This window comes from Paenibacillus sp. 2TAB23, from assembly GCF_052115165.1.
In the GTDB taxonomy this organism is placed as follows: domain Bacteria; phylum Bacillota; class Bacilli; order Paenibacillales; family Paenibacillaceae; genus Pristimantibacillus.
The window spans coordinates 1-115,343 of the sequence record NZ_JBFRGD010000021.1 but is presented as its reverse complement, the minus strand read 5'-3'; the positions used below and the strand labels follow the sequence as shown (position 1 = coordinate 115,343).

Here is a 115,343-nt window from a genome sequence, read left to right as displayed (position 1 = left end):
GTTAGCTCAACGAGGCTGCCGATTTATGCCGGCAGCCTCGTCCTAGTGGTTTCCCGTTAGCGCAATAAGATTTTGCTAACAAGCATTTTGTCTATTATATAGATAATTGCCAATACGTGAATAAAAGTAAACTCCAGTAATAGATCTCTATTTTTTCAGCTACATCAAGACTTAACTAACGATTTCTATTTCAAACCGACCACAATCAGTCCTTCTGAGGGTAAATCTACTGTTTGGTACTGTTCAAATATCCTATAATTACCTTCTAGGTCCACTATCCCAGGCTGTCCTTTATAAATAACACATCCATGTCCATCCATAAATCTTGAAGCTTTATCAAAAATAGGCTCAATAACATAATCACCATTAACATCAATAAATCCCCATTTTTCTTTTTCTAACACTGGAGCTAGCCCACTACGAAAGTCGTTAACGTTCTTAAACTTGTTAGGAATTATCTCATTTCCAACTACATCGATAAATCCATATTTTTTCCCTCTAAAAAATGCTGCTCTCCCATTTGAAAAGTTTCCAATAAATTTGTATTTTGGCGTCAAAACAACTTCTCCATTAGAATTAATACAACCATGTTTATAAGATTCATTAATAATTACTGCAAGACCTTCAGAAAATGATTGTGCATTTTCCCATTGTGGATCAATAACAATGTTTCCAAGAACATCAATATAACCATGCTTATTTCCTATCTTCACAACTGATAATCCTTCAAAAAAAGCATCTAAGCGGTCATAAATAATCGGGATACATACACTTTCATTAGCATTAATTGCGCCAAATTTACCCGAAATTTCAACAGTTGCTAGTCCATCAGCTGTGAATCTTGAAAATCCATCATATAGATATGGTATAATAAGCTCCCCCGAGTAGTTAATAAATCCAAGTTTACCTCCATCTTCTTTTCTCACAGCTGCATAACCGTAAAAATAATCAGTTGCCCAATCATATTTGTCGGTTCTTATCTCCAGGTTTTCTCTTGTTAAAAACTTATATCCAATTTTTTCGATAATTAATGCATAACCTTCAGCAAAACGATTAATGTCTTCAAAGTTCTCCTTACTAACCAATAAACCATTCAAATTAGAAATTCCATATCTCATTTCCATTATTTATTAGTCCCCCAGTAATCTTTGAAAAAAGTAGTATATTCTTGGTGATCACGTTTATTCAAAACTACATAATTACTATAATTATTACTTCCACCAAATTCTAACGGAATAATATGATGAATATCATAACCATCCCATGAGCTCCCCAACATGCCACATATTAGAACTATGCTGCCGGCACCATTAACATTTAATCTACAAATAACTAACAGCAACCATTGTGTCACTGTTTTCTTGTTCGGTTTCGATTATCCTAAAATTATATATCCATACAATTCACCAGCCGTTCGGCTTCCAGTGGAAAACCGAACGAAACAAGCCGATCGTAGATCACTCGAATAACTTCGTAATCATCCATACCTTGGACCTGACAGTCACGGATAAAGCCGAATAATCCTGCTTGCTCCGCGCTCTCTATATAGGCGTTCATCTTTTCAACTTCCCGGTATGGAATTTCCTTCATATGCCAAGGGTGAGGTGCCTGTTTTTTCAGACTATCGACTGCAGTTCCGTGAGACGCAATACCTAGCCCATCAAAAGTAGTTACGAACAGTTCTTTCAATCTTGCTTGCCGCACCTCTTGCAAATAGGAATAACCATCAAGGATATGCTGAAATCCGAATCGTTTTATAGCCAATTCCCTGACTTCGTTTTTCTGTAAATCCCACATTTTTTTGTCGAAATATTCGTAGGATTCCGCATCCTCTTCCTTGGGTTTCAAATACTCTAGGTAATCTTCTTCCGATTCAAATCTGTTCAACAGCAAACCTTCATGATTCGAAAAATGAAGTGCAAAAAAATCCTTAATATTGTTGGCAACTACCCTTGCACAATTCCCAAAATCCATAGGGTCGACGCAAATGATAGGCGCCACGTTTAAATCCGTCACCAGACCGAAATCCGTCAGAAAGGAAAAATGAATGCCGCCCATGCCCGTACCCGCAAACATGATTGCGTCAGCTGGAGAGCTTTGATATCCACCATTTTCATTCGGATCGAATTTCAGAAAATAGCCTGTAGGAGTCTCTAAATATGGAACTTGCTGTTTAATCTCCTTCTCCCATGTCATTATCTCATCTAATAAAGGTGGTATTTTGTAGGAATGTACCATTACACGCTCTTCTCCTTCAACCTGTCATATCTGTTATTTATAGTATATCTCATAAAAAAACAGCTTAATAGCACTCAGATTAATACCATATTAACTAGTCTATTAGTGTAATGACCAATACACATTTATAAGTAGGTATGCTAAACAACCTGGCTATTGTGAGAACATGAGGTTTTAATAAGTTGAAATACCTGTAGAGTAGCGTAAATCAAATATGACTCGACGTAGGACTTCCGTTATACATTAGGAAGCTTAGAGTACCTCACTTCCGAATCGACGAGTATTTGCCGTCAAATTATGTTTCGTCTCTGATGAAGAAAAAATTTCGCTCCATCACATCGGTACATCTGTATGCGGAAGCGGAAGGGGATTTTCAGAAATAAAACTAGATGGAATTTGGGCTCACGCGTACCCGCAGTCGTTTGAAAGCCCAGAGGGACCCATAAAACATGAAGATTTAAGGTTTTCTTCTTAAATGAATGATACGTCATTAAGCTATTTCTGGTGACCTCATAATACGAAAGGGCAGGATAGCGTGGTGCTCTGGTCGAATTGTTTACCGAAGATAAGCCCTAAAGTTGCCAAATTGCGAGGGATAGCATGAAAAGGAAATCTAAAGAGGCATTTTCTAATGACGCGTTAGATTGTACTGATTTATTGTCATTAGGTATGGAGTATTTTGGGTTTAATGACCGCGCTCGAAAAACGATGGATAGCTTTTTTGATTATGAATACCAACAAGGTGAAATCGAACAGAGGATCAAGAAGAAACTTGCAAGCGCATATATGGCCTTCTTAGGAAAGACCAATTTCAGAGATAGGTCGGATATAAACAACAAAGTTCTATTCGATAAGTTATCAGGAGAATTAGCAGAAATCAAAGAAGAACTGGGATTCAGCTAACGGGAAACGATAGTTGAATAATACATGGAGGTGTGCCCTTAATTGTATTTCAATATGACTAAAACATTTTCGTATTTAATGATTGTCGCAGGAATTTTGTTGATTGGTCTTGGGTTATGGCAATACATGCCCAAATCATTTTCATCTGATACTCCAGATAGCGAGTTTATGTCGATTACTACGAAAAGAGTTATATTTCCGATATTAGGTCTCATACTAAGCTTAATTGGTTACACCTTAATAAGGTTTGTTCGTGAGGTTGAAGATGAAGTAAAATCGCTTAGAAATGAGATAAGTCTTTTAGCCCAAAAGGTAGAAAAGAACACCGAGAAGAGTCGTAATTAACGATTACTTTTTTGTTAAACTAATGGGACACGATAGTTCAATGCTGAAGGGCTATCGCGTTGTAGTCCTTCGCTCAACTAACGGGCAGGTTTGCTCAATGAAATTGTGATAAAGTGGAAAGTTATGATTTTATCAGTTTTCTGCTTAGGGAGTTGAGTTGAGTGAATTCTTTGTCCTTGCTAAAACAATCAAATGTAAAATATCTATTATTGATACCTTCCTCAGTTATTTCGATAATCGTCCTTTTTTGTTCTTATGTCTCGATATTCGGTTTTGAATATGAACACCGTTTTAGAGAGGAGTACATTGGTCCAGAAACGGGTTCGAAAGTTATTGGAGTTTTAATTATATTCGTTTATCTTATTTTTACCTATTTAGTGACGTGGTTTTATAATCAAGACATTAATGTTATTGTCTTGCGACTGATCAGATCTTTATTTAATACCGCTGTTATCGTTACTGTTGGGTTCTTATCGAGTTTCCCATTGATGCTTTCCGCTTACCTTTCTCTTTTATACTAACGGAGAACTATAGCTTCACAATCACTAGGACGAGGCTGCCGGCATAAATCGGCTGCCTCGTTGAGCTAACTGGCAGGATAGCGCAATAAAAGGTGATGTTTTACTGTACCGAATATTTATATATAAGTTGTACTGTAGAGAGGGAGATAATAATGGATTACGGTTGGATATTGTTAACTGATGAAGAAGAAAAAGAATTGTGGTCAAAATTTAATAAGGTATTTCATCCTAGACCAAGCAAATCAATTTTCCCTTCATATATCCCAACTCCGTTTATCCAGTATGATATATCTAATTGTTATACGGAAGAATTCATTCAAGATTTCGAAGACAAAGCTGCTTCAGCATTTCAAAATTGCACAACTCCTGGAGAGCATATTTACGCACTAGATTGGCAACATGATTGCTATTTAGTAGATGCTCGAAAAGAGTTCCCTAGACATGTACCTTGGAGAGTAGACAATGGAGAATGGATAATTTCAATTTATCCGGATGGAGATTATCATTTTTTTCTAGCCAGTGACTTTTCATGGGGGATTTTAGGTCATCCATGGGAGAATACCATTACTATTTATGGGGATAAACTTTTAAGCTGTTTCTCAAAGACACAGCCGATGATGCTTCATAAAGTAATTAAAAGGATAGAGGACAGCTAAGTTAAAATCTTTGAACTAACGGCGAACGATATCTCAAAACAGCGTCAGTCTACGACCTTACTATAAGTCTATGGTTCACGCTGTTTCTATATCTTAATACTTCTATAAGGCACATGTGGGAGATGGACGATTTTGAAGTGTTGCCCTCAGATATTAGTATCCTCACTTAAAGCATGAACGTCAGGGAATTGTATTTACTTTTGCAAACAATCAATAGACGTAATTGGAAAAATAAAGTAGAGTTTTAAGGAAATATAGGGAGGTCACATTGTGAAAAAGGCATACATATTTACTTTTTTATTATCCGCTTCATTACTTACCGCCTGTGGAAACAGTGCTGTAGAAGCCAAGGTGACAACGCTGCCGGCTTCAATTAAAGAAGCAACCAGTGAGTCCAAGCCGACACCTAGTCCGTCTCCTGAGGTTACAATAGCTCCATCTGAGATTCCTGTTCAAGATAATGCTGAACATACCGATGAAGTTATAGTTGCTGCTGAAATAGATACCTCTGTATTTGCTTTTGCCCAAAGCGTTGATATAACTGATGCCAGGGACACTAATAAACATATTGATCTTGTCGTAAATATGAGTGAAGAACTAACTCCTGCGTTAGCGACTAAACATGTTTTCTTACAAACATATGATTTTTTACAACAAAAGGACATTGAAGGTGCTGATACAATCACTATTGGTGTAATGAACGAAAAATTTCGAGTTGCGCAAATTACAGTTGACTGCAAGAAGTTTGAGGCCGGCGAAAACTTATTAACCTCTGTAATGGCTGCTTCAAAAATCGATAAGATGGACGATGTAGTTGTTCAATTCGGTAAGGAAACCGGTTTCTGGTGAACTACCCAAATTGTGAAAATAAAACTTCGACAAATAAAGCCGCTTGCGAATTTTGGTTTCGCAAGCGTTTTTTACGTAGTGCATGCTATTAATTGTTACGGTGTGCTGATCTTGCTAATCGATCACTCCGCCGTAATCAATAATCTCTCCATCTTGCCAGGCGACGATTGGGGTTTGATTAAATTGAGCTACAGCGAGTTGGTCGTCCGTGGTTAGGCTGAATCCGGATTTAAACATTTTATTTCTCCTCAGTGTCTCTAGTATTCTGTTCATAGTCTTTTAATATCTCTTCGCGGGTTCTGAAATCTCCAGGTAAATAATAACTGATAGGTAGTACATTTAGTTTGAGAAATGCGACTTCAAAATCATCATAAGCATATTGAGAGAAATAACTAATATCTAGTAGGTTATTATCGGGTGGTAAAGTGTTATATGTCATTATGAAACCTAGTGGTGCGAACCCTATTTCACTAAAATGTGAAAGTCTGCCTCTTTGATAGGCATAGCTTTCTCCACTTTGTCTTGAAAGATTAGACATTGTTAAATAGGCATAAACCTTAAATTTGGGGTCAATATAACATTGATCTTTATTCAAGATGAATTTAATGAGTTCTTCGTTTCTTTGAGCAAACTCAGGTTTATTTACTGAGCAAATCATTGCAATAATTTGTTTTATTAATCGAAGAGGAAATATGTAGTACGGATATTGTAACGTCAGTTCGCCTTTTGACTTATTTAATAAAGAAGCTGCTTGATATGCGAAATTAACATATTCATCAGCATACCAGCTTCCGGTTTTATTATTACAATAACCGCATAGTGTATAACCCCCGGCTCCTCTTTGTTGAATAGGAGCATGTTTTGGAGAATAATCGGGACCTTCATTCGAATAATCATTAAATTTTGGTGTTTTTACTTGTTGATTATTAAAAGCTGCTTGTGGAGGGAGATGCTCAAAGGTTAGCTCCGTATCATCGCCGCATATATGGCATACTCCAAAGTGTTTCTTTCGAGAAATATTATCCCCTCCTTTTGACCTAATACTTTCGACACCAAAAGAGGAATTTCCTTCCTATTGTCGAAATGGGTTTTGAGGAGAGGATGAGGGATGACAAATGCGCAGTTATTTACAATTATAATTTCTTTTTATGCTGCTTTGGTTTCAACTGCAGTCTTCGTATGGAATGTTGTTAATACATTGAGGGATAGAGGAAGAATAAAAATAGGTGGTTTTTTCGGTCATTCTATTAGTATCGGAGCTCAGTCCCAAAAGATACTGTATTATGAATTCGTTAATGCGGGAGGATCACCTGTAACCATCTGTAATTTCGGAGGAACTTTTAAGAAAAGGTACATTCAAGACGGGAAGTCGGAGTTTATTATCAATACCCCAGGTTTACCGAAGAAGTTGGAACAGGGTGATCGATTCCAAGTTACATTTGATGAATTCTCAAGTATCGATGAACGAGTAAAAACAATGTGCATCTATGATACAACAGGGAAAAAGTACAAAATGAACAATAAACTACTGAAAAAATTAATCATTGATAATAAAACCTTTTGATACTTGAGGTGAGTTTGTAAGAGATAAAATCATTTGTTAGCGTTTTTTTTTGTATGATTATGGTGTCCACTTTTTGCTCACGGAATTGCGTGTCAATTACATAACTCAATACCCATATGAATTATCGTAAAAAAAGACTGGTAGCTAATTTTCGGTGTTAAAGAGAGGTGGAGCCCCAGCATCATGTACTGGAGCTCCATATACGATATTTTGGTATAGCTATGGGCAGAAAATGCGGTGTCCATTTGGTGTCCAAGCCCCTCAAAAACAGTGTCAATTTACCCTATCTTATAATAGAAGGGAAAATATTCATCGACGTATTTTCAGGGCGTATCTAATGTTGCAGGAGGGTGTCACGGGGCTAGGGTAAGCCTTCCAAGCTAATAGCGTGGGTTCGATTCCCATCACCCGCTCCAACTATTTAAACCCGAAAGCCTTGCGCAGCAAGGCTTTTTTTGTTGTTTGATTTCCGAAGGAAATGAAGCCTGCCCCTATCTTGGGGCAGGTTCTGGGGTAAAAAGCAAATGTGAATTGTTTTTCTATAATCAAGCCGCCAGCTTCGAAGACTATTTGCAACCAATCAGCAGTGAGCATTTCGCCACACCTAAGCCGCCTAGGAGTAGGCCAGGTTAAAGCATCAAACGCTGTAGGAGTTCGTACAACGCCGTTCTTTTATACGGGAGGCAATAAAAATGTATTAGAATTAGAACGAACATTCGCATCGGAGTGAGGAGCATGATCGAAAAATAAGTAGGTCGGACAGTTCAGATTATCTATAGCGATCGAATATGAAACATTTCCGCATTACAGAGGTCAGGGCCAACGCACCGATAGGGTTAAAGCAGGTTTCATATAGTGGAATATTCTTCATATATCTTACGAGTTTCAGTGTACCCTCAAAAAAGCGTCATACCCTCCGAATAGTTGTAGTTGTTACATAAACTATATACTCATGGAGGTAATAAAATGAAAAAGACTGTAATTATGGCTGGTGTAATATCACTTAGCCTAATAGCGTCCACTGCTTTTGCTGCACCTGGAAATCAAGGAAAAAACGAAGCAACTATTAAAGTAGAAGCAAAAGGGACTACTGTGAGCGGATCCGTCTATAACGACGGAAAGGACAATGGCTCTAAAGGTCTTGAAAATGCGTATGAAAATGTCAAAGATAAGCCCGCAGGCGTCCGGATTGCGGAGCTGCTAAAAACAAAATATAACATTGATGTGAATGCTGACACTAGTTTAGCTACACTGGTTACTACATTGGAGAAGGATGGACAACTAAAAGCTGCGGCAGAAGTGCAAGCTGACATTGTCTTACAAGATCCAACCAATATTGAAGAATATAAGACACTTAGCAAAATCAAAGTGAAGCTAGGCGACAAAAAAGTGAAGGTTTATGTAAATGGCAAAACGCTAGGTACTGAGGTGTCTCCCGTAGTTGAGAGCGGACGCACGCTTATTCCGTTCCGCGCGATCTCCGAGTCGCTAGACGCCGTAGTTACTTACGATAATGTTTTGAAAACGGTGACCGTTACGCGTAATGGTGTCGTGGTCAAACTGACGCTAGGTAGCAAAATCGCTACGATTAATGGGAAAACCGTTACGCTCGAAGTTGCCGGTAAGGTTAAAAGCAACAGAGTTTTAGTACCACTACGTTTTCTAAGCGAGGCACTGAACACTAATGTAACATGGGATACAGAAACCTCCAGCGCTATCATTATTGATAAAAAAAAATAAGCTTAATTATCTAAGCATGTTAACTGAATTTTAATTTTAAAAACAGCCCTTCATATTCTTATGAATATGGAGGGCTGTTTTGCATATGATTTCCCGTATTTGAATAGCGGTAACAGTTGTTCACGTTGACTATCTGTTTTGGCTAGCGCCACAATCGATGGCGATTAATATTTACATTGCTAGTATAGCAGTATTAAATTATTCTATATCTACATGCGTTTCCTTTTATTGGCTTACCTCATTGTTTAGCTATTGTTACACGTAAGCACAGCGTGTTGTATTTTTTTGAGAGTATAGAAGAAGTTTTTTTATAAGTCCAGTTTGCTTTGCATAGAATCTAAGATTTCATACCCTAAACCTAGGAAGACCAGCATCGGATGAGGTTCAATCTGTTTATTTGTTGTCATTAATAAAAATTAAGGAGTGATAAACATGAAGAAATACCAAAAGTTGCATGATGGCATTTATATGGGTGGTGCAGATGACGTAGAGGATATGGTCAATAATGAAAATTGTGATGTAATTATTGACCTGCGCGACGAGGTTTCTGCACCATCCACAGAAAATCCTAATCTGGAATACATTCATATACCGTTAATTGATGGAGAACAAACGGAAAATCAGGATCAATCGCTTAAGAATGCTATTAACACAGTTATTCAGGCTAGCAAAGAAGGTAAAACGGTTGCGTTTCACTGTGCTGCTGGCCGTAACCGTACAGGAAGTGTGGCTATTGGGACATTAATATCACTCGGGTTATTCGACACTTATGAAGATGCAGAAAAAGAGGCTCAACGACTTCGGCCTGAAATCATTATAAAGAAGCCCCTTAAGGAATCGCTGAACAGAATGTTTCCAAAGGAATAAAAACTATTTTAAAAAAACAGGATATCGCAGATAAATAGGTGTTCATTTGTGAAATTATAGGGGCTCATAACAAAGGCGTAACGAAAATGACCAGTTTTGGGTCTATTGCATTATTTATTACGACATTAGTTTTTTAGGGAAAATTTGGGGCAACGCTATTTCAGAAACTGACTTCGATTCCCACCCTCTCCAACTATTTAAACCCGAAAGCCTTGCGCAGCAAGGCTTTTTGTTGTTGTTCATCTATTTTCACAGTTATTGAATCCAGTGTTGCATTTGTACTCACATGGGATGATCAATTGCTTTATTTCTTTCGGCAGTTTTCATATGGATGCCATCCTTTACTACGAGTGTTCCTCATTCAAGAGAAGTTAACTCTCCTGTGTTTATAGAATAAATTTTAATCAGATCTTTTTACATATTTCCAATATAGCTACCTTCAAGTCATAATGGCCTGTTGTTCACAAGAGACGCAATTATGCTGCGTGCATTCTCTAGAGGCACTGTTCAGACAAACAGAGGGCAGCCTTTGTTATTATATAAAGTTTTTCTAAACGCGCTGCTCCCATTTACCAAAGCTTAACGGAAGATTGATATTCACGTAATATTCGATCTTTACAATTAAGTTAACTTATTAGAAATGGGAGTGAGTCGCTTTTGAAGATTTATAGCAAAAGGTTGATATCGCTATTGTTGGCCGCTGAAATTACGGCTAGCATGGCACTGGTTGCCGGTCCGGTCATGGCAGCGGGTCTGCAGCCTATCGGAACACCATACACAGTAGATAATACTTACGACATTAGCGTTCCGCACGTAGTCATTAATCAAGTGTATGGTAGTGGTTTAGCCGGTGATTCAAGCGTGCTGGTATCCCACGGGTTCATTGAGCTTTATAACCCGACTAATAGCGATATCGATCTGACGGGATGGTCGCTGCAATACGCCGACCCCATCACCAATCCAGAGACAGTTCCTAATGGGGATTGGAAGATGCTCAAGCTGGCAGGTACAATCAAAGCTCATTCATCATTTCTGATTACTGGAAAATCCACTGGAGCGGCAAATCCGAAAGTAGATCTGTCGACAAAATCGGATCAGGCTTTTGATCAGTTTATTAATAATAAAGGGATGAAGGTTGTTCTAATGAGCAACCAAACGGTAATTGCAGAAGCCAATCCATTCCTCACCAAGCCCGTGGGCTATGTCGACATGGTAGGTACAGGAAGCAATGATAAAGACAGCAAAATCGATGGTTATGAAACCGACTATCCAACAGGCTCCGCCGAGGGGACGTCGAAGAAGAAATCCATTCGCCGCAGCAACTTTGCAGATACGGACAACAATAAATTGGATTTCAAGCAAGTCGATTACGAAGCGGCTACCGGGGATGCTCTGCTCGCAGCATCGCCTCGCAGCAGCGCGGATGGCGCATGGGGACCAGGCGTTGTACAGCCGCTAACAATCAGTACAGCTGCTTTGACGGATGGTTATGTGGATTCAGCATATTCAGCATTCGTACAAGCCACTGGAGGAACAGCTCCGTATGCGTTTACAGCAACAGGATTGCCTAATGGGTTAAGCATGAATACAAGCGGCGAGCTGGTCGGCACACCTACGTCAGCCGTATCAGAAGCGGCTGTGACAGTGACGGTAACGGATAGTACGGGAGGAACACCGCTTAGCATTTCAAAATCGTTTAAGCTTACGATTAACGCGGAGATAGCGGCAGCTAACCATGTGCTTATTAATGAAGTATATGGAGGAGGCGGCAAAATCAATAAGGAAACGCCTCCGGTTGCAGCACCTTACCTGTATGATTTTGTCGAGCTCTATAATCCGACTTCCGAGCCGATTTCGCTTGCAGGCTATCACTTGAAATACAGCAATAAGGGTGCGACTACCATTCAAGGTTATGATTTCGACCAAGATGCGGTTATGATGCCTAACGATTATTACCTTGTACGCCTAGAAGCGACTTGGGGAAATACGAGCGACAAAAACTACGGCGAAGCCTTCGAGGCTGATGCTTACGCGAGCACGAAGGAACAATCGATCGGCATGTCCGATACGGATGGAACAGTAGAGCTGTATCAAGGAACTTACGCTTCAGAGTCAGTTGTAGATGCAGTAGGCTTTGGCAGTCTAACAACTTCGCTGCATGAAGGGGCTTCTGCAGGTAATGGATCGTCGCTGCCTGCTGCAATTAAAGGGGTTCGCCGCGTGAACTTCCAGGATTCGAACAATAATGCAATTGATTTTGCAATTGTGGACCCATCTCCTACAAAGTCTGGCGATGCGGAAGGTGAGACGGAGGTTGTACAGGGCTTCGTGAAGCTCATTGGATCGCTTCAGTCGCTGGAAGCTGATACAAACGTCGTGATAGAGGGCTTGGTAACAACGCCGCCAGTAAAAGCAGATAACGCTCAAGCAACAGCAGTGCGCTATGTACAATCGTTTACGGGTGCGATTGCGGTAGAAGGCATGGATGCATCAATCCCGGTCGGCGCAGAAGTACGCGTAACCGGTATGGCAGGTCTTCATGAAGGTGAGATTCGCGTAAAAGGTGATCCGCAGGTACTGAGGCTGAACAACGGCATCTACAGTCTGACGGCAGAGGATACGTTTGACAGCTCGATGCTCGTTGTGGACAAGCTATCGATGGTAACGTTCGATATGCATGGCAGAAGAGTTGCAACAACCGGTAAGGCTGAGGCCATTAACGAAACGGCAAAAACAATCCTGCTGGACAACGGGATGCTCTTGTATGTGAACGGAGCTTTGCCGAAGCTTGCTATTGGCGACACGGTGAAAGCGACCGGCGCAATCGGCGTGTATGAAGGAAGCATCCGCCTGGCAATTGTTGATGCTAGCACGGATATGGATATTGCACCTGTATCCGAGGCGTTTGACGATACGCTGAATGTGACAAAAATCGGAGAGTATGCCGTTGGCCTATTCAATAAAGAAGGCGGCGTTGCCGAAATCGTCAAATTCAACAAAGATAACGGCAAGTTCTATTTGGTGAATGGCTCTGGCAATCCTCCGAGCTTGGATATAGTAGGCCTTGGTAACGGAAGCGGGACACTCATCAAGGAAAAGACGATAACGGTTAAGGAGCTAGCGGAAACAGACGGCTTCTTGTATGGCGATTTGACGAGCGTAGACATTAACAATGTCACGAAGCATGTCTCGGTAACCGTGCAGGAGGCGGATTCTCTTAAAGCGGGTAAAATATTAGTCCTCGACTATGACGGAAATTTGGTGACGACTTACAAAACAGGCGTGCAGCCCGATATGATTAAATCGACATCGGATGGTAAGTATATCCTTAGCGCCGACGAGGCTGAGCCGCGTCTGGGCACGACCGATCCGAAGGGCAGCGTGACGATCGTCAACACGGAAACGGGCGTGTCAGCGCAGGTTTATTTTGACGATGCATCGGTAATTGAGGATGGCGTTCATATTCGCGGACAAGCGGATCCTGCCGACGGCAAGATTAAGTCAAGCGGAACGAAAGCGGACGCGCTTTATGATTTGGAGCCGGAGTATATTACGTTGTCGGAGGATAACAAGACAGCGTATGTATCGCTGCAGGAGAACAATGCGATAGCGTTAATCGACATTGCAACGAATAAAGTGAAAGCCGTGAAGGCGCTAGGGTTGAAGGATTACAATGAAGCGCGCAATGCGCTGGATCTTGTCAAAGACGGCGAAATTAAGCTCGAAAATGTCCCTTTCAAAGGCATGTATATGCCGGATGGCATCGCATCCCACACGATTAACGGACAGACTTACCTGTTTACGGCAAACGAAGGCGACGTAACCGAGTGGCCGAATCGTACGAACGGAAGCACGATCGGCGCTTTGAAGGTAAGTCTTGATCCTAACTCTGCGGCGGCTATTTTCCTTAACGGAAAAACCGCGTATGATGGAGTTGAAGTGGCAAGCGATATGGGCAATGACAGCATCTATATGTATGGCGGACGTTCCTTCTCCATCTGGAACGCGGATTCAATGGACCAGGTCTTTGATAGCGGCAGCGACTTCGAGGCGATAACGGCAAAACGTCTGCCTGCGTATTTCAATACGAGCAATAGCAAGACTGCCCTTGATGACCGCAGCGGGAAGAAGGGGCCGGAGCCAGAGGATATCAAGACTGGAAAAGTAGGCAGCAAGGTGCTTGCATTCGTAGGGCTTGAGCGTATCGGCGGCTTCATGACTTATGACGTAACAGATCCTGCGAACGCGAAGTTCGTCAATTATACGAATTCCCGTGAGTTTAAGGATAGCCAAGGCAAGGACAATTTTAATACAGACACTGGCCCTGAAGGCTTGGAATTTATTCCGGCTAGCATAAGCCCAACGGGACAGCCGCTTCTATTGGTTGCCTATGAGGTTGGGGGCAAGGTCGGCGTGTATCAGTTGAATGTTTCAAAAGTAACCGTAGACCGTGTCTCATTGGCCATTAAAGTAGGAGATTCGGCAGTGAAGCTGAACGCGACCGTGGAGCCGGCAGCCGGCAGCCCGGCAACTTCCGTGTGGTCCTCTTCGAACCCAGCGGTAGCAAAAGTAGATGCTAACGGCAGTGTGACGGCAGTTGCGCCGGGTACTGCAGTGATTGCTTCGACAAGCGCAGATGGTTATGGTTTAGCCGAGACGAAGGTAACTGTAAGCGAAGGTAGTGTAAATCCTACGCCTACGTTGCCAACACCCACGCCTGCTCCAGGCAAATCGGACACGACTATCGTGAACGGTGATACTGTGAAGGCGGTAACGGATATTGAGGCAACGACAGACGGCAGCGGCAAGTCGACAGCGATCATTAAGACGAGCCAAGTAGCATCAGCGCTTGAGGCTCTTAATAATGCAGCAGGCGGCAAGCCGGGTGCGATCGAATTTAAGGCGACATCCAATAAGGCTGCCGTATCGGCGTCGATCCAATTCGAGAAAGAAGCCATTGCCCAGCTTGCGTCGAGCGGGCTGAAGACGCTTAGTCTGAGTACGGAGCTCGGTATTATTTCCTTCGATTCCAAGGCGATCGGTACGCTTACCGCAGCTGCAGGGAAAGAGCAGGTTTCAATCGTTGTGAAGCAAGCCGACAAAGAAAAGCTAAGCGAGTCAGCCAAGCAAATGATTGGCAGCCACCCGGCCTTTGAATTCGATGTGACGGCGGGCAGCTCGGCTGTAACCGATCTTCTTGGCGGGAAAGCGAGGTTAAGCATTCCATACACGTTGAAAGCGAACGAAGACAGCCATGCGATTGTCATCTACTATGTAGGCAGTGATGGGCAGCCTGTCGTTGTGCCTAACAGCGTATATGATGCGCTGACGGGCCAGCTGCATTTCACGGTCGGCCATTTCTCTACGTACGCGGTTGGTTATAACCAAGTTAGCTTTGGCGATACGGCGACAAGCTTCGCCAAGGATTCTATCGTATATCTTTCCTCTAGAGGCATCATCGGAGGCATGGGCGGCGATAAGTTCGCACCGAAAGCAAATATGACAAGAGCGGACTTCGCGCTCATTCTTGCTCGCATTGCCGGAGCAGACTTGGATGCAGAACAAACTTCAAGCTTCACAGATGTGAAGGCTACCGATTATTACGCGGGTGCAGTTGCATGGGCTTCCGAGAATGGCATTGCCGGAGGCACTGGCGACGGGATGTTCGAACCGAAGGCTAATATTAGCCGCGAGCAATTGGTAACGATGATCGTGAGGTTCAGCGAGCTAATGGGGTTTGCATTGCCAAACCATACAAATGTACAAGCCTTTTCAGATGAATCTTCGATAAGCGGATTCGCGAAGGAAGCTGCAGCAGCTGCACAGGCGGCAGGCATCATTAACGGTAAAACAGCAGCGGGAGGCGGGGCTAGCCAATTCGCGCCGAAGGATGCTGCTACCCGTGAGGAAACAGCGAAAATGCTCGCAATATGGATTCAATTAATGGCATAAAGAAGCAGTAAGCTAAACCGCGTCGTCTTTCATGGAAAGGCGGCGCGGTTTTTTGATGTTAAATGTTGGCTGGGCGGTTTGGGAAAGGAGCGAACTGCCCGCGGATATGCGGCTGCGATGTTTTTGGGCGGATTGGGCTGAGGGCTTCAACCCTGTAGGTTTTTGTAGTATGATGGTAGAAGTCAAAAAAACGTTCATGTTGTACATGCAAGCTTATGAAGTGATTTCAGCTTCGCAATACAAGTAAATGCTTACGGAGCGATTTCGCTTCGCAAAAATTTAGGAGGAACAGTATGTCGGATCAATCTGCATCTACTTTGACGACAAATCGGCAGCAGGCCAACAATCTGCTGCGACGCGATGTCCGGTTTCTAGGTAACATTCTTGGCGAAGTTCTCGTTCATCAAGGCGGCCGGGAGCTGCTTGATATCGTTGAACGGATTCGCGAGCAAAGCAAAGCGCTTCGCGCTGAATTCGTACCGGAAATATTTGATCAATTCAAAGAAAACGTATCTTCCCTTAGCCCGGAAATACGTCACCAAGTCATTAGGGCGTTTGCTATTTATTTTCAACTCGTCAACATTGCTGAGCAAAACCACCGGATTAGACGGAAACGTGATTATGAGGTTTCGTCTGGCGAAGCGGTTCAACGCGGCTCCATTGAGAGCGCCGTTCAGGATCTGAAGGAGCGCGGCATCGCAATCGAAGACGTGCAAGATATTTTATGCAACATCTCACTGGAGCTTGTTATGACTGCGCATCCGACCGAGGCAACACGCCGTGCGGTATTGGATATTCATAAACGGATTGCGATTGACGTAATGGAGCTGGATAATCCAACGCTAACCTATCGCGAACGCGAGAAGCTGCGCGAGAAGCTCATGAATGAGGTTCTTATTCTATGGCAAACCGATGAGCTGCGTGACCGCAAGCCAACCGTTATCGACGAGGTTCGCAACGGCTTGTACTATTTCGACGAAACATTGTTCGAGGTGCTGCCGAACGTCTATGAGGAGCTTGAGCGCTGCCTGAGCAAATATTATCCAAACGAAAACTGGCATGTGCCTGATTACCTGCGCTTTGGCTCATGGATCGGCGGAGATCGCGATGGCAATCCGTCCGTAACGGCGAAGGTGACTTGGGAAACATTGTCGCTTCACCGCCAACTGGCTATTCGCAAATATGAAGAAAAGCTTAATGAGCTAATGGACCTGCTCAGCTTCAGCACGAATCTGGTTGAAATTTCTGAGGAGCTTGTGGAATCGATTCGTTCGGACCGCGAGCATGTCGAGCTGAAATGTGTGGATCTGTGGAGAAACACGAAGGAGCCTTACCGGATTAAGCTCGGTTTCATGCTTGAGAAGCTTGCTAACACGCGTGATGAGAAACTTAAAGGCTCGCTGATGCGCTATAACCATCCGGATGAGCTTCGTGCGGATCTTCTTATCATCGACCGCAGCCTGCGTCATCATTTTGCGGACTACGTAGCAGATACGGCGCTAGCTAAGCTGATTCGTCAAGTAGAGCTGTTTGGTTTCCACCTCATGGCGCTTGATGTTCGTCAGCATAGCCAAGAGCATGAAAACGCGATGGCCGAGATTTTGGCGAAGATGAACGTCGTTGCAGACTACGCTTCACTTTCCGAGGAAGAGAAAACGGATCTGCTTCACCGTCTGTTGAATGATCCACGCCCGTTAACGTCGGGTCATCTGGATTATTCGGAGTCGACGCGTGAATGCTTGAACGTCTACCATACAATTTATCGCGCACAGCAAGAATTTGGCGTTAACTGTATCTCCAGCTACCTGATCAGCATGACGCAGGCAGCGAGCGATATGCTTGAGGTTATGGTTTTTGCGAAGGAAGTCGGCTTGTTCCGCAAAGAAGCGGACGGTTCCATTCGCTGCACGCTTCAATCGGTTCCATTGTTCGAGACGATCGACGATCTGCATGCGGCACCGGCTATCATGAAGGAGCTGTTCGAGCTTCCTGTGTACCGCCAAGCCGTTGCTGCCCGCGGCAATCTGCATGAAATTATGCTTGGCTATTCAGACAGCAACAAAGACGGCGGTGTTGTTACAGCGAACTGGGAGCTGCGCGTAGCGTTGAAGGAAATTACGGCAGCAGGCAAAGAGTACGACGTGAAGCTAAAGTTCTTCCACGGCCGCGGCGGTGCGCTTGGCCGCGGTGGAATGCCGCTTAACCGCAGTATTCTTGCACAGCCGCCTCATACGATTGGCGGAGGCATCAAGATCACGGAGCAAGGCGAGGTCCTCTCGTCCCGTTATTCGATGCAAGGCATTGCTTACCGCAGTCTAGAGCAAGCGACTTGGGCATTGATTACGGCTGCTCGCCTGGCGAAATACCCAGAGCAAGCGCCGCAAGCGGAAGCAGAGTGGGATGAAATTGCACGGTCGATCTCTGAGACGGCGCTTGAGAAGTATCAGGATCTGATTTTCCGCGATCCGGATTTCTTGACTTACTTCAAGGAATCGACACCGCTGCCTGAGGTTGGCGAGCTGAATATCGGCTCACGCCCATCCAAACGTAAAAACAGCGATCGCTTTGAGGATCTGCGCGCCATCCCTTGGGTATTCGCTTGGACGCAAAGCCGTTACTTGCTGCCAGCTTGGTATGCTGCAGGCACGGCGCTCAAGCAGTATGCCGGCGAGGATGAGTCTAAGCTGAATACGCTTCGTACGATGTACGAGAAGTTCCCGTTCTTCCGCTCACTGATCGACAATCTCCAAATGGCGCTAGCGAAAGCGGATTTGGTTATTGCGAAGGAATACGCGGATATGATCAAGGACAAAACGATTCGCGACCGTATTTTCGAGCAGATCGAGCAGGAATATAAGCTGACCTCAGAGCTTATTCTTAGCATTACCGGCCAAACGGAAATTCTAGATAACGTACCTGTCATTCAAGAATCGATCCGCTTGCGCAACCCTTACGTTGATCCGCTTAGCTACATGCAAGTGCAGCTACTAACTGAGCTGCGTGCGCTTCGCGACAATGAAGAGGATGATCCGCAGCTGCTGCGCGAGGTGCTTCTGACCATTAACGGCATTGCGGCTGGCCTTCGGAATACAGGCTAAAGCATATCATCAAATAGAAGAAGCTGGTCATGGCGCAAGCCGTGGCTGGCTTTTTTACATTTAAGACGTATATGTTTCACGCGATAAATTATTCTTCTACTTCTACGAGAAACGGATACCCTCCTCTTGTAGAGGACGGCGAAGCCGTTTCATCTTATGTATGCGGCTTAGGCTGGATGCAGTCGCCATCGTGAATATTAAAGGAAGCTGAAAACAGGGCGTTTATTTTCTTATGCTCATTTATAATCTCCTTAAGTTTCGTTTAAGGTACATCCTGCATGATAGATACATAGGAAGCAGACACCTACATGAAGGAAGGATGATAGACATGAACGAGGAAAACAAACGCAATGATCATGATTCGACGAACCCAACTTATTCCGAAACACATACATCGAACAGCGCAAACGAGAATCATCCTACTACTTATATTTATGAATCTTCGAAAACGACTAGCGAGCTTAAAGCTTCGTATGAGAGAGAGTTGAGTACACAGAGGGATGCAAGGCAGCAGATTGGAAAAGAACGGAAGGATAAGAAGGAGCCGAAGAGAAAAGGCAATCAATCGGTAAAAACGCTGGTGGCATCGTTTTTGATCGGAGCGCTAGTGATTGGAGGTTTCTCCTACATGGCGGACAAGAACAATTTGTTCAGCGGCAATGAGCAAGCCTTAAGCAATAGCGGCACTAGCGTTGTCAGCCAATCTGCCCAGCAGGATGCAGGCGTATCTACGGCATCATTAAGCACCAGCGATGATATTGCCTCTGTCTATGCGGCTGCTAGCCCGGCAGTCGTGAAGATCGAGAACTATGCGCAGCCTGAGCAATCCACTTCAATGTTCGATGATCCAGGCTTTAGGCAATTTTTCGGAAGCGGGCAATCCGGCCGAAACGGCCAGCAGCAGGAGCAGCAGGAGCAGCAGCAACAAAACAGTGCAGAGCTTCAGTTGATGGGTTCCGGTACAGGATTTTTCTTTGAATCGGATGGTTATATACTGACAAACGAGCATGTAATCGCTGATGCGGCAGAGGTGAAGGTTACGGTTCAAGGCTATGACGAGCCGCTCACGGCAAAAGTACTCGGCTCTAGCTATGAGCTGGATTTGGCGGTGCTTAAGGTAGAGAGTCCGGATAGCAAGGCGTTCCCATCCCTCAAGCTAGGAAGCTCCGATGCGACACAAATCGGCGACTGGGTTATTGCCATCGGCAATCCGTATGGCTTCGATCAAACATTGACGATGGGTGTCCTGAGCGCCAAAGAACGCCCAATCACGATTGCAGACGAGCAAGGCGATCATGAATACAAGCATTTGCTGCAAACGGACGCTTCCATTAATCCGGGGAATTCAGGGGGGCCGCTGCTCAATGAGCAGGGAGAGGTTATCGGAATTAATACGGCGGTGAACTCAGAGGCACAGGGCATTGGCTTTGCTATCCCTACGACGACGATCACTAAGGTGCTGGAGCAGTTGAAGACAAATACGCTGTAAAAAGAGCAGAGGTATATGAATATGAAGGCTTGAGAGCTGAGGGGCTCTCATGCCTTTATTTGATTCAAAAATGGCTCGCCAACTGGCCCGAGGTCGAAACGAGAAACTAGCCTTAGGTCGATTGCTGACTTCGTGCCAAACCGATATAATGGGCTGAATAACGTTTCATTTTATAATGGACGCTACAGGAATTCATGAGCTTCTTTCTCATTTGTCTTGCTTTTTCGGTTCAGGTGGATTACGATTTTTCTAGTGCGGCAAAGGTTGGAAATTCCTTTATCGGCCGCAGCTTACTTGAACAGGCAAGACGCTATCCTCAGCGGTTACATACAGTTTGTTTAGGTTCTTGGCGAGCGGCCGAACGAACGGAAGGTTTGGAGGAGTTAAGGTGAATGTATTGGAAGCACGCCTGGCGAAGCTAGCGCTCAAAGGCGATCAGCAAGCATTTGCTGAGCTTGTAGACCTCTATCAAGATAAGCTCTTTCATATGGCATATCGAATGTTAAACAGCCGGCAGGAAGCGGAGGATGTCGTTCAGGACACGTTCCTTCGCGTTTACAAAAACCTAGACCGGTATGACGATACGTTAAAATTCTCGACCTGGATTTACCGAATCGCGACGAATCTTTGTATCGACCGGCTGCGCAAGCGCAAGCCCACGTATTCGCTTGATGCGGAGTCCAACGATCATGAAGGCTTGGATGGCTACTCGATGATACCGAGCGACAACCGCACGCCTGAGTCGGAGCTGCTGCTCTCGGACACACAGCGCATCATTCATGCGGCTATCGCTTCGTTGCCCCCGAAATACAAAAGCGTCATGACGCTCCGTTACATGCAGGATTTGTCCTTGCAGGAGATTGGCGACGTGCTGGACATGCCTGTAACGACGATTAAGACCAGGGTCCACCGCGGCAGGGAATTTCTTAGGAAGAAGCTGGAGCATAAATTATAGCCGTAGCAAGCGGTTGAGGATAGAAGGAAGCCATGTCCCGGCGGGCATAGGCTTCTTTCCGAGAGAAAAAGAACGGAATTCATGCGCGGGACGGAATACTTGCCCCTATTCGAAAAAAAGTGAAACATCCCTCTCGCTCGCAACGTATCCTAAATAGCGAGATAAGAACTTAATGCGCGAGCAATGGAAAGAAAGGACTGGCTGCTATGAATTGCAACGTCGCCATCGTATGGATGCATGACTATTTGGACGGCGAGCTGCCGCGTGAAGATATCGTTACGTTAAAATCTCATCTGCTTTCCTGTCCGGCTTGCCGCAGCCGGTTTGAACAGCTCCAGAAGACGGACGCCGCAGCGTTCCAGACTTTAGAAGCGCTTAAGCCTGCCGCGGATTATGACAAGAAGGCATCGGAGCATTTAACGCAGCGAATTATGCAGCAGTTGCCGAAGAAGCAGAAGCAGCGTAACCGCGTCGTACGGTTTATTTACAAGTACCCAGGCGTTACGGCTGCTGCTGTATTTGTACTCGTTATGCTGGGCAGCTTCTTTACCATGTGGGAAGAGGACAACAAGCTCATTGTAGCAGGCGAGGATCTTCAGCAAGTCATCATAGAAGGCAATACAGTCATCGTGCCGGAGGGTGCCCATTTAACGGGGAACCTGACTGTTGAGAATGGAACAGCTGAAGTGAAAGGCGAGGTAGACGGCAATGTGACCGTCATTGACGGCTCCCTGAATCTTGCATCGACCGGCCATATCGCAGGGCAGAGCAGAACGATCGATCAAGCTCTAGATTGGTTCTGGTACAAGGTGACGCAAACTTTTGGCGGTAACGATCGTTAATGCAGGCTGCCTCCCTCTTGCAGGGGGGCATTTTTTTATTTTTTTTGAAAAAAAGGATTTCCAATCCCATATCTAGAAAATAATAAAGTTGAAAACCGATATTAGACAAGAATAAGGGGATCGGCTGTTGGGGGTTGGCATATGAGTTATTTCTCGGATTTGACGTGGCATGACTGGTTTAAGGACGTCATCGATGTAGGCATAGTGAGTTACATTATTTATCAAATGATTTTGCTGGTGCGCGGAACGCGCGCGGTTCAGCTGTTGAAGGGCATATTCATACTCGTAGCGGTGTGGGCGCTGAGCACATGGTTCAATTTGTATACGCTGAAGTGGCTAATGAATCAGATGTTTACCTTCGGTATCGTGAGCGTGCTTATTATCTTTCAGCCTGAGCTGAGGCGTGTGCTGGAGCAGCTTGGACGGGGCAAGCTGTTCTCTCGCGGTTACTCGCTTGACAAGGATGTCGTTAATGAACAAATTGACGGCGTCATTAAGGCTGTCCGCTTTATGGCTGAACGGAAGATCGGAGCATTGATCGTATTCGAGCGGATGACGGGACTGAGTGAGCTTGTCGAGTCGGGTATCCGGATGGAATCGAAGATTACGTCAGAGCTGCTTATCAATATTTTCACGCCCAATACGCCGCTCCATGACGGTGCGGTTATTATACGCGCGAATCAAATTATGGCCGCAGGCTGCTATTTGCCTCTATCGGAGAACCCGTTCATTAGCAAGGAGCTCGGTACCCGCCACCGTGCCGCAATCGGCGTAAGCGAAGTAACGGACGCGGTATCGGTCACCGTGTCGGAGGAAACGGGACAAGTATCGCTCTCGCTCGGCGGCATGATTGTACGGGATATTAACGAGGAATCGCTTATTTCGAAGCTGTTCGATGAGCTGACGCCAAAGACGAACGGACGTGCGAAGGAGCGCGTGAGCGTGTCGTCTCTTTGGAAGCGGAAAGGAGGCCGTGATGGATAAATGGCTAAGTCACCCGACCTCGCTCAAAATCATTTCTGTCATTGTCGGATTGCTGCTATGGGCCGTCGTTCATATTGATCCAGACACGTCGCCCCAGACGGTTACATCCAATGTGGATACCAAAACTATCGAAGCCTCGGTTATTAAAGCGGAGGGGCTTGATACGGATAAATATATACTTACGGCAATGGAGCCTTCGGTCGTTAGACTGGATGTACAGGGCCGACTCAGCAATCTGCTGAATGCGTCTTCGGATGATGATTATGTGGTAAGCGTTGATTTGAAGGATGCCAAGCCCGGTATTCAGGAGCTGCCGCTAGTCGCAACCTTGCCGAAAGGCATTACGCTTGTAGAGATGTCGCCGCGAACGGTAACGGTGCAAATCGAAGAGATACTGACGAAGCCGTTCGAGCTTCAAGTCGTCACGGAGGGCAAGCCAGCAGCAGGTTATGTGGTGGGGGCATCCACGATCGTTGCGCCAACGACCGGAGTTCTGGTCACGCTGCCTAAGGATGATATGAGCAGGGTTGGCGTTGTCACAACAGAAATCAATGTCGATGGCGCAGACAAGACGGTCGTCAACAAAAAAGCGAAAATTATCGTTTACGATACAGACGGCATAGAAATGACTAATGCAGTTATTTCGCCGGAAACGGTTCATGTGGAGGTCAAGGTAACGCCTCCGTTCAAAACAGTGCCTCTTCAGGTGCGCTATACAGGCGCTCTGCCTGACGGTTTAAGTTTGGTGTCCGTGAAGCCTGCAATCGATCAAGTAACCGTGTACGGGGAGCAGAAGCTGTTAGACGAGCTTCAGGTCTACGATGGCGTTGTGCTTGATCTCTCGAAGGTGAAGCAATCCGGCGAGGTACAGGTTAAAACAGGAGCTATAGACGGCATTAAGTCGATTGATCCGGCTGAGGTTACACTTGCGGTCGTTGTAGCGCCGATCATTACACGAGAGTTCGTAGGATTGCCAATTAAGCTGGAGGGCGTTCCAACCGGGATGTCAGCCGTCTTCCGCACGCCTGCGAGCGGCAAGTTTGATCTAAGCGTCAGCGGAGCGGAATCGGTATTGAACGCGCTTAAGGCAGAGTCGTTGGCAATAGCCGCCAATGTAGAGGGGCTAAGCCCCGGCGTTCACTCGGTTACGCTGCAGATAGACGTGCCTGCTTACGTGCAGACCGTGCTTGGCGAAGGCCAGACGCTTACGGTCTCAATCGAGCTTGTCGAGGATGCTTCCACTGGAACAGGAGAAGACGATTCAGAAGAAGTAGGAGGCACTCCGACAGAGGAGCCTCCAACCCCTACGCCTACTCCGACGTCAACGCCTGATACGGGCGAGGAGAGCAGTAATGGAAGCGGGAATGCTTCCGGCGGCCCAACTATGAATCCATAATCGGATAACCAGCATAAGTAGAGAATAAAGGATGCAGCATACAACAAAGGAGCATTATAATTATGGGGAAATATTTCGGTACAGACGGTGTTCGCGGGGTAGCCAACCGTGAGCTTACACCAGAGCTAGCATACAAAATCGGCCGCTGCGGCGGCTACGTGCTTACACGCCAAGCGAATAAGCCTAAAGTGGTAATTGGTCTCGATACGCGCATTTCCGGGCCGATGCTTGAGTCCGCACTTATCGCAGGGCTATTGTCCATTGGCGCAAGCGTGATCAAGCTTGGTGTTGTTTCTACGCCAGCAGTCGCTTATATTACTCGTGAGCTGGGTGCGGATGCAGGCGTTATGATCTCAGCTTCGCATAATCCAGTAGAAGACAACGGCATTAAATTTTTTGCGGGCGACGGTTTTAAATTATCGGATGATACCGAGCTCGAAATCGAGCAATTAATCGATGCGCTTACGGATGAATTGCCGCGCCCTGAGGGCGGCGATATCGGAGCGGTATCAAGCGATAAAGGCGCCAAGCAGCGTTATCTGGATTATTTGAAAACGACGATCAAGGGCGAATTCAGCGGTCTTAAGATCGTACTTGACTGCGCGAACGGCTCGGCATACGAGCTGGCTCCAACGGTGTTCCGCGAGTTAGGTGCGGATATCATTACGGTTGGCGCGGAGCCGGACGGCCTTAATATCAATGCTGGCGTGGGATCGACACATCCTGAATATTTGCGCGAGCAGGTGCTTCAGCATGGCGCGGATCTTGGTCTTTCTTTTGACGGGGATGCGGATCGTCTCATTGCGATTGATGAGAAGGGCGACGAAGTAGACGGCGATTTCATTCTGTGCATCATTGGCGATGCGATGAAGCGGGCTGGCAAGCTGAAGGAAGATACGATTGTTACTACGGTAATGGCAAATATCGGATTTTTCAAAGGCGCGGAGCGCATTGGCTTGAAAACGGCGCAAACGGCTGTTGGCGACCGTTACGTGATGGAAGAAATGCGCCGCGGCGGCTTCAATCTGGGCGGCGAGCAATCCGGTCATGTTATTTTCCTCGATCATATTACAACGGGTGACGGCATTCTGACCGCGCTGCAGCTAGTGGATACATTGGCGGCATCCGGCAAGAAGCTTAGCGAGCTTAAAGGCTTGATGCGCAAATACCCGCAAAAGCTCGTTAACGTTCGTGTGGCGGATAAAAGCTTATACCAAGGCAATGCCGCAATCGAAGCAGCCGTCAAAAGCGTAGAGCTTGAGCTCGGCGATAACGGCCGCGTGCTTGTGCGTCCATCCGGAACGGAATCGTTGATTCGCGTCATGGCGGAAGGCCCTGAGAAGGATCAGGTTGAAGCTTACGTGGATCRGATCGCTCAAGTTGTGAAAAACGAGCTGGGCTAAGCTTTTTAGTAAACGATGTCGAAGATTTGTCGGACCTTGTAGAAGACATATCTTCGACACCTTATTTTGGAAGATATTCGCGTAATTTCGGATCATAAGGTTGCACAGCAGACATAAAATGAATATGATAGGTAGTGTGATTCAAGAAGGAAAGCGAGGATAGAGGTTACGGAAGCAAGTTAAGCGCCAGAGCTTGCGTGATGAACGAGCAGTTGCCCAGGGTGAGAACCTTGGCGTGAATCAGCTGTTCATACGGAAAGCTGACGAGGTGAAGGTGTTCGAAACATTCGGCGGGGACCTTCCGGTATTGCAAGCCAACCGAAAGCCGTTACGTAAAACGGCCGGGCGACCGGTCATACAATCGTGCGGCAGGCTTATTATGATTCGTATTCATTACTCCCGTATGTCCAAGATGCCACCTGTGGGGTGGGCACGGGCAGAGGGGTTACATTATCCGCAACAATTGCGATTAATCTGTGACAACTTCATATTGCCTGTGCCACGCAATGGCGGCATCCGATAAGGCGGGAAATAACCTATTCGGAGGCTTATTAAATTATGTGTGGAATTGTAGGATATATTGGTAAACGCGACTCTCAGGACATTTTGCTCGAAGGCTTGAAGAAGCTTGAATACCGGGGATATGATTCTGCGGGAATCGCGGTCTTCACGAAAAACGGGCTTGAAATTACGAAGTCCAAAGGACGTTTGGCGAATCTTGAAGGCTTGCTGCGCGAGGAGCCGCTTGAAGGCTTTGTCGGAATCGGACATACGCGCTGGGCTACTCACGGCAAACCGTCTGACGTGAATTCGCATCCGCATACGGACAACACGGCTAAGTTTTCTGTCGTCCACAACGGTATCATTGAGAATTATTTGAACCTGAAAGAAGAATTGGTCGCAAAAGGACATATTTTCGTATCGGAGACGGATACGGAGGTAATCTCCCATCTTGTAGCCGATGAATATGACGGAAACATTGTCGAAGCGGTACAACGTGCGGTGAAACGGATGCGTGGAGCATTCGCGCTTGGCGTATTAACAGAGTTCGAACCTGAACGTCTAGTCGCGGTTCGTTTCGCAAGTCCGCTTGTAATTGGCGTGGGCGAAGGCGAAAACTTTATCGGATCGGATATTCCTGCTATTTTGGAGCATACGCGCAACGTGTATATTCTGAATGACGGCGAAATGGCGATTCTGACAAAGGATTCCGTCGAATTGCTGACGACTGAAGGCGAAAGTATTTCCAAGGAAATATTTCATGTCGATTGGGATCTAGTGACAGCAGAGAAAGCCGGATTTGATCACTTCATGCTGAAAGAAATCCACGAGCAGCCCAAAGCATATCGTGACACGATGATGAGCCGTATTACGGAAGATGGCAAGTCGGTGGCATTGAAAGAGCTTGGCATGACGGATGAATATATTAAATCGATTCGCAAAGTACACATTGTTGCCTGCGGAACGGCATACCACGCAGGTCTTGTCGGCAAATCGGTCATTGAATCGCTAGCGCGCATTCCAGTTGAGACGGATGTTGCATCGGAATACCGCTACCGTTCACCGATCATCACGCCGGATACGCTTGTTATCGTTGTTAGCCAATCGGGCGAGACGGCAGATACGCTTGCCGCGCTTCGTGAAGCGCAGCGCAATGGTGCTCGCGTGCTGGCGATTACAAACGTGGTAGGCAGCTCGGTTGCCCGTGAAGCAGACCATGTGTTAATTACATGGGCAGGTCTTGAGATCGCTGTTGCATCAACGAAAGCTTACACTTCTCAATTGATCGCATTTTATCTATTCGGCCTTCAGCTTGCTAGCACGCTGGAGACGAAAGACGCGGCTTATATTGAAGAAGTAATTGCTGCTATGCACAAGCTGCCAGAGCAGGTTGAACGCATTCTGGAGCAGGCGCATGTGCTGAAGCAAGTAGCGGAATCGATCTCGCATCACAAGCATCTGTTCTTCATCGGCCGCGGCGTAGACTATGCAGTAGCGCAAGAAGGCTCGCTGAAGCTGAAGGAAATCTCGTACATTCACTCGGAAGCCTATGCGGCAGGCGAGCTGAAGCACGGCACCCTGGCTCTGATCGAGGATGGCATTCCGGTAATCTCGCTCGTGACGCAAGAAGAGCTGTACGAGAAAACACTTAGCAACATTAAAGAAGTGAAAGCTCGCGGTGCTCACGTGCTTGGCATAGCAAACGAAGGCAGCGAAGAAGAGGTAGCGAAGTCTGTGGATGAGCTGTTCGCGATTCCGAAGACTCTTCCAATCCTATCGCCTGCACTGTCGGTTATTCCGCTTCAACTGATCTCCTATTATGCATCGCTTGCGCTTGAGCATGACGTGGATAAACCACGGAATTTGGCGAAAAGTGTGACGGTGGAGTAGGGATAGGTTAGTTGGGGTTTGGGGTGTTAAAAGAAAATAAAGTATTAGACTGAAAAATAAAGTATTAGACTGAGAAAATAAAGTTGTAGACTGGGAAAATAAAGTATTAGACTGACGTAATTGGCCATACTGCTACTAGGAGCTCTACTACTGTCTACAGAATCGACATCCAGAACAAACAACATGACTCTATTTGAGGCTGCCTTCGGGTAGCCTCATTTTTTTAATTTCATTTTGGGGGTGGTTCGTAATGGCCAAACGGAAACGGGAGATCACAGAAGCAAAGATAGATCGCTTTATTAGAGAAGGAAGAGGTCAGGGAACAGGCAAAGATTATCTTCCATGGTTTCGAATTCAGGATGTTCCCTCGGATGGCAGAGCCACTCGTGGTGTTGGCTGGACAACGGGCAGAAGGCATGAGCTTCTTTCAGATATAGAACGTGATTATTGCTATCTATTGGATTATTCAGATAATGTGTCGGATATTCGTGAGCAGTTCCCTCTTCTTCCGTTGGAAGAAACTAAGTTGATAGCAGAAAAAATAGGCGTAAAGCACCCTGCTGATCCGAAGACAGGCGTGGACATTGTAATGACAACTGATTTTCTTATTACATATAAGGATAAGCACTACGCAAGAACGCTTAAGCCATTTTCGGAATTAGAAAATGAGCGAACAATCGCAAAATTTGAAATAGAGCGTGTTTACTGGGAAGAACGGCATGTTGACTGGGGAATTATCACCGATCAAGACTTGCCGGATGTTCTAATTAGGAATATTGAATGGATTCATAAAGAGTATCACAACGATGACGTCTCTGAATTAGGAGGATTCGTTATCAATAATTTACAGCGAATGCTTTCAACCCGTCTGAATTCCGGTGAAGCTATTTCCAGAGCTTGTTCATTCTGCGACGAACAACTTGGATTAGAACTAGGAACGTCTTTGGCACTTTTTCGTCATCTTTTAGCACGTAAAATATGGTCTGTAGATATGAATGAAAGAATCATTCCAACGAATGCAGTGAGAGACTTCATGATAAATGCAGCAGTAGAGAAACTAGCGAAAGGTGGATGAAAGACGTGCAATCACTCTATGAAAATATGGTTGTGGAATGGAAGATGTCTGATTCTGAGGATCGTTTTGTAGAACGTATAGTATGGATTTCGCCTGTCGAAGATATTCTCTTTAGTATTGCGATAGGTGATGAAAAAGCTTTCCCTATTATGAAAACTTACTCTGAGTATACAGCAGGCTTTGAAGCAGATCTGTTAAAACAGATTGATTGGGTTAATGATAATGTTCCCCTATTAGATTCTAATATTGATAGTGAGCATTTAAATATTCGTGATAAATCATGGGATGCTATTAAGGATATAGTGCATGATGAGCCAAGTTGTTTTGAGAAAGGCTTTAGGGGATCTCGCATCAAGGAAGTACAGGAACGTACAGGACTTCATAAAAGTACGATTTATCGGTATTTGCGTAGATATTGGCAAGGTGGCAAGATGAAAAATGCATTATTGCCCCATTTTAATAATTGTGGAAGCCTCGGAAATGAAAGAGCACCTAAGGAAACTAAACGTGGCCGTCCAAGAAAATTTGAAGATGAACCTGTTGGGATCAATATTGATGAGGATATCAAACAATTGCTGAGATCAGGTATTCGGTTGTTTTACAACAATAAGGATAAATCTCCACTCAAGCATGCCTATCAGAAGACACTTGAAAAATTCTTTGCATCCGGTTTTCGTCAAAGTGGACAAGCGGTCGTACCTGTACTTCCTTCTCCAGATCAGTTGCCAACCTTCGGACAATATAAGTATTGGTTCAAAAAAGAAATGGATCTGGAGGATACGCTTAAAAGTAGACTAGGCAAGAAGAGATTTGCATTAGATTATCGTCCCATTCTCGGTAGTTCTACTTATGAAAGCTTTGGTCCTGGTTCTAGATTTCAAATAGATGCAACGGTAGCAGATGTTTATTTGGTCAGTGAATATCGACGCGAATGGATTATTGGCCGTCCAATTATTTACATTGTTATCGATGTTTTTAGTAGATACATTGCAGGAATTTACATTGGCCTTGAAGGACCAAGCTGGATTGGTGCAATGATGGCATTAGCCAATACGACAACCGACAAGGTAAAGTTCTGCGCACAATACGGTATTGAAATTGATCCGGAGGATTGGGTAAGCAGTCATTTACCGCAAAAACTAACGGCAGATCGTGGGGAACTTGAAGGAACTAGACCAAGCCAACTTATTGATGTTCTGGGCGTCGATGTAGAAAATGCTCCTCCTTATCGGGCAGATTGGAAAGGAATTGTTGAGCAGCAGTTCCGATTAACGAATCTGCGAAGCATACGATTTATTCCTGGAGCAATTAAAGAACGTTATAGAGAGCGTGGAGAAAGGGATTATCGCCTGGATGCGAAGCTGACCCTTCGTGAGTTTACTCAAATTATGATCCATAACATTCTTTATCATAATAATGATCACCATATGTTGTGGTACGACCGGAACGAATTTATGGTGGCGGATGAGGTTACACCTATTCCTAGAGATTTGTGGCATTGGGGGATTGTTAATCGTAATGGGCGTCTTAAAAAACAGCCGGAGCATATCGTAAAGTTGAACCTAATGCTGCAAGGTGAAGCTACTGTTACTGCCGCAGGAATTCAGTTCAAAGGCGTGCATTACGGATGTGAATTAGCGATGCGGGAGCAATGGTTCATAAAGGCAAGAGCAGGCAAAACGTGGCGGGTTAAGGTATGCTACGACCCTCGTTCCACTAATGAAATTTATTTGTGGTTGAACAATGGGCACCAATTCGAAACATGTACACTTCTTGAGCGGGAAGAAAGATATCTTAATAAAAGATTTGAGGAAGTAGAAGATCTGTTAGAGATTGAGAGATACCAAGGAAGGTATCAGGATGTGAATAATATGCTGTCCAAAATCGAGCTTGATGCTCAAACGAAAGCAATTGTTGAAATGGCAGCTAAGAAAACGAATGAAGCCATTCAACAAAGCGAAGAAAGCAATAATCAACGTGTGAAAGGAACCAGACAGCGTCGTAGCAATGAAAAACTTGAAAACCGCAAACATGAAGCTTTTCAGTTGTCCGATCAAGGTGCTGCGTCAAATGACTCAACCAATAATGTAGTTCCTTTAAAACGCAATGATGCTGTTGAGAAAAAACAAACGTATATCCCTCCTGCAGATAAGCTATCGAAAATAAAAGCGTATTTGCAGGAAGATGGTGATGAAGAATGAGTGAGTTTGATATCCCGTTGTTTCAGTTCAGTCGTGGTGAATTTGTAGAAGCGGACTACCAAGATCCTTTATTGGAGGATTATCGAAATAATCCATTACTAGAAGCACTCCCACCTATCTGGGATGATCATGCAGTAGTGAAAAGCCTGTCTTCAAGTCCGATTTTCAATCCTTCAGAACGTAATTTGCCGGTTCATCTTCGCATGCATTGCGTTCAGAGGATTTCAAGGGATTTCTTTCGGCCGCTATCCAGACATTTGGAATTGCAGCAAAGCCTCTCTAGATTGATTAGAGACGGCTATGTGGGGCGTAATCCACTGACTCCTAATTATGCTTTTAGAGCCCGTAAAGACGCGTATGAGCTCATTATGAAGGGGACTACAAACGGATACCCGGTAAATACCCCTACCTCTGCTGGATTCGCTCTAGTCGGTATATCTGGAATTGGGAAATCCAGCAGTCTGATGCGGATTTTGCAAATGTATCCGCAAGTCATCTTGCATCGCAAATATAGAGAGCAAGATATGCCTGCTCCCTATCAAATTGTATGGCTGAAAATGGATTGTCCACATGATGGTTCTATTAGAGGGTTATGTTTGAATTTTCTACTGGCGGTTGATAGCCTGGTCGGTACTAGATATTACAAAAAGAATGCGACTAAAACTCCGGATGAGCTGTTGCCAATTATGGCTCAGGCTGCTGCGGTTCATTGTCTTGGTGTATTGGTCATTGATGAGATTCAAAATTTGCAAGAAGCCAAAGACGATCGTGCAGCTCAAATGTTGAACTTCTTCGTTCAATTGGTGAATACAATTGGATTGCCGGTCATTCTTGTAGGCACATACAAAGCGCTCCCGGCACTGAATGGTGAATTCCGCAATGCGCGGCGAAACAGCGGTCAAGGGGATGCTACATGGCATCATTTCAAGAAAGATGATGAGTGGGAATGGCTGCTGCAAGGCTTGTGGAAGTATCAGTGGACAGACAAGAAGGTCGACTTAACTCAAGAGTTTATAGATGTAATGTTCGACGAATCTCAAGGCATATCTGACGTTGCAATAAAGCTGTTTATGTTGACGCAATGGCGAGCGTTGGACAAAGATATCGAGCATATTACACCGGAACTAATTCGATCTGTTGCAAAGGATCGTCTCATCTTAATCAAGCCTGCTCTGGAGGCATTACGTTCGGGTAAGAAGAAGCAAATTCAGATGTTTGCTGATATTTACGATAGTGTTTCTGTGGATGATTACCTGGATCGGATTGAAGCTGAACAACGGCAAGCTGAGAGATTAGAAGTAATACGTACTGAGCTTGGCTATAATGTCAGCGAGCAGACTGTTAACGAATTAAGCGCTTGGCTAATAGATGCAGGCATAGAGCAGTCGGTTGCATTACAGTCTGCAAAAGAGGTAACAAAAGCACATATGCATGAGTTGGATGTTGTTGATCTTCACAAAGAGGTGCTAAAACTCGCATTGCAGAAGCAGAGGAAAGTAACCAGTGAAGCCGCAGTGCAACGCAATAAACGTACGCCTAAGATGTTACCGACAGCACCTCATGATTTGCGAGTAATTGTGACTCAAGGGAAAAAGAAGAAGCTACCAGCCTACGATTCACTTAAGGCTGCTGGATATATTAAAGATCCTTTGGAGTTTATAGGCTAAGGTGGTGATTAAATGAACGAATATGGTAGCTTGCCTCTCCCCTATCCGGATGAATTATTGTATGGCGTAATCACTCGCTATCACCTGCGTATGAACAACTCAAGTCCCAAATGGACGCTAAGAGAAGTATATGGCACGGAAAATGTTATTCCAACATTAGATCTTCCCAGTCACTTGGATGATGTCACTGAGCGGAGTTCACAAACAGGAATGTCTTCCGATCAGTGGATTGATGAGCATACGCTATATTCGTTCTATGCGCCCTTTCTTCCGATTGAACGCAGCAAACGACTGAAACAACTGATGAAAAGCAAACACGGCTCAGGTATTCATACGTTAGTTGGTATCACGGCTAGCACCATTGATCGAAGCGGTGAATTTAAGTTTTGTCCGGATTGTTACGAGGCGGATATTAAACAGTTTGGGGAGCCTTACTGGCATCGCATTCATCAAATTACTGGTGTAATGGTTTGTCCATTCCACTGTGTTTTACTGCATCGAATAATATATCCTGTGGCTGAGCGACACGGATTAACAGTGCTGCCTATTTCCAGATATTTGTTTAAGTCGCAGCAAGTTCAGAAGGATTTATCAGACAAGCTTAAATTAAAGTTGTTTGACATTGCTCTGGATGTTCAACAGCTAATAAGCGTAGGAAAGTCGCTTGATCTATATAATCTCCGTAAGTCATTACTTTATAAATTAAACGAACACGGATGTTTGACGCCAGGTAAACACATTCGACAGAGTAAACTTGAAGATCAAATCAGGGGCTACTACGGTCGGGAATTACTTGAAATGCTAGATTGTATGATTTATGGGGAGTATTATTCATGGCTGGCAGTGGCAGCTAGGAAAGCTCGTAGGGCTGTTCATCCGTTGAGACATCTACTGCTGATACACTTTCTATTTGGATCCTTCTCGGACTTCTTAGGGCAAATGAAGACAGTCTACTCTCCTTTCGGAGAAGGTCCATGGCCTTGTCTCAATAAGGCTGCAGATCATTACAAAGAATCTGTTATTGAAGGTATAAGGATTACTCGTTGCACGGACACAGGTAATCCGGTGGGCACATTTACATGTAGATGTGGTTTTTCATATTCAAGAAGAGGACCAGATCATAATATGGAGGACCGTTTGCGGATAGGTCGTATTAAAGCCTTTGGCCATGTATGGATGAACCAATTAGAGAATCATATGCAGAATGGTTTATCATATCGGGCAACAGCCGGGAAATTAGGGGTGGATACGAAAACAATCATTAAATATGCACGCTATGATCAGGAAATTCAGAAAGCATGTCCTGAAGAGTCTCCACCGTCTCAAAAATCTATAAAAGTACAGCATCGGAGAATGAGACTTGCTTCGGGTTACGTTCGGATAGATTGGGAGAAGCGTGATCTCGCATTAAGCTGGGAGGTTGAAGAAGCTTGTAAAACGCTGCTTGATGAAAGAGATACTAAGCCTGTTCGAATCACTATTGCTTCAATAGGCAAGCGTATTGGAAGACTATCGTTGCTTGAGAAACATAAAGAGAAGCTTCCTGTCACAATAGGAATCCTGTCGAACTATCTGGAGTCAGTGGAACAATTTCAAATTCGAAGAGTTCGATGGGCAGTGGAACAAATGAAGGATGAGTTTCCCATCAAAAGATGGAAACTTGTCAGGAAAGCTGGTTTAAGACCGGGATATTCACAAACTGTGTCCGAAGTGCTTGAATGCTATAGCGGTTATGGATTGCATACATTGGAATACACAAATGAGGTGACGACACAGTGCGTACAATAGGATTTCGACCTTGGACATTTTTAGAAGATGAAGATGTCGAGTTGTTTTGGTTTGGCTCGCCTTATATTAATTATAGGAGAGATTGGAGTGTTCGAATTGCATTTAAAAGGGCTTCTGGTGATCTGAAAACCCTGACTTACCCATGGGGGAAAATGCCACTATTAAGATTGGGTCAAATTTATACAAATGGTAACTTGAATCAAGTTCGCCCGATAAGTGGGTCAGCCTATAATTTCACAATACCATCTCTAGATTCAGGGGTGATTGTGAATTCCTTCAAACTACCAAAGAGCCTTATTGATTTTGGCAAGAATCCTGAGCTAGGCATGCAAAATATCATTCAATATTCTATTAGAGGATTAACATTTTGTATTCCTGTTATGGAGCTGCTTAGAGCAATGTTTATTAATTCAAAACTATTAGCTAATTCTTTGTTAGAGCCACATGGCTTGGAACAACTTATTGACAAGTGTGAGTTTGAAAGAAATGTTCTTCATTTTCATCTAGGCAACCGTGTTTCTAGTACGTTGGCTACGGAGAGTAATGCTCGTCTCATATCATGGATATATTTAGACTTCAAAATAAAAGCTATGTGGGATTCTGTATATCGAATTTTGTTTAGTCAAGCCGTGAATGGATCGCCTATAAATCCTTCCATTACGTTAAGGAGAGGCATTCCTCTTAGTGTAGAGTTGCCACCAACAGGCCCAATTGAAATGACAGTTCGAGGCGAAAAGTTTTTAAATACAATTTTGGTTAAAGAAATTATTGGTTTTGGGGGATTTACACATCCGGCCAATGAAATTGAATTCTGGCATCCTTCTAAGAAGCGACAGGAGCCTGTTTTCGGCGAAAAACGTTTACGGATAACGTCTCGTAGTAAAAATGACGACATTGTGATTAATGATGAAAGTGAAAATGCAAAAGAAGATACCAATCAGGATGTTTTTGAGGCCCCTCCTACCTACATGAAGTTTATTAATTTTCCAGTAGTAAGGACTCGAAAGAAAAGCGTAAGGCGAACGAATACAGGCAACGATGTCATTGTTAACTCTGGTAAAGGCGGCAAATCTTTAGGGGATGCAAAAGAAGTGAGTGTGCAGGATTCAATCGTAGGTGGAGATACGCCGCCCATTGATTTTCAAACGTTAGAGATGGTTCCAGTTTCAGAAGCAATTGGCTTGGAAGACTTCTTTAAGATGATAAGTATGCTGCAGGAGATGACTTCGTATTCTATTCGAATGTCTGTAGTCCGAGTACCTCCATGCAAGCGGTTCTCAATTTGTCCGAATGGAGCTCGTCGGACTTGTGCTATTGTTCAGGTATCGAATGATGTTAACACCAAATATATAGTCGAGGTTGCTAGGCCAGATGATTGGTCGATATCGACGCTAATCTTGCAACCACTGAAAGAAATGTCACTCAAGACGATCGAAAATGAAATTAAGTTACTTCTGGACGGTTTAGTGCAGAGAAGTGGTCATTGGGATAAGAAAGTTTTAGAAATTCGCGAAAAATTGTTAATAGGAAAAGTGAAGCATTATCAGAATGATTCTATAAGTGCTTGGGCATCTCGTGTACAGGATAAGATTCATTACTGAGTTAAAGGAATTACTCTAGTAGGTCACGAACATCTCGTGTAGAATAAGTGTAATACAGTATTTTCCTCCTGGTCAAATAGTCTTACCTGTGATATCCTGGTTCAAAACAAAGAATAGGTGGAGCTTAATGAGTGGTCGAGTATTTAATGTTCTAGATTTGTTTTCTGGAGCTGGTGGAATGGCTGAAGGCTTTCTACAAGCGGGATTTAAAATACCCAATGCATGCGATTATAGCGCTGAAGCAGCATTAACTTATAAACATAGGCATCAACAATTAGGTTATGCAGACCTGGGTTTTTATCAAGGCGATATTAGGAAAATAGCAACACCTAAAAAAATTAAAGAATTTATACAAGACAACGAAATATCAGTAGTTGTAGGTGGGCCGCCGTGTCAAGGTTTTAGTTTGACTGGTAAGAGAGTTCAAGATGATCCAAGAAACTATCTTTTTATTGAATATTTGAAAATAGTGAAAATTGTGAAACCTAAATACTTTGTTATAGAGAATGTGGAGGGAATACTCTCGTTTAAAGTAAGTGGTTTAAAGGCAATAAGTCGTACAATTTATGATAATGTAACAGTGCCTGAAATAATTGTTAAAGAAGCTGAAAAAATTGGCTATAGGGTAAAATATAAATTGTTAAATGCCAAAAATTATGGTGTTCCTCAAAATCGCCCCAGAGTTATTTTTTTAGGACATCAAATTAAACGTGAAAAAGGAAAGATAATTGATATCGTACCACCACCGGATTTTCCTGCATTCCATGAAACTATAACAACTGTTTCTCAAGCCATTTCAGATTTAAGGTTTGTAAAAAATGGAGAGACAGCAGAATCATATAACAGCAGATATAAAACTTCTCCATACCAGATAGCATTAAAAAATGGTTTAACTCCTAACATAAATGGTGTTGGGATAAGATCAGTTAGTTTAACTAATCATTCTGCCTCTAACCATACAGATAAAGTAGTGAAGAGGTTTAAAAAACTAAAACCCGATGAGAGTATCGCACAATTATTAAACCGAATAGATGAGAAAGAACTTGAAGAATACAATACTAAGAAATATAGATGTACAAAACTTCATAAAGACAAAGTCTCTCCTACTGTTCTAACGTTGCCTGATGATATTATCCACTATGATCCACACAATCCAAGAATATTGTCTGTCAGAGAATTAGCAAGATTACAATCATTTGATGATTCTTTTGAGTTTCTGGGTAAACGGACAACTGGTGGAGATAGAAGGAAATATGAAACTCCCCAATATACTCAAGTAGGAAATGCAGTACCTCCAATGTTTGCTAATGCAATTGCAATTGAGATTATGAAAGCTCTAAAAAATAATGATAATGAGTGATGCATAATGACCGAGAAGGATTTGTTGAAGTTTAAAATTAGTACAGGTTTAAAAAATCTAATAGGTAAAGAACTAATTACAGATGAATTAATAGCTATATTTGAGCTGGTTAAAAATTCATATGACGCTCATGCAACTAACGTGAAGCTTTATTTTAAGAATACAAAATCAAATAATTCCAAAATTATAATAGTCGATAATGGTAAGGGAATGGATATCGAAGATATTCAAGATAAATGGTTGTTTGTAGCGTATTCTGCTAAGAAAGATGGTTCTGAAGATGAAAAGGAAAAAGAGGACTATCGTGAAAAGCTAAAGTCTTTGAGAGGCTTTGCGGGAGCTAAAGGTGTAGGTCGTTTTTCATGCGATCGTCTAGGAAATAATCTTAATCTTATTACTATTAAAGATAAAAATAATGCTGTCATAGAAAATATCACTGTTAAATGGGAAGAGTTTGAGAAGAATAACAAAGATGAGTTTGCAGAAATAGGAGTTAAACATAAAGTCTTAGAGAACACAGAGTATGATATCTCCCATGGTACGATTTTAGAAATAACGGGTTTAAGGGATGAGTGGAAAAGAGAAAAATTAATTAAGTTAAAAAATTCCCTAGAGAAGTTAATTAACCCAAATCAGCAAACAGAGGATTTTAGCATTGAGCTAATTGTAGAGGATGAAGTCAATGATGACAAAAAGGCTCCACAATATAATAAAGTAAATGGGTTTATTAAAAATTCAATTTTTGAAGTGCTTAAAATTAAAACTACTAAGATAAATGTATTAATTGAAAATAAAACAATTACTACCACACTTGAAGATAGAGGAAAGCTTATATATAAAACAATTGAGAAAAATCCTTATATAATTGAAGATATCAGTTTCGAATTGTTTTACCTGAATCAAGCTGCTAAAAATAATTTCACAAAGTTAATGGGAATAAGGCCGAAATCATACGGTTCGATTTTCATGTATAAAAATGGATTTCGAATCTATCCATTCGGTGAAGCAGGCGAAGATCCGTTGAAATTAGATATGCGAAAAAATCAAGGGCATAGTCGATTTCTCGGCACTCGAGAACTTATTGGAAGAATTGAGATCACTGATTTTTTGGATAACTTTATAGAAACTACAAGTCGAGATGGTGGACTTATAAAAAATAAATCTTATGAAGACTTAATTGAATGTTTTTATGATAAAGGTTTGAAAAAACTAGAAAAATATGTTGTGAGTATTATTAGATGGGGGGAGCCATATTTAAATTTAGACGATAACGAAAGGAATGCAGCATTAAACCCTGAGGATGTAAAATCAGAGATAATTGAAACAATTAAAAAAATATCTTTATCAAAAGATATTATTAGTGTAGAGTATGACCCCAACTTTATCGAGATAATTGAAGAACGTCAGCAAAACAGTGTCTCAAGAGTTATATCAAATTTAACAGTAAGGGCTTTAGAGAGTACCAATGATCCTGAGTTGCACAAGGATCTAGGTAGAATTGAAAAAAAATTTAACGAATTATTGATCGAGAGAAATGAATATGAGAAAGAAAGTGAACAGAGCAAAGAGCAGTTACAACAATTAAGTGAGGATCTTAATAAGACTGAGAGCCAAAATCTCTTTCTGAAATCAGTTGCCTCTACAAATGTAAAAGAAATAGTTAGTTTGCAGCATCACATTGATCACGGGACAGTGAAAATCGGCAATAGTCTTAATGGTTTGAGAGAAGCTATCAAAAATGATGCTTCAAAACAGACCTTAATGAAATTTGTTGAAAAAATAAGCTTAGAGAACGAAAAAATTTCAACAATTGCAAGATTTGTTACTAAAGCAAATTTCAATACTACTTCTAAAACAATAACACGGGATATAGTTCAATTTGTTAATGAGTATATTGAAAATGTCTATTTGCATTATGAAGATTTAAATATTAATAATACATTGCTTAGTATAGCGATTGATAACTCTAAAGATATAACCTTTAGCTACAAGTTTAAGCCATTAGAAGTTATTATTATTGTAGACAATTTACTTAGCAACTCCTATAAAGCTGGTGCGAAAAATGTTCAAATAGTTTGGGAGAATGATACAGCGGATACATTGAAATTGATATATACAGATGATGGGAAAGGCATAGAGAGCAGGATAGTGGATAAGATATTCAATTTTGGTTTTACAACTACGGATGGTTCTGGATTGGGGCTATTCCACGTCAAACAGTTATTAGAAAATATGCATGGGAGAATTTCAGTCAGTACAAATAAAGCGCAGGGTGCAGAGTTTATTTTGGAGGTTCATAATGGGGCTGGAGTATAAGATATTATGGTTTGAAGATGACGCTGAGATTGTTGCCGAGAAAAGAGAAGTATTAGATGAATACCTAATGGAGTATGGATTTAAACTTCATATTAAACATCACGAAAATGGGCGTGACTTGGAAGAATTAATTAAAGAAGATTACGACTTGATTTTAACTGATTTAAACTTAAGTGAGGAAGACACTGGTGACAAAATATTAGACAATTTAAGAAGTCATAATATATTAACGGAAGTTTTGTTTTATTCAAGTAATGCAACTGGTATAAACGATATTATTACAAGACATAAATGGGTAGAACGTGTTTCATTTTTAGTTGGTGCAAAAGAACTTTTAAGTAAGATTAAACAGTTGATTTCACTTACTATTAAAAAATTGCAAGAGGTTAAGACCATGAGAGGATTAGTAATGTCTGAAACGAGTGAATTAGATGTTAAAATGACAGGGATTATTCTAGACCTCATCTCAACATGTGGGGATCAAGACGGAAAGAAGCAAGAGATAATTAATAAAGTGATTATAAATAGAGAAGAAAGATTAACTAGATACAAGTCAACAGCAACTATTGAAGTTATTGAGCAATTGTGTGGAGAATTAGAAGCTAATGACAGATTAAGTGCTATTAATCGATTAATAAAACACCGACATCAAGAACTCGGGACAGCATTATTCTCAGATAATAAAGATATTCTTCAAGCTTATAAAACTGAAATACTTGATGTTAGGAATGCATTAGCACACTCGGAAGTAATTATTGTAGATAATAAAAAAGTGATTAGAAGCCATGTAAATAAAATGGAAGTAACATTTGATGAAGATACTTGCAAGAAGATAAGAAGAGATTTAATAAAGCATACGGGTAATTTAATTAACCTAAGGGAAAAAATTCAATCAACGCTATAGCCATCTTTGCTTTATGCTGATTTTGTTGCAAAAAGTACATTTTAGCCAGCGCACCTTAATGTCTTGTAATGTAATAGACATTGGCATGTTAAAGCAGTTTTCATTGTTACATTCAGGACATTTATACGCAATTGTTTTCAACAGCATAGTTTCACTCCCCATTCTATTTAAAATGTGCCCTTTCTAAAATGTATTTAAACATTTGGAATTTATGTACCCATTTCTAAGCAGAATGACTCTTATTTTTCACTTCAGTCTAATACTTTATTTTTTCACTTGTAAGGAATTGATTCTTAAGTTATAGTTCATAGTCTAAAACTTATTTCTCAATACCTGACGATTTTCAAACTCAAAAACCGCGTCAAATCAACAACTCCAGTCTAATACTTTATTTTCTTCGTACATGGGGGTTTGTTTTGTAGACTTGCATTAAAGTTTGCAAGTTTACAGTTAGCCAACAAAGTCTACCACTCAATCAAATAAGTTTACCACTAAGCCGGCGAATTTCAGGTATCCACCCCTGATTTTCGCTCGGCTTTTTTTCGTTTTTCCCCGGACATTATTTTCCCAAGCTTTCCCCGAATCTCTTTCTCCCGCCTTACTTCCGCATCCACAACATCAAGAATAGCGCTACACGCCTGCATTCTCAGGCCTATCTTCAGTTTTTTATCCCTCTCATGAAAGCTCTTCTTAGGTGTTTCTCGACTTATTTTCCGATCCTTTACCCGAACGATTTCGTCCTGAGCTCAGCTCATTCCCTACGATCTTCCCTGATTTTACATCAAACCAATTTTGCCTTTTCTGCTCTGATTTTGCTCGATTTTTTGTGATTTTCTCGATCATATTTTGGGATTCAGCGGCAAGCTTATTTTACTTCAGGGATTTGGAGAGAGTGACGAAGAACCGCTATGAAGCCTTGTGAGGCGTGGGTTTGAGGGGGGTTGGAGGGGGAGGGAATGGAGTTGGAATCTTATTTGCAGTCCACATCTTGGCGTATTTGGCGTTGCGATTACGAATATGATTGGGCTTACTGGGGGATCTGTATCTCATTCGTCATTGACGAATGGTTAAGAGAACTTATCTTGCTGAAGAGATGGAGATTGCGGATGTGGCATAGATAGGAAACGCTATTTTACAAAATGATACCCATAGTCCGTCGACTCTGCCGGGCGTCTGCGATTAAATGAAATTGCGGCTTAGGAATGCACGGACTTGAGAATATCTTCTATGAGCACATCAGGTGTCTTCGTTCAAGCCGAATCTACGGGATAAGGGAGCGTATTTTCTAAAATCAAAGCTTAACGCAAAACGCTGCAAACCGCAGCAATCGGAACAATGGCCATTCAAAGCTTGTTTGAAGGGGGTGCAGCTTTCGGCGCGGATGTGACGGCCACGTCCCGTTGGTTAAGCAGTTCCGCTACCTGGACAAGGAAATGGACCGCATCTTGCTGGAGAAAACCGGCGAGCCGGACGGTACGAGAGAAGGGCAACTTAGTTTGCTGATCGAGGAAGGCAAGGAGGTATCGACCGGCATCTGCCGCACGAACCGAGCGGGGTAGACTGGTCGCTGGGACGTGCAGAGCTGTAAGATGATCAATCCGACGCACGATGGTGCCGCTCCGCTTCGCGAGTGAGTCGCTTAAGATGAAAGTGTTGTTTGACAAAGGCGAGTTTTTGTAACTGACGTCATCGAGCAATGAATAGACGCTGCCACGTAGGACATCTGAAATGGAATAGCCTTTTTTTGACACGTAACGACTTTCGGCGTGGACATCGGATCCACGGTCCTCGGCAACTGTTTGTAATTGGTACTTATCGTCCGTCGACTTATCCATTCTTTTCCTATTACGATCAGAGGATGGAAGGGAGGCACATACAACAAGGTGTTCAGACTAGGTTACGCAAACAATATGAAAGGGGAGAATCATTGTGAGCTTGTTCAAAGCCAAAAGCATCGGCATGCGATGGACCGCTTGCTTGGTGATCGTCGCGATGCTGAGTGGCAGCTTGTTAGCGGGGTGGGCGCAGGCCGAGGAAGGCGTGCCGGATCGGCAGTCCCATATCCTTAAGTCCGAGTTGGATCCATCCACGGAAGATCCGATGTGGGATCATCTCGTCAAAATATTCGATTACTCTGAAACGGATCTGCTGAATAATATGAGAGTCACGCCTGACGGACGTTATGTCGGCTTCCTCCACTACAAGCTGGAAGGGGCGGAGTTTCATTCAGAGATCATTTTGTTCGACCGAAAGACCGGCACGCAGGAGTCCATTCTAAAAAATGTGTTCGGGCTGGAGGCTGTGAAGTTCGAGATGACGCCGGATGCTCGTTCGTTTGCCATAGTAGGCGCGGAGAGCATTTTCGCCCAGCTTAACAAGCAGGTCTATCTTTTTGACCGTACGACCCAAGAATCAATCCTAATCAGCAAACAAGCGGATAGTGACGATCCCGGGACGGGGATGAGCGACAATCCCTCCATTAGCGCGGACGGCCGTTACGTGGCATATGATTCCGGCGCCGCGGATCTCGTCCCGGATGACACGGACAACCGCGATGTTTTTGTATACGACCGCGATAGCGGCTCGAACACCAAGATCAGCTCGACTATTGAGCCCGACTCGGACTACAGCGAACGGCCTTCGATCAGCGCGGACGGCCGCTATGTCGCCTTCGAGTCGGATTCCGGTTACCTTGTCGAGGAAGATAATGATTCTAGCAAGGACGTCTTTATCCTTGACCGCACGACTGGGACGAAACGACTCATTAGCGTGACGGCTTCAGGCGAGCAGAACGGGGAGGAGAGCGGCAGCCCGATAATAAGCGCCGACGGCTCGATCGTTGTGTTCGAATCGGATGGCGCCTTGGAGGACGATGATACGAACGAGCTCAAAGACATCTACGTCTATCGTGCGTCCAACGGTGGCATCGAGCGCATATCCGTCGCGCCGGACGGATCGGAGCTCGGGAACGGGAGCTACGAGCCGCGTATGAGCGCGGACGGACGGTATGTCTCTTTCGAGACGACGCTCCATTCGTCGGAGTTAGAACAATCTTTGATTGCTTCGGTGGAGACCGGCATCACGAAGGAAGCGAACGTTAACGCGTCGGATCCGGCGTTGAAGCTGCCGCTTACGGACGTAGTGCTTAGCGATGGCGCGGAGGTCGCCGTATTCAGCGCCGGATACAGCGATGGGGGCCCTGTGTCAGAGGATGAGCAATTGCGAGCGGGGTTGTTCATTGCTTCGAAGACCCGTCCCGATGACGGTGCCCCGACATGGCCGGAAGGCAGCAAGCTGGAAGCAACCGACATCCGTTCGGACCGGGCGACATTAGCTTGGGGAGCGGCTGCCTCAACCAGCGGAATTAAGGCGTACCGCGTCTTTGCGAATAACGAGCAGATTACTGTCGTTGACGGCAGTGCGTTGACGTATACGGCTGGGGGACTCACTCCTGCAACGGAATATATTTTTCGTGTAGAGGCTGTAAACGTGAATGACATTTCGTCCACCGACGGACCTGTCGCGCGCGTGAATACGCCAGCGGACGACAAAACGCTCGAACTGAGCCTGACATTCGACAAGATGACACCGGCTAAGCTGCCGAAGTTGAACAGTACGTTGAAAATCAAAGCGAAGGCGATGACCGGACGCGCGATTGCTGCCAAAGTCGCTTACGAGACATGGCTGGACGAGTCGGGCAACCAACTGCCGGCTACCCGCAGGGCCGAGTCGTCGATCGAGCTCGTCGAGACGCAGTTAGGGTCGGGCGAATATGGAGCGACGTTCAAGGTGAAGGTAGGCGTCGCGCGGATACTGTCGGTGACGGCCGTCATGGAAGGCGCCGCAGGAGGACCCGTGGAGAAGACGGCGGCAGGCTTGCCGCTATGGGTCCCCGGAAATTTGAAGGTTACGTTTGACAACCCCGGTCAAGTCAATCTTGACGGTGCGTATTTATCGGTGTCCAGTGCGACAGGAGAAGATGTGTCGATGAGATTGATGGGTGACGGGCCTGCAGAGCTGGAAGGATTGATGCCGTCCGAGGACTATACGGTCTCGCTGATGTCCTCGGAGGGCAAATCGCTCGCAAGTCAAGCGCCCGTACAAGTGTCGGCAGGATTAATTTCCGCGTTGTCCTTGACCGTCAAACAGCCCGTCCGTCTGGCGTTCGAAATCCGTGATCAGGGCAATAATCCGGTGCCTGGTATTAGCGTCGAGCTTTGGGATGCTTCTCAAGAGAACTATCTGTCGACAGCGGTGACAGAGGAAGACGGCCGCTCAAACCTGATTGAGCTCGAGGATGCTGCCTTGAAGTATACCGTGAAGGCCGAGCTTGAAAATACGGAATTCGACGAGATGGCGCCGTTAACGTTCTCGGTTGTCGGCGGCGATCAGATAGTCAAGCTGGCTGTCAAGCGAACGCCTGAGGGCAAATTGAAGGGCAGGGTGCTTGATCCCAAAGGCCAGCCGATTGCGAATGCGCTTGTATCCGCGACTCAGATGCATAAGGGAAAGCCGGTCGTCCGCAAAGCGTACACGGGACCATCAGGCTCCTATGAATTGACGCTGTATGCCGGAGAAGCGGCTATCCAGGCGGCTAAGTCTTCTTTTAACTATAATTCGGAGGAAGGCTTAACCGTTTCAATCGTCAATGGCGTGACGAAGACACTGGATATTCCGGTAGCGACTTTTCCGACGGGGATGGTGACGTTAAATGTCCATCTCAAGCCAATCGGCGGCGAATGGCAGGGGCCGATCGATATGGAGGCGCTTCGGTTCAGTGCTACGCTAAAGGGTAGAACGAGCAACCGTGTCAGTTATTTCCATAATATAGTTACGCTTCAAGGCTTGCCCGGCGACAACGTAGAGGTATGCGTGAACGGCGTAATCACGAGAACGTTCATGCAGTGCACGAATGTCGTGCTGGATGACAACGCGAATGCGACGGCCGAGCTGTGGGTCGAGGAGAAAGGCGGGCTCGTCAGCGGGAGCTTTGACTCCAATCTCGAGGCATGGACGAATGTGACACTGTACGAAGTCACCGATAAAAGCTATGTTTACGCGGACTCCCAAAGCTACCGCGGAGGGAGCTTCCTCGTACATGCGCCAAAAGCGGGAACCTACAAGCTGGATCTTACGCGCAGGGATCCGGATACGGATGCGCTTTGGACGGCTTCGGCTCAAGTGACCGTTCGAGAGAGGGAGACTCTGGATGTCGGCAAGCTGAGACTTGCGCCGGCGAGTTATTTCAGCAGCTCGAGATACAACGGCTTCATGGCGGAACCGAGCGAGGTATCGCCCGGCGCGACCGCCAATTTGCGGGCTTATTACCAAAATGGCTCGAAGGCTGCGATCGGCGGAGCTGTACTTCGAATGGAACTCCCAGTCGGCGTAACGCCGGTAGCAGAAGACGGCGAGGTTCTCGTTCGCGTGAACGGCGAGGCTGGAAGGGCCGTCATGAAGGACGGCGCGTTGGAAGTCCAGCTTGGTGACATCGCCCCGTATGCGAAAGGGGTGGTTATTCTTCAGGTGAAGCTGGCTGCGAATTATAGTCAAGGCCGTGCGAAGCTGGTAGCTCGGATCATGGGTACGTCCGAAGGGAAAACGGTGGACGAAGCGCTGGGCACCGCGGTGCTGGAAGTGCCGACTGTTACAATTGAAGCGCCCAAGACGGTCTCCACGTCCGTCGTCAAAATTAACGGACTGGCCCCCTCGTCCAGCCGAGTCAATATCTACGACGAGCAACTTCTGCTCGCAACCGTGAATGCGACATCGGCTGGCACTTGGCAAAGCGTGATCCAGCTGAGTCCTTCGGGCAGCTCGGATGTGCATCTGCTGTGGGCAGAGGCGGTGACGGGTGAGAGGACAATCCGCACGGATCGCAAGCTGCTGAGCTACGACGAGGCGGAGCCAACGCTCCAATCGATTGACATGGTCCAGTATCCGGACGGGAAGTGGGTTCGTCTGGATGTCGCAAACGGCATCGCTTCGCTTCCATACACGATCATGCCGGGTCATCCATTCGAATTCGTCCTGCAGTTCGACAAACCGGATCTAGTGAAAAACCTAAAGGTTTATCTGGGCGGTCAGATCGGTAAACCCGTCGCGGCAGAGAAGCATGACGACGGCAAGTTCAGGGCGACGGTCCCGACGACGCAGAATTCGCTCGGCGGCTTGTACGTGGCTTACGACACCGTGAAGCCGAAGGCCGTGATCACCCGGGATATCCCGACTGAGGAGGAGACGAACGCGCTACTACCTCCAGCATTCCGGGATTTCAAAATCGTCGAAAAGACCCCGTTCGCCCTAAAAGACGGCGTTTATTCTGGTCATGCCGTCTTTGAATTCCCTGAGGCGGAGAACATTCGGCTCGAAGCGAGCGAGCGCATCGATCTGACGCCAACGTCATATCTTCCGACCGTGGAAGAGATCGTAAAGGCGGAGGCGGAGGGCATCCCGTTGTACAACGTCACCTTCGACGTGAAGGAAACGGAGAACGGCGTCCTGGTCAATATGAAAGCGTATATGCCGAAAGGATACCTGTTCCCTGAGGACAAAGCTCCATCGGGCGTCCAGGGGATGGCTGCGTTCGACGAAGAGTTGGACCCGCTCGAGATTCTGGAAGAGATGGGCATCGAGACGACACCTTATCAAAAGGGAATGATTCAGGTATCCACTGATTACGCGATGACCTCTAAGAGTGCTTCCGATCCGCTCTTCTCAATCAAGGATCAATATGAGGGCTACAAAGGCTACGCCGGCAAAATCATGAAGATCATGGAGAATGTCGGATCCTCATCGGTATGTCCGGAAAATATGGAAGCAACCGGCGAACAGGCTGGTAAGGCGCTGCTGGCCACGGTCGGTGGTGAAATCGCGAAGACCGCGCTCGGCGCTTGGACGGGTGCGATGATGCTGGAGGGACCGGTAGGGTTCCTGGCCGGCTACGCGAGCAAATACGTCACCAACAAGATCGACAGCTATGTCGACGAGCAGATCGGACTTGTCGGATCAGCGGGGCCTACGGATCCTGCCGCTTGTCAAGACGATGACCTCGAAGACCTGGACGAAGAAAACATTTACAAGAAAAGATTGAAGCGGGTCGCCCGTATGAAATGGATTTACGATCCGAGCGGCTATGTGTATGAAGCGGTTCCCTCCAACCGTCTGGAGCAGGTGAAGGCGACCGTGCTCTTCAAGGATACAAACTCGGGTAAGTGGAAGGTGTGGAACGAAGCGCCGGATTACGGGCAGATCAATCCGCAATACACAGACGCTCAAGGCCGATACGGCTGGGACGTCCCTGAGGGCTTTTGGAAGGTTGTCTGGGAGAAGCCGGGGTATGAGACTTCTTACAGCGAGGAGCTGAAGGTACCGCCTCCGCACTTCGACGTCAATGCGGGGCTCGTCTCGAAGGCGCCGCCGACTATAATAGGTATCGAGGCCATTGCCGGAGGCGAAGGTAAAGGCTATATCGACATGACGTTCAGCAAGTACATGAAGGCAGACGGGATGGTAACGGACGGGACGGTCGTCGTGACAGGCCCTGACGGAACCGTAGCTGGTACTGTCGCTTATATAGAACCGCAAGAAACAGGAGGCGCGAAGCTAGCCCGCAAGATTCGATTCACGCCGAGCGGGAGCAGCTTGACGGAGGGAATTGAATATAGCGTCGATATCCAGCCGGAACCGTTCATCAGCTACGCGGACGTGAAGATGCTGGTCGGAACGGCGCAAACGGTCAAGGCTGTCCTTCGAGACATGTCGGGCCCGGTGCCGACTTCGGCTTCGGCGGTGGGGGGCAATGCAGCGATCCGAATTTTGTTCGATGAAGGATTGTCTCTGAGCGCGCTCCTGGATAGAGAGGCGTTCACGATCGGCGGGTCGAACCGCACGGTTCAGTCTGCCGTCGTAGAGGTACCGACTGGGAACGGGCAGCCGCAGGCGGCGATTCTGACGCTCAGCGGACCGATCTCCCAAACGGATGGCGTCACGGTGCATATTGCGGCTGGCGCAGCGACCGATGCGCTCGGCAATTCGTCCGTCGATGGAACGCTTCGGCTGTCCGGTGCGAACGCTACGCTGAACGGGTTAGAGATCGAAGGCGGCATGCTGACCGAGACGTTCTCTCCCGACAAAACCAACTACACGGTGAAGGTAGGCGCAGATGTCGTAAAGTTCAAGCTCAAAGCTTCCTTGGCGCAAGCCGGCGGCAAATTGTCCGTACGGGACGTTCCGCTTGAAGACGGCGAATTCCGTACGATTGGCATTCCGAGCGACGATTTAACACCGATCAAGGTCGAGGCCGCGAACCACCCTGAAGTATATAATGTATACACGCTGAAGATCGTACGCGGTTCCGAGCCTGGACCTGGTTCGGGCAACGGCAATGGGGGAACGGGCGGATCAAACAACGGAGATTCTACGGACATCGGCCGTGACGCGGAGGTGACGGGCAAAGAAGCGGACGGACGCAAGGAAGCGGTCGTCTCGCTAAAGGCCGCGACGGTACTGGCTGCGCTGAAGGCAAGGCAGGACGGAATAGAGCTGCTCCTCAATGCGCCTTCAGGATACGATTCCTATGATATCGTCATTCCCGCAGAAGCTTACCGTGCGCTCACCGGAGCGAAAGCGAAAGTGACGCTCAAGGCCGAAGCGTTCTCCATCACCATAAGCACCGATGGCTGGCATGGCGTCAGCGATAAGACGAATCTCGTACATCTGGTTGTTAGCCGGGCTTCGATCGGCGACGAGCGGGCATGGCTGGAAAGCTTAAGCGCCGACTCGAACGGGATGGACGCGCGGACCGGACTGTACCGGTTTGCCATGACGGCGGAAGAGGGGACGAATCAAATACCGCTAGATGCTTTGCTGCCGGATGCGATTAACGTCAAGTGGACCTTTATCGCTAATAGTGGTGCGCCAGGTATTTACCGCTACGAGCCGTCCAGCCCGAACTGGCGCTTCGTCTCTGAAATACAGCCAGCTGCGGCGCTTCCTCTCGGGAACGAAGCAGGCGGTTCGGCTTATTACGGAATCGTGGTATATGAGAGTCCTTTTGCAGATATTGAAAAGAACTGGGCAAAGGCAGACATCGACTGGCTTGCCGCTCGTTTGTACGTTAAAGGCGTGTCCGATGATGCCTATCAGCCGAATCGAAGCGTGACCCGGGCCGAATTCGCGGCGCTGGTCGCACGCATCGTCGGCGATGGGACACTGGATACGGTCGGCATATCGTTTGATGATGTGAAGCCGGGCGACTGGTACTACGATTCGGTTCGGAAGGCCGCCGCTCTAGGCCTGATTAGCGGCGACGGTACAGGCAAGTTTCGGCCGAATGACCGGATTACCCGCGAGCAAATGTCCTTGATGGCCTGGAGAGCTTACGCTAAGCTCGTACCCGAAGCAGTGGCGGCGACGGACGCGGAGAGTGCGGCGCTGCTGCAGCCTTTCACAGATCGAGACAAGATCAGCCAGTGGGCCCTTGCCGAGGTTTCATCGGCGATCAAGTTCGGTCTGCTGCGCGGCACGAACGCTAACCGATTCGACTCGTCCGGCATTGCCATCCGAGCGGAAGCTGCTACGCTGATCAAGCGTATCGTTGAGCGGCTGAATAAGTAAATTGGGCTATAGGAGTGCAGGGTGCTGCTTGTTGAAGGCAGTTATCAGTAATATGAAATCACAACTCGCAAGAAGGCGCCTATCATAACCTGAAAGGATCGAACTGGATTGGACGCAGGGAATTTTCCCTGCGTCCTTTTTTTATGGGCCAAGGATCGGTAGGGCCTTGCATAAGGAGGAGCCTGCATGTTAACGATCAATTTCCAAAATGTTAAAAAGTATAACGCTGCACAACAAGTATTGGAAAACGTAACCTTTGAGCTGAATAACGGCGAAAAGTGGGCTCGTTGGTCGCATCGGGAGCGGCAATACGACGCTGCTGTGCATGCTTGCGACGCTGCTATGCATGATTACGAAGCAGGTCTAGTCCTTTATTTTCTTTCTACAGTAGAAGCCATTCGGGTTAGGAAGATGATCCCTGGCCGGTTTCTGTCTTGCGCAAATACGCCCCTGTTATCGAATGCTCGGCAGCAGCAAGCTGGACAGGAGTGCCTTCGAATACAATTCGACCACCTCGGTGGCCGCCCTCGGGACCCATATCAATAATCCAATCCGCGCTCTTAATCACATCCAGATTGTGCTCGATGACCACCACCGTATTGCCTCCGTCGACCAAGCGGTTCATAATGTCCATCAGACGCGAGATATCGGACATATGCAGTCCGGTTGTCGGCTCGTCCATAACATAGAGACTGCTTTCTTTGTGAAGTTCCCCGGCCAGTTTGATGCGTTGGCATTCCCCGCCCGACAAGGTGCTCAGAGGCTGGCCCAGCGTTACGTATCCGAGACCCACATCCTCAAGTGTCCGCATTTGACGGAGCAATTCCTTCCCGCTGAAGAACGCCGAAGCTTCTCGGACCGTCATAGCAAGGACGTCGCTGATGGATTTTCCGTTCAGTTTATACTGCAGCACTTCGTCGCTGAACCGCTTGCCCGCGCATATTTCGCATGTCGTCCTTATGGGCTCGAGAAAGGCCAAATCCGTGTATATCATCCCGAGACCCTGACAGTTGGAGCAGGCTCCCTTGGAGTTGAAGCTGAACAACGCTGCGCTCACTTTGTTGGCGGCTGCGAACAGCCGCCGGATCTCGTCCATCATCCCCGTATAAGTGGCCGTATTGGAGCGGATGGATGTGCCCACGGCCGACTGGTCGATAACGATCGATTCGGGGTGCGATGGTAGGAATGCTCCGTTAATAAACGTACTTTTGCCTGAGCCGGCTACACCCGTTACCACGGTCAGCACACCGACGGGTATTTCGACGGTCATAGCCTTCAGATTGTGCATGCTGGCGCCAGCTACGGTCATCCGACCCTTAGGCACCCTCGTTGAAGTTTTTAAGGGTAGGCTTTGCTTCAAGCACCGTCCTGTCAAGGTATCCGCTCGAAGCAAGCCCGCAAAGTCGCCTTCGTAGACGATTTCTCCGCCGAGGGCTCCCGCATAAGGTCCAACATCGATGATGTAATCGGCGATCTCCATGACTTCGCGGTCATGTTCAACGACGAGTACGGTATTCCCCTTGTCCCGGAGCTGCCGCAGCATACCGTTCAGCCGATGGACATCCCGCGGATGCAGTCCGACGCTCGGCTCGTCGAAAATGTAGATCATGTCGGTAAGACTGCTGCTCAGATGACGGACCATCTTGATGCGCTGCGATTCTCCACCAGACAAAGTTGCGGTCTGTCGATCCAGACTCAAATACTCCAGCCCGATGGAAACCAGATGGTTCAGCCGGTTCAGAATCCCGTCCATCATCGGGCCGGCAACGGGTTCCCGAATGGATTCGATCATACGTATTAGCTCTCCAATCTCCATAGCCGCGCATTGGGCTATGTTGTAGCCGTTAATCCTGCATTCCAAGGCCGCTTGATTAAGCCGGCTCCCCCCGCAAAGGTTACATTCCCTATTGAATAGAAAACGGTTAAGGGTTGCGCGTTTGGCATCGGACATCTCGCTGCTGTCCCGTTTTAAATACAGGCGGGTAAGCTTGGGCAGCAGACCTTCATAATCCGATTCAATATCGCCGCCTTTAGTGTGGTATACAATCTTGCTTTCTTTGCCGTGGAGGAGGGTATCCCATTCTGCCGGCGTATAGTCTTCGAGCCTCTTGTCGTTGTCGAACAAGCCGGAATGGGTATACGTATTCAAGTACCAGCTTCCTACTTTAAATACGGGGAACAGGATTGCGCCTTCATTCAGCGATTTGGACCTATCAAGAAGCTTGTCCACATCGAATTGCACTACCTGTCCGACTCCGGAGCATTCCGGGCACATGCCAGCCGGGTCGTTAAATGAGAAAACATGCGAATTGCCGGCAAATGGTTTACCGATTCTGGAGAACAGCAGCCGGAGCATTGCATAAATATCCGTGATCGTGCCGACAGTCGAACGGGAGCTGCCGCCGAGCCTTTTCTGATCAATCACTACCGCCGTAGATAAATTCTCGATGAGATCGGTATCCGGCTGACTAAACCGGGGAAGCCGATTGCGGATGAATGAGGAAAATGTCTCGTTAAGCTGCCGCTGAGCTTCGGCGCTGATGGTGTCGAAGACCAGAGAGGATTTGCCCGAGCCCGAGACGCCGGTGAAGATCGTGATTTTTCGCTTCGGGATGCGGACATTCACGTTTTTCAGGTTATTCTCGCGTGCTCCTACAATTACGATATCATTGACGTTCACTGACTCCACCTCCGACATCTATTTTCTGAACTTTCAAAGTAAAACGTCGAATTGTAACAACAGAAGCCATGAGTCGACGAATGTTCTCCGTGCAGATAGAGTTTGTTTGGCACCTGGATAGCCATGGGAATGTACAATGTTATGACTTCCCATCCCAATGATAAATGAGTTGTACAACGCCTGAGGAGAACGTTCTTGTTTGAACCATTTTTAAATTCAATCTCTGTGTTATATCTACAAACAGCGGTTTTCCTTCTCCCAAAACAACAGGGTGAACAGATAGTCTAAATTCATCAATAAGTCCTAAATGGATAAAAGTTGTAATAAGACTTGCTCCTCCATATAGCCAGATGTCTTTGCCAGACTTATTCTTTAATTCATTTACTTTTTCGAGAATACGATCATTTATGAATATTGCTTTATTGTCAGTCCCCATTTGCAACCTGGAAAACACATATTTCTCTTTACTATGAACCAATTCCCAAAATTCTTTTTCAGCATCCGTATGTGCAATTTCCGGAGTGAATTGTCCCCATAATTCATAGCTTTTTCTTCCATATAAAATGGTATCAATTTGATTTAAAAATTGATTAAACGCCAGCTCAGCGTCCATAATGCACCAATCGACTTCACCATTTTTCCCTTCAATAAAACCATCTAAAGTAACAGCTAAATCTAAAATTATTTTTCGTTTCATGATTGGTTACTCCTTTCGTTAATCTACCTCCCATTATAGATATCAAATACGTCACCTTATGTCATATTTATAAAAGAGAGAATATCTTTTTAATTATGAAACCAATAAAAAAATCTGGAATCGCTAAGTCCGGCACGGGATTTTGCCCAATCCGGATGTACAGCATTAATTTAAAACAAATCATACAAAAAGCCGGTTATTCAGGATCATCCTGAAAACCGGCTTTATCTTTTCCTATCAATCCATAAGAGTAGTTTATAAATATTCGCACTTAAAGCTTGAGAACTCGGCCTTGCTTTCTTCCCCGTAAGCATATAACCCGATGAGGACGCCTGTAAATCCTCCTGCTACCTCAGAGGATAGGTATCTGGTTTGTGCGGTGCCTAAGAGAGTATCCTTTCCGTTTGTATGAATGAGAAAGCTATAGCGCTCATGGCTTGCCTGTATGATCAGAGTGGCATGGTTGTCAGTCCCGAGGTCTACTTCATGTTCAATGGATTTAATATCTCCGATATTCAGGCGCTCAATAACTTTATATCCGGATCCAGCTTTACGTATAGCTAGATCATAATGATGGTTCTCATCCATATAAAGGGTAATGCCGGCTTCTCCGTGGGTGAGGCTGACATCGCATGATATGGCTGCGTTGAAGTCTCTTTGACGTATGCCGATAAAAGTCGGTGATGCTGGAGTATCCAGCGTCACAGCAGTTCCTTTAAGCGTTGCTTTATCGGATTCTAGGAGGTAATTCTCTGCAATCGGATGACGGAGATAGCACCAATCCAAATTCCAATTTGTATTCTCGAAGGTGAAAATCTTTTTCTCTTGTTGGATGACAAAATTAGAGCTCCGATCAATCTCAAAACTCGTAAGCGTGGTGCCGTTATGCCCTGCTGTAAACCAGCCATCCTCATTGAAGGTAACTGGTGTAAGGAAAACTTCGCGTCCGAGATGATGGTAGGTAAGCCATTGGCCGCTTTGACGGAAGCCCAGATGAAGCATCCACCAATTTCCTTCGTTATCTTGAACCAGATCGCCATGGCCAACACCTTGCAGCTCATAACCGCCAAGATTGCGGTTGGTCAGCACGGGATTATTCGGATAAGCTTCAAACGGACCGGAAGTTGTTTCCCCTCTCGCATAGATGACCATATGGCCATATTCCGTTCCGCCTTCAGCCGCCATCAGATAGTACAGGCCGTTTATTTTATACAAATGCGGGCTTTCCAAATAGCGTCCGCCTGTTCCCCGCCAAATGGAACGGCTCGGCGTCAATTTGCTGCCCGTTTCAATGTCAATTTCGCACTGAACAATGCCGCCTACCCCGTTATCATCTTTTCCGTTGCTCATAAAGAAGGCTTTTCCATCTTCAAAATACAAGTCGGGATCGATGCCTCCCTGTTCCACATAGACCGGTTCAGACCATTCATCGTAAATATCGTCGGTCCATACATAAAAATTCTGACGAGTGGTGTCATTGGTCGTGGTCATGTAGAATCTTCCGTTATTGTAACGTATCGTTGGGGCAAAAACACCGCCGGAGCTGCCCACCTTGCTGAGCTGAACCTGACTCTCTCTGGTTAGGCAGTGACCGATTTGCGTCCAGTTAATCAGGTCTTTGCTCTCAAAAATCGGTACGCCAGGGAAGTATTGAAAGGAGCTGCAAACCAGATAATAGCTGTCATCTACTTTGCATACACTAGGGTCTGGATAGAATCCTTTGATAACCGGATTATTGTATTTCATAGATCCTCCTCATTCCTAAATTCATGTTTATATAAATTTAATGTGATCAACAACTAAGGGAATTAAACACTATTGTTGAGATTGTTACAATAGATTAGACTTGAAGATTCCTGTTAATTCTATTAAATTCATAAATATATGATTTCAATCGCATGCAGTCAGGAGATTAGGATGATAATCAAAGCAAATGGGGAAGCGAAGTTCATGCCTTTGTATGAAGCGTTGGCAAGTGAGGTCAGATGGAAAATAATGAGTCTCCTTGCTGGCAATGAAATGAACGTGAAGGATATTGCGAATCACTTAGAACTCAGTCCCTCTATCGTAACCATGCACATCCGAAAACTCGAACAAGCGGGACTCATCGGAAGCCAAAGGGTACGATTGGACGGGGGGACGCACAAAATGTGTTTTCTCAAACAGAAAAGCATTGAGATTGAGCTGCCGTTCTTCGGACATCCCGCGAAGGTGAAAGAACAGCGTATTTCGGTCGGTCATTACACTGCATTTGAGGTATATCCTACTTGTGGGCTTGGCACGCTCGAGAAAGAGATCGGGGTATGGGATGACCCGCGGTATTTTCTTGATCCCGAGCGGGTTCACGCCGCCATTCTGTGGTTTGGGCGGGGCTATGTTGAATACAAAATGCCTAACTATCTGCTTGCAGACCAATCTGCAGACGCCATTGAAATATCAATGGAGATTGCTTCGGAAGCGCCAGGCTTAAGAGACTACTGGCCGTCTGATATTGCGTTCACGCTCAACGGCATCTCACTGGGCACGTGGACGAGTCCGGCTGACTTTGGAAGAGCTGCGAGGGGGAGGCTTACACCTGATTGGTGGCATCGGAATGTCAATCAATACGGGCTATTGAAAACGATTCGAATTGACGCAGCGGGTACATTTATGGATGAAGAACGTATGTCGGACGTGACTCTCAAGGATATTAAGCTGCAGGAGCCGTTCTGGACGCTTCGCTTTGCGGTTGATGAGCATGCTGTTCATGTAGGAGGATTGACACTCTATGGTGCGGGATTCGGCAATCACGATCAGGATATTGTCATTCGGGTTCATCTTAACCATGATGATTAATTCGATCAGCCGTGTGGTTGCCTGTATTCTCGCCAGCTCTGTCACGAACTGATGCGATAAAAAGGATAGAGCCGCTAAAGTAACATGAGTTATTGCGCATGATTGACTGAGTGCGTTAATAAACGCTATAATTTCCTTATTGTGCAAAAAAGTTTCGTAAGGATCGGAGGGGCGCGTATCAAACTTAAAGAAATTGCAAAAAAGGCAAACGTTTCGATTAGTACAGTGTCCAGGATCATTAACAATCAAGGCAATTTCAGTGAGGAGACCCGCAGGAAAGTATTGGATATTGCCAATGAGCATCTAAAACCGGGCGTCTCTCCCTCCCAGCTGGCAGGAACCCCCTATACGATAGCCGTAATCATCCCAGGCCATAATGATTTCTTCGATAATGACCCGTCTACCTCTGCCGACTTGAATCACTTAAAGGAAGAGTTCGAAGCATACGGTCATCAGATTGATATTGTGAAACACAGCACAGATTTGCAGTCCTCTCCGGCCTATAAGCTTTTGGGCGAGGGAAAAGCGGACGCAGCCATCATATTTGATCCTATTGTCAACGACAAGTTGTTTGAAGAGCTTGAAAGACTCGAAATTCCGTATTTGCTTACGAATGGAAGAACCTACAAGATCGGTCACAACTATATTGACTATGATAACCGTAAAGGCGCTTATGAGGTCATTCGGTATTTGCATGGATTGGGTCATCAGAAAATCGGGATTATAGCGGGGCCCAAAAACCACCTCGTGAACGTAAACCGTCTCGACGGCTGCAAAGATGCTTTTCGCGATTTTAAGCTGCCGTGGATGGAAAGCCATGTCGTATTGGGTGCATTCGATCCTGCTCATGGATATGAGGCAGTGAAGCAATTGATGAGCGAAGAGCCGTCTATAACGGCTATTTTTACGTTGAACGACATTATTGCTTTTGGGGCTATGAAGGGATTGGCCGAGCTGAACATCCGTATTCCGAGGGATGTCTCATTAGTTGGATTTGATGATTTGAAGCTATCGGAGTTCATGGTTCCGCCGCTCACGACTGTTCGAAGGTTTAGATACGATATAAGCTCGATCATTGTGAAAGTACTTACAGAGCTGATTACGAACAAAAATATCTCGGAGGTTAGCATCGGGTTAAAAACGGAGCTAATTGTACGGGAATCATGCGCTAAAGTGTCAACTAAAGTGTAGAACGACATAAAGTTCCGCAATAACCGTCCCTCAGAGATCATCACCGTCTGAGGACGGTTATTTGGCGTTCGATCCTGCAAAAAATCGATTTATGTGCAAGGGTATTCGCGAGCCGGAATTATTTGATTGACGGAGAGAGCGATGTTAGAATATACTAAAAACGCAAAAGTTTGCGCAATTTATTTGCTCAAACCTTTTAAAATATGGGAGGGATGTTGATGAGAAGAAGTTTTTCAAAGCCCGTTTTGAAAGCGTTTACCATGTTGTTGTCATTTGTTTTGCTGACAGGAGGTTCTTTGGCGGTACCGTTCGGTAATTCGGCGTCGGCGGCTGTCGGTCCGATCAGCGTAAATTTGACGGAGACGCAAGAGGCTTACAAAAATCCCTTTAAGGGATTTAGGCCTACACGTTTCATGAACGACACCAGCTTTTCGAATCAGGAGTATGGAACCGTGTTTAAGCACTATATCAAATATACGGATCTGGAGAATGCGGCGTCCGACTCCGTTCAGAAGATCAAGGATTGGAGCAATACGGCTTGGGCAGGAATAGAAAGCCAGAATAAAAAGGTGATTCCACGCGTTTTCATCGTCTATCCGAACGGAGGAGAGTTTTGGCCGCAAGGCGTTCCTCATGGCGATGTGACGACGCAATGGACGTCGGAGACGTTGAAAAATCGTCTGACCGCTTTCATTCAGAAGCTCGGACAGGCTTGGGACAACGATCCCAGAGTCGCCTATATTGAGCTAGGGCTGTGGGGGAATTGGGGAGAGCATCATATTTGGCCAGATAAGATGGCGGACAATACGGACCGGATTCCACTCAGCTTCCAGACGGCATTAGGCGATGCTGCCACGCAAGCTTTTCAGAACAAGAAGGTTCAAGTGCGGTATCCCGATACATTCCAAAATTATAACTTCGGATTTCTATGGGATTCCTTCGCCTTAATCGACGATCTGTCCGGAGGAGAGGGCATTGTCGCTAGAGATGTCTGGAGAACGCAGGTTAACGGGGGCGAGGTAGCTTACGATTGGGGGCAAAAGGATATTCAGCCGGGCGATTCGCCTAACGACACGTTAAGCGATCCGAACCATCGGAACTTCGTGATCGACTGGATCAAAAAAACACATACAACCAGCCTGGGCTGGATTGACCTGTACGATGCCGGCAACTCGGCTGTCTCGCAAGGGGCAGCCTTGATGCAGAAGGAATTCGGATACCGCTTCGTCGTCAATCAAGCGACATTCTCGGGCAGCGTGCAGCCCGGCGGATCAATGAATGTAGCCTTTCAAGTCGTGAACAAAGGGTCGGCTCCTTTCTATTACAACTGGCCTGTGGAAGCCAGCTTGTTAAGAAGCGACCGCACGGTAGCTTGGAAGGGGATTTTCAACAACGTGGATATCCGGAATTGGATGCCGGGTGACAATTGGAACAGCACAACGCGCCAATACAATCAAGCGCCTGTCGTTCAGCAGGTTTCCGGCGCATTTACGATCCCTGCCAATGTTCCGGCAGGAACCTACACATTGGCGCTTTCCATTCTTGACCCTTACGGGTATAAACCAAGCGCGAGATTTGCCAATACCAACTATTATACAGGCGGCAGAACGCCGCTCGGCAAAGTAGGAATCGGTATGGACCCTGCTAATCAGAACATCGGGCCTTTCGATTTGTTGAAATCAGACAATACGCTTTCGTATAACCTAACCCAAACGGCATATGATGGCGGCTACAGCGGAGGAGGAAGCGCGGATACTCAGGCGCCAAGCACGCCGGGGAATCTTGCGGTAAGCGGGACGACTTCGAGCAGCGTCAGCCTGACGTGGTCGGCTTCAACCGACAATGTCGGCGTCACCGGCTACGATATTTACCGCGGCGGTGTATCGGTAGGCTCTTCGAGTACCAATGCCTTTACAGATACCGGGTTAAGTTCGTCCACGAATTACAGCTACACTGTAAGGGCAAAGGATGCGGCGGGGAATGTATCTGGCAACAGCAGTTCTGTAAGCGCGACCACAAACGCTTCCGGTGGAAGCGGGACCGGAACAGCCTATGAAGCGGAGGCCGTAAGCAATACTCGGACTGGAGCAGCAATCGTTTCCGCGTGCGCCACATGCTCGGGAAGCTCGAAGGTAGGGTATGTCGGGAATAACGACGGTACTTTGCAATTTAACGGAATAAGCGCGTCAGCTGCAGGAACGTATACGATGACGGTTTCTTACCTCAGCGGCGAGGCTCGTTCCGCGCAGCTGCGCGTAAACGGAGGATCAGCATCCACGCTCAATCTGCCAAGCACGGGAGGCTGGACTACGGTGGGCACTGTTCAGACCCAAGTACAGCTGAATGCAGGCAATAACACGATCCATTTCTCTAATCCAACAGGCTGGGCACCTGATTTCGACCGCATTCAGATTTCGGGAGGAGGCAGCGCCGGCGATACGCAAGCACCGACTGTGCCAACGAATTTGAGCGTGCCGAGTAAAACAGCGAACAGCGTAAGCTTGTCATGGAGCGGTTCGACAGACAATGTCGGCGTTACGGAGTATGTGATCTACAGAAACGGCAATCAAACGGGCACGTCTGCTGTGGCCAGCTTTACAGATAGCGGATTAAATGCCAATACGGCATATGCGTATACCGTGAAAGCAAAAGACGCAGCCGGCAATCTATCAGCTGCAAGCTCAGCATTAAATGTAAAGACAAATGCAGGAGGCGGCGGGACAACCAGCTTGCTGTTAGATAATTTCGATAACTCGCCGGGCTGGCCGGGAGCCAACGATCTTGGCAAGTGGTCAAGCGCTAACGGGTTCGTTAATACCGCAGGCGTCATTGAATCAGGGGCATTGAAGCTTCAGTACAACAACGACGGCTGGTTAGGCACGGATATCAACCAGAGCATCGGGAGCTACTCGAAAATGGTCATTCGTATCAAAGGTGCTAGCGGGGGCGAACAAAGCCACTTCCAGCTCACGATCGGCGGAGTGACCAAAACGTTCGCGGCTTTCAGTGGGAATACGGTAACGACCAGCTACAAAGATATTGAAATTGATTTGGTATCGAATGGCGTAGATCGCAGCGCCCCTGGCCAATTGTCGATGACATTTTGGCATGGAGGCAACAGCTCGGTCTGGATCGATGAGATCCGTTTCGAATAAGTGGCAATCTGACCGCCAGCAGGTTTAATTAAACCTACAAAACAAGACCGGCCCGCTGTTCTGCGGGCCGGTCTTCCTTTTACCTTTTCGAATGCTAGCCGATGTTGAGAGTCATTCGCTTGTCTTTAATTCTTTCACCGTATGTTGTTGACTGCGGTTGATGAAAACGATTGACGGAAGAGCTTCATGTCCACAACGGCGCCTTCCCTCCGTCTGGATTCTTCAGCGGCGAAGGCCATAAGATGGCTTTCCAGAGAAGCTTCCGCAGAGGTCAGGGTATCTAGATATCGTCCATTCCGAAGGTCGGACAGGAACTGTCGCATAATCCCATCGTCGCCTCCTTGATGGCCGCTATTGCTGGTTAAGGTTTGAATGACAGATTGAGTGCCTGACGAAAACTCGAATAGATCAATGCGGCCGCTTAGCAAATCGCCGCGAACTTCCCCTTTGGTCCCCATGACTTGGACGATTCGATTCATATCACGCGTAAACCCGCACATGCTGAATATAACGGTGGCACCATTTTCAAATTCCATATTTACCGTCTGATGATCCACTACGTTATTATCGGTCCGATAAACACATTTGCCATAGGGGCCCTCCAATATGGCTTTCATTCTATTGGCTTCGGTAGGCGGATCTGCTATGAGCGCTGCAAATGGATTTAATTCAATGTCCTGCATATAGTATCGCAATGCGGAATAGGGACAGGTATGCTCCACCTCGCAGCCATCCGTACATCGGTCGGTTGAGCCTGCAGGCGCGTTGTCGATATGAAAATGGCCCAAAGAACCAAAGGAGCTGACCTTCGTGCAATCCGCATCGACGATCCAACGGATCAGATCCATGTCATGGCAAGATTTGGCCAATATCATGGGACTTGAGAGAGCGTCATTCCGCCAGTTGCCTCTGACAAAGCTATGAGCATAGTGGAGGTAACCGACGTTTTCGTTGTGTTGAATGGACATGACATCCCCAATAAGGCCGTCATGAATGATTTGTTTCATCTTTTGCCAAAAAGGCGTGTATCTCGAGACGTGACAGATCGAGAGCAGGCGTCCTTCTTCGCGCGCGATCCTTTCCATTTCCACGCACTCCATCGGATTGTTGGACATTGGCTTTTCAAGAAGGACATGATAGCCCTTTTTAAGAGCGTCAATCGTAGGCTGATAATGCATCTGATCTTGTGTGCAGATGAGGATCGCATCACAAAGCTTAGGCTGGCTCAGCAGCTCTTCCCATGATGAATAGATTTGCTCTGGGCCTAAGTTTAATGCTTCCGCAAACCTCGTTCTTCTCTCGTTGTTTGGTTCGGCAACTGCGACCACCTCCGCCTCGCGAGGAAACCTCTGAACATATGGCATATAGGATAAGAAACCTCTTGCTCCTGCTCCTATAACAGCTAATTTGATCGTTTTCATAAGAAGCTCTCCTTAAGTAAGGATTCAATTTTTTCTATACCAGGGCAATCGAGACAGAGGAGCATGGACTTCGAGCTGGATAGGGCCCTCGACTATGCTTCCGTCATCACCGAGCCATCGGCCCTCCGGAAATTGGATGCTTCGTGCGATCTGACCCTTATTCATGACCGGTGCAACCAGAATGGATTCGCCAACCATGAACTGGTCTTGAACAGCATGAAAGCCTTGTTGCGGAAAAACGAATTCGAGGCTGCGCAGGATGGGAAGTCCATCTTCCGCAGCTTGTTCTGCAAGCTCGGAGAGCAGGGGGCCTAATTCCGTTCGTATCCGTACCGCATCCATGCACCAGGCCAGCTCATCGCCGTTCAGAACTCGCCACGGAGCCATGGAAAACTGCATGGCGGGGAATAAAGCCGAGCATTGAACAAAACGGATAAATAGTTCGGAATCAAAACGGAAATCAGGTGAATTAATATCGCCATCCATCCCGCCGCCAACCATATCGGGACAGTTGAACGCGTATCCCATCAGACCTTGGGCAATCGCGTTAGGGATTAATCCCCTCAGTCCAGTCGCAGCTTCCCATGAGTGCGTTTTATCCCGTTGCCGCTGGATGAGCGCTTGCCCCCCGAGCTTCCAGCACATACGCAATTCGCTAAGCGCGTATCCAATTCCCAAACGAGCATAGGATTCACAATCTTCCATCGGCCTTACGGGGTGTGACCATGCGACGTCTGCTGCAACGTCATCCATCAGGTCAGGCAAGATAGGTTCCCCCGCGTCCAGCTTGAAGCCGTCAACCCCGTAATCTTCGATCAGTCTGTCTAATTGTTGTCTAAACCACGCGGCTCCGTCCAGGCTGGTATAGTCGATGATTGCGCTATACCCGTTCCACCATCTTCTCAGGACAGGCGTACCGTCAGCATRCTTCATCAAGAGCCCAAGATCACGCAATTTCCGGAATGTAATGCTGTCAGGACTCACATATGGGCATACCCAAAGCATGATTTTAAACCCTAATTCATGCAAATCATGGATCATACCGGCAGGGTCAGGAAATCTATGCTTATTAAAGTCCCAGGTTCCATAGTCTTGCATCCAGTTATCGTCAATGATCAACACGCCCGGAGGCATGCCGTTTTCTATAATAGATCTCGCATAGTGGAGAAGTTTGTCCTGCGTCGGTTCATAGAACATTTCTACCCAAGTGCAGTATTGCGGTGCTTCAAAGGCTAGCTTGTCAGGTGTAAAGCCGGAGGGGGGGAAATATTTGTTGCATGCGTGCCGATAAGCGCCTTGAAGACTTTCATGCCCTTCTTCAATGGATATCTCCTGTTTGTGATTAATGGTAATCGTGCCCTCATTAAACGAAAAGGTAAACGGCTCTTCGCTCCAAATATATCTTCCCATATTAGAGAGTAATAAGGGAGAAGCTTGATTATCATCCGTCATACGCAAATCACGCGTATGCGGACGGTCGCCAAAGGGCATCAAATGCCCTTCGTTTATAACGCCACCCCACCAAAATTCTTCCGGACCTCTTTGCAGCTCAGTGATCTTCATAGCAGACACTCCCTATTCATGTTAAGAAATAATTTGCGCAATTATTTACTAATATTATGGATGAATCCTTATATGAATGCAAACTCTTTTTATCTTAATATTTGGGCATTCAATCTTAAAAATGAGGCATTTAAAGTGGTTGTGGTATTGAATTAAGATATAGAAGTAAAGAGGCAGAATGTTCAGCGTAAATAGTTTACGCAAATAATTTGCCTAAACTAATTATTAGGGGGATCCAAAGATGGCAAAAAGAAACAAATTTTCATTCATGCTTGCAACTGTTTTCACCGTTATTGCTTTGTTCACTGCCGCATGCAGCAACAACTCCACCAACGCACCGGACAATAGTCCAAACAACACAGCGGGGGAAGCGACTGATGCGCCTAAAAAGAACGTAACCCTTACCTATTCCATTTGGGATAAGATTCAGCAACCGGCAATGGAAGCCATTGCGAAAGAGTTTACGGCAGAAAATCCGAATATCAAAATCAAGGTTGAGGTCATCCCATGGGGTGATTATTGGACAAAAATGTCTGCTGCTGCTCCATCCGGCACATTGCCGGATGTTTTCTGGATGCATGGCGGGCAATTCGTTAAATACGCATCAGGTAAATTCCTGGAGCCGATCACAAGCAAGATACAGGCCGGAGAAATTGATCTGAATAATTATGCGGCAGACCTTGCCACCATTTATGCGCTGAACGGCGAAAACTACGGCGTGCCTAAGGATTTCGACACGATCGGATTGGCGTACAACAAAGAGCTGTTTGATCAAGCGAACATTCCGTATCCAGACGACACTTGGGATTATGCCAAGCTTGCCGAGGTTGCTAAGCAGCTGAGCCAGCCTGATAAAGGCATCTATGGCTTTGGAGCGAAGCTTGACACGCAAACGGGATATTGGAACGATATTCTAGCTAATGGCGGGAGCATCCTTTCTTCTGATTTGAGCAAGTCGGGGTACGATGATCCGGCTTCCGTCGAAGCTTTGAAGGCTCGTTATCAAATGATTCTTGACGGCGCTTCCCCTACTCATCAGCAAATGACGGATACGGAAGCAACGGAGATGTTCAAGTCAGGAAGACTGGCGATGATCTTTGACGGATCTTGGCGGATTAGCGATATCGATAGCAGCGAAATTATCAAGGGGAAATGGGATTGGGCGAAATTGCCTTCAGGCAAAGTGAAAAGAGGCAATATCATCAATGGTTTAGGCAACGTGATGTCCGCAGATGGCAAGAACAAGGAGGAGTCTTGGTTGTTCCTCAAGTTCCTTGGATCCCAAAAAGCAGCGGAAATTACAGCCGAAATGGGTGCTGCAATACCGGCATTCAACGGCACACAGGATGCGTGGCTGACTTCGAGACCGCATTTGAATCTGAAAATATTCACGGAGCAAGTAGCTGATGCGATTCCGTATCCAAGCGGTTCCGAGTCGTACCCAGTATGGTTCGCGAAAGAGCCTGAGATTATGTCGCAAGCGTGGGGCGGAGCTATTGCGGTGGAAGAAGCTGCGAAGAAGGTCGCTGAGATGATGAATCAAGCCATAACGGAAGCGAAATAAGCCTATTAGCCAAATTAAAGTGATTCGGGGGACGTTCCTGTCGAGCAGGAACGTCTCCAATGAATAGGGAGTGGTCAGATTGAATTCCAGAAGCAGATATGTTTGGGCCTACTTCATGATCGCGCCGACTCTCATAGGCACATTGGTTTTCTGGGGTTGGCCGGTTCTCCAGTCGATTATGCTAGGATTCCAACAGTCGGAGAATTTCGGGCTCGTTAATCATTGGGTTGGATTTGATAATTATGTGAAATTATTCCGAGACGTGGAGTTTTGGCAGAATTTGCGCAACACCTTATATTACGTTGTTCTGTTTGTGCCAATTACGCTAATACTCTCTACCATTTTTGCGGTGCTGCTGAATACTAAGATCAAGGGATTGTCCATTTACCGTGTCATATTTTTCTTGCCTCAAGTCACGATGCCTGCAGCGGCAGCGATGGTTTGGGTCGTCTTGTTCGCTCAGGACTTCGGACTCGTCAATCATCTCTTAGGAACCCGAGTGGCATGGCTGTCTAATTCCAATTATGCGATGATCGTGCTTGTTATCGTTGGCGTGTGGGGGGCAATCGGCCTGAATATGCTGCTGATTCTCGCAGGCTTGCAAGGGATACCTAAATCGCTCTACGAAGCGGCAGACATTGATGGTGCCAAGAGATTCAACAAGTTTCGGTATATCACCATTCCCATGCTGACCCCGACACTATTTTTCACGAGCATTATTCTTTTAATCGGAGCAACACAGATCTTTGACTCCATATTCCTGATTATTGGGAAAACGAATGTGGCGCTTCCGTCGGTTCGCTCACTCGTATATGCCTATTACCAAAACAGCTTCGTTTACTTTAATCCCAATTATGGAGCCGCAATTATCAATGTATTGCTGTTGATTAACCTTGTGCTGACAGGGATTCAATTTGCTTTTCAGAAAAAGTGGGTCGTCTACGACTGAGGAGGAAGGATGACAGAAATGCAAATCTCATCGGCGAGGAAGATCAACTGGATTGTTCATATCATTCTTATAATCAGCGCCGTTATTATGCTCGTTCCATTTGTGTGGATGGTGCTGACTTCGCTGAAGACAACAACGGAAGCAACCCAAATTCCCATTCGTTTTTTCCCGGATGCCCCCAGCTTGAGAGGGTATATTGAGGCGATCAAGCAATCCGCATTTCCGCATTATTACATGAACACCGTGTTCACCGCTATCATGAAGACCATATTTCCGGTTGTATTTAGTTCGATGGCGGCATATGCCTTTGCCCGGTTAAGATTCCCGGGAAGTACGATTCTTTTTGTATTGATTATCTCGGTCATGATGGTGCCTAATCCTGTCTTCTATACGCCGCAATATATGATGATGAGTGACTTTGGATTAGTCAATACGGTTACGGCGCTTTGGATTACTTCATTAATTAGTCCTTTCGCTACCTTTCTTTTAAGGCAATTCTTTTTGACCATATCTAAGGAATTGGAAGAAGCAGCGGTGCTGGATGGCTGCAATCCTTTTCAAATTTACTGGCATATTATGCTTCCGCTAGTCAGGTCGGCTATGGTGGCCATTGTCATTATTCAGTTGCAGTGGTCATGGAATGAACTGCAGTGGCCGCTCATTATTAACAGCTCGCCTGAGAAGATGACCTTGTCTTCGGGTATTGCAACACTCGTATCCATGTTCGGAACGGATTACCCTGTGTTAATGGCAGGCGCCTTCATGGCGGTCGTTCCGATGATCATTCTCTTCTTTATCTTTCAAAAGCAGTTTATCGAAGGAATCGCGTTTAGCGCGCATAAAGGATAAACGCTTGCTCCTTATGTCGTTCATTAGCTTTATCGGTTTCAAATCCATTTCCGCAGGTATCCGGGCTTATGTAAGTCCGGATGGTCCTGCTGCTTATTTTGTATGCGGAAAATGTCTCTAAGCAAAAGTAATTATGATAGCGTTTTCATTCATTATCAGCGTAATCGAGGAGGGTTTCGATGAATCCATTATCCGTTCACAAGATTAGGAAGGCATCATTCAAAGTGCTGCTTATCGGCAGTATGTTATTAAGCACACTCTTTGGAAATGCTGCAAGCATTGCTAGCGCGGATCCCGCACCAACGCGCGTTCCTGCTAATCCATATCCAAGCCCTGCGGTGGATAGCGCCTTAGCCAAGCATGATCTGAGCTTTGCCCCAAGCCCGCTAGACAACCCGTTAAAAGGCTTCGCGCCGTTCTATCCGTGGGAGACGGAAACTTCTTTCCCTCACAGCTTGGAATGGTATTATATCCCGTTGAAAGCGGTGATGAATGGCCCTGATTCCTATACATTCGATACGGGCATAGAGCCAGCACTGAATGCCATTGCGGCAAGAGGGAATCAGGCGGCAATCAGAGTCTATCTTGAATATCCTGGCAAGGAGGATGCTATACCGGACTTTATTCACCAAAGCGGTGTTGAAATGCGTCATAACGATACCTTTAACCAGGACGAACCCGATTACGATGATCCGTTAATGGTCACGTATTTGACCAACTTTATTGAAGCCTTCGGTGCGGAATATGATGGAGATCCGCGTATTGGATTTATTCATATGGGCCTCGTAGGACTATGGGGGGAGTGGCATACTTACCCTTATGATGAGGATACTGCGGATGGTTTGCCGAACTACATGCCTAGCGCAGATACAATCGGAGAACTTTTCACCGCCTATGATACAGCCTTTGACCAAACCAAGCTTGAGGTCCGATATCCCGGCCTGCCCGGCGCATCGGAGTACAATTTTGGCTACCATGACGACTCGTTCGGGTACAAAGAAGGCGATCCGCTGCAAAGCGTAACGCAGCCAGAGAGCATGGGCGGAGCCTATTACTCGTTCTTGACCAAAATGCTGGAAGCGGGTTCCGAGAATAAATGGATAACAGAAACCGTTGGCGGAGAAGTGCGTCCCGAAATTCAGAGCAGCTTCTTCAGCGGCGGCGCCAATGTTGATGATGCAATGGATGATATTGAGCTGACTCATGCGACGTGGATGATCAACCAAGGCGGAATCAGCAACTATAACGCCAATGATGCTGTCGTTGCCGCGGGTGTGAGAAAGATGGGCTATGATTTGAATGTGAAGAGCGCGCATTATAATGACGTTGCTCAAGGCGACCCGCTAAAGGTCGGAGTAACCATTCAGAATAATGGCGTTGCTCCCTTCGCATATCCTTGGAAGGTAGAGCTTGGGGTAAAGAATGCATCAGGGAAGCTGGTTAAGCAATGGGATACGACATGGGATATGACGAAGGTGATGCCTGTGCAAATCAGAACGTATCCGGAGTGGAATGTTCCTGGTGATCCGAAGTATGTCCCATTCGGCGAGCCCTATTATTTCGATACGTCCATTCCTGCTCCAGGATTGAATGACGGTTATTATTATTTGGTGATGAAGGTCGTTAATCCGCTAGAGGCCATAAGCAACAAGGCGAAAAAAGTAGGATTCGCGAATGCGGATCAAGATAAAGAAGGCTGGCTTAATTTGGGGCCGGTGCTGGTAGGGGATTGCGATTCGCCTTGCACGGCGCCTCCGACTTCACCGCCGCCGCCGCCCAAGCGCCTGCTCGTGGATGATTATGACGGAACGCCAGCTTGGTCTGGAAACACTCAAAATGATCTTAATCAATGGACCGGTTCAACCGGTTTTGCCAACGGGAATGGCGTTGGCGTTGTCCAAGACGGGGCATTAGTTCTGCAGTATCAGAATATGTCACGATTGGAAACCAATATCGGCCGAAATGTGGCAGATACGAGGAAGCTGGTCATTCGGGTAAAAGGAGCTGCCGGCGGAGAAGAGAATCAGGTCAGCGTCAGCGTTGGAGGCTTAACGAAAACGCTTGCTCAATTAAGCGGAGATACGATAACAACAAGCTATAAGGATTTGGTTATCGACTTGCCTGATCAAGGTGTTAATTTGTCGCAAACCATCTGGAGCATTGCGATTTCTCAAGCTGCTTGGGATACGACAGGCACCATCTATATCGATGAAATATACTTTACGGATAAGTATGAATCAGACTCTGATCCCGGTACTGACCCGGGCACTGATCCTGGTACTAATCCTGGTTCAGGAAAGCCGGGGCTCATAGAGAATTTCGAATCGTATGCCGACGATGCTGCGCTTGGGCAAGCATGGACGGAAGCGTGGTCGGACAAACCGGGCTCCGTTACTAGGACGCTTGGCGAATCGAGCGGAAGCAAGGGCCTTACGCTCTCGGTTGCAATCGCTGATTCGGAGTGGTCGAATACGATTCATTCCATCCCTTCGGACAAAAGCGATTGGTCCAAATTCGACGGTTTAAGCTTCTGGGTGGACAATACAACAAACGATAATAAAAATTTCAGCATGAATGTTGCGCTTCAGACGCCTGCAGCCAAAGGAGAGTTTGGGCTGAAAGAAGGCGGATCAGCCTTGACGATCGCTGCTGACGGAAGCTGGCACGCCGCGGCATTCAACGGAAGCTCGCTAAATGTTCCTGCAGGCTTCAAAGGCGTAGTAAGAATTGCTTGGGATCAATTCGTTCAATCCGCATGGCAGTGCGACGGTGTTCAGGCTGACTGCGATGCAGTGTTGGATGCTAGCGAAGTAACTGGGCTGCAGTTCGGATACCCGCCAGCCGGTTATATTCATAACGTCATCACGATTGATGACATCTTGCTCTATCGCGCAGATAAGATACTGGATCATTTCGAAGCGTATGAGAGCGATGCCRCATTGCAGAACGTCTGGCGAGTAGATTGGGAATCTGGAGAACCGTCTGCGCTTCGTGCAATTGACAAAGTGAATTATGCGACTGGCAGTCAGGCGATGAAATTTTCGGTTTCTCCTCCTCCGGGCAAACCTATATCCGATTGGGTCAATATTAAACGTGCGGCATTTACCGGAGTAGACACGGATTGGTCGGCATTTGACGGACTCACATTCTGGGTGAACAATACGTCGGCAAGTAACAAAAATATGGATTTGAACCTATCACTCGTTACCGATGCGCCAAAAGGCGAGTTCTCTTTAAAAGAAGGAGGAGTCGTGAATTTCTATCATGCAGCTGACGGCTGGAAGGCTGCTACTCTCGCAGGAGGCTCCCTATCGATCGCTGCCGGCTACAAAGGAGTGGTTAGAATTCCTTGGAGCGCATTCGCCCAATCCGCATGGCAAGGCTGCGGCGCTTGCGATGCTGAATTCGATGCGAGCAAGGTTCTTCAAATTCAATTTGGCTTTGGCCCTAAAAATCAAGTAGACAATGTCCTCAGCATAGACCAAATTGGAATCTACGCTTTAGCGGGCAGAACAAGCGGATCTGGAGGAGGCCCATCGACACCTCCTGCCGAGCACCCGAGCGCGCCGGCATGGGCAACGACGGCTGGAACGCATGCTTTGCATTATCTTCCTGCACCGGTAGATAATCCGCTCAAAGGTTTCCTGCCTTTCTACGATGCATCTGAGGAAGCTTATTTCAAAGAGGGCGACGATTGGAGAGATCGACCTACACAGCTGCCATACAGCTTAGAGTTTTTCTACTTGCCGCTTAGCAAGCTGATGAACAATTTGGATGACTTTAATTGGTCTGAACTGGACAAACGGCTTGCAGAGGTGGCATCCAGAGGCAATCAGTCCGTATTCCGGGTGTATCTGGACTACCCGAACAAAGCCTCAGGCATACCGCAATTCCTAATAGATAAAGGGTTGAAGACCTACCAATATGAGGAGTTCGATAATGGCAAGGATGCCACGAGTTTGGCGCCTGACTATAACGATGAGCGATTATTGGGCGCTTTGGACAATTTCATTGGCGCGCTAGGAAATCGTTATGATGGCGATCCGCGAATCGGGTCCATCATGATCGGGTTAATCGGCTTCTGGGGTGAATGGCATACGTATCCCTATGACGGCAATCTGAAAACGCCTAACCTGATGCCAACAGACGCCAACATGAAGCGGGTTCTTACCGCTGTAGACAACGCATTCAACGAAACGCAGCTCGTATTAAGAAATCCAATGGAGAATAGTACGCTTCAAACCAAAAATTTCGATGTCGGCTATCATGATGATTCATTTGCATTCCAGACCCTCCCGCCAAGCTTGGGCGGGCAAGGCTGGCATTTCTGGGGCAAAGTCAATGATGCAGGCGTAACTGAATTCTGGAAGACGAATAGCATGGGTGGAGAGATGAGACCGGAAATTCAAGTGAAGATGTGGAACAATGATCCGCCTAAATACTATGAACCATCGACGCCGATCGAGGGGGCGCAGGGAGAGGATTACTACACAAGTCTTGGCTTGACTCATGCATCATGGTTGCTCGCTCAAGGAATCTTCCAAACTCCGCTGGCTGCTGAACCTTTGGAGAGAGCTACCGAAGGCTCGCGCAGAATGGGCTATGAATATTATGTGCCGAGCGCCTATCTGGAAGCGACTAATGGAAACCTGAAGGTGGGAGTAGAGCTTGAGAACAAAGGAGTAGCGCCGTTCTATTACAGCTGGAAGGTCGAGCTTGCTGCTAAATCAGGCAATGACATCATTAAAGTATGGAATCCGGATTGGGATCTGAAAGACATTCTTCCTAATACGAATGGCTTTGATAACAATAAGCTGTTTGAATCGACTGCCAATCCGCAATTAAGCAATGGAAGCTATCAAATCTTAATGCGCTATGTAAATCCGCTAGAGGAAACCAACGCAGACGCTAAGAAGTTCCACTTCGCAAATGCTGAGCAGAGTGGGAGCGGGTGGCTGAATCTGGGCAGCGTAGACGTATCGAATAGTACGGCCGAGGCTCCGGTAAGAGTTACGGGATTAACGGCCGATTCATCGGGCCAGATACAATTGGCACCAGGTGCAAGTAAGCAGATAAATATCACTGTAGCTCCCGCGGAAGCGAGCAATAAAAAGGTCGTATGGTCTTCGGCAGACCATAAAGTTGCCTATGTATCAGCGACAGGCTTGATTACTGCAGTTGGTGTTGGCCAAACCGTCATTACGGTGAAGTCTTCTGACGGCAATCTGGAGAAGCGATTTAATGTGACGATTGCGTCCGATTCGAATCCGCCATCTGGAGGCACTGGAGGAACATCAACACCGCCTGCAACACCGGAGATAACGGACAAAGGAATTACGCTTGGCCAAGACGCGATCATGCTTGTTCCAACAACGAATGAGAACGGCATAGTTGAAATGTCAGCAACCATTGATTCTAAGAAGCTTAAGGATGCCTTCCATGCCCTACTTAATGGTTCAACTACCGTAAATTCGAAATCGGTTATCATCGAACTGAAAAACGACGGTGGGAATGTGAAGGTCAATATCCCGTCCTCTGCATTTGCAGATGCGGTGAATGAGCTGCCGGAAGCGTCAGTGCTTATACAGACGGATCTTGGAAGCTACAAGGTTCCTGTCAAAGCGTTAGGATTAGCTGCTTTAGCGGAAAAGCTAGGCGTGAGTCCTGATGAGATAACCATTAGTATAGTAATTAACAGAGTTGCGGGCAGTGTGGCAGATCTATTGTCTGAACAGGCAAGCAAGGAAGGTTTGACACTGCTTACGCCTGCTTTGGATTACAGTATTTTTGCTCATGCTAACGGAAAGTCAATCGAGATAAACAGCTTCGGCAGCGCCTATCTCGAAAGAACGGTTATGCTGACAGGAGCAATAGATGCTGCGAAAGCTACTGCTCTCTTATTCGATCCGGTTACAGCAACCTTTCAATTTGTTCCATCCGTCCTTCTAGGCAATGGCGGAAATACAGAGGTTGTAATCAAACGGAATGGAAACAGTATTTATACGGTAGCTTCGGGCAGTAAGACGTTCTCCGATCTTCAGGGACACTGGGCAAAATCGGAAATCGAGCTGCTGGCCTCTAAGCGGATTATTAACGGGGTTTCGCTGAACAGCTTTTCACCGGACAAATCGATCACTCGCGCAGAGTTCACAGCCATACTCGTTCGTTCTCTCGGACTTAGTCCATTAAGTACGGACGCCACTTTTAGTGACGTATCCAAAGGAGACTGGTTTGCAGCTGCGATTGCATCAGCGGTTGAAGCGGGAATCATTGACGGCTTTAAGGATGGCTCATTCAAGCCAAATGAACGAATCACGCGCGAGCAAATGGCTGTCATGCTGTCGAGAGCTTTGAGCTATGTGAACAAATCCGTCCAAGCAAAGGATATCGATGAAAAACAGCTTGAGAAATATACGGATAACGGTTCTATCGGATCTTGGGCAAGACATTCGATAGCTGAGCTGCTCACCTCTCAAATCATGCAAGGGAAATCAGAAACTACGCTTGATCCGATTGCCCATGCAAGCCGAGCTGAAGCAGCGGTCATGATTAAAAGGCTTTTACAGTTTGCGCAATTCATTAATTAAATGTTGAACTAAATAAAGGAGCACATGACATTAGCGTTCATGTGCTCCTGTTTTATCTCTCATTATGGTATCGTATTCACTTTGATATAATTAGTGTAGACTAGCATTGAGGCTCTATGGTAAAGGAGGTTGTGCTTTTCGATGAAACCTGCTGTTATTGGATTGGTTGCAATACTTTTCATATCTCTCATGTTCATCCTATACAGCAAATATAGCGAACCTGACTTGCCGAATTCGACGGAATCTCACAATTCTGATGCAGCGAATAAGCAAGCGGAAGACGTGCCGGAATCATTTGTCACATTGAAAGTAATTATGCCTGGCGATCTGTCGGCGCGCATGGGAGATTTCGTTGAGAATGAACTGAATGACCGACTGAAGAAAGACTTAAATATGAAGCTTGAATTGACTTATATCCCATGGTCCAATTACCAACAAAAATTAGAGCTGGCCTTATCTACCGGAGAAGATTACGATTTGTTCTGGTATGGCGCGCCATTCGTCTCCGTTTATTACACGAAAGGTTATATTCAGCCTTTAGATGAGCTGCTGGACCAATATGGGCAGGATCTTATTAAACATATTCCCGATGAAAACTTCAAGCAAAACCGGATCGACGAGAAGCTATGGGCCATACCGTCTCAGGCATTTACGTCCGCCGGGAAATTCTCTTCTGTCATGGTTCGGCAGGATTTGCTAGAGAAGGCCAACCTGTCCGAAATTAAGACAATCGCTGATTTAGAGCTTTTTTTCGAGAGAATGCAAGCCATCGATCCAAGTTATTACGGCTATTTGGAAACGGACCGAGGCCATGAAATGTTGTGGCGCGAATTGACGGATCGAAACTACTCTTCATTGGATGAGCGCATGTTATTTATGGTGGACGAGGATTCTGGGGAGATGCTCAGTTATGTGGAGTCTGCTGTATACAAAAAGGTAGCTCAATTGCGTGAGTCATGGGTGAAGATGGGGATCATCGACAAGAATCTAGTGGGTAATCCGGCAGCAAAGATCGATCAGGAGAATGCGGGAAAGCTTCTCTTTCGTGTTGGCGCAGTCTCTAGGGCAATGGAGAACCTGCAAGCGGCAAGGAATGCTGATCCGAATGCGAGGCTCCGCGAGTATTATCTTGCAAAGGAGAAACCAAAGTTTATTACTACTCCAAGCAATGAAGCCTTTATGATCACTGCGGCGTCGGAAAATCCTGAACGGGCGATGATGTTTATGAATTGGATTCTGCAGAACAAAGATAATTATAATTTTATTATTTATGGAGTACAGGGAAAGGACTATGAGCTGGAGAACGGTAAAATTAAGCAATTGACCAATGACCAGTTAATATACGAATGGATGTGGCGGAACAAGGACTATTTTCTCGCACCTGCCAGTGTAGAGGATGACATTATCGCTGACATGCTTATGAATGACGAGAACTCTCGCATTTCCAAATTATTCGGATTTCATTTCAATGAGGCGTCCGTCAAAAATGAGATGGCACAGGTTATGGCGGTCTATAAGGAAAAAATCGAGCCTATCAATTTTGGTTTGGCTAGTTATGAAGAGTACTACGACGATGCAATTGCAGCCCTTAAAAAGGCAGGCTTTGACATTGTTTTTGCCGAATTGAAAAAACAGTTCACGGAATTTCAACTCCAACATTAACATGCTGAGCCCGAATATGAGAGGACGATCGGTCATGAGCAGATTCAGCATATTCACAAAACTAATAGCCACTTTGTTCATTTTGCTTATCCCAATCTTGCTCTTATTTGCGATGTCGAATCGAACAAGCACGCGTGTATTGACCGATGAAATTATTAAGGTGAAGCAATATCAGATTGAAACGTTCGCCAACCAGTTGGATGAGTTGTTTTTCCGACTGGATACGTATAAGAAAATGCTGTACGAAAGCACGGATGTGCGAAATCTAGCTTACCCGGATTTGCTTGACGATGTCTTGGATAAATATAGAATCAACCGAACCGTCTCTGAAGAAATTAATCGACTTGCCGGTTATGGCGATTGGAAAGCGGTGATCGCCGTTCTCTATCCCCGAACCGGAATCATGATCAAAAGCAGCTCCAGCCTAAATGCGCTTCCGAAAGTGTTTCCCGCGCAGGACACATTTTGGCAATATTATTCCGATCCGAATGAGGATTATTTCATGGAAATATTGTCTTATCCCGAAAATTCAGCGGAATCTGGCGAGGCACATATGAGAGTATTGCTTAAATTCGGCGTGGCCGCATTGCGAAGCGCTTTATCTGAATTTAAAGCGAATGGTTCGGGAGATCCGTTCCTCTATCATCCAGGAGCGAACCCTATCTATAATTATTCCGTAAATGTGAATCAAATTGACGAATTTCTTCCCCGGCTTAGGGAGATCGATAGCTCGATGGAAAGCGGATACATGCTGCTAGAATCCGGCAAGACACAGTTTCAGGTTCATTATCAAAAGCTGGAATCGTTAGGCTGGTATCTTGTTGATTACGTGCCTATCAGTCATATCATGGCACCCATCAGCCGAAATCAGACGATGTTTTATGTAATAAGCGGCATGCTTCTGTTTATGGGGGCGTATCTTGCTTTTGTGATGTATCGAAATATCCAGATTCCGTTCCGGAAGCTGATTCAGAACATGAATTTAATCGAAAAAGGGATTTATTCCGTAAGGATGGTAGACAAGCCCAAAGGAGAGTACCGGTTTCTTTATGAAAAATTTAACTCGATGGCGTCAAAAATAGAGAAGCTGATCGAGGATGTATTCAAAGAGCAGCTCCGTTCGAAAGATGCGACGCTGAAGCAGCTGCAATCGCAGATTAATCCGCACTTTCTGTACAACACGCTTGCCTATATCAAAAGCATGATTGAGCTGAGCGAAGACAAAGCAGCCATTTCGATGACCATGAATTTGAGCAAATACTATCGGTACACGACCAAGACGGGGAACAAGATGGTGAAGCTAAGAGAAGAACTGGATTTGGTTCATTTCTATCTGGAAATCCATTGCATGCTAAGAGATGATTTTGAATTTCAAATCGAGGTCGAGCCGCAGATGGCAGACTTGGAAATACCGCGGTTAATCGTACAGCCGCTTGTCGAAAACGTCATTCTTCATTCGTTCAATAATCATTCGGAATATGGATTGATTCGGATCCGGTGTTGGAGAGAAGGTTTCATGAACCATGTCGCGGTTGAGGATACGGGTACGGGCATTGATTATGCGGTAATCGATTCTATTAAAAGGAAAATTCAATCGAGCAATGAAGAAATAGAATCCGGTCTGAAAAACGTACATCAACGTCTGCGTTTGATGTACGGCGGGGATTCGGGCTTGCTGCTCAGTCAATCGGAATTAGGCGGGCTTTGCGTGGAATTATGCTGGAGCAGCAGGGAAGATGCGTCTTGATCTAAGGAGGGACAAGGATGTTCGAAATATTGATCGTGGACGATCACACACATTTGGTTGATAGTCTGGCGATTGGACTTCCGTGGGAGCAGATGGGGATCACCAATGTCTATAAGGCTTATTCCGGCGAGGAGGCCTTGGAGCTGCTCAATTACCATTCCGTTGATATTGTGGTAACGGATATTCAAATGAATGGGATGACCGGTCTTGAATTGATCGCCCGAATTAATGAGAAATGGAAAAACACAAAAGCGGTAATTATAACCGGATTTGATGAATTTCAATACGCGAAGGAAGCCATTCAACAGCAAGTTAGCGATTATCTCTTGAAGCCGGTATCGAACGAAGAATTGGAACAAACCCTTCGGAGCATTATTAATCGGATTACAGAAGAAGGAAATGAGCTGTTGAATCAGCAAAAATTTGTTTACCGTTTCCGAGAAAGCTTGCCCAAATTAAGAGAGATGTTTTTGTATGAATTGATTTCCGGCAAAAATTACCCGATATCTGATCTGAAGGAGAAGATCCATCTATATGGGCTTCCCTTTTCTGTTGAAAGGGAGGCTATCCTCTTATGTATGAGAGTAGAGGAGGATTATTCCAATACGGATCTTTATAGTCTCTCGCTGATCGAATATGCCATGTTCAACATCGTAGAAGAGGTTTTTTCGGATAAATTTAATGTGATGCATTGCAAAGATTCGCATGATTATTTGATTTTCCTGGTTCAAGCAAGTGCAATAGAGCAAGCAGACGTAGACAACTCCGCAATAATAGAAGATCTGGCTAGGCTCTCCCAGCATCAAATTAAATTATATTTAAAATCTAAAGTTTCCTTTGTGCTAAGCAATGGAGGGGGATTCCCGAAGGACGTACAGTTCATGTACCACTCTGCGCTATCCATTTATACCGATTATATCGGAAATCAGACGGAAAGTTTTTTTAATGTGACGCAAAAGAAAGAGGTTTTCGAAATCCAGCCGCTTGCGGAGCTTTATCGTCCTCAAACGTTAATGGAGTTAATTGATATCGAGCAGTGGACGGCATTCGAGAGCAAGCTGACCCGGATATTCGACGAGCTCGAAGGCGCAGGTAGCGGAGCCCGTGAATATGGGCTTGAAATCTACGTTACTTTGCTGCAAACCTATTCCTATTATTTGCACAAGAAAGGCAAACGAATCTTTGAAGTGTTTGGCAGAGATATCGAGAAAATGCTGAAAATTGATGCCAGTTGGAGCTTGGAGCCATTAAAAGAATGGGCCTTCGGCAGCTATGTCCAAATTAAAGCTTACAGCGACAGCCGTTCGGACAATATACGCTTCGACCTGATGGAACGGATTCGCCGATTTATACAGGAGAATATAAAAGATATAACGCTTCAAACGGTAGCGGATCATGTCAACCTGCATCCTGTTTATATATCCAACTTATTCAAGCAGGAAACAGGAGAAAATTTCTCAAACTACGTACTGCGCCTACGAATGGAGAAAGCGGTTCAATTGCTGAAGCACAAGGATTTGAAGATAAGCCAAATTGCGCTTGAAGTTGGCTATCAGAAACCGCAGTATTTTATTAAGCTGTTTAAATCTCACTACGGGATGACGCCTCAAGAATTTAAGAACAGCGACCTATCCTTGAAGAAGTAGTTAAAAGAATTAGCCAAAAGAAGTAGACGAAAGAAGGCTTCAATTGCTTTGCCATATATCTTTATAGCAATCTGCATAATACCGAATTTCGGCATTCGCAATTTGATACCGACAACCCGATGGACGTGACAGCAGGTGATCACTTCATCTCGGTGTTACCGTTACTGAACTGAAAAGAGGCATGAGCTGAGCTCATGCCTCTTTCTATTAGCCTTGTGCCGTTAGCTGTGCCAGCTCGGTAAAATACATATCCATAACCGCCATGTTCGTCGTTAGCAGGTTACTCAGCAGCTCCGTGCTTAGACGGTCCCGCTCGACGTCAATTCCGCTGCGAAAGCGCAGCTCGCCATCTGCGAGGTCCATTTCGAAGCAGCCAATCGGTAAATTATAGTTTACCTCTGTCATCCAGTCCATTGCGTCCGATCTGCGAGCTTCCGGCACCATAACAGGGTAAACCGAGTAGATGAGGCACAGACTTTTGTCCTCATCCGTTGCGATGAGGACTGTCCATTGACCCGAGTCTCCGCTAAATTTCACGGAAAGCAAATCGGAGTCCTCGCGAAGAAAGCTCCAATTCCAGCCGTCAAGCAGTTGATCTACCGTTTCATGCATAGCTCCCTGAACGATAGCTGCAGCGGCAACACTGGAGCTCGAGTCTGAAGCTTCGGCCCACTGCGTTCGGAAGCCGTGCTTGAGCTTGCCTTCATCAGCTAAATCCTCAGGCAGATTCATTTCCTGCTTGATATCGGTAGCCAGCCAATTTTCACTTATATTAAGCTTAACGTTCGCTTCATCAGTTGAGGAACTGAGTAAAGCTCTAATGATATCCTCGCCACTCGTTGCTTCCTGCAGAACCAGTTCTGCAATTCCTTTGCGGAGCAAGATGTGCAGCTCCACAGGCAGATCCAGGTCGAAGCTGCTAACGGTTAACCCCCCGTTAGCAGCAGGATGCAGCCCGAACCACTCACCCTCTACGATGGTCAGGAAGGCAGTCGAGTCGAGTTCAAGGCGGAGAGTACAGCGCCTTGAACCACCGTCTGCGAATAGCCTGACTTCTTGGAGCTTTGCTGGTATCGATAGGCCAGTCAAAGTGGTAAAGGCAATAGGGTGGTCAAGGATCAGCTTTTCATTACCTAGTTTGCTCATTATGATTACCATCCCTTCTTCTCTGCGCTAGCAGCCGTATTAATTCTGAGAGACTTACTTCTCAAGACCGGCAATGCCGCCAGTCAAGCCATCTTGGTTAAAGCCTATTTTACCGAGTCGTTTTGCTTTCTCTACTTCAACTACGGCTATACCTGCGTCAATCGAAAGTGACTTCACTTGGCTTGCGCTTAACGCAATTTCCCAATCACCGGCAGTTCCAGCCGCATCCCAGCTTTTCTCGAATTCGATTGCTAGCTGCAGCGAGTTGGACAGGCCAATCTTGCCGACTTGCTCAATATCACTGGCAGAGCTGTCTTGTCCAGGCAGCCAACTGCGAATGGTATCATTAACGGTTTCGTCGCCAGTAATTTTCTCGGACAGACTTGTCCCGATGCTGTCGAAATGGCTGCCCATAAACAAGGCGTCACTGCCGGAATCTAGGACTGAGCCCGCCGCACGGGTACCGTCCATCGGAGGTCCGCCGTGACTGCTCTTATATTTGGCTTGAATAAGCGCAACTAGATTTTTTAAGCTGCCGACGGAGGCAGTGACGATTTTACCTGCTATTTCGGCAAACTGACTCGTCTCTTCACCGAATTGTGCAGGTACGTTGGCCGATAGACCGAGGTTAAGCTCTCTTAGCCTGCCCGAGGAGAAGGTCAGGGCTCCTTCGAGCCCAAAGGCAACCTTCGTACTGCCGAGCGTAACGGAAACCTCGGTTGCCCCTTCTACGATATGACGGATCTCGCCCTTGCCAATGCGTTTGGTACGATCCTCAAGCGAAGTGTGCCCCTGACTTTTGTCATCAACCAATTTCTTATTATAGCGGCTTAAATATTTGTATGCTAATTCAGCAGAAAACTCAGCGACACCTGCGTTTGCTTCCATGCCTAATTGTACAAGTACACCAATATCAACAGAGTTGTCGCCAGTCATATCCTGCTCTTCAATCATCATTGCCCATTTCTCGGCTTCTTCAAGCTTAGAGCTGCCCGACCTGCCGCCTTGCCCATAGAAGAAATCTGGCGCCGATTTAGGAACGATAGGGGAGGAGCGCATTTGTCTGTACAAGCCATAGGACATCAAATTCATAACGCTCGTTGTCGTTTTGCCTGATGCGTCGAGATATACGCCTAGTCTGAAGTTCGCATCTAGACCGAACGTTTGGAAGCCTGCTCCGAAAGTAAGCTGTGTATTACACGAAACCTCGTCTTCATCCCGTTCCGCTTCTCCGCCGAATGCAAACAGAAAGTAGAGCCCCGGCGCGCTAGGGACCGGTATTTTTAATTCAACCGCAAGAGATGCGGAATCGCCGGCAGATGGTACGGCAAGATCGACAATTCTACCTAGCTTGGCGAAACCGCTGTTCAAGTTATCTGCCTCTACGGATTGAATCGCTTTTGTCGCGATGCCATCGCTGGTTACTTTTGTTTTAACATCATCTTTAAGGCCGCTCATTTGTGGATTCTGAGCAGGTGGTGTCTTTTTGACTAAGTCGCGTGCTTTTAAAACGGCTTTAGGCTGATTCTCAAGCAGCAGCTTGTTAGCCTCTCGCATAGCACCTGCAATGGAGGCTGCTTTTATCTTCTCGGTAGTAGATGAGTTCCCTTTGACGATGTCGTATGCAGCAGATTTGCCTGCTTCGCCAAGCTTAACCTTTGTCGCGTCCTTAGGCACGGTCGCTTCAATAATCTCCACGGCTTTGTCGGCCATGACCTTATCCACCGAGCCTTTGGCAAGCTTGAAGGCTTTGGTTTTGGCCATCATGGACTTATATTCTTTGGCCAGTGGGGTTGAACTGGTAACCGCGACGTCAATATCCGCATTAGCCTTCTCACGCGCAGCATCCTTCAGCTCTTGGCGGAATGCGTTCAGTTCCTTTGACCTTCGGAATTCACCTCTACCGACGCCAAGCTTAGAGAGAACCGCTGTCTTGAGCGGATTGGCCAGCGCGTTCACATAGATCTCGTCCGTATTTAGCCCAGCAGAGAGAGTTCCGTTCGTGTCCATCGTACTACGATCGGTGACTGCACTTTTACCGGCATCTCCAACATCTATGGTAACATCTAGAAAATTGGCGCCTGCGCTCTTAACCTTAGTACTAACCGCACGCTTCGATTTCGTAACAGAGGCTGAAAGAAGGGAGGAAGTGAGCTCTTTTACTTTTTTATTAGCGGCAGCCAGCGCATTCGTCTTCTGCTCGTCAAGTGCTTTATTCGTTTTTGGGGCTACTGTATCGAATCCTTGCTTGGTAACTGCCTCAAAGTCTGCTTTTTTGGAATCGGGAAGCTCGGTATCCGTTAAGTCTCCTGCATATTTAAGCAGGGACTGGTTAACGCCAGCCTTGGCATAGTCATTCGCGTATTTTTTCGCATCGGTTCTAGCTTGGTCCGAGATACTGGCAGTGGCATCCATATTGTTTTTCACGGCTTCTGTTGCCTTGGCATCCAGACTTGTGCGAATACTAGCGGCTTGGCTGTCCTTACTCAGAAATAGTCCTAGCTGCCCTTTGACTTTCTGTCTTGTATCATCGAGCGCAGCTTGGGCAATCACGGGAGACTGAGCATCTCGGTAAGTTGCAAGCTCTGCTCTTCGTAATTGTTCAGGTGTCTGCGCGGGCGGCGTGGGCGTACCGCCGCTAGCGCCGCCTCCAGTACGCTGGATCACCATTCCTTGCAGTGCGCGATTGCCAGCTGTTCTTTGCAATTGCAGAATTTGGCCTTGTGTCATATGAGAAGGGCCCATTATCGGACCCGCTGGTGCAGAATGACCTCCGCTGACCGGTGCGGCTATTGTTGCGCTTGATGGTTTATTATTGGGTACCTTTTCCTGCACGAATAGACCTCCTGTACCTATGGTGCTTTCAACTATTGCATGACTAAAGGATGAGTTCGCGGACGAACATGATAAATCCTGCATTTTCTAAAAATGCACTCATATATTCAGTAGTCCGAAATGTTCAGTCTCTTTGATTGCTAGCAGCATAGAGCTGATCAAAGCGGATGTTAAATTGTAATCACTTCCAAATTAATTTAGTATATCGTTTGTAATCAGGTAATCAGCTTGTGTTTCTGTATAGAAAACAGGCCATTCCCCCAATAATTGGGTGTGGCCTGATTGAATGGAATAACGGATTAGGTATTATGGAATTGGATTAAAAGGAGGCGTGAAAATAGGGAAACATGCCGTCGGATTTATGGGGCATGTTGGATTAGGTAATTCCGGCCCCTCTTCAAATAATGGTTCAGTAGATTGGAACGTATATCCGACTATTCTACCTTCACTATCTACAGCTGCAAGCGCGATGGAGTTTGGATGTGGATAATAAGTTTCAGTGACGACTGCTTCGCCGCCGAATATCGCACCGGCTGGAGGAAATCCAACAATTAGACCGCTACCGGATTTCACTTCCCATGCTACCGCACCAGGAAATTTGGCGTTTGGAAGTGGAATGAGGCTTAGGACACCGCCTGGTTGAAAGTCGTGTTTGGTGAAGTTAAATGAAGGAATTGTCACCGGTATTGCTTCTTTTAAATAGATGCTGCTAAATTTCAAGATAACTCCTTCGCTGTTCACTTCGTACAAACCGAGGTATTGCGTAATCGCAAAATCAGTAATGTCATCACCAGAAGTGTACTCTTTCAAAGCGTCTATTGTAGACATGTTCGTACCAACGAGTGGAGCAGGAATTGAATTAGCACTGCTCGTAATACGTAAGCTGTTATCCGGATTATGATCATAAGTAATCGCGATCGCATTCAAATTGTCGCCTACCTTAAGCCCATAAGTAATTGGAGACACGGCAGGCGTCGATGTTGGTTGTGACGATGGTGATTCAGTTGGCGTTGATGTAGGTGAAGACGTTGGTGTCGACGTGGGCGCTTGAGTTGGTACTTGAGTAGGCGCTTGCGTCGGAACCGGTGTAGATACTGGCGTAGCCGTTGGAGTCGGCGAAGGTTTGATAGCTACGAATTGTTCTTTGGCTTCGTAAGCACCAGTTACCAATAGGTCTCTTGTGGCACTGGTAGAGCCGCCGAATTTGCCATCTACATTATTATTCAGGAGCTTGAGCTGCAAAGCAAGCTCGACGTAACCTTTGGCCCAGTCGGATACCGTACTATCGGTAACGCCAGGCTTCGATTCCGCTTCATCGCGTTTGCCAAGACCGCGAACGAGGAATGTGGCTAATTGCTCCTTGCTCACTTGGCCGGCTGGATTATATGTACCTTCGCTAAATCCATCCGTGATTCCCGATTTTTTAAGTGCCTCAATATAAGGCAATGCATAACCGTTGGCAGGGTCGTCCGATTTTACGTCTGTAAAGCTGGATGTTTTCAAGTCTTTATTGACATCCAAATTGTAGATCAACGCAGCTACTTTCGCGAACTGAGCGCGATTCATCTCTTCTTTTAAGCCGAATTTTCCTTCAGCCACACCGTCAAAGACTCCAGCACTGATCATTGCGTCGAACTTGGCTTTGGTCGCTGCGTCCAGGTCCTTAAGATCGGTGAAGTCTGCTGATGTTTTGGCCTGTGCAGGGTCATGTGTGAATACGAGCACAGAAGAGCTAAGCAAAGCCACGAGACTCATAATGATCCATGTCTTCTTCATAATCAAACTCCTATCCCTATGTAATAGTTGTCAAACTTAGTTCTATTTTAGCAGATAGATAGTAAACAAGATTTGAAGGGATTTGAGGAAGAAACATCCCGAAATCACTTGATATATAAGGGATGTGGAGGTCCTAAGCAATTAAATACCAAAATTTTCAATTTGTCGAATAAACTAGATATATTGTCTTTTTTGCGCGGAAAATAGCCTTAAAGTCCTAGTTCCTTAAATGCATCAAGCGTTTGATCTCATCGCTGGGATCTTCCCGGTATTCACGTCGTAACATTCGTTTAAGCGCATCGAATTGTTTCAAGGCGGCGAGGCGGTCGTGATCCTCCAAATGCGCTAGAATAAGCTGGGTGCGCAGGATTTCATTCCATGGTATTTGTTTAATCGCTCTTTTGAGGAGTTGGATCGAGGCAGAGTATGACCCTTCGTTCATATAGTAGTCGTTCATCCCCAATACAAGCTTCAGGTAATTGTTCTCGAACGACGCTCGCCGTTGCTCGGTCCAGCTGTAATCCTTGTTCGCCAGGTAGCCGCCCATATACAGCTTAACGGTATTTTCGTATTCGGCGATGTTGCCGCTATGAATGGTCTTGCAGGAGTGAAGCCACCGTTCGAAGGCAATCGAATCGATATCGAACGCCTCGACTCGAATGCGATATTTTCCCTTGTTATGCTGCAAAATATCGACTAGTCCGATGTTCATTAGATTATTACGAAGATAGTGCGCCGTCGTGTTGAAATAGGCGGGAGTTTTCGCGGCATCGTTGCCCCAGAGAGCGTCCATGATTCGAGATCGTTCTACAGCCTCTCCCCGATGATGGACGAGATAGGCCATTAGCTCCTCGGCTTTGGACGTGCGCCATTTCACCGCTTCACCGCTGGGAGTAAGCAGCATTAATTGTCCGAAGCATCGAATTTCGGCTTGCTTATCCTCCATTTTGATTCCTCCTTGGCGGTCTATTTCCGCACGAAAATGTTCTCCATAAGTGTAGCATCGCGAAATCATCTCGCCAAGCGAAAATACGCTGTAATGACGCCTTCCTGGATGACTTGTTCAGGAAGGTTCTTTTTTTGAAAAGATAGGAATGTATATCATGTCGCGAACTTTCTCTTGATTTCTACGGCGAAACGCTAGCTTTGCCGCCAGAGGACGGCTTCAGTCGTCTACGCTTGACGTATAGGAAAGAATACGAGTTTGCTCATGCTTTCTCTATACGTTTCGACGAAACGATGGCGTCTATTGAAAGGACGTCGTCAAGTGTTTCTTCTTATCATGAACGTGTAAAGCATGCAATGTGATAAACGTCACAGCGTTTAACATACATGGAATGTTTTAATGAGGATATTAATTAACGACGAAGGAGAATTTGCTATGAATTTTGCTTTTGCAACGAAATTCGCGAAAATGTATTTTTTGACCATAGTCGCCTTAATTGTATTGGTTTATATCGGCACACGGTTTTTCACGCATATTGATCTAGCGCTTTACGGTTATATGGTCGGCACAATCGTATTTATTGGCGGATTCTTCTACCGGTTTATCGCTTGGGCGGAGCGTCCGCCAACCAAATTAATCATTAAGAAGGGGATCAAGCTGTTATACCGCAGAAGCACTCCGCAAACGTCGGTCGAGCATCTAGCGACCTATCGTTTCATCTGGAATCGCGGCGTCTATCGTTGGACGCAGCATGTGCTGCTGGGCTGGGGCTGCATTCTCTCGGCATGCGTAACTTTTCCGCTCGTGTTCGGTTGGATGTATTTCACAATGGAGGACAACGGTACTTATACGGTTGTCGGCTTCGGGCTTGACATCATGAGGGTGAAGGCTGACGGATGGATTGCGTTTCTCTTCTACAATGCTTTGAATATTACCGCGTTTATGGTTATTGCCGGTGTATGTATGGCGTTGTATCGCCGCATCAAGAACATGCAGGCACGGGCGGAACAAACCTTCGTTTACGACTTTCTGCCGCTCTATCTGCTGCTGTTTATCAGCATCACGGGTCTCCTGCTGACTTTCAGCAACATTGTCCTTCATGGCTGGGGGCATCCAGTTATGACGCTGATCCATCAATGGTCGGTTATCCTGACGCTGATTTATTTGCCCTTCGGCAAGCTGGCGCATATTCCGATCCGCCCGCTCAGTGTGTTCGCGAAAAATTATCGTGAGCATTACGGCGAACAGGAGATGAAGGCATGCAAGGTGTGCGGTACGGGATTCGTTTCTGTGGAGCAGTCGGATGATGTGATTCAAGTGTTGAAGCAAAATGAGATCGAATTTGCAATGACGGAAGGCTTCCATCTGGCTGAGCTGTGCTTGCCATGCAGGCGTAAATACCGCATGTCGAGGTTCGCGGGAGTGGCTACCCACAACATCAAGGCCAAGGAGGCTAACCAGAATGCTAAAGGATAAATTTTATAAAGAAATTCCCAATGTCATTCATCCCAAAGAAAAATTAGTTGCGACTCACTGCTCCTATTGCGGCATGCAATGCGGCATGAATTTGAGAGTGGATACGACTAAAAACACGATCATTGGCGTAGAGCCTAGATATGACTGGCCGGTGACGCTCGGCAAAATGTGTCCGAAAGGCGTTACAGCTTATCAGCAGACGAACCATGATGATCGGCTGCTGCGTCCATTGATTCGGGATGACGCATCGAAGAAGGGAACGAAGGAGGGCTTCCGGGAAGCGACTTGGGATGAAGCTTACGATCTGATTGCTCGTAAATTCAAGGAGCTGCAATCGGAGTACGGCAAGGATTCTTTATCCGTTTATAGCGGCGTATCGATGACGAATGAAAAGTGTTATCTAACGGGCAAGTTTGCAAGGGTCGGCCTGCAGACGCGCTACATTGACTATAATGGCCGATTCTGCATGTCGAGCGCGGCGGCAGGATTTCTTAGAAGCTTTGGCGTGGATCGCGGCTCTACGCTGCCTTGGACGGATATCCATGAAACAGATTGCTTGTTTATAGCGGGCAGCAACACGGCGGAATGTCATCCGACCTCGATGTTCCGGGTTTGGGAGGTACAGAACCGCGGCGGTTACCTGATAGTTGTAGACCCAAGAGAAACGCCGCTTGCAAGGCGCGCCGACATTCATCTGGATCTGAAGCCGGGCACCGATCTGGCCTTGGCCAATTGCATGGTTAATCTTCTGATTCAGAATGGTTATGCGGATGAGAAATTCACAACGGCTCATACGAACGGCTTCGAAGAAACGAAGGAGCTTGTGAGTCAATTCACACCGGAATATACGAGTGAAATAACAGGCGTAGCGCCGGAGAAATTGATTCGCGCGGCAGAGATTTATGGAAAAGCACCGAACGCAATCGTCATGTTCGCACGCGGCATTGAGCAGCAAACGAGAGGGTCGGATAACGTATCCGCCTACACAAATATGAGCTTGGTTACAGGGAAAATCGGTCGTCCGAAAGCGGGCGTTGCGACATTAACGGGACAAGGCAACGGTCAAGGCGGACGCGAGCATGGGCAGAAGGCTGATGCGCTGCCAGGCTACCGTAAAATTACGAATCCCAAGCACGTGGAAGAGGTATGCAAGGTATGGGGAATCGAGCCGGAAGAAATGCCGCTCCCTGGCGTATCGGCTTATGAAATGTTCGACCTTATGCATGACAAAACGATCAGAGCGCTTTACTTGCTTTGCTCTAATCCTGCAGTGTCAGCACCTAACTTGAATTATGTGAAAGCAGCACTGAAGAACTTGGATTTCATGGTTTGTTCGGATATGTATTTATCGGAATCAGCTGAATTCGCCGATGTGGTACTGCCTTCTGTTACTTGGTCGGAGGATGAAGGAACGGTAACGAATCTGGAAGGCAGAATTATCAAAATCAACAAAGCCCAAGAGCCGATTGGCGAATCGAAGCCGGACTGGTTAATTGCGGTCGAGCTTGCAGAGAGATTGGGCCGGGGCAAATATTTCTCTCATCTGACGACAGCAGCCAAGGTGGCAGAGGAATTCAGATTAGCCTCCAAGGGTGGCTATGCAGATTACTACGGCGCGACATGGGACAAAATTGAGAAGCAAAACGGTGTATTCTGGCCTTGCAAGGATGAGGCTGACCCGGGCACGCCATACATGTTCCTCGATCATCAGTATTATCATGCGGACGGCAAAGCTAAAATTTGCGCGCTTCCCTACCGTCCCCCAGCCGAGGAGCCATGCGAGCAATATCCACTCCGCTTAACAACGGGGAGAGTTGTCTATCATTACTTATCCGGCAATCAGACACGGAGAATACCATTCCTGCATGATATGTGCCCAGAGCCATATGTTGAAGTACATCCCGTTACGGCAAAACAGTATGGCATAGAGCATGATGAGCTTGTGCGATTATACACACGCCGCGGCGAAGCTGAGTTCAAGGTCAAGATAACGGAAGCGATTCGTAAGGACACGGTGTTTGTTCCTTACCATTTCGGACATGAGCTGGCGGTTAATTTATTGACCATACCTGCTCTGGACCCGATGTCCCGTATGCCTGAGTTCAAGGCCTGCGCGGCTCAGTTAGAAAAAACAGCAATCAGCAAGGAGGCCGTACGGTGAAGAAATTGCTTTATATCGAAATGGATAACTGTATTGGCTGCCGAAGCTGCTTGGCTGCGTGCACGCAGTGCGGCGGCCATGATGAGCGGAACCGCAACTATGTATATGATGTTAATCCACTCGTCAATCGGCAGACGATACCGCTGATGTGCTTGCACTGCGTTAACCCGGCATGCGCCCGCAGCTGCCCGGCGCAAGCGATACAGATTACGCCTGAGGGCGCCGTATTATCGGCAATGGTTGAGAAATGCATCGGCTGCCAGAATTGTACGATTGCTTGTCCTTACGGTATTCCTAAGTTCGACGAAGAGCAGAACCTCATGTACAAATGCGACCTATGCTATGACCGGACCAAGGATGGCATTCCCCCAATGTGTGCATCTGTTTGTCCGACGAATACGCTGCAATGGATTACCGAGGATGAGCTGGAAATGAAGCAAGAGCAGCACCGTCTGGGGAAATGGATGTCCAGCCATCAGCCTTTCGATCCGCTAGAAGGAGAGACGAATGTGAAGATCAGTCTTCCAGGTATATTGCAAGGGAAACAAAAGCTTTTTTAAGGGGGTTAGCAAATGGAAAAGGATAATGGGAAAAACAATAAAATTCCGTTCGACGAAGATAATTATACACATAATATCCATAAAGCAAATGAGCGGCTTCTGGATCGACGCGGGTTTATGAAGACGATGGTTGGCGCAGCGGGTGTATTCGCGATTTCCACCCTGCCCTGGGGCGGGCTTGCGGCCAAAGAGCTGATGGGATTCCATACGAAAAGCCATGCGAAAAAGAAAATTGTAGATATTGCTTCCCTAGCGATTGGCGAGTCTGCCGAATTCGCTTACCCGAGCGAGCATGAATCTGCGCTGCTTATTCGATTGGGAGAGAACGAGTACAAGGCTTATCAGAATGCTTGTACGCATTTGAAATGTCCTGTCTTCTGGAACCGGGAGGAAGAGAAAATGGTCTGTCCATGCCATCATGGCTATTTCGATGCCAAGTCGGGCAAGCCAACGGCAGGCCCGCCTAGAAGGCCGCTTCCCGAAATTGTTGTAGTCGTAGAGAATGAGGCTGTATTTGCTACGGGAGTGAAACGTTATGAAACGTAGCTATAGAGGCGTAATCATGCTGTGCGTTGTGCTCTTTCTGAATATCGTATGCACCCAATACGTGGTCAATCATTATTTTCATCAAAAATATGAGCTGGTTCTTGTGTTCGCAGTATTGAATATCATTCTGTTCCCGATTGCCTTATATATCTATAAGAAGGAAGGGAAAGCGAAATGAAAGCAGAATTCTTCTTGGATTTATGCTTCATACGTGAACATGAGCCGGAGCCTCCATTCGAACAGGCTGTGGAACAGCAATTACAAAGCTTATTCATAGGTAAAGGCAGCTGGTATATGGAAGCGAAGCAGCAGGATCAGGAGCAAGTCGATATCGTTGTAGCAGAAGTGAAGGGCATGGCGAAATGGCAGCGTGAAGAGGAGATTCTAGCGTACCTGGAGGAGAATGCTGCACCGCAGTTCATGGACTGGCTGCAGGGCTATCGGATTCAGCTTGATATCAAAGAAGCGCATGAAGGCTGCAGCCATTGCGGTGAAAATTAACAAGGAATAAGAGGGATGATCATGGAATGGGAAAAGGGCTTATCTGCCTACGTAGGACGCAAGGTGGAAATATGGATTGAAGATCATTCAGGAGAAGAGCAGACGAAACCAAAGCCATATCCACCCTTGTTCAGAGTGAAGCTCGCTGAAGACGGAAAGTTCATAAAGTTTTATTTGAAGCCTACGCAGTTTCTATCCGTCCCTATATTCGATGGCAGCGCAACAAAGCTGGAGAATACCTGCGCGAGACATCATTTTGTTTCTCATGATATCGAAGGCAAGCTAACGTATTGGGTATACTTCGAGGATATCTCAGCAGCGTAAGAGATGCCCAAATAACAGAAGCCTGAACTCCGTAAAAGGCGGGAGTACAGGCTTTTTCTATGCATAGGTGCAAGGCGAATTTCTAATTTAGCTATGTATTTGTGATAAAGGTCACTGCGGCCTATATGGGCTTGATGGTTTAATACATTTACAAGCCAAGACATACATGCCAAAACGCATAAGCACACAGAAGGAAGGGATTAAGCATGAACAGCAGCAATCGTCAATTGTCTATTCAAACACTCAGTCTAGCTTTAGGTTTCATGATCTGGGTTATTCTGTCTTCGTTGATTCCATTTATTAAGGAGGACATTTCATTAAGTGCAGGCCAGTTGGCTCTGGTTACAGCAACACCAATCTTGTTTGGTTCCTTGTTGCGCATTCCAGCGGGTTATTGGACGAATCGGTATGGCGCGCGAATGTTGTTTATTATTAGCTTCCTGCTGCTGTTGGCACCGATCTACTGGATTAGCGTAGCAGACTCCTTCATCGACCTCATTATGGGAGGAGTGGCGTTAGGGATTGGCGGAGCCATCTTTTCTGTTGGTGTTACCTCTTTGCCTAAGTATTACCCGAAAGAGAAGCATGGGCTGGTTAATGGGATTTATGGCATAGGTAATCTCGGTACGGCGATAACGGCTTTCGCTGCACCGGTGGTTGCCAATCATATGGGCTGGGAAAAAACAGTACTGATGTATGCCGTGCTTCTGGCCATCTTTATCGTCATTAATTTTTTGCTTGGTGATAAGCATGAGCCGAAAAGCACCACCTCTCTGACGGAACAGATTAAAGGAGTATACCGGAATGAGAAGTTATGGCTGCTATGCTTATTTTATTTCATCACTTTCGGATCATTCGTGGCATTTACCGTTTACCTGCCTAACTTTCTGGTCTCCCATTTCGAGCTAACCAAAGTCGATGCAGGTATCCGGACAGCCGGCTTCATCGTTCTGGCTACGATCATGAGACCAGTCGGCGGCTGGATGGGGGACAGATGGAATCCATTTACCATTCTGATGGTTGTGTTCGGCGGCTTAACGTTATCGGCCGTTATCTTATCCTTTGCACCATCCATTGAAATCTATACGGTAGGATGTTTAACGATCGCGCTATGCGCGGGTACAGGGAACGGTACGATATTCAAGCTGGTTCCGATGTATTTCTCGAAGCAGGCGGGTATTGCGAATGGGCTCATATCAGCAATGGGAGGTTTGGGCGGCTTTTTCCCGCCATTGCTTCTTACGGCGCTCTTCAATCTGACAGGACACTATGCGATCGGGTTTATGGCGCTGTCCCAAGTGGCTCTGGCTAGCTTAATTCTTGTGATCTGGATGTACTATCAGGAGAAGCTGAGTTTAACACTAAGCATTATGGATCAAACCTCCCAAGGGATCATGGTCACTGATCCGAAGGGGTTTATTCAATCGGTTAACGGACGCTTTACTGAAGTTACCGGCTACTTGTCAGAGGAGGCGGTTGGTCAAACCGCGAGCCTGCTGAAATCAGGAAAGCAGGATAAAGCATTTTACGCCGGTATGTGGGCATCTCTGCAAAGTACAGGAAGCTGGCAAGGAGAAATATGGAATCGTCGCAAAAATGGAGAAATCTATCAGGAATGGCTGACTATTAATTGTATTCGCAATGATGCGGGAGAAATCAAATGTTTTGCTGCGATGTTCAGCGATATGACACCAACCAAATAGCCACGGGCACGTGAGTGTATCCTTTTGTTTAACATGTGTTTAAAAGAAACGGGATAGGAGAAGTGATGGCGATGCTTTCGGGAGTGGTTTTGGCAGGTGGAACAAATCGACTAATAAATGGGGAGCTGAAGGCACTTCTTTCTTTTGGCGGACAACCAATGATTGCGAGGCAATTGGATCGAATGCGGGAAATTTGCGATGAGTTGATTGTCGTAACCCAAGATCCTACCCCTTTTTTAAATATCGTTAATCGGTCAGTACGTATTATTACCGACTTTTATGAAGGCCAAGGTCCTCTTGGAGGCATGCACGCAGCTTTGTCTCTCGCGAAGCACGCTTCTGTATGGGTAGTCGGGTGCGACATGCCTTTCATATCTAATAAAGCGGCTGAGCTATTGTTAGAAAGGAAGCGGGATGGTTTTGAAGCCGTCGTTCCTATGGTAGCTGGTGAGCGGTATCCATTACACGGTATCTATGATCGGACATGCGCCTCGCATATCGTTCCGCTTCTTCAACAGGGAGAAACGCAGCTTTCTTCGTTGCTAAAGCATATTTTCTGGGGTGAGCGGGATGACCGGTATTTGTGCGAGAACGGTGTTGACTTGAATTTTGTATCCAGTATAAAAACGTTTGACGACTACGAGGTCATGCAGCGGTTGGAAGTCTTCAAATCAAACCAAGCTGGATGAAAGGATGGTTATGCAATGAAAAAAGGCAGCGATAAATACGTCCGGAGGGCAGTAAAGGTTGACTATGCCCAGCTTGTGATTCTGCAGCATATCCGCCCGTTAAGCAGCGAGTATGCATCGATAGATTCATGTTTGCATAGAAGAATTTCGGAGTCATTGCTATCGAAGGAATGCATGCCGCATTTTCGAAGGTCGGGATTAGATGGCTATGCCGTTTGGAGTGAAGAAGCTGGATCTGCATCTACGCAGAACAAGGTATGTCTTAGAGTGATTGATGAAGTGCCTGCGGGTTCCGTCTCAGCTCAACGGGTGATTCCCGGAACGGCGATTCGTGTGATGACAGGATCAGCCGTTCCAGAGGGTGCGGATGCGGTTGTCATGTTCGAGCAGACCGATGAGCTTCAACTGGATGGAGAGGATTGTATCCGAATTAAACATAAAGTCGAGTACGGGCAAAATATTGCGAATCCCGGGGATGAAATAGAGTCAGGGCAGCTACTTATGGGCGCAGGCACTCGCGTGGGGCCTGGACAAATGGCGCTGCTCGCTTCACTAGGGTATGAGCAGGTTCCCGTTTACCGGCGTCCGATAGTAGGTATATTAACGACTGGAAGTGAGCTGATCGCTGTAGGCGAGCCGCTTCAACCGGGGAAAATACGCAATAGCAATGCCTATATGCTTGCAGCGCAAATACAGCAATACGGGGGGCATGTTGTCCACCGTGGCACGGTTTCGGATGATATCGACCAAGTGGCGAGCACAATTCACGCGGTATTAGAGAAATGTGACATGCTGATTGTCAGCGGCGGGGTATCTGTCGGAGACTATGATGTTATGGCACAATTTTTTGCTGCAACGAGCGGGAACGAGGCCGAGCTGCTCTTCAATAAAGTGGCTATGCGGCCGGGAAGCCCGACCTCGGCTGCGGTCATAAATAAAAAGCTCGTCCTCGGATTATCGGGCAATCCCGGTGCTTGCTTTGTAGGCTTTGAGCTGTTTGCGCGTCCTGCACTGCTTGCGATGCAAGGAATAGATGGCCTTGCTCAGTCTCCTATCAAGGCGACGATAACGACTGATTACAAAAAGGGATGCCCGCATGATCGGTACGTTCGAGGGCGGATGACAATCTCCCAGCAGCAAGTAACGGCATGTGTGCTGGAGAAGAATAGTTCGAGCATGCTGGTCTCTATTCAAGAGGCTAACTGCCTCATCCTGATCCCATCAGGCTCCACAGGCATCTCTGCCGGCGAGGTCGTTGAACTGATTGCTTTACCTTATGAAACAACACCGTATTAAACGAGGTGGATGATGGGATAGAGCGGTTAACACGAATTTTTGTTTCCTTGGGCGTTACAAAAATACGGATTACAGGCGGGGAGCCTTTGCTGAGTAAAGACATTACCGATATCATTTGGCGTATTCGCCAAGTAGAAGGCGTAAAAGATTTGGCTGTTACAACGAACGGCTCACGATTGAAGCTGAAAGCACAATCGCTGAAGGATGCGGGGCTGGAGCGAATTACGGTGAGCTTGGACAGCTTGGATGATAATCGGTTCGGAGCTATGAACGGAGTAGGTTTATCGGCAACGAGGGTACTGGAAGGCATCGATGCGGCGGCGTCCGCAGGCTTATCCGTAAAGGTAAATATGGTCGTCCAAAAAAATATCAATGATCAGGATATTGTTCCGATGGCCCGGTACTTCCGCGAACGCGGTCATATCCTTCGATTTGTTGAGTTTATGGATGTCGGGAACAGTAACGGCTGGAGTTTGAAGCATGTGGTTCCAGCAGAAGAGGGGACCGTTATTCTGAAACGAGGCTTTCACATACACATGTTAAACAAAAAGTGGAAATGTCGCATATCGGCGGATAGTGTGATGTACCGCACAGCTAGAGCCGGCTTGCGCAGATATACTTAAACAATAAGGTGAATTGAAATGAGTATTTGGAGGGATTTGGAATGGAGGTAAAGGTCTTAAACAATGGTTCAGGGCTTGCATCATCTAACCCGGCTATGCTTTCCTTTGCGACCGACCGTCTGAAGGAGGAGCATGAGCACTTACGAAATCAATTGAAAATATTTGAATCGCATGCCAAGGAAGTCATCCTGATTGATGATACAGAGAAGGGCTTGCAAATCCTTCAGCAACTGAGAAGCGGGCTGCTTCCCTTTATGTATGATCTGGAGCAGCATGTCGAATGGGAGAAACAGGATTTATTCCCGTTCCTCATGTCTTATTTTAATCGAGAGCCCGTTCCTACGATACGGCCTTCCTTATGGGTGCTCGAGAAGGACCATCAACTGAGTGTTTCGTTTATCCATTCGTTCGACGAAGCGGTTACAGCCATTGAGTCGACAGCCGTCAAAAAAGAGCTTGCGGAAGCAGCAGCCCATCTGGTGCAGGCTTGTTTATTATTGAATGACCATTTCACGATGGAAGAACAAATTATTCTCCCCTTAACAGAGAAAATTTTAATGGATTTAGAATCCTTTTTTTCATAGAATGATGGGGATTGATTTCGTTCAACCGATATAGGGAGTCATGCTGATAGGGTTAGGCGTCAATGCCTGGTTACTGATGGGAATTGGAGGCTGTCTATTATCTATTTGCTCCGTCATGTATATCGGTTTAATCTCCCCCCCGTGTTCGCACGTTAAAGCTGGAGACACTTCACGTTTATGGAGTATCGCATGATATTACATTCTGCATATTTCCGTTGGGCAATTTTCACAATGGCAAATACTGCGCAGGAAGGCAGCATTTTTAATGATGATATAACCATTTTGTAATTCTAGCACCTCTTCTTTACGCATGTCGCTTAACATCCGATTGACGTTCTCGCGGGTCGAGCCGATCATATCAGCCAGTTCCGAATTGTTGATTTTATAGTCGATCAGCACATGCTCGCCACTGGGTACGCCGTAGGAGTTGCTCAATCTGATCAGTAACGAACACAACGCGCCTTGTTTGCCATACATCATCAAATCACGGAATTTGCTTTCGGTCATCCGATGAACGAGGCCCATCCATTTCATAAATTCAATCGCTAAATCGCCATGCTGCCATATTAGAACTTCCAGATCCTTTCGCAAAATAATGCCTACTTCGCAATCTGCGGTAACCTCTGCGCTAAAGCCCTGTACAGAATCTTGAAAGGGATCGATTTGACCGAACAAATCGCCAGCTTGATGCAAATACAGGATAAAGCTTTTGCCCAGCTCCGACATCTTCGTGATGCGAACCCCGCCCTTTATGACAAAGTATAATTTGTCCGCTGTGTCGCCTTCCCAGAATAAATGCTCGCCTTTCTTTGCTTGCTTGAGATACATAATGCTCTTTAATTTATCGAAATTCGCCTCTGAGAACAATCCCATAATGCCTTTATGATGAACGAAATTTGTTGTAACGGGTGCTGTTTTTTCTTCTTTTACCGGAAAATGAATGGTCATGCGGACCAACTCCTCGACGTTTCTTGTTACCTTAATGATAAAGGAGTTAGCCGTGTTTGTTTATCGGGAGTTCTACTGATCTTTTGAAATTTCCTGAGAAGGTGTGATGAAAATCACAGACAAATCCCTTATAGCTCTGAGACCTCGATAAGGGAAAGCGCTGATTGAGAAATCAGGGTTTTCCCTTATTTACAGATCGTGCATGGGAATGGTTGGGCATCGTGCTTCGTTGCTGAAGAGCCTTCGCAGGCCGTTATTCTCGAGGGAATTTGTCGATTCTGCCAATCTCGTGGATGTAAAACCTGAACGTCGCCGTAAGAGGCACAATAGCAGGGAGGGCAGTGACAATATAGAATGGAATGGTATCTTCGATGGGATTCGGCGGGGGAAATAATCTATTTCGAGTCAAAGCTAATGGACATAAAAAAATGACGCCTAATCCATGCAAGGGCCATCTTCTGTCAGCTAAACTCAGCCGCGGTTAAATGAAATTGTCCACTATCAGACTTAATACGTCGTTCTGTCTGAGAGTAATAAAAAAAGAATTGAACGAAAAATAACGCTATGATATAATCATTAGCGTAATTGACAAATTTAAATTAGGATCGAATCCACTTCTTTTCCTAATTTAATTCTACATCTGGAACTTTGATTTGTCAATGCTCTTTTTTATCCCAGAAAAAGGAGTGTGTTTAGTGGAAATACAAGCGAAGGATTGGCGGCAGGAACAGGAGAGGCTGGCATGGGTTAGGAACAAGCTGCAGGCGAGGATAACCGAACTGGAGCCGGAGGTTGCCGGGCTGCACGATCAGGCGACAGACATCCGCAAGCGGTTTTGGGAAGAAGTTACGATTAACACCAGTACGTACGAAGATTTCGAAGAGAGCTTCTACACAATTAACCAGCAGTCCGCTATATTGGCTGAACGGGAGCGCGGCCATAAGCTGTTGACGCAGCAATGGAAAAACTTAAACCGTCTGCTCCCGTCTCCTTATTTTGGACGCATCGACTTTAAGGAGGACGGTGAGAACCAGAGCGAGCAGATTTATATCGGCGTATCTTCCTTCATCGAAGAAGACGGCTTGAGCTTTCTGATCTATGACTGGCGTACGCCAATCGCGAGCCTATACTATGACTGCTCTCCCGGATTGGCGTCTTACGTCACGCCGGCAGGACGAATCGAAGGGGCGATGGAGCTTAAACGGCAGTATCAAATTCAAAACGGACAAATCCGAAATATGTTTGACGCGAACGAAACGATTGGAGACGAATTGCTGCAGCAGGTACTCGGAAAAGGTGCGGACTCGCAAATGAAGAGTATCGTTGCAACTATCCAGAAGGAACAAAACGCGATCATCCGTAATGATAAAAGCCATATGCTCATCGTACAAGGGGCGGCCGGCAGCGGGAAGACTTCAGCGGCATTGCAGCGGGTGGCGTACTTGCTGTACAAACATCGCCAGACGATCAGGGCCGATCAGATTGTGCTTTACTCACCGAATCCGATGTTTACCAGTTATATCTCCACCGTTCTTCCGGAACTCGGTGAGGAGAATATGCAGCAGACGACTTTTCAGGAGTATCTCGACTATTGGGTAGGTTCCTCGTTGCGGCCGGAGGATCCTTTTGATCAGATCGAATATGTACTGACCGCACTAGGAGCACCGGGGTATGAGGCACGTCTTCAGGGGATTGAATATAAAGCTTCGCAGGCTTTCTTGCATGCCCTCCAGAACTATGGAATGTGGTTGGGACGGGAAGGCATGCGCTTCAACGATATTCGGATTCGGGACCGCACTTTGATTGCAGCGGAGCGAATGAGAGCGGAATTTTATCGTTTTGACCGTTCCTTGCCACTGCTCAACCGCGTCGTTCTCTTACAGGATTGGCTGCTGAATGAGCTTGCTTCGCTTGAACGCCTGGAACGGGATGCGCCATGGGTACAGGATGAGTTGAATTATCTCGATGCCGAGCAGTATGCAGAAGTTTTCGACATGCTGCACAAGGATAGGGAAGTATTCGACATCTCGGAACAATTCGCCACAGTTCGCGAGATAATGAACAATAAGCGTAGAAAAGATGAAGGTGATTTTGACTTTTCCCGCAGGGAGGAAGATATGCTACGCCGCAGGATTGTGAAAGAAAGCTTTAAACCGTTAAGGAAAAGTGTAAAGAAATATTCGTTTATAGATGTCAAAGGCATATACGGCCAATTGTTTGAGGGCGAAGCCGCTTATCGGGAGAAGACGGGTGTGGCAGTCATCCCCCCGCTGTGGACTGAAATATGCAGACAAACAAAGGAAACGCTGCTCCGAAATGAGTTGTTTTACGAGGATGCGACTCCGTATTTGTATGTAAAAGAATTGATTGAAGGCGTCCGGACGAACACGGAAATCCGGTATGTCTTCGTTGATGAGGGGCAGGATTATTCGACATTTCAATACGAGTATTTAAAAAAGCTGTTTCCGCGTGCGCGGATGACGGTACTCGGGGATTTCGGGCAAGCGATTTTCATGCAGTCTACAAGCTTGGCTGCATCCGATTCGCCGCTTGTACGTCTTTTTGGCGAAGCTGAAACAACCCTTGTCAGCCTTGTCCGCAGTTATCGTTCAACTAAGGAGATTGTTGAATTTACGAAACGGATGCTTCCAGGCGGGGAAGAGATTGCACCGTTTGAAAGGGGAGGCCCAAAGCCCCTTCTGACGAGAGCTGTTGGAGAGGAGATGCGTGATGCGCAAATTCTGGCCGACATCGAGGCGCTAATAGCCGAGGGCTTCGATTCCATCGCCGTCATAACGAAGACTGCAGCCGAAAGCCGTGAGGCCCATGAATCGTTGCGGATTCATGGAGTAGAAGCCACGCGCCTCATAACGAAGGATACGCTGGACTTTGAAAAAGGTGTGATGGTCATTCCTGTGTATCTAGCCAAGGGTGTCGAGTTTGATGCCGTTCTGGTCTATGACGCTTCGCCTGAAGCATACGGCCGGGAAAACGAACGCAAGCTTCTATATACAGCGTGCACGCGGGCGATGCACCGGCTTCATCTTTATACCACTGGTGATTGGTCGCCGTTCGTGCAGGCATTGCCTGCAGATTTGTACGAGAAAGCGTCATATTGACGGTTGTAAGCAAGAATGACATGACGAATCCTTTTTTCCACGTGTCGACTTCTCACCTACGAGCAGAGCAATTTGATTCTCGACCGTTATTTTCATCCATAAACAGCTCAATGAGCAGAAAGCAGGAACATATGTCAGCTCCTTCGCAAACAAAACCAGTGGCAGCCGGCGGAGACAACTTCTCGCTGAAAGCCATTCTCCCCCCGCTCATAGCTATTATTGTTGCCATGATCATGGTTATTCTGGACAGCACCGTCGTTAATAATGCCATTCCGAAACTCGTAGAATACTTTGACACCGATCTGAAGACGATCCAATGGACCATCACGGGCTATACGCTGGCCTTAGCGGCCGTTATCCCGCTTGCAGGCTGGATGACCGATAAATTCGGATCCAAGCGAATTTTCATGATTACGATCGCTTTGTTCACGATTGGCTCCGTGCTGTGCGGCATCGCGCAGACGCCGGAGCAGCTGATCATATTCCGCGTCATTCAAGGCTTGGGCGGCGGCATGGTGGCCCCGATCGGGATGACTATGGTGTTCAAGCTCGCGCCTCCAGAGCGCCGCGGATCCATCATGGGCCTGCTCGGCATCCCCATGCTGCTGGCGCCGGCATTCGGTCCGGTGTTATCCGGCTGGCTGGTCGATTCTGTCAGCTGGCATTGGATTTTTATCATCAATCTGCCGATCGGCATTATCGCTCTCTTTCTTGGGTATAAATATTTGCCAAAATCCGATCGGCATGCGGCGCCGCACCTGGACCTCATCGGCATGTGCCTCGCGCCGATTGCCTTCTCCATGCTGGCGTTCGGCGTAAGCGAAGGCGGCACCAGCTGGTCCAGTCCTTCGACCATTACGGGTTTGACCGTCGGCGGCATTGCGCTCATCCTTTTTATTTTCGTGGAACTAGGACAGAAGCAGCCGTTGCTGGAGCTGAAAGTGTTCAAGTCATCCGACTTTACACGCAGTATCATCTTGACATGGATCGTACAGCTCGCGATGTTCGGCGCAATGCTGATCGTGCCGTTGTATCTGCAGGGCGTCATGCACTACACCGCGTTTGAAACGGGCTGGATCCTGATGCCTTATGCACTATGCGCGGCTATCGGCATGCCAATCAGCGGCCGATTGTTCGATAAGATCGGCGCGCGGCCGCTCGCCTTCTCCGGTCTTACCGTTGTGTCCATTTCCCTTTACATCTTGTCTGGCATATCGGTGGATACCTCGTTGTGGGTGATTATCCTGTGCATAAGCATCATGGGTCTCGGCATGGGCTTCTCCATGATGCCGCTGAACACGCATGTCCTGAACTCTGCGCCTCGCGCTCTGGTGAGCCGCGTTACGCCGCTGACAACAGCAGCTCAGCAAGTCGTCGTCTCGTTCGCGGTCGCGGGCTTGACCGGCTATCTGACGTCGCAGATCAATTCACACGCCGCAAGCGCGGGAGCGGACGCCAATCCGCTAAGCGCCGTCGTCGCGGGTTACGGCGACACGTTCTTCCTGTCTGCGTGTCTCGCGACCGCGGGTATCGCACTGTCGCTCCTTCTGCGTAAACCGAAGCAGCAGGTAGAAGACAGCCCCGTCGGCGGGGATAATCCGGATCCGGCGGCGATGATGGGTCACTAACTGCGGATCGGACAGAGATTCGCTCGAATGCATTTGCCTTGGCCTTTTGTTGGCCAAGGCTGTTTTTTTTGATTATTATTGAGTTCAGGAACATTAGCATGATCAGGGCTATTCGTTTTTCCGAACATGACAAGTCATAAGGGGTTATGATACTAGAGGAACAGTGAAAATCAAGAGTGGGGACATGGAAGAAACTGATCTAAATCTGCGTGGTCTTTAAGCAATGATAGACAGGATTCTTCTTAGGTCTTAATACGATGGAGGTGGCCAAATTGACAAAAAATAAATTTCAATTAAAAAGAGAAGCTACCTATCAGTTGCTCCTTGAAGCGGGTATGAATTGTTTTTCGGAAAAGGGATATGCGGCGACAACGCTCGGAGATATTGTCGCGCGAACAGGGCATACGAAGGGTGCATTTTACGGGCATTTCACAAACAAAGAACAGTTATTCATGCATGTGCTTGATTATCAGCTTCAATTAACGAATGGATGGACTGATATCCCTAAACAATATAGCCCCGCGGATACAACACTTGAGGAAGTGCTCTCGATTACGCTGACAAGCCTTGGGCAGATGGTAAAAGGTGTCGATAAGTGGATCGTGGTGCTGATTGATTTCTACCAGCAAACCAAACACGATTCGGAGATACACGGCATGCTCAAGGGGAAATACCGCAAGTGGATTGCAGGAATCGAAGCGTAAGTGATTACCTTGCAAGAGAAGGGATGGATCCCGCCGGATAAGGATCCCCATGTAATTGCTATTCAAGTGATTGCATTTAACGAAGGCTATACCATTTTTTCGCTTCTATTTGAAGGCACCAACCCGGGAGCGCATATCAATGGACTAGTCAAGCTGATGGCTTAATTAACTGTGGTCATACATGCATCCGTATCCAGTGTTGCCACTATTTTCTTGACGAATTGTTCAAAACCCACATAATATATACTCTATGGAATGTATTTAAATCATATTAAATCATCCGTTTCGGGAGTCAGTCTAAAACAAATGCATCGTCCGAGCTGTTACCAACAAAATTAAAAGTAAGTATTATTAGAGGAGAGAGATTGATGGACAACGTTCAGAGCCCGCTCGGCACGCGGAAAAATGTACGGGCTTTTCTAGCAATCGTAGTATTTGTAGCCGTTTTATTACAGGCATTATCCGTTCACAGCCAGACTGTATTTGCAGCTTCCGATTGGAGGATGGGGGCCGGAGCCGGTCATCCGGCAGCTCTTGGCTTTGAGCCGTATGGGTTGGACGTCGATCCTATCAACGGCTATTTGTTCGTAACGGATGATAGCAACTTTGCAGTCAAGATATTTGACTTGGACGGAACCGCTACAGGGATGACGTTAACGGCCTCCTCCGGCAGTTTCACTGATCCCCTAGCTATTAAATTCGATGGTGCAGGACATGTATATGTAACGGATAAATGGTACGTTTACCGATTTGACGTCACCTTTTCGAGCGGAACCTATATGTTCAGCAATATGATTAAATGGGATGGCATCAGCGCGGCTCCTTCGGTAGGCAGACTTGATTACCCTCAGGGCATCGCCGTTTTTGGCAACGATTTGTACATCGCGGATACGTATAATAACCGTGTACTCAAATTCGATGTATCCACCTTCAGTCCAATGAGCAATCCGGTGGTTTGGTCGGGCGATGTGGATCCGGATCCAGCTGTAAACGCGACCATTCAAAATCCTTTCGGTATAGCCGCGGACAGCTCTGGCGTCTACATCGGCAATAATGTAAATATGAACGGGAAAATTATAAAAGTAATGGCAGACGGGAGCACGTTGACCAAAGCGATATACCGTCCTTATGGATTCAGCTTGCATACCGACGGTTATTTGTATGTGGCTGCCAACGGCAGCAGTGGCAGCCTTGTGACCCGTTTTGATTCGAGCTTGAACGAAATTGGGGAATATTTTGGGGGCAACTCGGGAGCAATTGCCCCTACAAATATCGGGTTTGATGATACGGGAGCGCTATATTTAAGCACGTATGCCCAAATGGTTCCGTACGATCTCGTATATGATACGGTTTGGAAGCTGTCGCTAGGGGCACCTGACAACCGGTTGACCGGATTGACGGCAAGCGATATTACGCTCATCCCGTCGCCATTCTCGCCGAATACGTTAGACTACACGGCAAGCGTGGCGAGCGGTGTTACTTCAACGAAGATTACGCCGGTGCTAAGCGACAGTACGGCTAGCGTTACCATCAACGGCACAAGCGTAACTAGCGGCAGCGCTTCTTCTCCCATTGCATTAAATAAAGGCGATAATTCGATTCAAGTCGTCGTGACTGCGAATAACGGCGCAAAGCGAAACTACACGATTAAGGTAACCCGAGCACCTTACGCCGATGCGACGTTGAGCGGGCTAGCTGTTAGCTCAGGGGCGCTTAATGAGACGTTCGCCGCTGGCACGCTAGCATATACGGCTAATGTCGCGAATAGCGTCGCATCAATTGACGTCACTCCGACTGTTAATAACAGCCGGTCAACGTTGAAAGTGAACAACATGGCGGCCGCGAGTGGCAGCGCGTCTACCGTTACTCCGCTTGTCGTCGGGCCGAACACGATTACTATCAGTGTCACGGCCGAGGACGGCACCACATCGAACGACTACACCATTATCGTTACGCGGGCTCCTTCGGCGGTTGCGACACTTGGTTCACTCACCGTTAGCCAAGGTGGACTCAACGAAACGTTCGCTTCCGGCACGACGGCCTATACGGCGAATGTCGCGAACAGTGTTAATACGATCAGCGTAACGCCGACCGTATCGAACAGTTCAGCAACATTAAAGGTTAACAGCGTTTCATCTGTTAGCGGCTCGGTGTACGGACCGATTCCGCTTAATGTCGGACCGAATACGATAACAATCGACGTTACGGCTCAGGATGGCGTCACGACTAGCTCTTATAGCATTGTCGTCACGCGTGCACCATCATCTGCCGCTACGCTAAGCGGGCTGACGATTAGCCCGGGTTCGTTCAACGAAACGTTCGCGACCGGCACGACGGCCTATACGGCGAATGTCGCGAACAGTGTTAATACGATCAGCATAACGCCGACCGTATCGGACAATTCAGCGACATTAAAGATTAATGGCATTTCTTCTGTTAGTGGCTCCACGTACGGACCGATTCCGCTTAATGTCGGACCGAATACCATTACAACCGTTGTTACCGCCCAGGACGGCGTCACGACTAGCTCTTACAGCATCGTAGTGACGCGTGCACCATCATCAGCCGCCACGCTGAGCGGGCTGACGATTAGCCCGGGTTCGTTCAACGAAACATTCGCTTCGGGCACAACAACCTATACGGCTAGCGTGGCGAACAATGTCGCTGAGATTAACGTGATCCCGACCGTATCAGACAGTACAGCATCGCTCAAGGTGAATGGCGAGACGTCGGTTAGCGGCTCAGTGTATGGACCGATTCCGCTTGAAGTCGGACCGAATACCATTACAACCGTTGTTACCGCTCAGGACGGCGTAACGACTCGTTCTTACAGCATCGTAGTGACGCGTGCGCCATCATCAGCCGCCACGCTGAGCGGGCTGTCAATCAGCCCGGGAACGTTGAATGAACCGTTCGATTCCGAAACGCTTGCCTACACGGCAAATGTGGAGAGCGGCATCTCTTCGATCAGTGTGACGCCGGTCGTCGCCGAGAGTCATGCGACGATTACAATAAATGGTGTTACTGCGGCAAACGGAAGTGTTTTTGGTCCAATAGCACTTAAGACAGGCTTAAACACGGTTACGGTTGTCGTAACCGCACAGGATGGCGTCACGCAAAGGTCTTACCGTCTTGACATTACTCGGCTTTCAACTACCGGCTCGCAGCCTGAACAGCCTTCGGGAGATAGCGGGACAGTAAAGCCGCCGATCGTCCTGAATGATATTTCCGGACATTGGGCGGAAGCAGAAATACGCAAAGCTGTTGCAGATGGATGGGTTTCTGGGTATCCGGACGGATCGTTCAAACCAAAACGAGAAGTGACAAGAGCCGAATTCGTGCTGATGTTGGCAAAGTCCCAAGGATGGAAGGAATCGGATGCAGAGAGTGTGGCTAAATTTTCCGACATCGATAATATAGGGGAATGGGCACAGACCGCAGTTTCTATGGCCGTTCAGATGGGCATGATTAACGGCTACGAGGATGGAAGCTTCCGTCCGAACCAACCGATAACGCGTGCAGAAATGACACAGATGATCATAAGAACGCTAGGTATGTCTGTCGAATTGGATCAATCCACCTCATTCGCAGACAATTCGAATATTTCCGCATGGTCGCTGCCTTATATTGCCGAAGCGGTCAAGCGAGGTCTCGTAAAAGGTTTGGACAATAATCGGTTCGAGCCGAACCGTAAAGCATCGCGAGCCGAAGCCGTCGTCATCCTAACAAGATTGTTGAATCATGAATAGGGGAGCCAGCCGCAGGCTCTCTACACATGGAGAACAAAACAACAAGCCCGCATTCATCGGAATGCGGGCTTGTTGTTTTCAGGCTGCTTTAACTTTTTTTGTGCTTTCTCATCCATTAAATCGCCGTACTAAGTGCATGGCTGGCTCACTATGGAATAAAATAGTAAGATAAATCTGCCGGTGGAAATAATGCCAAAACAGCAGGGGGAAGATGCTTATGCATTCAGATTGGAAACAAGCTGAGGAAGCATTGAGGGAAATTGAAGTCATTGGTCATGAAAATAATAAGCCTGTTTCCGTCGTCGGTTTTGCAGAAGATTTGCGCTGCATCGGCTTCGGAACGGATGCTGCGGTCTTTTATCACTCGGACACCCCTAATTACGCATATAAAGTGTATTCCATGCAAGCATTAGCAAAAAAGGAAGTAGAAGAAGGCATATACAAACGTTTGAAAGGATCACAGTATTTCCCGCAATGTTTTGGAGCCGGACCCAACTATTTGGTATTAAGCTTTGAAAAAGGAGTAACCTTATATGATTGTCTTCTGCAAGGCATCCATGTTCCAGAGCAAGTGATTCAAGACGTTGAGGAGGCTCGGGAGTTTGTGCGAAGTCAAGGACTGAACCCCAGGGATATTCATTTGAAAAATGTTCTTTTGCAAGAGGGAAGAGGAAAAGTTCTCGATGTATCGGAATATATACAGGAAGGTAACGACAGTAGATGGGAACATTTGGTATGGGGATATAAACATTTCTATTCTCTGATAGGCGAAGCACAGGTGCCATTATGGATCTTGGAAACCATATCGAACTGGTATAATCGGATGGATGCGTCAAGTTTTGGAATTGAAGACTTCTCTAAACGTGTGAGTCGGCTTTTCTTTGGGGAACGCAAATGAAGGGGAAACTCCTATTTAGAAAGGGTGTTTTGCGTTGGGGTATATCATGGAGCTCAGAAAGCTAGTTGGGTCAAGACCGCTTATAATGGCAGGTGCTTGCGTGTTATTGCATTACAACCAGCGATTGTTATTACAGCGTAGAACCGACAACGGGTTATGGGGACTTCCTGGTGGTTCGATGGAACCTGGAGAAAGTTTCGAGGAGGCTGCTAAACGGGAACTTTTTGAGGAAACAGGTCTTACAGCCAGCAGTCTTGAATTGTTCCATGTCTTCTCTGGAAAAGATCTGTATTATAAATATCCGCACGGTGATGAAGTATATAATGTCGTCTCCGCATACGAATGTATTCATTTTGATGGGATTTTAAATGAGGATGGAAGCGAAACGCAAGAGCTGCGTTTTTTTGAATACGATGATATCCCAACCGAATTATCACCGCCAGACATACCCGTAATAACTAAATTTCTTCAAGATCATGCTTCATCGAGGAGATAGAACTATATCACAAGTTTTATAAGTGAAGAAAGATTAAACTACAATTATGATCGTTCAAAACAGCGGTAGCTATGGACCTCGTTTCTTGTCCGTTGCGGCCGCTGTTTTAAATAGAGAGGCCAGTCTAATACGTTGCTGCATGATTCCGCTGAATCTCTTATCGACGCCCTTGGAAGGTGCGGCGCAAATCCTCAACCCATTTATCCGGCGTTTCCCAGGGGATGAAATGTCCGCCATGCTCATGAGTTGTGATGTTGACATGGTTATACCAAGGAGCGCGATCACTGTCGAGAAATTTCTGTACCCGTGTCTCGGTCGTGACACCTGGCGGGTTTTCGTAGCCGACGAAGGTTATGCCGGTTGGTGCCTCAATGACTGGCATGCGATCATGAGCGGGCGTCCATGGATAACGGTTAGCGTTCGCATAGACGCGCATGGAGGTTTCAATGGTATTGTTTGCCCAGAAGATGGTTGCGTGTGTTAAGATATCGTCCTTTGTAAAGACATCCTCGATATTCCCTTTATTGTCACTCCACCTAGTCCATCTCTCCAAGATCCATGCGAGCATGCCAACTGGCGAATCGCTAAGTCCGTAGGCGAGTGTACTGGGATCAAGAACGTGTACGGCGAGATGCGATGCGAAACGGCGATCAAACTCCAAAATCCGCGAACGAATTTGCTCAGGAATGCCGTCTGGTATCGGACGGCCTCCCGATAGATCCCAAGCGCGTTCCCCATTAAACAAATTCAATTTTTGAGCAGAGCCGATATGAATGGCGTACAGCTCATCGCTATATTTATGCCCCAGTTGACCGGTCACGAGAGCACCTACGTCGCAACCCCCAGCCGCATATTTAGGATAGCCGAGAATGTCGGTCATGAGCGTATGCCAGAGATCGGCAATTTTCCAAAAATTCATGTCTGGGTTGTTTGGCGACGGCTTCGAAAATCCAAAACCGGGAAGAGAAGGCACGATGACGTCGAACGCATCAGCCGGATTACCTCCGAATGCGCCAGGATCCGCAAGTGGATCAATGACCTTAGACCAATGCCAGAAAGTCCACGGCCAACCATGTGACAGGATTAAGGGCACGGGGTTCGGCCCAGCCCCCGGTTTACGCATAAAATGCACGGGAACCCCGTCAACCTCTACGTTATAGTGTTCGTAGGCGTTGATCGCTTTCTCGGATTTACGCCAGTCGTACTCGTGAATCCAATAGTCGACGAGTTCCTCAAGGTAGTTCCGGCTCACACCGTAAAACCAGTCTTCATTACCGGCATCGAGAGGCCATCTAGTGGATTTTAAACGATATTGAAGATCAGCGAGCAGCTCATCCGATACGTGGATCGGACTAGGTTTCAGCACAAACGGCTTTGTTGTCATAAGTGTTCCTCCATTTACGAATCAAATATCCTTCCTTGTATGATTTAATTTTTCCTTTACCCGGGATGGACTAAAGAAATGCAATCGCAGCTTGTACTATGAATCGCTGCCCAATTCCACTAGACGCCGTAATGAGGGCATTGCGGATGCAATTGCCTGTTTTTCCTCCTGAGTAAGCCCATCCATGAATGCCGATATCCGCGCCATACGCTCCAAGCGGCGCGAATCAATAACATTTGCACCTAGTGCGGTAATATGAACGAGAACGACGCGGCCATCATTCGGATCTGGGCGGCGCTCGACGAATCCATCTCGTTCAAGCCTTGTGACCAATTGTGTGATTGCTGATTGCGTAACCTGCTCATTAGCTGTCAGCTCAGTAAGACGCATAGGACTCTTGCGACATAAGGTATGCAGGACAGAAAGCGTAGTGAAGCTTAGCTTTTCAATGGACGGCAAACGAATGAAAATCCGTGTTAAATCCTCGAATACCATAGCGAAATCACTAACGTTCAACTCATTTTGATTATGTTTAGTTTCCATGCTTAGAACTATATCACATATTTATATAAGAGTCTAATATAAGAGTCTAATATAAATATCTAATATAAATATCCAATATAAACATTTAATATAAACATTTAATATAAATGGGTTGACTCATCGAATCTATTGCAGCCAAATACTATCCAGTCATGACCTTTGGCAAGCCAGTAGATTGGGAATCCGAATGCGGCAACGATCAGTGCTGTTTTTGGCAACCCATTAGGAGAGGACTCCGGCTTTTATTGCATGGGAAGAGGAAAAGAATCTATCGAGTAATGCCTGAAATATTTTATTAACAAGACTATAAACCCTATTATTTTTTAGTCGTTTTTTGTCGATTAAAGTCTTATAAAAAAGGGTGGGGTTGAGCATATGACTGTATTGCGTAAGCTATCTTTAACTTTTAAGTTCATAACGGTGGTCGGATTAGTAATTACATTCGTGCTGGGATCTATATTGCTCTTAAATCTGCAGCAGGTAAGGTCATTAAGCATAAACAAAGGTGAGCTTGAGGCAGAGAAGGCTGGCATGGATTACGCAACAAAGCTGGAGAACACGATGACAGAGCATGAAGCGACTTTACGGACGCTGTCGTCGCTGCTGCTGGAGACAAGGAAAACGAGTCGTCTATCGCGGGAGGATATCATTGCTATTATGAGCCGAATGCTGCAGGAGCAACCGGGTGTGTTCGGCCTCTATACGCTCTGGGAGCCGGACGCATTTGATCAGAACGATCAGGCCAATCGAAGCAAAGCGGCGTATGACGATGCATCTGGCAGGTTTGTACCCTACCTTATTCATGATGGCGAACAGGTGGCAGCCGAGCCGTTGAAGGATTATGAGACGCCGGGAGCCGGAGATTACTATCTTATTCCAAAAGCGAGCAAGAAGATATCTTATATTGAACCATACACGTATGAGGCAGGAGGCGTACAAACGGAATTAATGTCGGTTGTCTATCCGATCTTGGACGACAAGGGTACGTTTCTCGGTATCGTTGGCATCGATCTGTCGCTTACCCAGCTTCAGGAGGAAGCTGCAAAGTACAAACCGCTAGAGGGTTATGTTTCGCTAGTTACGGCAGGCGGCGTGTACGCGGCCAATCCGAATGATCCAGATTCGATTTTGCAGCCATATGGGGATAATCCCGAGAAGCAACTGTTATGGGAGCAAGTAAAGAGCGGGGAGAATTACAAGGCATTTACATTGAATTCCAAGGGCATCAGCGTGCTCCGCGTGTTCGATCCGGTTCAAATGCCGGGCAGCGAGCAGGTTTGGTATACACAATCGGCTGTTTCCAAGGAAGTTATTTTGACAGAGTATGAGGATGCGAAATTCAGTGCGATTTGGACTTCCGTAGCAGCTATGCTAATCTTGGCGGCCGTTATGGCATTCCTTGTCTGGAGCATGGTCATCAAGCCGCTCCGGATGTTATCCGGCAAGCTTCAGCTTATGTCGCAGGGGGACTTGACGCAGCAGCTGCATATTCGGACAGGCGACGAATTCGGCGTTATGGGCGGACATTTCAACGAAATGACAAGCAAGCTTCGCGGGATGTTCCAGCTCGTTTCTGATTTATCCATGGCAGTCGGCGCGACTTCGGAGCAGCTAACCGCAAGCGCGGAGCAGACCGGCAGAGCTTCCGAGACGATTGCGATGTCGATTGGACATGTAGCCGAAGGGGCCCAAAGCCAGCACCATTATGCGTCGGAAGCGTCGCAGGCAATGGGTGAAATGACGATAGGCGTTCAGCGTATTGCAGATTCTTCAGCGTTTGTCTCCACATCTGCGGAGGATGTTGCCCGGCAGACAAAAGAAGGAAGCGCCCAACTGCAAGCAGCTATCAATCTGATGGATGAGCTGCAAACATCGGTAGCGGAGACGGGAAGCGCGATCGATCGTTTAGGAGAGCGGTCGGACCAGATCGGCGGCATGATTGACATCATTGCCGGCATAAGCACACAAACGAATTTGCTTGCCTTGAATGCAGCGATTGAAGCCTCAAGAGTAGGTGAGCATGGCAGAGGCTTTGCCGTAGTTGCCGCGGAAATCCGTAAGCTTGCAGAGCAAACCAAAAAAGCTGCCGAGCAGGTAACGGACTTGGTCGAGGATGTGCGAGGGGATACGCAAAAAGCGGCACTTACCATGGCGGCAGGCAATGAGAAGGTGCAGCAGGGCGTGAGAAGCGTAGCCGATAGCGGACAATTGTTCACTTCCATTCTAACGGAAATGACACAGGTTAATGATCAAATTCAAGAGGTATCCGCGGCGGCTCAGCAAATGACGGCCAGCACGGAACAAGTTTCTGCCAGTGTTGTTCAGCTTACTGATCTTGCATCGGATGCGTCCTCGGAATCGCAAAGCGTTGCCGCAGCATCGGAGGAGCAGCTTGCCTCCATGGAGGAAATTTCCGCTTCAGCGGAGGCGCTGAGCAGCATGGTCCAAGAGCTGCTGGAGAAGCTGTCCGAATTTAAAATATAGCTTTTCTTGAAAGGGTCATCCTGCTGATGTGAATGCAGGATGATCTTTTTTTATGTGGATAGCTTTGTTTTATTATGGACATTTTATACTGAAATTCAATTTCCTCATAAGATAAAGTAATTCATTTGTGGATACATGCAGAAGTAACAAGCGGTCGGTACATGTATGAGAGTTAAAATTTAAGGCTGAGAAGTTTGTGAGATTCCACGGTTATACGAAGAATTTTCAAGTAAGCATCGCTTGTTAATCGATTCACTGATCACCTCTCTTTTTGCCTGTCGTCCGTTCGCTGATATAAAAACGCGTAATAACGGAAGAGCAATGAGGCAAGAGCAATAACGATACTGCAATAACTTGAGTGTAATAAAGAGCAATAACGATAGTGCAATAACGAAAGTGCAATAACGAAAGTGCAATAACGAAAGTGCAATAACGTGAGTGTAATAACGCAAGAGCAATAACAATAGAGCAATGACACAAGAGCAATAACGATAGTGTAATGACGCAACTCCCGTTTTTGTCACAAATGAGCAGCTTATCTTGTTTTAATTAAAGAGAAACCAAAAAGCTGAACGAATAGAGCAAATAGATAAGAATGGACGTGGACAAATGCAAGAGTTGTACAAGCAGTACAAGAATCTATTGTTTAAGCTTGCTTACCAGCTGACCGGATCTGTTTCGGATGCGGAGGATGTGGTGCAGGATGTTTTTTTGAAGATCATAGACGTGCCGTCGGAAAAACTCGCTGAACCGAAAGCCTATTTGTGCAAAATGGTTACGAATCGCTGTCTGGATTTGCACAAGTCAGCACGCAAGAAGCGTGAGCAATACTTTGGCGAATGGCTGCCTGAGCCGTTTCTGAGTTCAAACGAGGATGCGATGGAATCGGTCGTCCGTGACGATCTTTTGTCTTATGCGATGCTTGTTCTGCTTGAGAAGCTTTCGCCATCGGAACGAATGATTTTTGTCCTTCGCGAGGCGCTTGGCTTTGATTATGATGAAATCGCCCAGCTAGTAGAAAAAAGTGAAGCGAATTGCCGCAAGCTGTTAAGCCGTGCAAGAGCGAAGATGGGAATCAGCTCCGATGAGCTAATTCATCAGGAAGCAGCCAATCACGAATGGGCTAATGGCTTTGTCACGGCGCTGAAACAGGGGAATCTGAATGAAATCATGTCCATGCTTGGCCAGGATGTCGTACTCGTCTCTGACGGAGGCGGCAAAGTGACTGCAGCCGTTGAGCCAATTGAAACACGGGAGCTTGTTGCAAGGTTCCTTCTTGGTCCTGTGCGTCAGGCTGCATTAATTGACGGAAACGTAGTTATTGAGATCGGTCAAATAAACGGGCAGCCTGGGCTTATTCTCCGTTCCAATGAGCGCGTCCACACGGTAGCTATGCTCCATGTCGAAGGCGATTTGATAAGAAACTTATACGTGGTGAGAAATCCCGACAAGCTTTTGTATATGGAGAAGTGAAGCTGCTGATCAAGGGAGGGAACCATTTCTTCCGAAATTCCCTTTGCCCTTGCAATGGAAATAACGGAATTGAATAAAACTAAGCTAATGCAAATGAACAGCCAATAAGTAAAAAAGATTGAATTGTGAGGAAGAGGCTGTTCGACAGCGATATGCTCCCGATACGGTAGACAGGTGAGATGATAAAAACCTGTTCTTGTGAGGGGAGCATTTTTCATGGGTAAAAAGGAAACATGCTGCCTCGAAGTCATTCGCTATCAGTTGAGAGAGTGAAATGAGTCGCGCGGATGTGAAAGATGCAATTGAAAAGTTTGGCATGAGTAAAACAAAACCTGCGAAAAAATGTTGTCATATTTTAACAATAGTAATTGATTGTTGGCAAAATGAAGCGGCCTTAGTCCTAGGCAATGTAGGAAGCAGGAGGCTTATACTTATTTCGTTTTTTGTACTAAGGTAGATCAAGAAACCGCTGTAGCATCTGATCTACGTTGTACTTTGTACAACGTCATTGCAGTTTCTGCAATAGATTCAGCGGATTCTAGTTAGTTTCAGGGAAATTTCCGTTGCACGCTGTACAGAGTACAACGTAGCCCCTCAAGTACTGTCGGAACTGACCCCAAACCGTGAGACAAAATAAAACACCTTTCTATTGAAATGAGGTTAGCAGGCGTACCTGTAAAGGACGTGATGGAACAGTTGCTCATTCGTAATACGACGCAGTTAAAGACGTGGATGAAATGGTATCGTAATGGTGAAGTACATCGTTTGGAACAACCTGTAGGAAAACAGTACAGTTTTAACAAGGGACCTGAATATGCCACGGAGTTAGCCAAATTAGAGAGTGCAACGTATCATGCAGCAGGAGAGGCTACAATGCAAGGTGAAGGTCAAGAAACGCAAAAAGACAGGAGCACCCGTTTATGTGTCAGAGAACCTGTTAAAGCGCAATTTCAAATCCGAAAAACCGTTACAGAAGTTAGTGACGGATATCACGTACTTGCCCTTTGGGCCTAAAATGTTGTATCTTTCAAGCATTCAAGATTTGTTTAATGGAGAAATGGTTGCTTTTACGATAGGGGATACACAGGATACAGCATTTGTTTTGGACACGCTAAATCAGCTTCCTGCGTTGCCAGAAGATTGTGTGCTTCATAGTGACCAAGGTTCGGTCTATACGTCAGAGGCTTACCAGAAGGCCGTAAAAAGCAAAGGCATTACCATGAGCATGTCCCGTAAGGGTACGCCCGCTGATAATGCCCCCATCGAATCGTTTCACGCCTCTCTAAAGTGCGAAACATTCTATCTCGACCATTTAACCTGTACAACGACCGCCATCGTGATACAGATAGTCAAAGATTACATTCATTATTATAACCATATTCGTATTCAAGCGAAACTAAATAACCAGTCACCGATTCAGTATCGGCAACTGGCATGTTAGTTAGGTGTTTTATCCCTGTCTCATTAGCAGGGGTCAGTTCC

General features: G+C 46.5%; 74 protein-coding genes and 2 pseudogenes. 58 read left to right on the top strand and 18 right to left on the bottom strand.

The genetic code is table 11. The features are described 5' to 3' along the window. Window positions 1-185: 185 nt before the first annotated feature. The 3 genes from AB4Z29_RS24920 to AB4Z29_RS24910 all read right to left on the bottom strand — a co-directional run bounded on the left by AB4Z29_RS24920 (window position 186) and on the right by AB4Z29_RS24910 (window position 2,238). Window positions 186-1,124 (bottom strand): WG repeat-containing protein, encoded by a 939-nt coding sequence (locus tag AB4Z29_RS24920; RefSeq protein WP_441945690.1) that lies wholly within the window; start codon window positions 1,122-1,124, stop codon window positions 186-188. After that, a complete protein-coding gene (locus AB4Z29_RS24915; RefSeq protein WP_441945714.1) occupies window positions 1,124-1,279 on the bottom strand; it encodes an HNH endonuclease signature motif containing protein in 156 nt (51 codons plus the stop codon). The genes AB4Z29_RS24920 and AB4Z29_RS24915 overlap by 1 nt, the downstream gene beginning before the upstream one ends. A 107-nt stretch (window positions 1,280-1,386) precedes the next feature. Beyond that, complete coding sequence (locus tag AB4Z29_RS24910) at window positions 1,387-2,238, bottom strand: hypothetical protein (protein WP_441945689.1); 852 nt, start codon at window positions 2,236-2,238, stop codon at window positions 1,387-1,389. 600 nt (window positions 2,239-2,838) lie between these two features. Here AB4Z29_RS24910 and AB4Z29_RS24905 point away from each other — a divergent pair. The 4 genes from AB4Z29_RS24905 to AB4Z29_RS24890 all read left to right on the top strand — a co-directional run bounded on the left by AB4Z29_RS24905 (window position 2,839) and on the right by AB4Z29_RS24890 (window position 5,512). Further along, window positions 2,839-3,141: a hypothetical protein gene (locus tag AB4Z29_RS24905; RefSeq protein WP_441945688.1), complete on the top strand. Its 303-nt coding sequence runs from the start codon at window positions 2,839-2,841 to the stop codon at window positions 3,139-3,141. A gap of 42 nt (window positions 3,142-3,183) precedes the next feature. Continuing rightward, window positions 3,184-3,486, top strand: coding sequence for a hypothetical protein (locus tag AB4Z29_RS24900; RefSeq protein ID WP_441945687.1), 303 nt, complete (start codon window positions 3,184-3,186; stop codon window positions 3,484-3,486). Between the two features lie 673 nt (window positions 3,487-4,159). Further along, window positions 4,160-4,663 (top strand): DUF2716 domain-containing protein, encoded by a 504-nt coding sequence (locus AB4Z29_RS24895; RefSeq protein ID WP_441945686.1) that lies wholly within the window; start codon window positions 4,160-4,162, stop codon window positions 4,661-4,663. 270 nt (window positions 4,664-4,933) lie between these two features. Then, a complete protein-coding gene (locus AB4Z29_RS24890; protein ID WP_441945685.1) occupies window positions 4,934-5,512 on the top strand; it encodes a hypothetical protein in 579 nt (192 codons plus the stop codon). 114 nt (window positions 5,513-5,626) lie between these two features. Here the strand turns inward: AB4Z29_RS24890 and AB4Z29_RS24885 are convergent, their stop codons facing one another. Then, on the bottom strand, window positions 5,627-5,749 hold the full coding sequence (locus AB4Z29_RS24885; protein WP_441945684.1) for a hypothetical protein: 123 nt from the start codon (window positions 5,747-5,749) through the stop codon (window positions 5,627-5,629). Window positions 5,750-6,620: 871 nt separating this feature from the next. Here AB4Z29_RS24885 and AB4Z29_RS24880 point away from each other — a divergent pair. Continuing rightward, window positions 6,621-7,076 (top strand): hypothetical protein, encoded by a 456-nt coding sequence (locus tag AB4Z29_RS24880; RefSeq protein ID WP_441945683.1) that lies wholly within the window; start codon window positions 6,621-6,623, stop codon window positions 7,074-7,076. A gap of 417 nt (window positions 7,077-7,493) precedes the next feature. Here the strand turns inward: AB4Z29_RS24880 and AB4Z29_RS24875 are convergent, their stop codons facing one another. Then, entirely contained in the window at window positions 7,494-7,670 is a 177-nt protein-coding gene (locus tag AB4Z29_RS24875) for a hypothetical protein (RefSeq protein WP_441945682.1), read from the bottom strand. 372 nt (window positions 7,671-8,042) lie between these two features. On the opposite strand from AB4Z29_RS24875, the gene AB4Z29_RS24870 reads away from it, so the two are divergent. The 20 genes from AB4Z29_RS24870 to AB4Z29_RS24775 all read left to right on the top strand — a co-directional run bounded on the left by AB4Z29_RS24870 (window position 8,043) and on the right by AB4Z29_RS24775 (window position 41,105). Further along, window positions 8,043-8,816, top strand: coding sequence for a stalk domain-containing protein (locus tag AB4Z29_RS24870; RefSeq protein WP_441945681.1), 774 nt, complete (start codon window positions 8,043-8,045; stop codon window positions 8,814-8,816). Window positions 8,817-9,248: 432 nt separating this feature from the next. Beyond that, window positions 9,249-9,683 carry a protein-tyrosine phosphatase family protein gene (locus AB4Z29_RS24865; RefSeq protein ID WP_441945680.1) on the top strand — a complete coding sequence of 145 codons (435 nt, stop codon included), beginning with the start codon at window positions 9,249-9,251 and terminating at the stop codon, window positions 9,681-9,683. 657 nt (window positions 9,684-10,340) lie between these two features. Next, the gene (locus AB4Z29_RS24860; RefSeq protein WP_441945679.1) at window positions 10,341-15,635 is read left to right on the top strand and encodes a choice-of-anchor I family protein; all 5,295 of its coding nucleotides are present in this window, start codon (window positions 10,341-10,343) and stop codon (window positions 15,633-15,635) included. 293 nt (window positions 15,636-15,928) lie between these two features. Continuing rightward, window positions 15,929-18,733, top strand: coding sequence for a phosphoenolpyruvate carboxylase (gene ppc, locus AB4Z29_RS24855; RefSeq protein WP_441945678.1), 2,805 nt, complete (start codon window positions 15,929-15,931; stop codon window positions 18,731-18,733). Between the two features lie 328 nt (window positions 18,734-19,061). After that, window positions 19,062-20,222 (top strand): S1C family serine protease, encoded by a 1,161-nt coding sequence (locus tag AB4Z29_RS24850; protein WP_441945677.1) that lies wholly within the window; start codon window positions 19,062-19,064, stop codon window positions 20,220-20,222. Window positions 20,223-20,610: 388 nt separating this feature from the next. Further along, window positions 20,611-21,177 carry an RNA polymerase sigma factor SigW gene (sigW, locus tag AB4Z29_RS24845; RefSeq protein WP_183565337.1) on the top strand — a complete coding sequence of 189 codons (567 nt, stop codon included), beginning with the start codon at window positions 20,611-20,613 and terminating at the stop codon, window positions 21,175-21,177. A gap of 206 nt (window positions 21,178-21,383) precedes the next feature. Next, a complete protein-coding gene (locus AB4Z29_RS24840) occupies window positions 21,384-22,019 on the top strand; it encodes a zf-HC2 domain-containing protein (protein ID WP_441945676.1) in 636 nt (211 codons plus the stop codon). Between the two features lie 141 nt (window positions 22,020-22,160). Next, on the top strand, window positions 22,161-23,003 hold the full coding sequence (cdaA, locus tag AB4Z29_RS24835; RefSeq protein ID WP_441945675.1) for a diadenylate cyclase CdaA: 843 nt from the start codon (window positions 22,161-22,163) through the stop codon (window positions 23,001-23,003). Further along, window positions 22,996-24,399, top strand: a complete 1,404-nt coding sequence (locus AB4Z29_RS24830) for a CdaR family protein (RefSeq protein ID WP_441945674.1) — start codon at window positions 22,996-22,998, stop codon at window positions 24,397-24,399. Before cdaA ends, AB4Z29_RS24830 begins: the two co-directional genes overlap by 8 nt. A gap of 62 nt (window positions 24,400-24,461) precedes the next feature. Further along, the gene (glmM, locus tag AB4Z29_RS24825; protein ID WP_441945673.1) at window positions 24,462-25,802 is read left to right on the top strand and encodes a phosphoglucosamine mutase; all 1,341 of its coding nucleotides are present in this window, start codon (window positions 24,462-24,464) and stop codon (window positions 25,800-25,802) included. 193 nt (window positions 25,803-25,995) lie between these two features. Then, window positions 25,996-26,325: a hypothetical protein gene (locus tag AB4Z29_RS24820; protein WP_441945672.1), complete on the top strand. Its 330-nt coding sequence runs from the start codon at window positions 25,996-25,998 to the stop codon at window positions 26,323-26,325. Window positions 26,326-26,360: 35 nt separating this feature from the next. Next, window positions 26,361-28,193: a glutamine--fructose-6-phosphate transaminase (isomerizing) gene (gene glmS, locus AB4Z29_RS24815; RefSeq protein ID WP_441945671.1), complete on the top strand. Its 1,833-nt coding sequence runs from the start codon at window positions 26,361-26,363 to the stop codon at window positions 28,191-28,193. A gap of 250 nt (window positions 28,194-28,443) precedes the next feature. Next, the gene (locus AB4Z29_RS24810; protein WP_441945670.1) at window positions 28,444-29,268 is read left to right on the top strand and encodes a TnsA endonuclease N-terminal domain-containing protein; all 825 of its coding nucleotides are present in this window, start codon (window positions 28,444-28,446) and stop codon (window positions 29,266-29,268) included. Beyond that, window positions 29,265-31,469 carry a Mu transposase C-terminal domain-containing protein gene (locus tag AB4Z29_RS24805; protein WP_441945669.1) on the top strand — a complete coding sequence of 735 codons (2,205 nt, stop codon included), beginning with the start codon at window positions 29,265-29,267 and terminating at the stop codon, window positions 31,467-31,469. Before AB4Z29_RS24810 ends, AB4Z29_RS24805 begins: the two co-directional genes overlap by 4 nt. Further along, complete coding sequence (locus AB4Z29_RS24800) at window positions 31,466-33,136, top strand: ATP-binding protein (protein WP_441945668.1); 1,671 nt, start codon at window positions 31,466-31,468, stop codon at window positions 33,134-33,136. The genes AB4Z29_RS24805 and AB4Z29_RS24800 overlap by 4 nt, the downstream gene beginning before the upstream one ends. A 12-nt stretch (window positions 33,137-33,148) precedes the next feature. Continuing rightward, window positions 33,149-34,924 (top strand): TnsD family Tn7-like transposition protein, encoded by a 1,776-nt coding sequence (locus tag AB4Z29_RS24795; protein ID WP_441945667.1) that lies wholly within the window; start codon window positions 33,149-33,151, stop codon window positions 34,922-34,924. Continuing rightward, window positions 34,912-36,525, top strand: a complete 1,614-nt coding sequence (locus AB4Z29_RS24790; RefSeq protein ID WP_441945666.1) for a Tn7-like element transposition protein TnsE — start codon at window positions 34,912-34,914, stop codon at window positions 36,523-36,525. The genes AB4Z29_RS24795 and AB4Z29_RS24790 overlap by 13 nt, the downstream gene beginning before the upstream one ends. Before the next feature lie 127 nt (window positions 36,526-36,652). Next, on the top strand, window positions 36,653-37,885 hold the full coding sequence (locus tag AB4Z29_RS24785) for a DNA cytosine methyltransferase (RefSeq protein WP_441945665.1): 1,233 nt from the start codon (window positions 36,653-36,655) through the stop codon (window positions 37,883-37,885). A 6-nt stretch (window positions 37,886-37,891) separates the two neighbouring features. Further along, window positions 37,892-40,201: a sensor histidine kinase gene (locus AB4Z29_RS24780; protein ID WP_441945664.1), complete on the top strand. Its 2,310-nt coding sequence runs from the start codon at window positions 37,892-37,894 to the stop codon at window positions 40,199-40,201. After that, the gene (locus AB4Z29_RS24775; RefSeq protein ID WP_441945663.1) at window positions 40,185-41,105 is read left to right on the top strand and encodes a hypothetical protein; all 921 of its coding nucleotides are present in this window, start codon (window positions 40,185-40,187) and stop codon (window positions 41,103-41,105) included. Before AB4Z29_RS24780 ends, AB4Z29_RS24775 begins: the two co-directional genes overlap by 17 nt. A 1,343-nt stretch (window positions 41,106-42,448) precedes the next feature. Here AB4Z29_RS24775 and AB4Z29_RS24770 read toward each other — a convergent pair. Further along, window positions 42,449-42,940: a hypothetical protein gene (locus tag AB4Z29_RS24770; RefSeq protein WP_441945662.1), complete on the bottom strand. Its 492-nt coding sequence runs from the start codon at window positions 42,938-42,940 to the stop codon at window positions 42,449-42,451. Window positions 42,941-43,034: 94 nt separating this feature from the next. On the opposite strand from AB4Z29_RS24770, the gene AB4Z29_RS24765 reads away from it, so the two are divergent. Then, window positions 43,035-50,723 (top strand): S-layer homology domain-containing protein, encoded by a 7,689-nt coding sequence (locus AB4Z29_RS24765; protein WP_441945661.1) that lies wholly within the window; start codon window positions 43,035-43,037, stop codon window positions 50,721-50,723. A 403-nt stretch (window positions 50,724-51,126) separates the two neighbouring features. On the opposite strand, the gene AB4Z29_RS24760 is transcribed toward AB4Z29_RS24765, so the two are convergent. From AB4Z29_RS24760 to AB4Z29_RS24750, 3 genes are all read right to left on the bottom strand, one after another. Further along, window positions 51,127-53,421, bottom strand: coding sequence for an ATP-binding cassette domain-containing protein (locus AB4Z29_RS24760; RefSeq protein WP_441945660.1), 2,295 nt, complete (start codon window positions 53,419-53,421; stop codon window positions 51,127-51,129). Between the two features lie 121 nt (window positions 53,422-53,542). Next, complete coding sequence (locus tag AB4Z29_RS24755; RefSeq protein WP_441945659.1) at window positions 53,543-54,100, bottom strand: dihydrofolate reductase family protein; 558 nt, start codon at window positions 54,098-54,100, stop codon at window positions 53,543-53,545. Window positions 54,101-54,355: 255 nt separating this feature from the next. Further along, window positions 54,356-55,846, bottom strand: coding sequence for a glycoside hydrolase family 43 protein (locus AB4Z29_RS24750; protein ID WP_441945658.1), 1,491 nt, complete (start codon window positions 55,844-55,846; stop codon window positions 54,356-54,358). 171 nt (window positions 55,847-56,017) lie between these two features. On the opposite strand from AB4Z29_RS24750, the gene AB4Z29_RS24745 reads away from it, so the two are divergent. The 3 genes from AB4Z29_RS24745 (at window position 56,018) to AB4Z29_RS24735 (ending at window position 61,281) form a co-directional block, all read left to right on the top strand. Continuing rightward, window positions 56,018-56,935, top strand: a complete 918-nt coding sequence (locus AB4Z29_RS24745; RefSeq protein WP_441945657.1) for an ArsR/SmtB family transcription factor — start codon at window positions 56,018-56,020, stop codon at window positions 56,933-56,935. A 141-nt stretch (window positions 56,936-57,076) separates the two neighbouring features. Continuing rightward, window positions 57,077-58,126 carry a LacI family DNA-binding transcriptional regulator gene (locus AB4Z29_RS24740; RefSeq protein WP_441945656.1) on the top strand — a complete coding sequence of 350 codons (1,050 nt, stop codon included), beginning with the start codon at window positions 57,077-57,079 and terminating at the stop codon, window positions 58,124-58,126. A 218-nt stretch (window positions 58,127-58,344) separates the two neighbouring features. Continuing rightward, on the top strand, window positions 58,345-61,281 hold the full coding sequence (locus tag AB4Z29_RS24735; RefSeq protein ID WP_441945655.1) for a DUF4832 domain-containing protein: 2,937 nt from the start codon (window positions 58,345-58,347) through the stop codon (window positions 61,279-61,281). Window positions 61,282-61,415: 134 nt separating this feature from the next. Here the strand turns inward: AB4Z29_RS24735 and AB4Z29_RS24730 are convergent, their stop codons facing one another. After that, complete coding sequence (locus tag AB4Z29_RS24730) at window positions 61,416-62,702, bottom strand: Gfo/Idh/MocA family protein (RefSeq protein WP_441945654.1); 1,287 nt, start codon at window positions 62,700-62,702, stop codon at window positions 61,416-61,418. Window positions 62,703-62,726: 24 nt separating this feature from the next. Next, the gene (locus tag AB4Z29_RS24725; protein ID WP_441945653.1) at window positions 62,727-64,265 is read right to left on the bottom strand and encodes a glycoside hydrolase family 31 protein; all 1,539 of its coding nucleotides are present in this window, start codon (window positions 64,263-64,265) and stop codon (window positions 62,727-62,729) included. A gap of 241 nt (window positions 64,266-64,506) precedes the next feature. On the opposite strand from AB4Z29_RS24725, the gene AB4Z29_RS24720 reads away from it, so the two are divergent. The 7 genes from AB4Z29_RS24720 (at window position 64,507) to AB4Z29_RS24690 (ending at window position 79,269) form a co-directional block, all read left to right on the top strand. After that, complete coding sequence (locus AB4Z29_RS24720) at window positions 64,507-65,829, top strand: ABC transporter substrate-binding protein (RefSeq protein WP_441945652.1); 1,323 nt, start codon at window positions 64,507-64,509, stop codon at window positions 65,827-65,829. 79 nt (window positions 65,830-65,908) lie between these two features. Beyond that, a complete protein-coding gene (locus AB4Z29_RS24715; RefSeq protein WP_441945651.1) occupies window positions 65,909-66,778 on the top strand; it encodes a carbohydrate ABC transporter permease in 870 nt (289 codons plus the stop codon). Window positions 66,779-66,787: 9 nt separating this feature from the next. Beyond that, window positions 66,788-67,627: a carbohydrate ABC transporter permease gene (locus AB4Z29_RS24710; RefSeq protein WP_441945650.1), complete on the top strand. Its 840-nt coding sequence runs from the start codon at window positions 66,788-66,790 to the stop codon at window positions 67,625-67,627. A gap of 179 nt (window positions 67,628-67,806) precedes the next feature. Then, a complete protein-coding gene (locus AB4Z29_RS24705) occupies window positions 67,807-74,214 on the top strand; it encodes an S-layer homology domain-containing protein (RefSeq protein WP_441945649.1) in 6,408 nt (2,135 codons plus the stop codon). A 141-nt stretch (window positions 74,215-74,355) separates the two neighbouring features. Further along, the gene (locus tag AB4Z29_RS24700; RefSeq protein ID WP_441945648.1) at window positions 74,356-75,876 is read left to right on the top strand and encodes an ABC transporter substrate-binding protein; all 1,521 of its coding nucleotides are present in this window, start codon (window positions 74,356-74,358) and stop codon (window positions 75,874-75,876) included. 34 nt (window positions 75,877-75,910) lie between these two features. Then, window positions 75,911-77,623, top strand: coding sequence for a sensor histidine kinase (locus AB4Z29_RS24695; protein WP_441945647.1), 1,713 nt, complete (start codon window positions 75,911-75,913; stop codon window positions 77,621-77,623). Window positions 77,624-77,640: 17 nt separating this feature from the next. Further along, a complete protein-coding gene (locus tag AB4Z29_RS24690; protein WP_441945646.1) occupies window positions 77,641-79,269 on the top strand; it encodes a response regulator transcription factor in 1,629 nt (542 codons plus the stop codon). A 207-nt stretch (window positions 79,270-79,476) separates the two neighbouring features. On the opposite strand, the gene AB4Z29_RS24685 is transcribed toward AB4Z29_RS24690, so the two are convergent. The 4 genes from AB4Z29_RS24685 to AB4Z29_RS24670 all read right to left on the bottom strand — a co-directional run bounded on the left by AB4Z29_RS24685 (window position 79,477) and on the right by AB4Z29_RS24670 (window position 85,972). Further along, complete coding sequence (locus AB4Z29_RS24685) at window positions 79,477-80,415, bottom strand: YbjN domain-containing protein (RefSeq protein ID WP_441945645.1); 939 nt, start codon at window positions 80,413-80,415, stop codon at window positions 79,477-79,479. 54 nt (window positions 80,416-80,469) lie between these two features. Continuing rightward, on the bottom strand, window positions 80,470-83,250 hold the full coding sequence (locus tag AB4Z29_RS24680; RefSeq protein ID WP_441945644.1) for a hypothetical protein: 2,781 nt from the start codon (window positions 83,248-83,250) through the stop codon (window positions 80,470-80,472). A gap of 306 nt (window positions 83,251-83,556) precedes the next feature. Further along, window positions 83,557-85,026 carry an S-layer homology domain-containing protein gene (locus tag AB4Z29_RS24675; RefSeq protein ID WP_441945643.1) on the bottom strand — a complete coding sequence of 490 codons (1,470 nt, stop codon included), beginning with the start codon at window positions 85,024-85,026 and terminating at the stop codon, window positions 83,557-83,559. A gap of 217 nt (window positions 85,027-85,243) precedes the next feature. After that, window positions 85,244-85,972: an AfsR/SARP family transcriptional regulator gene (locus AB4Z29_RS24670; protein ID WP_441945642.1), complete on the bottom strand. Its 729-nt coding sequence runs from the start codon at window positions 85,970-85,972 to the stop codon at window positions 85,244-85,246. A 435-nt stretch (window positions 85,973-86,407) separates the two neighbouring features. Between AB4Z29_RS24670 and AB4Z29_RS24665 the strand changes: the two genes are divergently transcribed. The 12 genes and pseudogenes from AB4Z29_RS24665 (at window position 86,408) to AB4Z29_RS24610 (ending at window position 96,435) form a co-directional block, all read left to right on the top strand. Continuing rightward, a complete protein-coding gene (locus AB4Z29_RS24665; protein ID WP_441945641.1) occupies window positions 86,408-87,448 on the top strand; it encodes a hypothetical protein in 1,041 nt (346 codons plus the stop codon). Beyond that, a complete protein-coding gene (locus AB4Z29_RS24660; RefSeq protein WP_441945640.1) occupies window positions 87,435-89,609 on the top strand; it encodes a molybdopterin oxidoreductase family protein in 2,175 nt (724 codons plus the stop codon). Before AB4Z29_RS24665 ends, AB4Z29_RS24660 begins: the two co-directional genes overlap by 14 nt. Beyond that, the gene (locus AB4Z29_RS24655; RefSeq protein ID WP_441945639.1) at window positions 89,606-90,169 is read left to right on the top strand and encodes a 4Fe-4S dicluster domain-containing protein; all 564 of its coding nucleotides are present in this window, start codon (window positions 89,606-89,608) and stop codon (window positions 90,167-90,169) included. Before AB4Z29_RS24660 ends, AB4Z29_RS24655 begins: the two co-directional genes overlap by 4 nt. 12 nt (window positions 90,170-90,181) lie before the next feature. Further along, on the top strand, window positions 90,182-90,715 hold the full coding sequence (locus AB4Z29_RS24650) for a Rieske (2Fe-2S) protein (protein ID WP_441945638.1): 534 nt from the start codon (window positions 90,182-90,184) through the stop codon (window positions 90,713-90,715). Continuing rightward, a complete protein-coding gene (locus AB4Z29_RS24645; protein WP_441945637.1) occupies window positions 90,705-90,893 on the top strand; it encodes a hypothetical protein in 189 nt (62 codons plus the stop codon). The genes AB4Z29_RS24650 and AB4Z29_RS24645 overlap by 11 nt, the downstream gene beginning before the upstream one ends. Next, on the top strand, window positions 90,890-91,216 hold the full coding sequence (locus AB4Z29_RS24640) for a hypothetical protein (protein ID WP_441945636.1): 327 nt from the start codon (window positions 90,890-90,892) through the stop codon (window positions 91,214-91,216). Before AB4Z29_RS24645 ends, AB4Z29_RS24640 begins: the two co-directional genes overlap by 4 nt. Window positions 91,217-91,237: 21 nt before the next feature. Continuing rightward, window positions 91,238-91,540 carry a hypothetical protein gene (locus AB4Z29_RS24635; protein ID WP_441945635.1) on the top strand — a complete coding sequence of 101 codons (303 nt, stop codon included), beginning with the start codon at window positions 91,238-91,240 and terminating at the stop codon, window positions 91,538-91,540. Between the two features lie 206 nt (window positions 91,541-91,746). Beyond that, window positions 91,747-93,243, top strand: a complete 1,497-nt coding sequence (locus AB4Z29_RS24630; protein ID WP_441945634.1) for a nitrate/nitrite transporter — start codon at window positions 91,747-91,749, stop codon at window positions 93,241-93,243. A gap of 71 nt (window positions 93,244-93,314) precedes the next feature. Further along, window positions 93,315-93,932, top strand: a complete 618-nt coding sequence (gene mobA / locus AB4Z29_RS24625; RefSeq protein ID WP_441945633.1) for a molybdenum cofactor guanylyltransferase — start codon at window positions 93,315-93,317, stop codon at window positions 93,930-93,932. A gap of 15 nt (window positions 93,933-93,947) precedes the next feature. Continuing rightward, a complete protein-coding gene (locus AB4Z29_RS24620; protein ID WP_441945632.1) occupies window positions 93,948-95,228 on the top strand; it encodes a molybdopterin molybdotransferase MoeA in 1,281 nt (426 codons plus the stop codon). A 17-nt stretch (window positions 95,229-95,245) separates the two neighbouring features. Further along, window positions 95,246-95,728 (top strand): annotated as a pseudogene (locus AB4Z29_RS24615) (radical SAM protein); the annotation flags it as partial. 164 nt (window positions 95,729-95,892) lie between these two features. Beyond that, window positions 95,893-96,435 (top strand): hemerythrin domain-containing protein, encoded by a 543-nt coding sequence (locus AB4Z29_RS24610; RefSeq protein ID WP_441945631.1) that lies wholly within the window; start codon window positions 95,893-95,895, stop codon window positions 96,433-96,435. A 195-nt stretch (window positions 96,436-96,630) separates the two neighbouring features. Here the strand turns inward: AB4Z29_RS24610 and AB4Z29_RS24605 are convergent, their stop codons facing one another. After that, window positions 96,631-97,308 (bottom strand): Crp/Fnr family transcriptional regulator, encoded by a 678-nt coding sequence (locus tag AB4Z29_RS24605; RefSeq protein ID WP_441945713.1) that lies wholly within the window; start codon window positions 97,306-97,308, stop codon window positions 96,631-96,633. 776 nt (window positions 97,309-98,084) lie between these two features. Between AB4Z29_RS24605 and helD the strand changes: the two genes are divergently transcribed. The 7 genes from helD (at window position 98,085) to AB4Z29_RS24570 (ending at window position 107,977) form a co-directional block, all read left to right on the top strand. Further along, on the top strand, window positions 98,085-100,502 hold the full coding sequence (helD, locus tag AB4Z29_RS24600) for an RNA polymerase recycling motor HelD (RefSeq protein WP_441945712.1): 2,418 nt from the start codon (window positions 98,085-98,087) through the stop codon (window positions 100,500-100,502). Window positions 100,503-100,633: 131 nt separating this feature from the next. Then, on the top strand, window positions 100,634-102,130 hold the full coding sequence (locus AB4Z29_RS24595; RefSeq protein ID WP_441945630.1) for an MDR family MFS transporter: 1,497 nt from the start codon (window positions 100,634-100,636) through the stop codon (window positions 102,128-102,130). A 272-nt stretch (window positions 102,131-102,402) separates the two neighbouring features. After that, the gene (locus tag AB4Z29_RS24590) at window positions 102,403-102,834 is read left to right on the top strand and encodes a TetR family transcriptional regulator (RefSeq protein WP_441945629.1); all 432 of its coding nucleotides are present in this window, start codon (window positions 102,403-102,405) and stop codon (window positions 102,832-102,834) included. Continuing rightward, complete coding sequence (locus AB4Z29_RS24585) at window positions 102,835-102,999, top strand: hypothetical protein (RefSeq protein ID WP_441945628.1); 165 nt, start codon at window positions 102,835-102,837, stop codon at window positions 102,997-102,999. Window positions 103,000-103,202: 203 nt separating this feature from the next. Then, on the top strand, window positions 103,203-106,583 hold the full coding sequence (locus AB4Z29_RS24580; protein ID WP_441945627.1) for a cadherin-like beta sandwich domain-containing protein: 3,381 nt from the start codon (window positions 103,203-103,205) through the stop codon (window positions 106,581-106,583). Between the two features lie 217 nt (window positions 106,584-106,800). After that, window positions 106,801-107,481, top strand: coding sequence for a serine/threonine protein kinase (locus AB4Z29_RS24575; RefSeq protein ID WP_441945626.1), 681 nt, complete (start codon window positions 106,801-106,803; stop codon window positions 107,479-107,481). Window positions 107,482-107,515: 34 nt separating this feature from the next. Then, complete coding sequence (locus AB4Z29_RS24570; RefSeq protein WP_441945625.1) at window positions 107,516-107,977, top strand: NUDIX hydrolase; 462 nt, start codon at window positions 107,516-107,518, stop codon at window positions 107,975-107,977. Window positions 107,978-108,134: 157 nt separating this feature from the next. Here AB4Z29_RS24570 and AB4Z29_RS24565 read toward each other — a convergent pair whose 3' ends face one another. Together AB4Z29_RS24565 and AB4Z29_RS24560 are read right to left on the bottom strand one after the other, a co-directional pair. Continuing rightward, entirely contained in the window at window positions 108,135-109,361 is a 1,227-nt protein-coding gene (locus AB4Z29_RS24565; protein WP_441945624.1) for an epoxide hydrolase family protein, read from the bottom strand. A 96-nt stretch (window positions 109,362-109,457) separates the two neighbouring features. After that, window positions 109,458-109,904 carry a MarR family winged helix-turn-helix transcriptional regulator gene (locus tag AB4Z29_RS24560; RefSeq protein ID WP_441945623.1) on the bottom strand — a complete coding sequence of 149 codons (447 nt, stop codon included), beginning with the start codon at window positions 109,902-109,904 and terminating at the stop codon, window positions 109,458-109,460. A 375-nt stretch (window positions 109,905-110,279) separates the two neighbouring features. Here AB4Z29_RS24560 and AB4Z29_RS24555 point away from each other — a divergent pair, with 375 nt between their 5' ends. From AB4Z29_RS24555 to AB4Z29_RS24545, 3 genes and pseudogenes are all read left to right on the top strand, one after another. Continuing rightward, a complete protein-coding gene (locus AB4Z29_RS24555) occupies window positions 110,280-112,388 on the top strand; it encodes a methyl-accepting chemotaxis protein (protein ID WP_441945622.1) in 2,109 nt (702 codons plus the stop codon). 609 nt (window positions 112,389-112,997) lie between these two features. Beyond that, the gene (locus tag AB4Z29_RS24550; RefSeq protein WP_441945621.1) at window positions 112,998-113,861 is read left to right on the top strand and encodes an RNA polymerase sigma-70 factor; all 864 of its coding nucleotides are present in this window, start codon (window positions 112,998-113,000) and stop codon (window positions 113,859-113,861) included. 654 nt (window positions 113,862-114,515) lie between these two features. Beyond that, window positions 114,516-115,302, top strand: a pseudogene (locus tag AB4Z29_RS24545) (IS3 family transposase). Window positions 115,303-115,343 lie beyond the last annotated feature (41 nt).

Bases quoted from the DNA above. Each gene is read 5' to 3' on its own strand.
- AB4Z29_RS24920 (WP_441945690.1), bottom strand. From the start codon at position 1,124: ATGGAAATGAGATATGGAATTTCTAATTTGAATGGTTTATTGGTTAGT.
- AB4Z29_RS24915 (WP_441945714.1), bottom strand. From the start codon at position 1,279: ATGTTGGGGAGCTCATGGGATGGTTATGATATTCATCATATTATTCCG.
- AB4Z29_RS24910 (WP_441945689.1), bottom strand. From the start codon at position 2,238: ATGGTACATTCCTACAAAATACCACCTTTATTAGATGAGATAATGACA.
- AB4Z29_RS24905 (WP_441945688.1), top strand. From the start codon at position 2,839: ATGAAAAGGAAATCTAAAGAGGCATTTTCTAATGACGCGTTAGATTGT.
- AB4Z29_RS24895 (WP_441945686.1), top strand. From the start codon at position 4,160: ATGGATTACGGTTGGATATTGTTAACTGATGAAGAAGAAAAAGAATTG.
- AB4Z29_RS24885 (WP_441945684.1), bottom strand. From the start codon at position 5,749: ATGTTTAAATCCGGATTCAGCCTAACCACGGACGACCAACTCGCTGTA.
- AB4Z29_RS24880 (WP_441945683.1), top strand. From the start codon at position 6,621: ATGACAAATGCGCAGTTATTTACAATTATAATTTCTTTTTATGCTGCT.
- AB4Z29_RS24875 (WP_441945682.1), bottom strand. From the start codon at position 7,670: ATGCTCACTGCTGATTGGTTGCAAATAGTCTTCGAAGCTGGCGGCTTG.
- AB4Z29_RS24870 (WP_441945681.1), top strand. From the start codon at position 8,043: ATGAAAAAGACTGTAATTATGGCTGGTGTAATATCACTTAGCCTAATA.
- AB4Z29_RS24865 (WP_441945680.1), top strand. From the start codon at position 9,249: ATGAAGAAATACCAAAAGTTGCATGATGGCATTTATATGGGTGGTGCA.
- ppc (WP_441945678.1), top strand. From the start codon at position 15,929: ATGTCGGATCAATCTGCATCTACTTTGACGACAAATCGGCAGCAGGCC.
- AB4Z29_RS24850 (WP_441945677.1), top strand. From the start codon at position 19,062: ATGAACGAGGAAAACAAACGCAATGATCATGATTCGACGAACCCAACT.
- AB4Z29_RS24840 (WP_441945676.1), top strand. From the start codon at position 21,384: ATGAATTGCAACGTCGCCATCGTATGGATGCATGACTATTTGGACGGC.
- cdaA (WP_441945675.1), top strand. From the start codon at position 22,161: ATGAGTTATTTCTCGGATTTGACGTGGCATGACTGGTTTAAGGACGTC.
- AB4Z29_RS24830 (WP_441945674.1), top strand. From the start codon at position 22,996: ATGGATAAATGGCTAAGTCACCCGACCTCGCTCAAAATCATTTCTGTC.
- glmS (WP_441945671.1), top strand. From the start codon at position 26,361: ATGTGTGGAATTGTAGGATATATTGGTAAACGCGACTCTCAGGACATT.
- AB4Z29_RS24810 (WP_441945670.1), top strand. From the start codon at position 28,444: ATGGCCAAACGGAAACGGGAGATCACAGAAGCAAAGATAGATCGCTTT.
- AB4Z29_RS24805 (WP_441945669.1), top strand. From the start codon at position 29,265: ATGAAAGACGTGCAATCACTCTATGAAAATATGGTTGTGGAATGGAAG.
- AB4Z29_RS24800 (WP_441945668.1), top strand. From the start codon at position 31,466: ATGAGTGAGTTTGATATCCCGTTGTTTCAGTTCAGTCGTGGTGAATTT.
- AB4Z29_RS24795 (WP_441945667.1), top strand. From the start codon at position 33,149: ATGAACGAATATGGTAGCTTGCCTCTCCCCTATCCGGATGAATTATTG.
- AB4Z29_RS24785 (WP_441945665.1), top strand. From the start codon at position 36,653: ATGAGTGGTCGAGTATTTAATGTTCTAGATTTGTTTTCTGGAGCTGGT.
- AB4Z29_RS24780 (WP_441945664.1), top strand. From the start codon at position 37,892: ATGACCGAGAAGGATTTGTTGAAGTTTAAAATTAGTACAGGTTTAAAA.
- AB4Z29_RS24775 (WP_441945663.1), top strand. From the start codon at position 40,185: ATGGGGCTGGAGTATAAGATATTATGGTTTGAAGATGACGCTGAGATT.
- AB4Z29_RS24770 (WP_441945662.1), bottom strand. From the start codon at position 42,940: ATGGATAAGTCGACGGACGATAAGTACCAATTACAAACAGTTGCCGAG.
- AB4Z29_RS24760 (WP_441945660.1), bottom strand. From the start codon at position 53,421: ATGTCGGAGGTGGAGTCAGTGAACGTCAATGATATCGTAATTGTAGGA.
- AB4Z29_RS24755 (WP_441945659.1), bottom strand. From the start codon at position 54,100: ATGAAACGAAAAATAATTTTAGATTTAGCTGTTACTTTAGATGGTTTT.
- AB4Z29_RS24750 (WP_441945658.1), bottom strand. From the start codon at position 55,846: ATGAAATACAATAATCCGGTTATCAAAGGATTCTATCCAGACCCTAGT.
- AB4Z29_RS24745 (WP_441945657.1), top strand. From the start codon at position 56,018: ATGATAATCAAAGCAAATGGGGAAGCGAAGTTCATGCCTTTGTATGAA.
- AB4Z29_RS24735 (WP_441945655.1), top strand. From the start codon at position 58,345: ATGAGAAGAAGTTTTTCAAAGCCCGTTTTGAAAGCGTTTACCATGTTG.
- AB4Z29_RS24730 (WP_441945654.1), bottom strand. From the start codon at position 62,702: ATGAAAACGATCAAATTAGCTGTTATAGGAGCAGGAGCAAGAGGTTTC.
- AB4Z29_RS24720 (WP_441945652.1), top strand. From the start codon at position 64,507: ATGGCAAAAAGAAACAAATTTTCATTCATGCTTGCAACTGTTTTCACC.
- AB4Z29_RS24710 (WP_441945650.1), top strand. From the start codon at position 66,788: ATGACAGAAATGCAAATCTCATCGGCGAGGAAGATCAACTGGATTGTT.
- AB4Z29_RS24700 (WP_441945648.1), top strand. From the start codon at position 74,356: ATGAAACCTGCTGTTATTGGATTGGTTGCAATACTTTTCATATCTCTC.
- AB4Z29_RS24695 (WP_441945647.1), top strand. From the start codon at position 75,911: ATGAGCAGATTCAGCATATTCACAAAACTAATAGCCACTTTGTTCATT.
- AB4Z29_RS24690 (WP_441945646.1), top strand. From the start codon at position 77,641: ATGTTCGAAATATTGATCGTGGACGATCACACACATTTGGTTGATAGT.
- AB4Z29_RS24685 (WP_441945645.1), bottom strand. From the start codon at position 80,415: ATGAGCAAACTAGGTAATGAAAAGCTGATCCTTGACCACCCTATTGCC.
- AB4Z29_RS24675 (WP_441945643.1), bottom strand. From the start codon at position 85,026: ATGAAGAAGACATGGATCATTATGAGTCTCGTGGCTTTGCTTAGCTCT.
- AB4Z29_RS24670 (WP_441945642.1), bottom strand. From the start codon at position 85,972: ATGGAGGATAAGCAAGCCGAAATTCGATGCTTCGGACAATTAATGCTG.
- AB4Z29_RS24665 (WP_441945641.1), top strand. From the start codon at position 86,408: ATGAATTTTGCTTTTGCAACGAAATTCGCGAAAATGTATTTTTTGACC.
- AB4Z29_RS24660 (WP_441945640.1), top strand. From the start codon at position 87,435: ATGCTAAAGGATAAATTTTATAAAGAAATTCCCAATGTCATTCATCCC.
- AB4Z29_RS24650 (WP_441945638.1), top strand. From the start codon at position 90,182: ATGGAAAAGGATAATGGGAAAAACAATAAAATTCCGTTCGACGAAGAT.
- AB4Z29_RS24645 (WP_441945637.1), top strand. From the start codon at position 90,705: ATGAAACGTAGCTATAGAGGCGTAATCATGCTGTGCGTTGTGCTCTTT.
- AB4Z29_RS24640 (WP_441945636.1), top strand. From the start codon at position 90,890: ATGAAAGCAGAATTCTTCTTGGATTTATGCTTCATACGTGAACATGAG.
- AB4Z29_RS24635 (WP_441945635.1), top strand. From the start codon at position 91,238: ATGGAATGGGAAAAGGGCTTATCTGCCTACGTAGGACGCAAGGTGGAA.
- AB4Z29_RS24630 (WP_441945634.1), top strand. From the start codon at position 91,747: ATGAACAGCAGCAATCGTCAATTGTCTATTCAAACACTCAGTCTAGCT.
- mobA (WP_441945633.1), top strand. From the start codon at position 93,315: ATGCTTTCGGGAGTGGTTTTGGCAGGTGGAACAAATCGACTAATAAAT.
- AB4Z29_RS24620 (WP_441945632.1), top strand. From the start codon at position 93,948: ATGAAAAAAGGCAGCGATAAATACGTCCGGAGGGCAGTAAAGGTTGAC.
- AB4Z29_RS24610 (WP_441945631.1), top strand. From the start codon at position 95,893: ATGGAGGTAAAGGTCTTAAACAATGGTTCAGGGCTTGCATCATCTAAC.
- AB4Z29_RS24605 (WP_441945713.1), bottom strand. From the start codon at position 97,308: ATGGGATTGTTCTCAGAGGCGAATTTCGATAAATTAAAGAGCATTATG.
- AB4Z29_RS24595 (WP_441945630.1), top strand. From the start codon at position 100,634: ATGTCAGCTCCTTCGCAAACAAAACCAGTGGCAGCCGGCGGAGACAAC.
- AB4Z29_RS24580 (WP_441945627.1), top strand. From the start codon at position 103,203: ATGGACAACGTTCAGAGCCCGCTCGGCACGCGGAAAAATGTACGGGCT.
- AB4Z29_RS24575 (WP_441945626.1), top strand. From the start codon at position 106,801: ATGCATTCAGATTGGAAACAAGCTGAGGAAGCATTGAGGGAAATTGAA.
- AB4Z29_RS24565 (WP_441945624.1), bottom strand. From the start codon at position 109,361: ATGACAACAAAGCCGTTTGTGCTGAAACCTAGTCCGATCCACGTATCG.
- AB4Z29_RS24560 (WP_441945623.1), bottom strand. From the start codon at position 109,904: ATGGAAACTAAACATAATCAAAATGAGTTGAACGTTAGTGATTTCGCT.
- AB4Z29_RS24555 (WP_441945622.1), top strand. From the start codon at position 110,280: ATGACTGTATTGCGTAAGCTATCTTTAACTTTTAAGTTCATAACGGTG.
- AB4Z29_RS24550 (WP_441945621.1), top strand. From the start codon at position 112,998: ATGCAAGAGTTGTACAAGCAGTACAAGAATCTATTGTTTAAGCTTGCT.